Source organism: Agrobacterium sp. 20P9.1.2, from assembly GCF_057799395.1.
Map to the genome: position 1 here is coordinate 1 of NZ_JBYOKI010000005.1, position 114,836 is coordinate 114,836.

A 114,836-nucleotide genomic window follows, 5' to 3' on the forward strand; every position below is an offset into this window, starting at 1 on the left:
AATCCTTCCCAAAATCACCGAGATAATCACAACGAACGGCAGTGCTGGCGTTCGGACGCGAAACAGAATGCCGACTATATGGAAACATCACAAGGCGGCGATCCGAAACGCTCAGACGCAGTCCAAGAACTCAACCTACCGAAGCTTCGCCCTCAAGCTAGCATCCGGAAAACAGAGACGCCCGCCTCATTCAGTCCTGTGCTGTAAAGCGTAACACAATCCCCCTGTTTAACGCTAAAAGATGATTGTTATTATCTTGTTTTTCCAAAGGCGAGCGGATATACCGCGCCTGCAATTCTATGGCTCTTTGCCGATACAACAGAACTGGAAGTTTTCCGTGAGCGTTTTGAAGCCTTTTTTGACCATTTCGAGTATTATGGCTGTTCTCGGCCTGAGCGTTGCTCCTGCCTTGGCTACGCCGACACAATATCCGCTGACGCTTGAAAATTGCGGCGCGACGGTTGTTTTTCCGAAGGCTCCTGAGCGTGCTGTTGGCCTCGGGCAGAACAGCGCGGAAATCATGTTGATGCTTGGTCTCGAAGACAAGATGGTTGGCACGGCGTTTTGGCCGAGCAAGGTTTTGCCGGAGTTGGCGCAAGCCAATGCCAAGGTCAAGCTTCTGACTGTCGAGTTCCCGACGTTCGAATCCATTCTCGCGCAGAACCCGGATTTTGTGGCTGCGGCTTTGCCGACTTTGATTGGCCCGACGAGCAAGGTTGCCAAGCGCGAGGATTTCGAGAAAGTTGGCGTGCCGACCTATCTTTCGCCCAGCACCTGCCTCAGCACTGATAAGGTCAAAAACGAATATGGCAGCCGTGACCAGCTTTGGAACATGGATTTGCTCTACAAGGAAATCGACGAGCTTTCGCAGATTTTCGATGTTGCAGATCGTGGTCAGGCACTGATTGCCGATTTCAAGAAGCGTGAAGCCGCGCTGCGCTCCAGCGTTTCCAAGGATGGCAAGACATTTTCCTATGTCTTCTGGTTCTCCAGCCAGTCGCCCAGCGCTGACGCCTATCTCGGTGGCAAAAATGCAGCTTCCGGCTTCATCGCCGATCTGCTCGGCGGCAAGAACGCCATCACCGCTGAAGCGGAATGGCCGACGCTGGGCTGGGAAGGCATCATCGCTGCCAATCCCGATGTCATCGTCGTGGCGAGCCTCGACCGTAACCGCTGGGAACTGGACAAGCCGGAAGCCAAGATCAAGTTCTTGAACAGCGATCCGGCGGTCAGCCAGATGCCTGCCGTCAAGAATAAGGCTATCGTCGTGATGGACGGCCAGGCAATGAACCCCACCGTCCGCACCCTGTATGGTGCAGAGCAGGTTGCTGAACAGCTCAAGGCACTCGGCCTGTTGAAGTGATCGAGACGCGCCATCCTTTCCAACGGTTGGCCACTCTGGGCGGTCTGCTTTTGGCCTCCCTTGCGGCCATCGGCCTTGTGGTTGGTGTCAGTGTCGGAATCGGCGATCTGCCGATTCCGCTCGCGACTACCTTTACATCCGTGACCAACCGTCTGGGCTGGACGGCGGTGGAACTAAACCGCATCCACGAAACGGTCATCTGGGATTATCGTCTCAGCCGCGCGCTGGTCGCTGCCTTTTGCGGGGCAGGGTTGGCGATTTCTGGTGCGATTATGCAGTCGCTGCTGCGCAACCCGCTGGCTGAGCCCTATGTGCTCGGCATTTCGGCGGGCGCCTCATCCGGCGCGGTTGCGATTGTCATTCTCGGTATTGGCTCGGGCGCGGTTTCCCTTTCGGCTGGCGCGTTTGCCGGTGCCTTTGCCGCCTTTCTTTTCGTCGCACTGTTATCTAATGGAACGCGGGGCGGGGCTGATCGCACCATTCTTGCCGGCGTTGCGGCGTCGCAGCTTTTCAATGCCGCAACGTCTTACATCGTTACCACCTCGGGCAACGCGCAGCAGGCGCGTGATGTGATGTTCTGGTTGCTCGGCAGTTTTGGCGGTGTGCGTTGGCCGGAATTCATGCTGGTTTCGGTGGTGGTCGGTTTTTGTCTGGTCGCCTGCCTTTGCTATGCGCGGGTGCTGGATGCCTTTGCTTTCGGTGATGAGGCGGCGTCCTCGCTTGGCGTCAATGTCGGTCGCGCGCGCATTCTTCTCTTTGCCCTGACAGCTATGATGACTGCTACCATCGTCAGCATGGTCGGCTCGATTGGTTTCGTCGGCCTCGTTGTGCCGCATGCGGCGCGTTTCGTCGTCGGGCCGCTCCATATCCGGCTGTTACCAGCCTGCGCGGTGGTTGGGGCGATTTTCATGGTGCTTGCCGATATTGCCGCACGCATTCTCGTTCCGCAGCAGGTGCTGCCGATTGGTGTGGTCACGGCGCTTGTCGGCGTGCCCTTCTTCTCCGTCATTCTCTACCGGTTCCAGAAGTCATCATGAGCATTCGGGCGGATAACCTCACTTGGAAGATTGGCCGGAAGACCGTGCTTGACGGCGTGTCTTTTGCCGCCGAACCGGGAAAGATGCTAGGGTTGCTGGGACCGAATGGTTCTGGCAAGACCTCGCTTCTGCGGCTTATCGCCGGGCTGAAACAGCCGCATTCGGGCATCATTACGCTTGAAGACCAAAACCTCACCGCAATCGGACGGCGGTCCATCGCCCAGCGTGTTGCCTTCATCGAACAGCACGCGACGACGAACTCTAATCTGCGCGTTGTGGATGTTGTGAAGCTGGGTCGGTTTCCGCATCGCTCCATGTTTTCCGGCTGGACGCGCGCCGATAGCGACGCGGTGGAAGAAGCGCTGGAGCGGGCCGGAATGGTGGCCAAGCGCGATGAGCGTTGGCAAAACCTCTCCGGCGGTGAAAAGCAGCGGGCGCATATTGCCCGCGCGCTTGCGCAGACACCGAAAGAACTCATTCTGGATGAGCCGACCAACCATCTCGACATCCAGCATCAGATCAGCCTCATGCGCCTCGTCTGTAGCTTGCCGATCACAAGCATTATTGCGCTCCACGATCTCAACCATGCAGCAATGTTCTGCGACACGCTGATCGTCTTGCAGGATGGCAAGATCGTCGCGTCCGGCACACCGGAAGCAGTTTTGACGCAGGAACTGCTGAAAGACGTGTTCTGTGTCGATGCGCGCGTGGAAACATCGCCGCACCATGCCAGACCGCATATTCATTATCTGGGTTGAGTGCTGCGAAGCATGGCAGGCGATGCGAGGCATTCCGTCGCGCGTGAGAAATAAACCAGTCTGACGATGGCGCTGACCATCGTTTTTCGGCTAGGATCAATCAGCCAAACAGACTGGACAGCATTTTGGACTCCAAGATCAGCATATCCGACCGGCGCGAAAGCTTGCGGGATCAACAGATTTCGAGCGAGTTGGACGAAATCCACCAGCGAACCTTCGAGTATTTCTGGCTCGGCAGTCATCCTGCATCCGGCTTGGCCAGAGACCGTATGCGCTCCGATGGAACGTCCATCAACGAGATCGCTTCGATTTCGGGCACCGGCTTTGCCTTCATGGCCATTATTGTCGGTGTCGAGCGGCAGTGGATCACGCGGGATCAGGCGCTCCAGCGTGTCACAACCATGGTTCAGACGTTGAGAGGGGTCAAAAGGTTTCACGGAGCATTTTCGCATTTTCTTCACGCGGAAACGCGTGAGGTCATTCCGTTTGGCCCAAAGGATGACGGCGGCGATCTGGTGGAAACCAGCTTTCTATTGCAGGGGCTTATTTGCGCGCGCGAATATTTCTCGCGGCCCACATTGGCAGAAACGCGGTTTCGCAGCCTCGTTCACGATATCATCACCAGTGTCGAATGGCGCTGGTACACGCGTAGAACCGATGGTCCGTTGTGGTGGCACTGGAGCCCGAAATTCCGCTGGTGTTTCGACATTGCCGTCAGCGGATGGAACGAGGCGCTGGTCTGTTATGTGCTGGCTGCTGGCGCAGAAAGCCATTTCATAGAACCTGCCAATTATCATCAGGGCTGGGCGCGCTCCGGGGCGATGATCAACGGCAACACCTATCTTGGTACCTTCCTGCCGCTGGGAGAGCCCTATGGCGGGCCATTGTTTTTGTCTCAATATTCCTTTTGCGGGCTTGATCCACGCGGCTTGTTGGACCGCTATTGTAATTACGAAGAACAGGTCAAAGCCCATACGCGCATCAATTACGATTATGGCCGCGCCAAATATCCGGATCAAGATTTTTGGGGCATGACGGCAAGCGATGGACCCAGTGGATATGAGGTCCACTCTCCCACGCAGGATGATGGTGTGATCTCGCCCACCGCCGCTCTATCGAGTTTTCCGGTTCTACCGGAAGAGGCGGCGAAAGCCGCGCGCGCCTTTCTCAACTACAAGAACGGAAAGCTCGTCGGGCGATATGGCTTTGTCGATGCCTTCTCGCCCGCGACTGGCTGGGTTGCCGATACGCATCTGGCTATCGATCAGGGGCCGGTGGTCGCGATGATGGAAAACCATCGCTCCGGCATTTTGTGGACCCTGTTCATGAACGCGCCGGAGGTCCAGCGCGGCCTTGATCGGCTTGAATTCAAGCGAGATAGCCAGCAGGTCTGACGCCGCTTAATCCCGCGGCATGCCTTCCGGACGTGCCATGCGCCTTTGTGCACCGATACGGAAGGGCGCATTCATGGCGCCATAGCCATTATATTGCCCACGCCGCTCCACTATTTCGAAGAAGAAACCTTCGCCGAAGGTCTGGCTGTAAATCTGGAAATATTCGCCATTGTCATCGCGGTCATAGAGAATGCTGGAATCGCGCAGCGCATCCGAAAATTCTGGCTCGAGGCCGAAGCGGGCTTCGAGATCGTCATAATAGTTCCGCGAAATCGGCAGTGCCTGAAAGCCGCAGGCATGCAGCTGTTTTGCCGTCGCAAAAATATCGTCGGTGGAAAATGCGATGTGCTGGATGCTGGTACCGAAACCTTCCGCCAGGAATTTGCCGGCAAAGGTTTTGCGGTTGTCTGCACCGTTCATGGTCAGGCGGAAATCCGGCTTTGGCAGGCTTTCGATGGCCTGACTTCGCACGAGCCCGCCGGGCTCCACCACATCAACCATCGGCGTGCGGCGCATAGAGAAGATCGAGGTGTAGAACAAAAGCCAGGTCAGCATCTCGTCATAGCGGGTGGTCTGGGCCAGATGGTCGATCCGTGTTAGTCCCGCATTGCCAGTGTTTTCCGGTGCCAGCGGCACGAATTCCTGCTCCCAGATGGAAGACAGGGCAGGAGAGTTGTCGAGGAAGTAGATGACACCGTTGCCAACACCTTGAATGGCCGGGATAGATGCCTCACCGCTTTTGCGCGGCTCGAAGAAGGTCGGGGCGCCCAGCGCTGCCGCGCGCTCCAAGGCTGCTGCCGCATCATCGACCTTGAGGCCGAAGGCATAAGCGTTGGTGCCGTGCACGGAATAGGACGCACCGGCGAAACTGTCGCCCGTGTTATCCGTGTTGATGACAATGCGGATGTTGCCTTGCGTATAAAGCTCCACTTCTCGATTGCAGTGGCGGGCGGATTTGCTGAAGCCCAGCGTGGCAAGCAGTCTTTCGAGCCCGGCTTTTTCAGTAGCGCCCGTCGTGAACTCCACGAATTCGACGCTCGTCGTTTCCACAGGGTTGGGCATTTCCGGAACCGCGATTTTGATGTCAGGCTCCAGACGCTGCACCTTGTCCATGAGGTTGATCAGCGAGCGGTGGCCATCTTCCGCCAACAGGCGGGCGGAGCCGCCACGGAACTGGTCGTTGAAAATCTCAAGGGATAGCGGACCGGAATAGCCCGTTGCGGCAACCGCGCGCATGAAATCCACCACCGGCAGATCGCCTTCGCCCGGCATGTTACGGAAATGGCGGCTCCAATAGAGAAGGTCCATGTCGAACAGGGGCGCATCGGCCAATTGCACGATGAAAATCTTATCGCCGGGAATGGAGCGGATAGAGTTCGGATCGATCTTGCGCGACAGCGTGTGGAAACTGTCGAGAATAATGCCGACATTGCTGTGATCAGCGCGGCGCACTACTTCCCAGGCATCGCGGTGGTCGCTGATATGGCGGCCCCAGGCAAGAGCCTCGTAACCAACGCGCAGGCCGTGTTTGGCGGCACGTTCGCCGAGCTCGTGGAAATCATTGGCAGCGCGATCAATGCCGCCGAGTGAAATTTGTGAAACATTCGAGCAGATCAGCATGAGATCAGTGCCGAGTTCACCCATGATATCGAACTTGCGCTCGGCCCGTTCGAATGCGCGCTGCCGGTGCTGATCCGGCATGCCTTCAAAATCCCGGAACGGCTGGAAGAGCGTTATTTCCAGTCCGTGATCGCGCACCATGGCGCGAACCTCGCGGGGGGAGGCATCATAGGTCAGAAAATCATTCTCGAAGATTTCAACGCCCGAGAAGCCTGCCTTGGCAATGGCTGCCAGCTTTTCGGGAAACTCTCCGCTGATGGAAACTGTTGCGATGGAAGTCCGCATTGGCAGCTTTTGCTGCTCCGTGCCAGAGATGACCATATTGCCTTCCTTTCCGGTGTTATGTACTGATTGGTTAATAAAGACGGTTTCAGTTTGGGATGGGCTGACCGATTATGGGTGGACGATGACAAAAGCCGCGACTTCGAACACGCCGGGCGCCACGCGCCAGGCAAAGCGCGACCCTGAAGGCGTTCGACGCGATATTCTCTCGGTTGCGATGGACGAGTTTTCGCAAAACGGTCTGTCCGGCGCGCGGATCGATGAGATCGCAGCGCGCACGCGCACATCCAAGCGCATGATTTATTACTATTATGGAGACAAGGAAGGCCTCTATCAACAGGTGCTTGAAGAAGCCTATGCCAAGGTTCGTGGTGGTGAAAGCGATCTGGAGCTGGACGGCATGGAGCCGCGCGCTGCGCTGGAAAAGCTCTGTCGTTTCACTTTCGATCACCATCGCCGGAATCCGGCTTTCATCCGCATGGTCATGATCGAGAACGTCCACCATGGGCGGCACATGCAGGCGTCCGAAACGATCCGCCAGCTGAACCGCCCGGCTATCGAGGCGCTGGAAAGCGTGCTTGCGCGCGGCCAGAAACAGGGACTGTTTCGCACGGGTATCGAAGCGCTGGAACTGCACTGGCAGATCAGTGCGCTGTCCTTCTTCAATGTCTCGAATGCCGCCAGCTTCTCGTTCATTTTCGGCAACAGCCTGTTTACGGAAGACGGGCAGGAAGCCTTGTCGAAGCATGTCGCGGACATGGTGTTGCGCTATGTGCTTCGGTTCGATCATGAGGATGCTACCAAAACCGGCGGTTCGTGAAACGCGTCATGCGATGGCCTCGCGCTCGCACAGTTCCTTGAAATGCGCACTCATCCGGGCCGGGTCAGGCTCCTGGCCGGAAAACAGCCGGAACGCACCGACGGCTTGAAACACCGCCATGCCGCCGCCCGGCAATGTCTCGCAACCCTTCTCGGCAGCTGCGGCGAGCAGTGCCGTGATCAGCGGCATATAGACGATATCGGCAACCCAATGACGGCTTTCAAGCAAGGCCGCAGGCACGGGCATGCCGGGATGCGCTGGCATGCCGACAGGTGTGGCATGGATCAAACCATCCGCATGGGGAAGAGACGCTGCCGGGTCATCGACGGCAAACGCCCGGATGCCGCCGAAGCGCTCATTCAGCTTTTCCGCCAGTTGCTCAGCGCGTTTGATGTCCTGATCGAAAACATCGAGACGGCCGATCTCGAGCTTCAGCGCGGCATGGGCAACGGCCACGCCCGCACCGCCCGCACCGATCAACAGCGCGCGGTCGCGCTTGGCATTCGGCAGCCCGCGCTTGAAGCTCTCGTAAAAACCGTACCAGTCGGTATTGTGACCAGTGCGCTTTCCATCTTGAAAGACCACCGTATTGACGGCACCCAGCATACGCGCGTCATCCGACAGTTCGTGCAGATGGGAAATGACCTGCTGTTTGAATGGGTGCGTAACATTGACGCCCGCAAAACCCCTTCCTTCGGCCTCATCAAGAAGCTCTGGCAAAGCGCTTTCCGGCACATGTCTGGTGTGTATATCGATCAGCTCATAGGAATAGTCGATGCCATGCGCCGCGCCTTCTTTGATGTGCATGGCAGGTGTCTTGGAAAGCTGGATATCGGCACCGATCAGGCCGACCTTCAATGATGTTTTGTCTGTCATGGCTGGGCATTACTCATCGGACGGGAGTGACGAAAGGCATCGCAATTTTTGGAGAAAAAACGCCCATCAATGATGGGCGAGGATTTCACCGAGGAACGTGCGTGTTCGCTGATGTTTGGGGTCGCGGAAGAATTCTTCCGGTGGGGCTTCCTCTATGATCTCGCCGGATGCCATGAACACGACGCGGTCGGCAACCTGTCGGGCAAAGCCCATTTCATGCGTCACGCAGATCATGGTCATGCCGTCACGGGCAAGGCCAATCATCGTATCCAGCACTTCCTTGACCATTTCCGGGTCAAGCGCCGAAGTCGGCTCGTCGAACAGCATGGCTTTCGGTTCCATGCACAGCGCACGCGCAATCGCGGCGCGCTGCTGCTGTCCACCGGAAAGCTGTGCCGGGTATTTGTCGGCCTGGTCCAGAATGCGAACGCGCTCCAGATACTTGCGCGCCGTCTTCTCGGCGTCGGACTTGGAAAGACCCTTGGCCCGCATGGGAGCCAAGGTGCAGTTTTCCAGAATGGTCTTGTGCGGAAACAGGTTGAAGTTCTGGAACACCATGCCGACTTCCCGGCGCACCGTGTCGATGGCACTGGCGGAATCAGTCAGCTTGGTTCCCTCGACGGTGATCGTACCCTTCTGGATTTCCTCCAGATGGTTGATGCAGCGGATCAGCGTCGACTTCCCCGAACCGGACGGCCCGCAAAGAACGATTTTCTCGCCTTTGCGAACCGAAAGGTTGATATTTTTCAGCGCATGAAAGGCTCCATAACACTTCTCCACCCCTTCAAGAGCGATGAGCGGAACCTGCGCGGCGGTATCTTGCGGCATGGTAGCCTCCTGATTACTTGGCTGTGAACGAAATGTCTGGCAGGGATTCCGGGAATTTCGGAACCTCGCGCTTCATCCACTTGCTGTAGATCTTGGCCAGTTCGCCATCGCCCTTGATCTTGACGAGGAAGGCGTTGATCGTTTCGTTCCAGTCCTTTTCGCCCGGACGGGTGCCAGCGCCGTTGTAAAGCGTGGTCAGATCGAACTTGGTCTCATATTTGCCAGCGGCTGCGGCATTCAGACGATCGCCATAGAACTGGTTGCCGCCAACAGCTTCAACCTGACCGGAGATCAAAGCCTGGATGTTTGCAGCGTCATCGTCAAAGCGCAGAATATTGGCCTTGGTGCCTGCACCGGCGGTGATGGCGGTGTCCATCGCGCTGGACTTCGGCACGCCGACAGCAACGCCCGTCAGGTCGTCGTAACCGGCAATCTTCTTGTCTTTTGGACCATAAACCGAAAGAACGTTACCGGCATAGGGCTGGGAGAACTGAATGGTCTTGGCGCGTTCTGCCGTCATGCCCATGGTGGCAAACAGAACATCGACCTTGCCGGTCATCAGTGCGGGAATGCGGTTGGCAACGGCCAGCGGAACGAATTCTGCCTTCACGCCGAGGTAATCAGCAAAAGCCTTGCCGATATCGGCGTCGAGGCCATCCTGAACGCCTGAGGAATTGACGAAGCCCCAAGGGGAATTGTCACCCTGAATACCGATGACGACTTTGCCCTTTGCCTTTGCTTCCGCCACCGTACCGGCGAATGCATCGACCGGTGCGACGAAGGGCAGGGCAGTGATTGCTGCGGCAAATGCGAGCAACGCGCGGCGGTTCATTTTCATGCTCTTGGATTTCATCTTTTGCTCCTCCTTACAAAGCTGATGAGAGTGATTTAGCGGGATGCCGTTTGCATCCGCTTTTCGACACCGGCGCCCCATAGCGAGAGCGGCCAGCAGATGAGAAAATAGATCAGGCCGACGATGGCAAAGACCGTCAGTGGCTTGAATGTCTGGTTGGAAACGATCTGCCCGGCGCGGGACAGTTCAACGAAGCCGACGATGGCAGCAAGCGACGTGCCCTTGATGAGCTGCACGAGAAAGCCGATGGTCGCAGGCAGGGAAATTTTGAAGGCCTGCGGCAGTACGACGTCTTTCATGCGGGAAACATAGTGCAGGCCAAGCGCCTTGGCGGCTTCCGTCTGGCCTTTCGAGACGGCCTGAATGCCGCCGCGCCAGATCTCGCCAAGAAAGGCGCTGGCATGCAGGGTGAAGGCAATCGCAACGGCAATCCAGGCATCGATGTTCAGGCCCACCAGACCCACGCCGTAATAAACGACGAAGAGCTGCATCAGAAGTGGTGTGCCCTGAAAGACGGCAATGTAACCGGCAGTCACACGCTGACCAATCTTGCTCTCAGCCGTTCTGGCAAGCGCGACGCAAAGGCCAAATACGCCACCGCCGATAAAGCCGATGATCGTCAGTGCAATGGTCCATTTCAGACCCTGCATCAGGAAAAACAATTCGTTGGGACCGATGGATGTCATTGTTTTTACCTCACTTGACCGGATAGCTGAAGGAAAGGCGCGAAATCAGCGAGAAGATGCCCATCATCAGAGAGGAAATAACAAGATAAAGAAGCGTGATGGAGAAGTAGACCTCAAACGACCGGAAGGTTTCTGCTTCGATCCGCTGCGCAACCGAGGTCAACTCATAGGCTGCGATGGATGTGCAGACGGAGGTCGTCAGCGTGAGCATGATGAACTGGCTGGTCAGCGAGGGATAGACCGCGCGCAGCGCAGGTTTCAAAATGATGTGGCGGAAGATTTGCGCGCGGCGCAGCCCCAGCGCTAGACCGGCCTCGACCTGACCTTTCGGCACCGCATCGACACCGCCGCGAATGATTTCGATGGCATAGGCCCCGCCATTCAAAGCCAGCGCGACGATGGCCGTGGTCGTTGGGTTGAGGCGCAGACCGATCTGCGGAAGCGCGAAAAAGATAAAGAAGATTTGCACCAGAAACGGCGTGTTGCGGATGACTTCCACAAAGGCGATGACCAATGCACGAAGCGGCTTGAAGCCGGAGCTGCGGGCAATGACGCCGAGAATGCCGATGATCGTGGCGAGGAACATGCCGACGATTGCAAGCCCGATGGTGGCGAGGCTGGCAAAAAACAACTCGGGCAGGCGTTCGTACACCGCCGAGAAATCGAGCGTATAGGACATCTATCCTCCCCATTCCGACAACGCTTGTCTTGCGCTGCCCCATCCCGTTTCGTCTGCTTCCGATTGCCGGCGAATTCGCCTGCCTTATATCGGTTGCACTGAAAATCTACGCCTCCCGCGCTTTGACTTTCAGCAATTACAATGTTTGTACCAGTTAGTTCATTTCTGTCAAGCGCGGTAAATGCGCGATGTGGTGGATATCTGAAACCGTTTTTTAGCACTGCTGAGAGCGGTTTTTAAGGGCTTCTCGCGCATGAGAGTTTGGCCTGCCGATTTGAAACGCCACGCGTCGGTGGCGTCGCTACCTTTATGTTTTCCTTATGTGTCCTGCCCATCTTCCCAATCGAACCCTGACGCGGTCCGGATTTAGGGTGTTCTCCTGAACCAACCGGAGAAACCAATGTCCGACCTTGTTTTCGTTCTTCTCGGAAGTGCGGTGCTGATCGCTTTTGCGCTCTATGCACGCGCGCTCAACAGGCTGTGAGGGTGATGTGATCGAGCCTTTATTTGCGCTGGCCGTTGCCGCTGCCCTTGTCGTCTACCTCGTCGTGACGCTGCTGCGTCCCGAACGTTTCTGATTGTCTGGAGAATCCCCATGACCATTCTCGGGTGGCTGCAGATCAGCCTCCTTTTCCTTGCCGTGCTCATCACCGCCAAACCTCTCGGCCTCTACATGGCAAAGGTTTTTTCCGGTGAGCGCACCTTCCTCTCCCCATTGCTGAACCCGGTTGAGAAGGGGATATATCTGGCAGCGGGCACCAGCCCCAACAAAGAGCAGAGCTGGCTTGCCTATACGCTTTCCATGCTTGCCTTCTCGCTCGCCAGTTTCCTCTTTCTCTATACCATCCTGCGGCTGCAAGCCTATCTGCCGCTCAATCCGCAAGGCTTTGCAAATGTGCCATCGGATTTGGCCTTCAACACCGCCGTCAGCTTTGTCACCAACACTAACTGGCAGAACTATGCCGGTGAAGCGACCATGAGCAATTTCAGCCAGATGGTCGGCCTGTCGGTACAGAACTTTCTGTCCGGTGCGGTGGGCATAGCCCTTGCCGTGGCTTTCACCCGCGCCTTCGCACGCTCGCAGGCTACGACGCTCGGCAATTTCTGGGTCGATATGACCCGTGCGACGCTTTACGTCCTGCTACCGCTCGCCATCATCGTCGCACTCGTTTTCGTCTGGACCGGCGTTCCACAAACACTAGACAGCAGTGTCACCGCAACCACGCTGGAAGGCGCTCAGCAGGTTATCTCGCTGGGACCGGTTGCCAGCCAGGAGGCCATCAAGCAGCTGGGCACCAATGGCGGCGGCTTCTTCAATGCCAATGCCGCGCATCCCTTCGAAAATCCGACTGCCTTTGCCAACTACCTCAATATCTACGCCATGTTAGCCGTCTCCGCCGCGCTGGTTTACTGCTTCGGCCAGATGGTCGGCAATCGTCGGCAGGGCTGGGTTCTGCTTTCCGCCATGGCCTTCCTGCTGATCGCAGGTGTCGTGACAATCTATTGGGCGGAATCTTCCGGAAACACCATTTTGACCGCGCTCGGCGTCGATGCCGCGCAGGGCAATATGGAAGGCAAGGAAGTTCGTTTCGGTCAGGCCATGACGGCGCTTTATGCAGCGGTAACCACTGGCGTGTCCAATGGTGGCGTCAATGGCATGCTCGGCTCCTTTACCGGACTTGGCGGTCTGGTGCCGATGTTCCTCATCCAGCTGGGTGAAATTCTGCCCGGCGGTGTCGGCTCCGGTCTTTACGGCATGCTCGTTTTCTCGCTTCTGTCCGTCTTCGTCGCCGGGCTGATGGTCGGTCGCACGCCGGAATTTCTGGGCAAAAAGATCGAAGGTCGCGAGATGAAATGCGCCATGCTGGCGGTTCTGATCCTGCCCGTTGCCATCCTCGGCTTCTCGGCAATCTCGGCAGTCCTGCCGGGGGCGGTTGCCAGCATCGGCACGGCGGGTCCGCACGGGCTTTCGGAAATTCTCTACGCCTACACTTCTTCTGCCGGCAACAACGGCTCGGCCTTCGGCGGCCTTTCGGGCAATACCACCTGGTACAATACGACGCTTGGGCTTGCCATGCTGCTCGGTCGTTTCGCTTACGTCATTCCGGTCATGGCCATTGCCGGTTCGCTGGCCGCAAAAGTCCGCGTTCCCGCCTCCAATGGAACATTCCCGACGGATGGGCCGCTGTTCGTTGGTCTGCTGATCGGCATCATCATCATTCTCGGCGGGTTGCAATATTTCCCGGCTCTGGCCCTTGGCCCCATCGTCGAACATTTCGCGATGCTTGCCGGTCAGACGTTCTAAAGGACAAAATTCATGTCACAAAAGCCAGCAAAACCTGGTCTTTTCGATCTTTCCATCATCGGGCCCGCCGCACAGCAGGCCTTCGTGAAGATGGACCCGAGACAGCTCATGCGCACGCCGGTCATCTTCGTGACCGAGGTAGTGGCGGCGATGGTCTCTGTCCTGTTTCTGCGCGATCTCGTCACCGGCAACGGCACGGCAGTTTTCTCCGGCCAGATTGCCGCCTGGCTGTGGTTCACGGTTTTCTTTGCTACCTTTGCCGAAGCCGTCGCTGAAGGCAGAGGCCGCGCGCAAGCGGAAAGCCTGAAGCGCGGACGGTCCGATCTCACTGCCCGACGTATTGGTGCCAATGGCGAAGAGGAGGCGGTGCCCGCCACTGCGCTGAAGGTAGGGGACGTCGTCATCGTAGATGCCGGGGAGCTTATCCCCGGCGATGGTGAGGTGATCGAGGGTGTCGCTTCCGTCAACGAAAGCGCCATCACCGGTGAATCCGCGCCCGTTATCCGCGAATCCGGCGGCGACCGTTCTGCCGTCACCGGCGGCACGCAGGTTCTGTCCGACCAGCTCAAAATCCGTATTACCACGCCACAGGGCGCAAGCTTCGTGGATCGCATGATTGCGCTGATCGAAGGTGCAGAACGCCAGAAAACGCCAAACGAAATCGCGCTTTCGATCCTGCTATCGGGCCTGACGCTGGTGTTTCTCATCGTCGTCGTTACCATCTGGGGCCTTGCAGGCTATTCGGGCACGGTCCTCACGGTCACCGTGCTGGCTGCCTTGCTTGTAACCCTCATTCCAACGACAATCGGCGGTCTGCTCTCGGCCATCGGTATTGCTGGTATGGACCGCCTCGTTCGCTTCAACGTCATCGCCACCTCCGGTCGTGCGGTCGAGGCGGCGGGCGATGTGGATACGCTGCTGCTGGACAAGACCGGCACCATCACCTTCGGTAACCGTATGGCGTCCGATTTCATTCCCGCACCGGGCGTCACACCGCAACAATTGGCCGAAGCCGCCCTTCTTGCCAGCCTCTCCGATGAAACTCCGGAAGGCCGCTCCATCGCTGCGCTGGCAACGGGTGAGTTCGGCCTAGCAACACCGAAGGCCGTGGCCGATCAAACCATCGCTTTCAGCGCACAGACGCGCCTGTCAGGTATCGATATGGGCACCCATCGTCTGCGCAAAGGCGCAATCGATGCCGTGCTGAAATTCACAGGCATCTCGGACAAGGAAGCCCCGGCTGAGTTCATGCAGGCCGTGGACAGTGTCGCCAGGTCAGGCGGTACGCCGCTCGGCGTGGCCGATGGCAATCGTCTGCTTGGCGTCATTCACCTCAAGGACGTGGTGAAGCCTGGCATCAAGGAACGTTTCGCGGCACTGCGTGCCATGGGCATCCGCACCGTCATGGTCACAGGCGATAACCCGGTCACTGCCGCCGCTATCGCCTCGGAAGCCGGTGTGGATGACTTCCTGGCCGAAGCAACACCCGAGGACAAACTGGCCTATATCCGCCGCGAACAGCAAGGCGGTCGCCTGATCGCCATGTGCGGCGATGGCACCAATGATGCGCCAGCGCTGGCGCAGGCCGATGTCGGCGTGGCCATGCAAAGTGGCACGCAGGCGGCACGCGAAGCCGCCAACATGGTCGATCTCGACTCCAGCCCCACCAAGCTCATCGAGATCGTTGAAATCGGCAAGCAGCTTCTGATGACCCGTGGCTCGCTGACGACCTTCTCCATCGCCAATGATGTCGCCAAATATTTCGCGATCATCCCTGCTCTGTTCGTCACGACCTATCCGGCACTGGCGGCCTTCAACATCATGGGCCTGTCCACGCCGCAATCGGCCATTCTTTCTGCCGTCATCTTCAACGCGCTCATCATCATCGCGCTCATCCCGCTTGCGCTGAAGGGCATCGCCTACCGGCCAACAAGCGCCGCGTTGCTTCTGCGTAGAAATCTCCTGATTTACGGTCTGGGCGGACTGCTGCTGCCATTCGCCGGAATCAAGATCGTCGACCTCGCCGTTTCGGCCATGCATCTGGTGTAATCATGTTCAAACTTCTCAGACCCGCTTTCGTTTTTCTCGTCTTGCTGACACTCGTAACCGGCGTTGCCTATCCGCTCGCCGTCACCGGCATCGCCCAGACGGTGATGCCGGAACAGGCCAATGGTAGCGTCATTCGTCGTGGCGATGCCGTAATCGGTTCGTCCCTTATTGGCCAGAATTTCACATCAGAGCGTTACTTCTGGCCTCGTCCGTCCGCCACATCGCCGGACCCTTACAACGCCTCCGCCTCGTCCGGCTCCAATCTCGGCACCACATCGGCCAAGCTGCGAGACCGTGTGGAAGGTGATATCGGACGGTTAAGTGCTGCGGGCATCACCGGCTTAGTTCCAGCCGAAGCTGTCACCACATCCGGTTCCGGCCTCGACCCCCATGTCACCCCGGAATTTGCCGAAGCGCAGGTTGCGCGGGTGGCACTTGCGCGGCAGCTAGCGCCGGAGCAAATTCGTGCGCTGGTTCAAAGCCATACGCAAGACAGGGTGTTTGGAATTGTCGGCGAACCGCGCGTGAATGTGCTAGAGCTTAACCTTGCGCTGGATGCGCTCAAGAGCTGATACGGATGCCGACAAACGAGCCCTACGAGACGAACCGTCCCGACCCTGACGCATTGCTTGCCCTGGCGGATAAAGACCGCCGGGGCAAGCTGACGATTTTTCTGGGTGCAGCCCCCGGTGTCGGCAAAACCTATGCGATGCTGAACCGGGCTCAGCGATTGCGTGCTGACGGTACGGAGATCGTCGTCGGGCTGGCCGAGACCCATGGCCGTAGCGAAACCTCGGCCCTTCTGGAAGGGCTGGAAATATTGCCCCGCCTTTCCGTGTCCTACCATGGCAAACAATTGGAGGAGTTCGATCTGGATGGCGCGCTGGCCCGAAAGCCCCGCATCATCATCGTGGACGAACTGGCGCATTCCAACCCGGAAGGTTTCCGGCACCCCAAGCGCTATCAGGATATCGATGAACTCATCGATGCCGGTATCGATGTGTGGACGGCGCTCAACATCCAGCATCTGGAAAGCCTGTCCGATCTTGTCGCCCAGATCACCGGCGTCAATGTGCGCGAGAGAATTCCAGATACGGTGCTGAAAAGGGCCGATGAAGTCCTGCTTGTGGACTTGCCACCCGCAGAGCTGATCACCCGTCTGCAGGACGGCAAGGTCTATCTACCTGCCAGCGCGCGCCGCGCCGCAGACCGTTTCTTCCGGCTTGGAAACCTGACAGCGCTCAGAGAACTGGCGCTGCGCCGCACGGCAGACCGGGTGGACGATCAGATGATCGATTATCTGCGCCAGAACGCCATCGAAGGACCATGGGCCACGGCGGAAAGGCTTCTCGTCTGCATCGGTGCCGATGATCTGTCCGAAAAAGTCGTCCGCGTTGCCAGCCGCCTTGCCTCGGGCCTCAACGCGCCTTGGCTGGTCGTCAATATTTCCCATTCCGACCGGGAAACCATGAATGACGAGGATTTGCGACGCATAGACGATACCTTCCGGCTGGCGGAAAAGCTGGGTGCCGAAACACGGCGTGTGACCGGCAGCGATTTCGTGACCGAAATCATGAAACTCGCCAAGCGCGAACACGCCACACAGATCGTCATCGGATCCCATTGCCGTCAATGGTGGCGAAACCCGCTGCGCACAAGCCTTGCCGATGCGCTGACCCGGGAAACGAGCGGCATCGGCCTGCACCTCGTCACCGCCGATGAAAAGACGTCGCATCGTGCCAGGCCAAAACCGGTCTGGCCGCGCCTTCCGACACTCGCCAAGCCCTTCGGTATTGCCTTTTTATGCGTGCTGCCCGCCGCCTTGATCGGCGCGCTGATCGACCGTATCGTCTATCTGCCGAATATTTCGCTGCTGTTTCTCATCGCCGTGCTCGGTGCCGCCACCTATGCCGGTTTCGCCGCCGCCTTGATGGCAGCACTACTGTCTGCGCTCTCCTATAATTTCTTCTTCATTCCGCCGCTCTACACCTTCACCATTGCCTCGCCGCACGAGGTTTTTGCGCTCTTTATCTTCGTTGTCGCAGCGGTTCTCGCAGGCAGCCTCGGCTCGCGCATTCGCGAACAGGCAAAGACGGCGCGCTCTCGTGCCGCCGCCATGCAGGCACTTTATGATTTCGCCCGCAAACTATCCGGTACAGCCGATGTCGATGAAGTCCTGTGGGCCGCGGTCACGCAGCTGCACGCAGGTATCAATCGCAACATCGTTCTGCTTCGGCCCAATGGCGACGCTCTGGAAACCGCAGCGGCATGGCCGCCGGATGCGGAGCTGGGCATCGCCGAAATCGCTGCCGCCCGCTGGGCCAACACGAAGAAGGAACCAGCCGGTGCCGGGACCGGCACTTTGCCGAATTGCCGTTTCCAGTTTAGGCCGCTTACCAGCCCGCATGGCGTTGTCGGCGTTTGCGGTTACGAGGTTGGCGATGAGGCGCTGGATTCCAATGCCGAGCGCATGTTTTCCGCCATCATCGACCAGACGGCAACGGCCATCGACCGCGCGCGCCTTTCCTCGGAAAGTGCCGAACAGTCACTGCGGCTGGAAAGCGAACGTTACCGGGATGCCCTGCTATCCTCCATCTCCCATGATCTGCGCACGCCGCTTGCAACGATTACTGGCGCGGTGACCAGCCTTCGCGAACTGGGCGAACGGATGACGCCGGAAAGCCGCGACGATCTTTTGCAATCCATCGAGGAGGAGGGGGCACGGCTCAGCCGCTTCGTCGCCAACCTGCTGGATATGACGCGGATTTCCACGGGCACCCTCAAAGCCAAGCGGGATTGGGTGGATCTGGGTGATGTCGTGCGTTCGGCAACCGAGCGGGCGCGGAAATATTTTCCGGCCCAGACCTTCGAAACAGGCATCGCAACAGATCTGCCCTTGATGCGGGGAGACAGCGTGCTGCTTGAACAGGTTCTGTTCAATCTTCTGGACAATGCCGCCAAATATGGAGGCGGTGAACCCGTCAATATCTACGTCCGCAGGGACGGAAAAGAGGTGGCGATTTCCGTGACAGATATGGGCAAGGGCATTCCCGCTGCCGATCTCGACCGCATTTTCGAGAAATTCTACCGACGTTCGAAATCCGACGGTCGTTCGCCCGGCACCGGCCTTGGGCTGTCCATCGCCCGCGGTTTCGTAGAGGCGCTGGGCGGGCATATTTATGCCGAAAGCCCCGCTGTCAGAAAGAGAGGCACTCGCATTGTCATGCGTTTCCCGATAGAGGAAAAAGACCGGAATTCAGGATCGCCATGACACTTGCCCGCATCCTTGTCGTTGACGACGAGCCGCAAATCCTGCGGTTTCTTCGGCCTGCCCTGGCAGCGGCTGGTTACGAAGTCATCGAAGCGGGAACCGGCGCGGATGCCCTGAAAGCGGTTGCCACCGCCGCACCTGAAGTCGTCATTCTCGATCTCGGCTTACCTGATATGGACGGCAAGGACGTCATCAGCAGTCTGCGCGGCTGGTCCACCATTCCCATCATCATTCTTTCGGCACGCGACCGCGAAACCGAAAAAATCGCTGCACTCGATCTCGGTGCCGATGATTACATCGAAAAGCCCTTCAGCATCGGTGAACTGACCGCCCGTATCCGCACCGCCATGCGCCATGTCGGCAATGCCAGCAAGACGCTGTCACTCGTCAATGCCGACGGGCTGACGGTCGATATGGTCCAGCGCATCGTTTCCCGAGATGGCAAGGCCATTCGGCTCACTCCAAAGGAATATGATCTGCTGACGCTTCTTGCCCACCATGCAGGCCGTGTCGTCACCCACCGAACGCTTTTGACCTCTGTGTGGGGTCCCGCGCATGAGGAAGACATGCATTATCTGCGCGTCTTCATTGGCCAGCTTCGACAGAAGGTCGAGCGAGATCCGGCCCAGCCCAGAATAGTCCAGACGGAGCCGGGTGTCGGGTACCGGTTGGTCAGCGATTAGTCCAGAGATCACACGCCTCAAGCTTCCTTGCGGGAAACCCACTCTGCCGCCGCATCGATGGATTTGAACTCGATCATCGAGCGTGAGGAGATCGATGGCAGTCGATCTTTTGCCATGGACGAAAGGTCACCGCCGGGCAGCAGTTCCAGCAGCGTCGTGCAGCCGATTTCCTTCAGGCTTTCCATGCAGCCCCGCCAATCGATGCGTGTTTCCAACTGTGCCGAAAGCCGTTGGATTGCCATGTCGCGCGAGCGGACGGAGGCGCCGTCGATGCCTGCCAAAACAGGGGCGGTTGGGTTTTTGAATTCCGTCTCTTCTAACGCCTTTGCAAAAGCCGAAACGGCGGTGTGCATCAGCGGTGTGTGAGACGCCACCTTCACGGGCAGACGCGTAACGTGTGCGCCATGCCGTTCGGCATCAACCGTTGCCGCTGCAATATTCTCTACGGGGCCAGCGACGACGAAGCGGTCGTCGCCATTGCAGATGGCGATATGGACGGTATTGGCAGTGCAGATCGGTGCCAGCGTCGCCTCGCGCAGACCACGGATGGCGATCATGCCTGATGGTGCCGGGTAGGCTTCATCCATCAGCTTTGCCCTGAGGCTTGCAAGGCGGATGAGGTCCTTCGCGCTGGTTGACCCGGCACAGCCATAGGCCGCCAGTTCCCCGATGCTGTAACCGGCGAAATAGGAGGGATATGGAACGGTGTGCTTGATAACGCTGAAAGCGGCCAGTTCGACCGCGCAGATCACCGGCTGGGCGATTGCGTTTTCGTGAAGACGCCCCTCGCTCAAAACCGCATCGATTGTGGCTCCCATAACATCATGAAAGGCATCGAACACAGTTGCGGCTTCGGGCTCGCCCCTCAGACGGTCGATCATATCGGGTGCCTGTGCGCTCTGGCCGGGGCAGAGGATGCCGAGCGTCATGGCAGCGCTTCCAGATCATGCAGGAAGATCGTGCAGGACAAGAGATCGGCAGCACCGCCGGGCGAAATCCGGCGGGTGCAGAAGGCGCGGTGAAGATCGGTTGCCCTCGCCAAATGATCCGGCGCGAACACGCCGCCTGATGACAGGAAATTACGCGCTTCTTTCTGCACATAATCGAGGCCGTCCCGGCCAGCGCGATGCAGAATATTCGTGTCGTTGAGGACGGACATGATGGCGAAGAAGCTTTGTAGCGAAGCGGCTGTTCGGCTGCCTCCGCGTTGTAATGCGTCCCGAAAGACTGGCAGCGAGACATCGCGAAGTACTGCATAACCACCCGCCGCCTGCTGCCGCGCACCATCGCCGCCATGTTTGGTAAGTGCGCGTGAGCCGTTGGAATCGACGGGCTCGCTAGCGAGAACATCGGCGCCCCACAGGTCGGCCACGGTCTGGCAAATAGCGTTAGCATCAAGCGGTAGATTGTTCGAAACGCGATATCCCGCAGCGGCTGATAAAAGGCCAAGATTGAAGATCGCGCCGCGATGTGTGTTGATCCCGGCCGTTGCAGCCATCATCCGCCGTTCGGCGTCGATGCCGAGTTTTTGCAAACTCGCGAAACCGTTCTCATTTGCCGAAGCGATCTGCGGGAAATAGCTTCTCAGCGAAAACAGGCTGCGCATAAAGGTCGCCATGGTCATGTCATTATGCGCGCCATTGTCGATGGGGCTGACGAGACCGGGCTTGGGGTAAAGCGCGAGTTCAGTATAAAGCGCCCGGATCGCCAGCCTGCCAATGGTGCGGCTGATATCGCGTGGGGCATCAGGTTGCTCGAGAAGGTTGGACAGCATCATATTCATGCGGCCATCCCTTCAAGCTTCATCAGTTTGGCCAGCGAGACCAGTTCCGGTCCGCCATGCCGCTTCACCAGCACATGAGCGGGTTGTCCGGCATATTCGCGCAGATTGAGGCCCGCCCCATTGGCGAGAACCAGTTCGCCATCCAGACGTGGCAGGCTATCCAGATTGAGTAGCGCCCAGATACCCGTGAGAGCATCGGTGCTTGCAGGCGCGACGACCAGAAGATCGAGGTCAGAGGTCGGGCGCAAATGGCTTTCGTCGGATAAATGCGACCACGCCAGCGACCCGAACACCGACAAAGAAAATCCGTGCTTCTCTGCCACCTTCAAAACTGCGTTTATCGCTGGTTGCCACTCGTCGGGAGCACTGCCTGCCGCAGCCTCAAGCGTCACCGGCGGCAAAAGCTTGTCGATGGCGTCCAGCCCCACTCGAAGCCCATAACGTTGTTTTTGCGGTGTCGAAACGCCAAGACGCACCGTGGTCACCTCATCGCCAGCGGTAGAAGAAGCAACCACCAGCGGACGACCCTCGTCGATCCAGTCGAAAAGCACATCGCCCCCTGCCATGCCGCAGGGGGAAATCTCCGCATGGTCGCGCCATGACGGTTTCAGGGTGACAAAGCGATGCCTGTCAGGCCGCGTCATGCCGCACCCGTTGAGAAACGGAGCGCGCCAAGGTGCGCCCTTTGCGCTGTTCGCCGTAGTCGCGGCGGGTGTCGCTGTTCGGGTCTTGCCGCTCCTCAAGCGCCTCCACCAAGGCGGCGGCAAGGTCGCCGTCCCAGGTCTCACGCACCGCACCCATAGCAACGTAATTGGCCACACCGGGCGCAAACACCGCGCTATCCTTCGACAATTCCTCCAGCCGCTCGACGGGAATTTTGGTGACGCGGGACATGGCAGGCAGGTTCATGACCCGCACCTCGGCCTCCGGCAGCGCATAGCACGCATCCGCCAGAAGGCTGGAGGACAGGAAACCGGCGCTGACAGCTTCACCATAGACGAGGCCGATGATCCGATGTCCACGCCTGCGCGCCACATCGATGCATTTTGCCAGATGTGCGATGTAGCCATTCAACCCAAGCAACTCATCGCGACGCGCCATTTTCTGCCCGGCGGTATCCACCAGAAGCAGGATCGGGCTTCCCGGACGCTCCTTCATGATACGGATGACTTCAGCCGCCATGCGCATGGCGAGATCGATCCCGATATGGGCTTTCTCACGCGTGCCGATGATCGATACGGTTTCGGAACCGGTCTTGGCGGTGCCTGCAAAGAAAAGGCCGTCGGAGGCGATGTCGTGTCCCTGTGGAAACAGGCAGTCGAACAGTGCTTCAGGCGTTATCATGCGCTTTTCCTCCCATCGACAGCCGTATGAAACTCCTCGGTCGTCATCAGCGGAATCTGCTCCACATTGGCTATATCCAGCCCCGACCAGATGTCGGTTGCGTCCTGCACGCCGCCAAAACGACTCAGGCGCGCAGCAAGCTCGGCATGTTCGGCTTCGATAGCCTCGAGATCGAGAGGTTTCGCCGTACCAAGGAGCGCAATCGCAGCCTTCCTGAACGCATCCATATCGTCAGAGACCAGCCCTGCCGTTTCGCCCAAAATATAACGGTGTTTGCCGCCCACGGTGCGCCAGACCAGCGCCTTGTCAGACGCATCAAACTCTTCCACACCCATGGTCGTCTCGATGACCTCAGGCCCGGAAAGACCAAGGCGGCCTTCTTCCGACATGACAATGGACGAGCAAAGACGCGACGCAATGCCCATGCCACCGAAGACGCCGTAGCGCCCGCCATCCAGCACGATCACCGGAATGCCCGCCGCACGCAGATTGAGGATTGCGCGCATGATTTCGGAGACGGCGATCAGCCCGGCATTGGCCTCATGCAGCCGCACGCCGCCGGATTCCAGTAGCAGCAACACTGCGCTCGGCTTTTCATCCAGCCCGCGTTCCAGCAAGCCAGTGATCTTGGCGCCATGCACCTCCCCCACCGCGCCGCCCATGAAGGCACCTTCCTGCGCCGCGACGAGAACGGGTTTGCCATCCAGCGTGCCCTTGCCCACCGCCACGCCATCGTCAAAGGCGGCAGGGGAGCCGAGAACACGCAAATGCGGGCTCATCATGCGGTCTTCCGGCGGCAGAAGTTCGATGAAACTACCTGCGTCCAGCAAACCATCGATGCGCTCGCGCGCCGTTGCTTCGTACCAACTCCTGCTCATGATGTCGCCTCGCTGCTTCTGCCCGAATAGGCGTGCAGTGCTTGGTCCAGCCGTAGTGCCACCACGGCGGGCGTGGCACCCGCATCGTTGATCGAAACCTTTACGTCGCCGATCTTCCAGCGGTCGAAGACATCGGATAGCACCGCCTGCCAGATCGTGCCGAAACCGACTGCCGCCGTTTCCACTTCCACGCGGCATTTGCCGGAGAGGTCGCAGGCTTCGACCAGAACCTCGAGATTTCCGGAGCCGAGAACGCCGGATAGAATGGGCTTGTTGCGCGCCGCCAGAACGGTGCCGCCCTCGAATTCATATTCCAGTTTTTCCATTGTCCAACCTCACCAGTTCCTGAACCGGGCAGGGGGGCGATAAAGGCCTCCCGATGCGCGGACGAGATCTTTCATAGATTTGGCGGCCAGAAGATCGCGGGTCGCCAGCGACACATCGACACCCAGATCGACAGGCCGCTTGATGATGCCACGATCCCGCAGATTTTCCACCATGCGCTTGTCACGACCAAGGCCAACAGCCGTATAGCCCGCCACGCCGCGAATAGCCTGCTCGCGCTCTTCCGGTGTGCGGCACAAAAGCAGATTGGCAATGCCTTCCTCGGTCAGAACATGGGTCACGTCGTCGCCATAGATCATCACCGGCGGCAGATCGAGACCCGCTGATTCCGCCAGCTGCCAGGCGTCCAGTTTCTCCACGAAGGCCGGGGCCATATGCTCGCGGAAGGTTTCCACCATCTGCACCACCAGCTTGCGACCGCGTGGCATGCTGCCAGTGGCCGCTTCTTCACCTGCCTTCAGCCAAGCTTTTGAACCATGCCTGCGGCCTCGCGCATCCGACCCCATATTGGGCGCGCCACCGAAACCGGCGATACGGCCAAGCGTGGCGGTGGAGCTGTTGCCGTCAAGATCGATCTGCAAGGTCGAGCCGATGAACATGTCGCAGGCGTAAAGTCCTGCAGTCTGGCTCAGCGCCCGGTTGGAGCGCATGGAGCCGTCGCGTCCGGTGAAGAACACGTCCGACCGGGCACGGATGTAATCCTCCATACCCAGTTCCGAGCCGAAGGAATGAACGCTTTGAACAAAGCCCGCCTCGATGGCCGGGATCAGTGCTGGATGCGGATTAAGCGCCCAGTGCGTGGCGATCTTGCCCTTTAGTCCCAGGCTTTCGGCGTAGGTAGGAAGGATCAGCTCGATGGCTGCCGTATCGAAACCGATGCCGTGGTTGAGGCGCGTCACACCATATTCGGCATAGATTCCCTTGATGGCCATCATCGCCATCAACACCTGGATTTCGGAAATCTGGGCTGGATCGCGTGTAAATAGCGGCTCGATATAATGCGGCTTCGGGCTCTGGACGACGAAATCCACCCAATCGGTCGGAATATCGACGCGCGGCAGAACATCCACGATTTCGTTGACCTGCGCGATGACAATGCCCTGCCGGAATGCCGTCGATTCAACGATGACAGGCGTGTCTTCCGTATTGCCGCCGGTATAGAGATTGCCCGCCCGGTCAGCGGCTTGCGCACAGACGAGGCTCACACGCGGGGTCAGGTCGGTGAAATAACGGCCAAAGAGTTCGAGATAGGTATGGATCGCGCCGATTCGCAACTGACCGGCGCTCAAGAGCCGGGCCAGACGCGCCGCTTGTGGCCCCGAAAACGAGAAGTCCAGCTTGGATGCCACGCCCTTTTCGAAGACGTCGAGATGTTCCGGCAGCGCCAACACGGATTGCACGACGTGTAGATCATGAACCACTTGCGGGTTCACATTCGTCAGCGCCTTTGCCAGAAAATCGGCCTGTTTCTGGTTGTTACCTTCTATGCACAGCCTGTCGCCCGGCTCGATCACCGCTTCCAAAAGCGCAGTAATGGCATCTGCCTTGACTACTTTGCCATTGGCGAGCGGTGATGCTCGCTCCAATCGGCTGGCGCGGTTTGTCGCAAGTTTATTCCACATGAATGCGCCTCCACTGCATTTATACTTATATGTATGCTCAAGCTTAAATTATATCAACGTATAAATTCATTATTGCCTATTTGTAATTTTTGCGCATACATAAGGGTATGGGTTGTGCGGGGACGCCGCATGCGATGGCAAACGGCAAGAGGGTGCCGCTTCCACTTGACCCCTGGCTTTGGGAGGAGCTGTCATGTCATCAGAAGTCATTACAATACTCGGGCTTGCCGTCATGTTCATCGTGGCGACGGCCCTGCCGATCAATATGGGGGCGCTGGGTTTTGCGCTCTCGTTCATCATCGGCACGCTCGTCGTGGGCATGAGCGTCAAACAGATTTTCGAAGGTTTTCCGGGTGACCTTTTCGTCACGCTCGTCGGTATCACCTATCTCTTCGCCATCGCGCAGAACAACGGCACGATTGACTGGCTGGTTCAGGCCTGCGTTCGCGCTGTGCGTGGCAAAATATCGGCTATTCCATGGGTCATGTTCTTCGTCTCGGCTTTGTTGACCGCCATCGGCGCTGTCAGCCCGGCGGCTGTGGCCATCATCGCGCCGATTGCGCTGCGCTTTTCGGCCAAATACGGCATCAATCCGCTGCTCATGGGCATCATGGTCATTCATGGCGCGCAGGGTGGCGGCTTCTCGCCCATCAGTATCTATGGCGGCATCACCAATCAGGTGGTTGCACGCGCTGGTCTGCCGGGCGATGAAACGGTACTCTTCCTCGCCAGCCTCGGCTTCAACCTGCTGATCGCCATCGGTGCATTCCTCGTCCTCGGCAGAAAGTCGAAGACGGCGGCTGTCGGCAACGGCGCGGGTAATGTGTTTATGCCCGGCGTGTCGGTGGATGTGCGCGGCAGTGGCGGCCACATGGCAGTCGATCCGCGCCAGCGCGAAACCGAACTGACCGAAGTCACCACTACGGGCAAGCTCGATCTCGAGCAGGCGCTGACACTGACCGGTCTTGCGGCTCTCGCCATCCTGTCTCTTGCCTTCAGCCTCAATGTCGGTCTGGTCGCTATGTGCGTTGCCGTCGTTCTGGCACTGGTTTGCCCGCGTGGCCAGAAGGGTGCCGTTGACAAGATTGCATGGTCCACGGTCCTGCTGATTGCCGGTGTCATCACCTATATCGGCGTGCTTGAGAAGTCCGGTGCAATTACTTTCGTCGGTAACGGTGTGTCCGCGCTTGCCATGCCGCTCCTCGCAGCCCTGCTGCTCTGCTACATCGGCGGCATCGTCTCGGCCTTTGCCTCGTCCGTCGGCGTCATGGGTGCGATGATCCCGCTTGCGGTGCCGATGCTGATGCAGGGTGAAATCGGAACGCCGGGCATGATTGCGGCGCTGGCCATTTCCGCCACCATCGTTGATGTCTCGCCCTTCTCGACAAACGGCGCGCTCGTCGTGGCCAATGCCCAGAATGTGGATCAGACGAAGTTCTTCAAGACGCTGCTTTACTACAGCGCTCTGGTCGTTGCTGCGGGTCCACTTCTCGCATGGCTCGTCTTCGTGGCTCCGGGCTGGCTTTGAAGCCAGCCTGAACCACCCACCCGTCAGTCTTCGTTAACAGCAAAGCTGGAGGCCTCATGTCCCAGAATATCTATCCGGTTTCCAAAGCCACGAGAAAACGCACCCTTGTTGACAACGACAAATACCTGAAATGGTATGAGCAGAGCGTCGAGGATCCCGATAAGTTCTGGGGCAAGCATGGCAAGCGGATAGACTGGTTCAAGCCCTATACGAAGGTGAAGAACACCTCGTTCAAGGGCAAGGTGCCGATCAAGTGGTTCGAGGACGGGCTGACCAATGTCTCGTATAATTGCATAGACCGGCACCTGAAGACCCATGGCGAGCGCACCGCGATCATCTGGGAAGGCGACAATCCCTATATCGACAAGAAGATCACCTATAATCAGCTTTATGACGCGGTGTGTCGTCTGGCCAATGTGATGAAGAAGCACGGCGTTAAGAAGGGCGACCGGGTGACGATCTACATGCCGATGATCCCCGAAGCGACCTATGCGATGCTCGCCTGCGCCCGCATCGGGGCTGTGCATTCGGTGGTCTTCGGCGGGTTCTCTCCGGATGCGCTGGCAGGCCGCATCGTCGATTGCGAATCCACCTTCGTCATCACCTGCGATGAGGGCGTGCGCGGCGGCAAGCCGATCCCGCTAAAAGAAAACACCGACAAGGCCATTCACATCGCCGCCAAACAGCATGTGAAGGTGGACAAGGTACTGGTCGTGCGCCGCACCGGCGGCAAGACCAACTGGGCGCCCGGCCGCGACCTCTGGTACCATCAGGAAGTGGCCTCTGTTAAACCCCATTGCGAACCGGTGAAGATGAAGGCGGAAGACCCGCTCTTCATTCTCTACACCTCAGGTTCGACAGGAAAGCCGAAGGGTGTGCTGCACACCACGGGCGGTTATCTCGTCTATGTGTCGATGACGCATGAATATGTATTCGATTATCACGATGGCGATATCTACTGGTGCACCGCCGATGTCGGCTGGGTGACGGGCCACTCCTATATCGTCTATGGCCCGCTCGCTAATTGCGCCACGACCCTGATGTTCGAGGGCGTGCCGAACTTTCCGGATCAGGGCCGCTTCTGGGAGGTCATCGACAAACATCAGGTCAATATCTTCTACACCGCCCCGACAGCTCTTCGTTCGCTGATGGGCGCGGGTGACGAGTTCGTCAAGCGCTCCTCGCGCTCCAGCCTGCGGCTTCTCGGCACGGTGGGTGAACCGATCAATCCAGAGGCTTGGGAATGGTATTACCATGTGGTGGGCGAGGATAAGAGCCCGATTGTCGATACATGGTGGCAGACGGAAACCGGCGGCATTCTGATCACGCCGCTGCCGGGTGCGACCGATCTCAAGCCCGGCTCGGCCACGCGGCCCTTCTTCGGCGTGCAGCCGCAACTGGTCGATGCCGAGGGCAAGGTGCTGGAAGGGGCAGCGGACGGCAATCTGTGTATTGCCGACAGCTGGCCCGGCCAATCGCGCACGGTCTATGGCGATCACCAGCGCTTCATCGACACCTACTTCTCCACCTACAAAGGCAAATACTTCACCGGCGACGGCTGCCGCCGCGATGAGGATGGCTATTACTGGATCACCGGTCGCGTCGATGACGTCCTCAACGTTTCCGGCCATCGTCTTGGCACGGCAGAAGTCGAATCGGCACTGGTCTCGCACAATCTCGTCTCGGAAGCTGCGGTGGTGGGCTACCCGCATTCCATCAAGGGACAGGGCATCTATTGCTATGTCACGCTGATGGCGGGGCAAACCGGAGACGATGCGCTGCGCGCCGAACTCGTCAAACATGTGCGCAATGAAATCGGTCCCGTCGCCACGCCCGACAAGATCCAGTTCTCGCCGGGACTTCCCAAGACCCGCTCGGGCAAGATCATGCGCCGCATTCTACGCAAGATCGCAGAGGATGACTTTGGCTCGCTGGGCGATACGTCCACGCTGGCCGATCCGGCCGTCGTCGATGATCTCATCGAGAACAGGCAGAATAAGGCGCAGGCTGCTTAGGCGGTCTCGACTTGGAACTTTGGCTATCGCTAAAACGATGCTAGTGCACCATTCGATAATGGCCCGGCGGATTGCCGGGATATGCAGACGTTGTGCAATGGAGAAAAGGCCCGATGACCACCGCCAGTTCGATCAGTGAACATATTCGCATCGTGCTGTCGGACGAGATTTCCACCGGTGTCATCAAGCCTGGCTCCGTTCTGGAGGAAGGAACGCTCAGCGCCCGCTTTTCCGCGTCGCGAACCCCGGTGCGAGAAGCGCTGAGGCAGTTGGAGGCGAGCGGCCTTGTGGAAATTCGCCCGCGCAAGGGCGCTTTCGTGCTGCCGCTGACCTTGCCGCGCCTGATGCAGATGTTCGAAGTGACGGCGGAAATCGAGGCCATGTGCGTGGGTCTCGCCACCCATCGCATCACCGGTGTCGAAAGAGCGGAGCTTTTTCACATTCAAGAGAGGGCATCGGACGCCGCAAAAAATGCGAATTTCGAGCAATATGACGAGCTGAACCTCGCCTTTCACGAATTGCTTTATCGCAGCGCCCATAATGATTTTCTGTTTGAGGAACTGATGAGACTGCGCGCGCGCCTGTTGCCGTTTCGTCGCACGCAGCTGCGTTATCCCGAACGTCTGCATTCCTCGAACCGGGAACATGAAGCGATCATCCGCGCCATCATGCAGGGCGATGCCAATCAGGCGAGCCTCATCATGCGCGAACACATGCTGAATGCCGGTGTGGCATTGGCAAGGTTCATGCAGATGACGGGTGAGGAAATCACCGAATAATCGATGCAGACGCTTCACCGTCTACATGCTGGTCGAGGCTAGAACCTTGGCGATTTCGCTTGCCAGCTGGTCCTGCGTATAGGGTTTTCCCAGCCGGGTGATTTCTAGGTCCGTTCCTTCAGGAAGATCGGCATAGCCCGTGGCAATCAGAATGGGCAGGGCCGGTAGCAGTTCACGCGCTTTTCTCGAAAGCTCTGCCCCATTCATTCCCGGCATAGAAAAGTCGGTGACCAGCAGATCGAAGGTCGGGTCGCTGGCAAGGATGTCGAGCGCCTGTTTGCCGGAGCTTGCCTCCACCACATCATGGCCGAGGTCTTCCAGCATATCGACCGAACTCATGGCGATGAGCGCGTCATCGTCCACCATCAGAATCTTCAGTCGCCTGTCAGCAGAGTAATCGACCACGGCGGGGGTGGGCGAAAGGCTGATCTGCTCAGCGCCACGGTCGCTCACCGGAATCCACAATTCGGCAGTCGTACCTTCGCCCTTGGTGCTTTTCAGCACCAACGCGCCTTTCAGCTGCAAGGCCAGACCATGGATCATGGACAGGCCAAGACCCGTTCCCTTGCCCAGTTCCTTGGTCGAGAAAAACGGATCAATGGCTTTCTTGAGCGTCTCGCTGTCCATGCCAACGCCGGTGTCTGTTACAGACAGCACAACGTAATCTCCGGCCACAAGCTCCGGCGTGTCGCGAGCAATTTGTGTTTCGCGCAGACCCAGCGTGATCGTCCCGCCATCCGGCGTCGCATCGCGCGCGTTGACGACGAGGTTGAGCAGCGCCAGTTCGATCTGGTTTGCATCACCCAGCGCAAAAGGAATATGAGTGCCCAGCGCCCACTCCAGCGTGATGGCCGATCCGACGGAGCGTCGCAGAAGATCGCCCATGTCTTCCACCAGCTTGGGCATATCCACAGGCTTGACCTGAAGGTCCTGGCGGCGGGCAAAGGCCAGAAGCCGCTGGGTTAGCGAGGCACCGCGCTTGGCACCTTTCAAGGCACCATCGATCAGCCGTGTTGCCTTCTCGTCGCCTGCGGCGTGTTTGGCCAGCAGTTCCAGATTGCCCATGACCGCCATCAGCAGATTGTTGAAATCGTGCGCGACGCCGCCGGTCAACTGGCCGATGGCTTCCATCTTCAGCGCCTGACGAAGCTGCTCTTCGGCCCGTTGTCGATGCTCCATTTCCGCCATGACGGTTTGATGGGCTTTCAAAAGCTCGGCCGTGCGTTCGGCCACGCGCAATTCCAGCGTTTCGTTGATGAGGCGCTGCTTTTCCAGCACCTCCATCCGCTCGGTAATATCGGCGGACACGCCCACCATCTTTACAGCCACGCCGTTTCGGTCACGATCAAGCTGGGCATTGATCTCGGCCCAGTGCAAGGATCCGTCGGGCCAGATAACCCTGTACTCGATGGCATATTCCTTGCCGCTTTCGATTGTTTCGCGCACGGCGGCCTGCATACGGTCGCGGTCTTCCGGGTGCACGCTGGCGAGCAGGTGTTCATAGCCGAATTCGTCTCGTGGAGCGTAGCCGAATATCGATTTGCATCTGTTGGAGCAGATCAGCGTTTTCGAGGCGAGATCGAGTTCCCACGATCCCAGACGCCCGGCGTTCAACGCCGTCTGAAGCCAGCGCTCGCCATCTGCCAATGCCTCGATCTGCAATCGGGCATCGAACTGGCGAAGCCTGTTTCGGAAGGCGGTTCGCGAAACGCTGATAAAGGTCGTTGCGTGAAACGGACGCTCGATAAAGCTGACATTGCCGAGAATTTCCGACAATCTCAGCGCAGCCGGGTTTCGCTCCGGCCCACCACCGCGATGGGTCAGCACGATGAAGGGAAGATCGGACCATGCGGCCTGCGCGCCAACCCATGAGGAAAGGGATCGCAGGTCTGCGGAGCGCAACGTTTCTTCAGTCACGACCACGAAAGCGACGTCGTCATCCAGGCTAGAGACGATTTCAGAAAGCGTATCGACAGATTTGGAATGTATCCCGGCCTCTTTCAGGAGGGATGCTGCGATTTGCGAGTCTCTGCCGGTCGGCGCATAGACGATTGCCAAATGTCCGGGATCAAAAATTTTCCGAACTCCCGTTCGTCGGCGAAAGAGCCGGCTGTTCACCCGTCAGCACTGGCACGCCGCGCAACACGCCCTGGAAGCCGGAGACAGGTTCTCCCAACGTCAAACCACGACTGTCGATTCTGTATTCGCGGATGGTGTCTTCGTGCCTGCCGGTGCGTTTTTTGATGACGGAAACGGCGCGTCTCACCCGACCAGCTGCCTCAAAGTAACGAAGCAGAATGACGGTATCGGCCAGATAGGTCACATCGACCGGCGATTTCATGTCACCCACGAGACCATGCTGGGCAACGGTCAAAAACGTGTTGGCGCCTTGGCGGTTGAGGAATTGCAGTAGCTCATGCATATGCAGGATGAGCGCATTTTCTTCCGGCATTGCTGCCTGATAACCGTTGACGCTGTCGATCAGCACCGTTTTTGCATCATAGGTCGCAACCCGCTCCCGGACGCGCTGCGCAAACTCGCCGGGCGATAGTTCCGCCGCATCCAGCTGCTCGATATGCAGCAGCCCGTCCTCGCGCAATTTTTCGAGGTCGATGCCCATTTCCTTCATGCGATTGAAAAGCAGGCCCAGTTCTTCGTCAAAAACAAAGACGGCGGCCTTTTCACCGCGCTTGATCGCGGCATCGATAAATTGGAAGCCGAAAATGCTTTTGCCCGTTCCCGCAGGGCCGATCAACAGGGTACTGGAGCCACGATCAACTCCACCGCCCAGAAGGCCGTCGAGCCGCTCGATGCCGCTGCTCAGCGTATCCCGCTTGAACGACGTCTTGTGTTCGATGGCGCGAAGGCGAGGGAATACAGCAACGCCACCGGTGCGGATGACGAAATCGTGGTAGCCACCCCGATAGGCCTGACCGCGATATTTCAGAATTCTAACGCGGCGACGCTCAGAGCCATAATTTGGCGACAGCTCCTCCAGATGGATCACGCCATGAACGACGCTATGCACGGTTTTGTCCAGTACGTCCGCTGTCAGATCGTCCAGCAAAAGGACTGTCGCGCCGGACTTGGAGAAATAATGCTTCAACGCCAGAATCTGGCGTCGATACCGCAAAGAACTCTGCGCTAGCAGGCGGATTTCAGAAAGGCTATCGATGACCACACGGTCGGGCTTGATGCGTTCGAAAGCACCGAAAATGAGCTTCGTCGTCTCGCCTAGTTCAAGATCGGATGAGTAAAGCAGGCTCTGCTGCTGCTCGCTATCCAGCAGGCTTTCCGGCGGTACGAGCTCGAAGATTTCGATGTTCTCGTTGAGAACCATATTGTGGGAGGCAGCACTATCGCGCAGTTCCTCGTCGGATTCTGACAGGCTGATATAAAGACAGCGTTCGCCGCGAATAGCACCTTCGATCAGAAATTGAAGGGCAATGGTGGTTTTGCCCGTACCAGGAGATCCCTCAAGCAAGAAGACGTGCCGCCTTGAAAGGCCCCCGGACAGAATATCATCAAGTCCTTCGACGCCTGTGGTAGCCTTGCTTTGCGGTTCTCTCATCATCATCCCTGATCTGTCGCTTCTGTCGGTAGCCTGTCATCAGCGATAACGAGCGAAACATTTTATATCACTAACCTACTAAAATGATTTGTGCGGGCGTTCCGTTCCAAACGCAAGATATCCCCCACCATTCTGGACGGTAAGTGCCTTGATTATCGTCATTTTTTTGAAGTTAGTCGCGTAAAGCAACTACGGACAGTCACCGCTCGCGAAAAAAGAACGCTACAGACACGGGAGGCAGCTCTGACGTTGATTCTTCCGCGTCCACCGGCCACAGGCATGTGCCGAGATCGGGCTCCAGCCGGATCGTTTCGTCTGAAAGGTTCAGCCGCAGTTGCAACACAATACTGCCGATGGTCCAGTCCACGAAAACGCATTGTTCAGGGGCGGACAATACGGTGCCTGAGGAGTCTTTGACATCAGACAGCTGCGGAACGATGTGTTCGCGGCGGACCTCTATCAGCCCGCGCAGCCAGGATGACCAGGCTTTGCCCTTGGCGGTCTCCGCCTGTGCCCAATCGATTTTAGATCCGGTAAATGTCGCTTCCTCATTGGGGTCGGGAATATCCTCTGCGGATTTCCCCTCGGGATAACCGCCGAAGTTTTCCGCCTCCGGCGCACGGTTTTCCCGCATCGCATCGGCCAGTTCGCCGTCGTAATCGGCGAAGAAGTGAAAGGGTGTGTCGTCCTTGTAATGATCGCCCATGAAGATGAGTGGAATCTGCGGCGACAACATCAGCACCGTCATCAGCGTCTTGTAGGTCTGCTCATCGATTATCGTATGCAGGCGGTCGCCAAGCGCGCGGTTTCCAACCTGATCGTGGTTCTGCAGAAAATGGATGAAGGCAGTCGGCGGCAGGCATCTGCTAGGCGGCAGTGCATCGCTGACGATCGGTTCGCCACGGTCCAGATAACCCTCGGCCATGATCTTGCGCAGTTTTTCGAAAGGTTCAGGCGCAAATTTCTCGAAAATCCCGCTGGTTTCTCCGGTCAAAATGCGGTGGATGACGTGGTGAAACCCGTCATTCCAGTCCGCCAGAAACAATTCCTGCGCCAGCAGGTCCGTACCGTTTGGCGGGTTTTCGATCATCAGATGCACATGGCGGTCCCTGATGCTGTTGCGGACAGTGGTGGAAATCTCTTCCAGAATATGGGTCTCGCTGTCGTCGTCCTTGATTTCGTTGACCGCATCGAAACGCAGGCCATCCAGCCGGAATTCGTGCAGCCAGTAAATCGCATTGTCGATGAAATAACGTCTCACCGCCGGGCATTCGAAAGCGATCTGGTCGCCCCAGTCATTCTGCTTGCCCTCACGGAAAAACGCTGGCGCATATTGGCTAAGGAAATTTCCCTCCGGTCCGAAGTGGTTATAGACCACGTCCAGAAACACCATCAGGCCCAGACCATGCGCCGTATCGATAAAGGCCTTGAGATCGTCCGGTGAGCCATAGGCATTGTGCGGCGCATAATGCATCACACCATCATATCCCCAGCCTCTGGACCCGGGAAATTGTGCCAGCGGCAGAAGTTCGACAGCAGTTACGCCTAGCTCTGCAAGCTGCGCCAGCTTGGCAGCCGCCGCATGAAACGTGCCTTCCGGGGTAAAGGCTCCCACATGAAGTTCGTAGACAATGGTTTCATGCCAGGGGCGCCCACGCCAGTCGGAATGCTGCCAGTCGTAAGCCTTCGGGTCCGTCAATATCGAAAGGCCCGAGACATCCGTCTGTTGCGCGTGCGAAGCAGGGTCTGGCACCACTTGGCCGTTATCCAGCACAAAACCATAAGCCTCGCCACACGGCTGATGATCGATTTCAATATCGAACCAGCCATCCCCCAAGCGTGTCATGGCGTGATCGCCGGAAAGACGAAGTTTCACGGCATTCTGGCTAGGTGCCCAAAGCCGAAAGCGCGTGCCACTTTCGGTCAGAACCGGCCCCCAGGCATTGTTGGCAACGGTGCCGGTCTCTTCATTCGTCAGCGCCAGTTTATCGAGCATGCTATGGTTCCTGTGATCATTATTCTGGCGTCGGTAGTGGAGGCGGATGACAACCTTGATGCAGCCATCCCGCTGTCCCGGAAGGTCTTGTAGGCTTCCGGCCCGTCTTCCCGCCCAATACGACGGGTAATCAGAAAGGACGGGTCGATTTCACCTTCAACGATCAAGTGCGTAAGTGGTTCAAGGTATCCAGCACAGCATCCGTCTCGATTGTCGGCTTCGTGACGTCCTGGAATAATGCGGGGGAAGGCTGTGAGAGGAAGCGCAACAATCATTGCGTCTCAGTGCAGCTGTGAACCGGCCTGTCTGCCATCTTTTATTCTCCAAGTTCTTCTGCCGCTAACAAAAGGATAGGAGGATAGTTCCCGAGGAGGGCCGATGACGACGTGATATGGTCGGCATTCAGCCGAATATCACGCCACATGCTACGAACCACATGACGGAAAAATGCACCGACAGTTCAAACATCACTGATGTGCTTGGATTTAAATGGAAATTTATCTTGAAAGAGATTTGGTGGAGCTAAGCGGGATCGAACCGCTGACCTCTTGCATGCCATGCAAGCGCTCTCCCAGCTGAGCTATAGCCCCATAAGGGTTCCGGCATTCTTGATCCGGTTCCGGGAACCGAAGCGCTTGTCTGCTCCGGTGGCGGCTTGATACTTCCGCTTCTGGGTAATGGCAAGCCGAAAAATTCGCCCGACGACATTTTTTTGACGCCGGGCGAAAAATCATGTGGAAATCAGGCGTCGTCGTCGTCGCCGTTCACGCCAATGATGCCGGAGACGTCGTCGTCATCTTCGTCTTCGTCGGCTTCCAGGAATGTATCGTCGTCATCGTCGAGTTCGACATCGTCGTCGCCGTCGATATCTGGAATGTCGTCGGCGCTTGCGTCGGCGTCGGCGTCTTCCAGCGGTACGAGTTCGACTTCCGTGTTTTCGGTATCGACTTCTGCGACTTCTTCTTCTTCAGCCTGTTCCATCTTCTTGGCAGCGGTCGTTTCCTCGAAGAAGGAAAGCGGCCAGGACTTGCCCGAGTAAGGAGAAACGATAGGATCGCGATTCAGGTCGTAAAATTTCTTGCCGGTATCCGGGTCTGTGCGCTTGGTTCCAAGGTCCGCTTTTGCCACTGTCTAAGCCTCAAATTGTGAGATGAGTTCGGTGTTTACGCCGTGTTTCCGGCAGTAGACGGTAAAATTCTAGCCGGTCCCATTAATCGCTGACGCCTTTCCTGTCAAAGATAAACTTCAAAGGCCGCACGGCGACACGGTTTTCAGCCTCTCTTGATGATCGGCATGAGCGCTTATAATAAGCGTCAGCCCATCATTCGGCCAAGCCAGAGCAGGATATATCTATAATGACATTCACTATCGCCATAGACGGACCGGCTGCTGCGGGCAAGGGCACGCTTTCGCGCAGGATTGCGGACGTCTATGGTTTCCATCATCTGGATACCGGGCTGACCTACCGCGCCACCGCCAAGGCCCTGCTGGATGCCGGCTTGCCGCTGAATGACGAGGCGGTTGCCGAAAAGACCGCACTGACACTTGATTTGGCCGGCCTCGACCGCGCCGTGCTGGCAAAGCACGAGGTCGGAGAGGCTGCGTCCAAAGTGGCCGTGATGCCTGCCGTGCGGCGCGCGCTGGTCGAAGCGCAGCGTGCTTTTGCGGCAAAGGAGCCGGGCACGGTGCTGGATGGCCGGGATATCGGCACGGTAGTCTGCCCTAACGCGCCGGTGAAGCTCTATGTCACGGCATCGCCGGGCGTGCGTGCGCGGCGTCGCTACGATGAGATTGTTGCCAGCGGTGGAGAGCCCGATTTTGACGCGATTTTCGATGATGTGAAAAAGCGTGATGAGCGCGACATGGGCCGTGCCGACAGTCCGTTGAAACCAGCTGAAGACGCGCACTTGCTTGATACGTCGGAAATGGGTATAGAGGCGGCGTTTCAGGCGGCCAAATCGATTATCGATGCTGCCCTGAACAGATGAATTTGCGGGGAACCCGAAGCTTCGGCCCCCGTTTAGACCGGAATGTCCCGAAAGCATGTCCTGCGCCGGAAAGCCTCACAATGTAAGAGGCGGGCATGGATTTCGGGAGTGATCAACGCGAACCCCCGGCGCTTTGTGTTCTTGAACAGGAACACTCTCAGGAGATTTAATGTCAGTAGCTACCCCCACGCGCGACGATTTCGCAGCCCTGCTCGAAGAGTCTTTCTCTTCCAATGACCTTGCCGAAGGCTATGTTGCCAAAGGTATCGTCACGGCGATCGAAAAGGATGTTGCAATCGTTGACGTCGGCCTCAAGGTCGAAGGCCGCGTTCCGCTGAAGGAATTCGGAGCGAAGTCCAAGGACGGCACTCTCAAGGTCGGCGACGAAGTCGAAGTTTACGTTGAGCGCATTGAAAACGCTCTGGGCGAAGCCGTTCTGTCGCGCGAGAAGGCTCGCCGCGAAGAGAGCTGGGTCAAGCTCGAAGCCAAGTTCGAAGCTGGCGAACGCGTCGAAGGCGTTATCTTCAACCAGGTCAAGGGTGGTTTCACCGTCGATCTGGATGGCGCTGTTGCGTTCCTTCCACGCAGCCAAGTCGACATTCGTCCGATCCGCGACGTTACACCTCTGATGCACAACCCGCAGCCGTTCGAAATCCTCAAGATGGACAAGCGTCGCGGCAACATCGTTGTATCGCGTCGTACGGTTCTCGAAGAGTCCCGCGCCGAGCAGCGTTCTGAAATCGTTCAGAACCTCGAAGAAGGCCAGGTTGTTGACGGCGTCGTCAAGAACATCACCGATTACGGTGCGTTCGTTGACCTCGGCGGCATCGACGGCCTGCTGCACGTCACTGATATGGCTTGGCGCCGCGTCAACCATCCTTCGGAAATCCTCAACATTGGCCAGTCGGTCAAGGTTCAGATCATCCGTATCAACCAGGAAACCCACCGCATCTCGCTCGGCATGAAGCAACTCGAGTCTGATCCTTGGGATGGCATCTCTGCCAAGTATCCAGTTGGCAAGAAGATTTCCGGTACGGTTACGAACATCACCGACTACGGTGCATTCGTAGAGCTGGAGCCAGGCATCGAAGGCCTGATCCACATTTCCGAAATGTCCTGGACCAAGAAGAACGTACACCCCGGCAAGATCCTGTCCACGACACAGGACGTCGACGTTGTTGTTCTCGAAGTCGATCCTTCCAAGCGTCGTATTTCGCTGGGCCTCAAGCAGACCCTCGAAAACCCATGGCAGGCATTTGCGTTCAGCCATCCAGCCGGCACTGAAGTCGAAGGCGAAGTCAAGAACAAGACCGAATTCGGCCTGTTCATTGGTCTCGAAGGCGACGTTGACGGCATGGTTCACCTGTCCGACCTCGACTGGAACCGTCCAGGCGAGCAGGTCATCGAAGAATACAACAAGGGTGACACCGTTAAGGCTGTCGTTCTTGACGTTGACGTCGAAAAGGAACGCATCTCGCTCGGTATCAAGCAGCTCGGCAAGGATAATGTTGGCGAAGCCGCAACATCCGGCGAACTGCGCAAGAACGCTGTTGTTTCCGCTGAAGTTATCGGCGTGAACGAAGGCGGCATCGAAGTGAAGCTGGTTGCTCACGAAGACCTCACATCCTTCATCCGCCGCAACGACCTGGCACGCGATCGTGACGATCAGCGTCCTGAGCGTTTCTCGGTTGGTCAGGTTCTCGACGCCCGCGTCGTCAACTTCTCCAAGAAGGATCGCAAGGTCATGCTTTCGATCAAGGCTCTGGAAATCGCAGAAGAGAAGGAAGCTGTTGCTCAGTTCGGTTCGTCCGACAGCGGCGCTTCGCTCGGCGACATCCTCGGCGCGGCTCTGAAGAACCGCACCGAGTAATCGTCACTGCCTTTGAAATGAGAAACCCGCCGGAGCGATCCGGCGGGTTTTTTCGTGTCTGCGAAGGCGGTGGGCGCGAAATGAGGCTTGCTCAGGAAAAGCCGCTCATTCGCAGATAATAGGATTCGGCATTGCCAGCCGCACCGTCATCATTCGCACCTTCAGATACGGAATGGTCGATGATCTCGTCATTGGCGGCCGTGCGTTCTTCCTGGTCCGAACCCTGTTCGGTCTGTTCTCCGCCGTCCTCTTGTCCTTCTGAACTGCCTTCGGAAGAAGGCCAGCGTCCGCGTGGCGGAGCATCGGAATCCGGTTCGTCCTTGGCCGCCGGATAATTGACGAAGGGCAGGGGTATGCCTTCCTTGGTAATCAACGCTGCCACCGCCGAATGCAGGCTCGGCTGGTTTAAGATCGCATTTTCGGCGTCTCCAGCCGCTGCGGCTATCCTCTGTGCCGCCGCCATCTCCGGACGGGCGGCGGAAAGCATTTCCTCATCCTGCGCGGTTTCCGCCGGTTTCACATGCGGCGCCACCGGTACCGTTGCCAAATGAGGTTTCATTGCATGCTCTGCATCCACATCGGGCTGCGGCGGAAGCAGGGCGGGCAGCGCAGCCGCCTCGGCGCGCTCCGGCAACTTGCCAAGAAGCGCGGTGAAAAGCAGGGCTTCCATATCTTTGACCGTCGCACCGGCAAGCTGGTTGCCGATGACTGGATTGGTGCCGTCGCCCTCCACCTGGGGAGGCGCGCTTGGTGGCATGCGCGATGGCACGGCCGCTTCCGGCAGGCCGGACTTGACCTCGGGTGCCCTAGCTTCCACGGGCTGGCTTTGATTCGTTATAGGCCGGTTCACGGGAAGCTCAACCAAATCGGTGTCGCTACTCTCCACCAATGTGGCGCTGGTGACTGGTAAAGGCGTCAGCGCAGTGGCCAAGCGGGTGATCTGCTCTGCAACCGGGCTCTGAGCAAGCGGCTTTGCTGGTGCGGCGGTGCCTGATGTTGACAGGGTTGCGGCTGGCTTTGGCAGTGCCGGATCGTCGGTTTCAGCAGCTGGCGTTGCAGCCTGCTTTCCAAGCGTCTTACCTTCGCTTTTATCCATCGGCAAAATGATTTCCGTGGTGTCCAGCTGCAGGCCGCTGGTCACTACGGGCATCGCAGACGGATTGCGCGCTGGTGTCGGCAAGGTCACTGCACTTTGCGGCAACAGATCCTGCAAATAGGAAGAGACGGATATTTTTGCGCCCTTGGCGGCATTGCTGGAGCGGGCAAGCTCGAACATCACAGCCAGTCTCGCGGCCTCCGGCCCTGCGGAGTTTTTCAGAACATCGGCCAGCATGGAAAGGCTTATGCCGTGCAAAATGTTGCCAAGCTGCTTTTCCAGCCCGGCTTTCTGCTCTGCGGGCAGGGTCTGCATGGTTGCTACCAGCCGGTTTACATAGGCCTCGGCGGCTTCGCCATCCATGCGGGCAATGTTCATCAACTTGCCCAGCGTTTCGGCCAACACGCTGACATTCTGGGACAGGCGAAGCTCACCGGATACGGCGCGCACCGTCGCGCTGGCGCCAGCGGTCGCGGCCTCCTGTCCGACTTGCGGAGTGGGGTGGACGGGAACTGGCGTTTGCGTGTTGTCCGGACGCGAACCGGCGGTTTGAAACGAAACATCGACTGCGGAAACGGCACTGACAGGCGGCAGCATGGTGCGCTCCCTTCTTGTTGACAGGTGTGCGGCGTGAAACGCCCACACATATCAGCTTGAACAGGCCTCTTTTGACAGATTGGCCTTTGGCGACGACACAGGTCTTATTCCCGTCCGCTCATGCGGCGCATTGCTCAACAGCTGCGCAGCTTTCGCAGCGCAGGCACATGAAAATTATCGAATCATCAAAGCAAGGATGAAGGTGAAAGATTAACGTTTCGCTAACCATGGCGTGTGCAGAGGCATCGCTCGCCGCATGAGGCGATCAGCTATGCGCGAAAATATCCGTGTCTTCCCAACCCAGCAGGTCCAGCTTTGCACGGGTGGGCAGAAAGGCAAAGCAGGCTTCCGCATGTTCGTAGCGCCCGTCGCGGATCAGCCGTGTCGTCAGTTTGTCACGCAGGGCGTGAAGATAAAGCACGTCGGATGCGGCATATTCCAGCTGGGCGGGAGAAAGCTTTTCGGCGGCCCAATCGGAGGATTGTTGTGCCTTGGAGATATCCACCTCCAGCATTTCCTTCAGATTGTCCTTTAGCCCATGGCGATCCGTATAGGTGCGGCAAAGGCGCGAGGCGATTTTGGTGCAGAAAACAGGGGAGGAGGTGACGCCGAATGTGTGGAAAAGAACGGCAATATCGAACCGGCCATAATGGAAAATCTTCTGCCGGGCCGGGTCTTCCAGCATGGCGACGAGATTAGGGGCTTCCTTCTGGCCTGCGGCAATGCGGATCACGTCCGCGCTGCCATCGCCCGGCGAAAGCTGCACCACACAGAGCCGGTCACGACGCGGCACCAGTCCCAGCGTTTCCGTATCGATGGCGACGGCACCCGTGTAGCGGGCTGCATCGGCTTTGGAAATATCGCCTTCGTGATAACGGATCGTCGCTGCCATCTTCATCTCCACTGCTGGATTGGGTCTGGGCCTAATAACCGAAACTGCGGGATCGCGATACCGTTTCATGGTGCTTTTCTACGCGCAAGGCGGCCTTGCATCTCCGCAAAGCACCGGGTTAGGTTGTCTGGAGTTTTCTGTTTTAAAAAGTGCCTTATCCCCATGCCAGTCAAAATTTACCTCGCCGGGCCGGAAGTGTTTCTGCCGAATGCCCGTGAAATGCTCGATGCCAAGGCAGAGCTTGCTCGCGAAGCCGGGTTTACGCCCCTCTCGCCGGGCGATTTGCACATCCCGCCCGCAGATACGAAGATCGGCCATGGCTGCAACATCAATGCGGTGGATGAGCAGATGATGTTGGAGGCGGATGCCGTCATCGCCAACCTCACGCCTTTTCGCGGCATTGCTGCGGATACGGGCACGAGTTACGAACTCGGCTTCATGTGCGCTTTGGGCAAGCCGGTCTTTGCGTACACCAATGTCGCGGCCAATCATTTCAAGCGCATCATGGGCTATTACGGCAATGAGGCGACGCAGGACGAAACGGGGCGTTACCGCGGGGCCGACGGCCTTTCCATCGAAAACTTCGATATGGCGGATAACCTCATGTTGCATGGTGGCATTGTCCGCCGCGGCGGTGTCGTCGTTGTGGGTGATGCACCGGAAGATGCGCTTTATACCGACCTGACGGCCTTCAAAGAGTGCTTGCGGCAGGCAGCCGAAGCCCTTCTTAAAAAGACAGATTGATAGCGGAGAGATTCATATGAGCGGAACAATTCTCATCACTGGCGCCACGTCGGGCTTCGGTCAGGCAACGGCCAGACTGTTTGCGAAAGATGGCTGGAAAGTCATCGGCACGGGCCGCCGGGCAGATCGCCTCGCCAAGCTGGGCGAAGAGCTGGGATCGAACTTCCATGGCATGGTGTTCGATATTACCGATGAAGCCGCCATGGCGTCGGAGTTCGAGGTTTTGCCTGCCGAATTCAAGGATATCGACGTATTGGTCAATAATGCGGGTCTGGCGCTTGGCACGGCTGCTGCACCGCAGGTGCCGCTCAAGGACTGGCACACCATGGTCAACACCAATATCACCGGCCTGCTGAACATTACCCATCATCTTCTGCCGGTCTTGATCGAGCGTCGCGGCATCGTCATCAACCTGTCTTCCGTCGCGGCCCATTGGCCTTATGCCGGTGGCAATGTCTATGCGGGCACGAAAGCGTTTTTGCGCCAGTTTTCTCTGGGGCTGCGCTCGGATATGCATGGCAAGGGCGTTCGCGTCACGTCCATCGAGCCGGGCATGTGCGAGACTGAGTTTACGGTCGTTCGCACCGGTGGCAATCAGGATGCGTCTGATACGCTTTACAAGGGCGTCAATCCGATTCTGCCTGACGATATCGCCAATACCATCCATTGGGTGGCGTCCCAGCCCAAGCACATCAACATCAACGCCATCGAATTGATGCCGGTCAATCAATCTTTCGCCGGTTTTCAGGTGCATAGAGACGTCTGATCACAGCGTATAAACGCGGATGTGATGAAAAACCGTGCAGGCCTTTTTGAGCTATGCAATAATGCATTGCTGCATTGCGAGACTTGCTCTGTTAAATTTCGTCGGCATCGCTATATTCAAATCATCGAAGCGACGCACTCCTCCTCCCAGCGTCGCCAGATGTGGATCGACAACACTCCTCCTCCCAGTTGTCGATCAAGTTTAAAGCCTGCCGCACCTCCTCCCGCGGCAGGCTTTTCCACTTTTAGATCCCCAAAATCCTTTGATGTTATTTGCGCTTGGATCATTGGGGCAGGCTGCGCCCGCCCATCTGTCGTTCATCGCCTGACGTCAGATTCGAATGCCGCGCGACGTCAGCATCGACTGAATGTTCACTGCCGATCCTGTCTCGATAGACGCATTTGCTGCGATCCCCGTCAGAATCGACCATGCCCCGGAAATATGGTCGGAAGCGCGATTGTAGCGATCCGGCTCCATCGTGTCGGGCGCAAAGATATAGCCGAGCATCACCGGGTCTGCGCCGCCATGGTTACCTGTGGCTTTGGGAACCTCGATCATCCTTGGCTTTTCGCCTGCCAGATGCAGTTCGGTGGTAATGGCTTCCTCATCCGCATGGTCACGCACGCCGCCGAATACGCCGTGAACCTCGATGTGCTTGTGCACAATCTCGCCCTTGGTACCCTGAAAACGGATTTCCAGCCCCTCCCAAGGGGAATAGGCCGTCAGCGTGTAATTGGCCGTCACACCGGATGCGTAGCGGATATGGGCCTGCATCGTGTCCTCAATGCCGATATCTTCATCGAAAACACAGCGGTCGCGGAAATAGCCATCCTCGTCTTCGGCATCGAGATAAAGCGCGCGCAGTTGCGGGTCGGCGGAAAGATCCAGGCGGAAAGCACATCTTTCCGCCACGGGACAGTCCGCACAGCGCGGGCCGTGATCTTGCAGCCCCAGTTCCACCGCTGTTTCAGGGCGGTAGAAGGCGCGCTGACCGGAGGCGAAAACCTGCGTCGGCGCGGATGCCAGCCACCAGTTGAGAAGATCGAAATGGTGGGTGGACTTGTGCACCAGAAGCCCGCCGGAATTTTCCTTGTGTCTGTGCCAGCGTCGGAAGTAATCCGCGCCATGCACGCGGTCGAGATGCCAGCGAAAATCGACCGCTGTCACCCTGCCGATCACGCCGGACGTCAGCATTTCCTTGATCTGGGTGCGGGCAGGGGAGTAGCGATAGTTGAAGGTGACCATCACCTTGCGGCCCGTGCGGGCCTGCGCATCCACGATCTGCTTCAGCCGCGAAAGGTCGATGGTCAGCGGCTTTTCGCAGATCACATCGCAACCGGCCTCGAAAGCCCGCACGATATAGTCGGAATGCAGAAAATCCGGCGTGGCCACGACAATCGTGTCCGGCTTCTGCTCGGCAATCAGCTGATCGAAATTTTCGGCAAGATAGGTCGGAACGCCATTGGTGCCCGGTTTGGAAATTGCATTCGCCGCCTCTCCCAGGCGATGCGCATTGCTGTCGCACAGAGCGACGATCTCATGTTTATCCGCATAATCCTCGGTGACGGAATCGCGGAACATCTTGTGACGTGATCCGCACCCTACAATGGCGATTTTCACTTCTCTTCCCTTTATGTTGCATGTGGTTTCGGGGTTCCGCACACATTGGACACGCCGCCAGAAACTCAGGCGGATGCCGGCTTTCCGCGTTAGACGGAAAGCAATTGCGTGGAGGGGAGCCGAAAGCTGGAGCGCATATCGTACCTGCAAACTGATATTATCTAGACATTAAAGTCATATTATCATTTCAAGGCAAGCAGATTTCTGATGCTGCACCGCACTCTTTTTAGGGATTCCGCATAAGATAGGAACAAAAGAAAAAGGCGACCTCAGAGGCCGCCTTTCTTTGATTGTAATGTGCCGGCTCTGATCAGGCCGTAACCGCAATCTCACGTCGTTCGCGATCAGTCACGATCGAGAGATCGAGCACCTTCTGCAGATTGGCTGCGTGGCGGAAGTCAGGATCGGCGGTGCCACCTTCCATCACCGCCTTGGCGAATTTCTGGTAGTTGGTCTCGACAGGCTCGACCTCGATGTCTCTCCAGATCGCCTTTTCCACATCCTCGCCCAGGCATCCGCGCAGCGTGGAATAGTCGGGCGTGTGGACGACTTCGACGGCACCCTTGTCGCCATGCAGGCGCAGGCGAAGCTCGTTCAGGTGTCCTGTCGCCCAGCGGCTGGCATGGATGACACCCATGGCGCCGTTTTCAAGTTCGGCAGTCATGGTGAAGCTGTCATTGGCGTCCAGATCATAGACGTCGATCCTGTTGCCTTCGTATTTGTCGAAGGTTTTCAGGCGAGTGAAGATGCGCTCCACATCGCTTGCCGCGCCGTAGGAGGCAAAGTCGAGGATGTGAATTCCAACGTCACCCAGTACGCCATTGGAGCCGTGCTTGGTGGAGAGACGCCACAGCCACTTGCTCTCCGTCATCCAGTCGCCCCAGGCCTTGGAGACCAGCCAGCTCTGGAGATAGGAGGCTTCCAGATGACGCAACTTGCCGATCTTGCCGTCCAGAACCATCTGCCGTGCGGCCTGTAGCGGTGCAACATTGCGATAGGTCAGGTTGACCATGGCCACCAGTCCGGCTTTTTCTGCCGCATCGGCCATTTCGGCTGCCTTGGCATAGCTTTCAGCCAGTGGCTTTTCGCAAAACACATGCTTGCCAGCCGCCAGCAACTTCAGGCTGGTCGGGTGGTGGATCGCATCCGGCGTCACATTGGCAACCGCGTCGAATTCACCCCAGGCAATCGCCTCGTCCAGCGAGGTGAAGGTCAGCGGAATATTGTGGCGCGCCGCAAAGGCGCGCACGATGACATCGTCCACATCCACCGCCGCAACCAGTTCGACGCCTGAGATCTGGGAGAAATGCATGGCATGATTATTGGCCATGCCGCCCGTTCCAAGAATAAGAAGTTTCATGATCGATTACCTGTAACCTGCTTCGCCGGCAGAGTGCAGCTTGGGGCCGCGCTCTTCGATTTTCTCCGGTGCCTTGTCGACCGGCACGTTCGGCGCTTCGTGAATGCTCTTCAGCGAGCCAGCCGGATTATAGGCCCACTTCACGGAATTGCTGATGACCTTCTGCACATTGGCATCGTGATAGGTCGGGTAGGTCTCGTGTCCGGGGCGGAAATAGAAAATGTTACCGGCACCGCGACGCCATGTCAGACCGGAACGGAACACCTCACCACCCTGGAACCATGAAATGAAGACGGTTTCCAGCGGCTCCGGCACGGAGAATTGCTCGCCATACATTTCCTCGTTTTCGAGTTCGAAATGCTCCGGCAGACCTGCTGTAATAGGGTGGCGGGGATTGATGTTCCACAAACGCTCACGCTCGCCCGCCTCACGCCATTTCAGCGCGCAGGGTGTACCCATCAGGCGCTTGAACGGCTTGGAGAAGTGGCCGGAATGCAGAACGATCAGGCCCATGCCTTCCCAGACGCGCTTGGCAACGCGCTCGACGATCTCGTCCTGAACCGCGCCATGGTCCTTGTGGCCCCACCAGACCAGAACGTCCGTGTTATCGAGCCGTTCCTGCGAAAGCCCGTGTTCCGGCTCCTGCAGGGTTGCGGTGGTGGCATTGATCTCGGGCGTCTGGTTCAGCGCATCTGCGATCGTGTTGTGCATGCCGTTGGGGTAGATCGAACGAACCGTCTCATTGATGTGTTCGTGGATGTTTTCGCCCCAGACGACGGTATTGATAGTCATGGTCATGCTCCTTGGTGGACCGGCGCGTTGAGAGGACTGCCGGTGAAGAGGGTCTCGATGGGTTCAGGCGGCGCGCGTTTGTGCTTTGGGCAGTGCGTTGCCCTGCGCGTCGAAGCGGTGAATATGTTCAGGCAGCGGTGAAAGCGTCAGCTTCTGGCCGGGCTGTCGGGCGGAAACGCCTTCTTCGCGCACCACCACCGGTTCGTCTGTGCCCATATCCACATAGATAAAGCTGTCCGAGCCCAGCATTTCCGAATGCACGATGTCACCTGTCCAGCCACCGGCATCGGATGCCGCAGTGATGTGTTCCGGCCGGATGCCAACGGTGTGGGCGCCATAGGCTTCGGCAAGCTTGCCCGTGAGGAAATTCATCTTCGGTGACCCGATGAAGCCCGCAACGAAGGTGTTGACGGGTGTCTCGTATAGTTCAAGCGGCGTGCCGACCTGTTCGACACGGCCATCACGCAACACACAAATTCTGTCCGCTAGCGTCATGGCTTCCACCTGATCATGAGTAACATAGATCATTGTCGTGTCAGGCATACTGCGGTTCAATTTGGCTATTTCGAGACGGGTTGCCACGCGCAGCGCCGCATCGAGGTTGGATAGCGGTTCATCGAACAGAAACACCTTCGGATCGCGCACAATGGCACGACCGATGGCAACGCGCTGGCGCTGCCCGCCCGAAAGCTGCTTCGGCAGGCGCTCGAGATAGGGCGTCAACTGCAGCATCTCCGCTGCCGCTTCCACGCGCTTGCGCCGCTCGTCCTTGGTCGATCCGGCCAGCTTCAGTCCGAAGGCCATATTCTCGAAAACGGTCATGTGTGGATAAAGCGCATAGGACTGGAACACCATGGCAACACCGCGCTGGGCAGGTGCAAGCCGGTTGACGACATCTCCGCCAAAGGAAAGCTCGCCACCGGAGATTTCCTCCAGGCCGCAAATGAGCCGCAGCAGCGTGGACTTGCCGCAGCCGGAAGGGCCGACGAAGACCATGAATTCTCCGGAGCGGATATCCATGTCGATGCCCTTGATGACGTCGAAAGCGCCGAAGGATTTGCGAATATTGCGCAATTGTATGCTGGTCATGAATGGGTCTCCTAACCTTTGACGCCACCGGCCGTCAGACCGGAAATGATGCGCCGCTGGAAGATCAGAACGAGGATGACGAGAGGGACGGTGACGATGACGGAAGCCGCCATGATCGTTCCCCATGGAATTTCAAATTGCGAACTGCCGGACAGAAGCGCGATGGCGACCGGCACCGTGCGCTGCTCGTTGGACGAGGTGAATGTCAGGGCAAACAGAAACTCGTTCCAAGCGGCAATGAAAGCCAGCAATCCGGTGGTCACCAGCGCTGGCCACATCAAAGGCAGGAAGACCTGCATGATGATGACCCAGGGCGAGGCACCATCGACGATCGCCGCTTCTTCTATTTCGACCGGCAGATCCCGCATGAAAGTCGTCAGAACCCAGACCGTGAAGGGCAGGGTGAAGATCATGTAGGAAAAGATCAGCGCAAGCGGCGTGTTGAAGACACCGGCCCAGCGGATGAGCTCGAACAGACCGGCAAGCACCGCAATCTGGGGAAACATCGAAACCGACAGGATTGTCAGCAGCAGAAGCGAACGGCCTCTGAAGCGCACCCGCGCCAAGGCGTAAGCGGCGGTTACGGCAAGGAAAAGCGACAAGGCGACGACGCAGGTCGCAACCATGAGCGAATTGCCGAGATTGCGCAGGAAGCTGTCATTGCCCAGCACGTCGCTGTAATTGCTGAACGAGATGTTCGTCGGCAGATAGTTGATTTCGAACAGCGCCGTTCCGGTTTTGAAGCTCGTCAGGATCGCGTAATAGAACGGAAACACCGCAACGATGACGATGATCGCAACCAGCGCATAAAACGCCGTGTTCTTGATGAGGCTGGAAGCTGTCATCGTGCTCCTCCATCGGTGTTAACCCGGCCAAGCCACATATAGATGATGGTGATGGACGCGATGATGAGGAAAAGCATGGTCGATGCCGCTGCGCCGTAAGCGAACTTGTCGAAGTCGAACAGGTTTTCACGCGCCAGCACAGACATGGTGCGGGTCTGGGAATTGTTCGGCGTCAGAATGTAGATGAGGTCGAAGACGCGCATGGCATCCAGCATGCGGAAAATCACCGCCACCATCAGCGCAGGCCGGATCATCGGAAGCGTCACGCGCCAGAAGACCTTGATGGGATGAATGCCATCCACCTTGGCGGCCTCATACATATCCTTCGGCACCATTTGCAGACCGGCCAGAATGAGCAGCGCCATGAAGGGCGTCGTCTTCCACACATCCACGATCAGCACTGCCGTCATCGCGGTTTCGGGGTTGGCGGTCCAGGCGATCTTTTGCGAGATAAGGCCGAGATTGAGCATCATGTCGTTGAGAATGCCGAATTGGTCGTTCAACATCCATGCCCACATGCGCGCCGACACGATGGTGGGAATGGCCCAGGGAATAAGGATGGCGGCGCGCACGAGCCCGCGCCCCTTGAATTCAGCATTCAAAACCAGCGCGACGATCAGGCCGAGCACGGTTTCGACGGAAACGGATATCAGTGTGAATTTCAGCGTGTTCCACACCGCACCCCACCAGGCGGGGTCGGCCAGAAGCCCACGATAAACCGTGCGGCCGCTGCTCAGCGTAATCCAGGAGAGATAGTTTTTCAGGCCGACGAATTGCGCATCGGAAAGGCTGGTCAACGAGGCATCGGTCAGGCTGAACCAGACCGTTCTCATCAGCGGCCAACCGGCAACCAGCGCTAGCGTCAGAAATGTCGGGGCAAGAAACAGCCATGCGGAGCGCAGACGTTCCGATTGTAGATCGGACCCCGTCATTGCTGCTGCCGCAGGCCGGTCAGAGGCGATTTTGGTCATGAGGAATTCCCACCGTTTTTAAACAGAGGTCAGGCGGCCGGTGACGACCGCCTGACGTGTAAAGCCGTGTTACCAGCTGTTACCCTTGAGATCGGTGAGCTCGACTTCGAGAAGTTCGAGGTTTTCGGCAGCGGTGCCGGTGCCGGACAGCGTGTTGTGAACCGCACCCCAGAACTTGGCGGAAACCTCGTTATATTTCACCTTGGTTGCCGCAGATGGTCGCGGCACGGCGGTTTCGAAAATAGGCTTCCACAGCGGCATGAAAGGCTGCGCGGCTGCAACATCCTTGTCGTCATAAAGAGAAGCAATGGTCGGCATGTTGGAAAGCTCGACCGCCCGCTTCTTCTGTGTTTCCTCGGAGCCGAGGAATTTCACCAGCGCAATGGCTGCTTCCTGGTTCTTGGAATATTTGGAAACCGCTGCGTTCCAGCCGCCCAGAGTGGAGGCTGCCGCTTCGCCTTCCGTTCCCGCAGGCAAAGGCACGACGCCGAACTTGCCCTTGATGGAACTGTCGCCGCCATTGCCCAGCGCATAGACATAGGTCCAGTTGCGCATGAACACGGAATTGCCGGTCTGCCAGACGCCGCGTGCTTCCTCTTCCTTATAGGCAAGTGCACCCGGCGGAGAAATCGTGCCGATCCAGCTTTTCGCCGTTTCAAGGGCAGCTGCGGCTTTCTCATTGTTGATGCTGATGTCGCCATTGGTCTCGACAATGTGGCCGCCGCCAGCAGATGCGATCCATTCCAGCGCGTTGCAGGTCAGGCCCTCATAGGCGCTGCCCTGAAACACGAAGCCCCACATGTCCTTCTGGCCAGTTTCCCGTTCCTTGTCCTGAACGTCCTTGGCTGTCTCAGCCAGTTCCTTCCAGGTCTTGGGCGGCTGCTTGCCGTATTTTTCCAGCAAATCCTTGCGGTAGAACAGGGCGGGGGCATCCGTATACATCGGCATGGCAACCAGCTTGCCATCCACCGTCTGTGACGCGATGACGGATGGGAAGTGCTTGGCAACGACGTCCTTGGCGGCCTCGGTCAAATCAACGAACTGCTCGGCCAGCTGCGGTGCCCACACAACGTCGGTCTGGTAGACATCGACATCGGTGTTACCGGCGGCCAGCCAAAGTCGGTATTGGCTGAACTGCTCGCTGGATGATGGTGGCATCGTCACCAGCTTGACCTTGTGGCCGGTCTGCTTTTCGAATTCCACCAGCTGCTCGCGGATAAAATTCAGGTTCTTGCCCGTCGAATTCGCAGCCATCGAAATCTCGGCTGCCTGCGCGGCAAAGCCTGTGGACAGCACGCTGCCGCACAGGAACAAAACTTTCATAGAAACATTCATCGTCAAAACTCCTCCATGCCGTTTTTCAACCATCCTCTAAATTGAAAACGCTTTCGACTTCGCAAAGCTGACAAATTCGCGAGACGGTGTCAATGGGTTTCGATTTTAGAGGGTTCATCGCCACTTAACGGCGAATAGCCCTTAAAGTTTCCCCCTGTTTTCGAAATTTGGCGTAAGCGATTTCCGTGTATTGAAATCGATTTCAAATTTTGGAGCTTGAAACTAAACGCTGTTGGCCGCATTCAAGGGAAAACGGCGGGGCTCATGAAACTCAAGGAATTTGCGGAAAAGGTCGGGTTATCTCCCACAACGGTCAGCCGTGCGCTGGGCGGCTACCCCGAGGTGCGCCCGGAAACGCGTGAGCGCGTCATGGAGGCTGCCCGCAAATTCGGCTATAGGCCCAACGCCAATGCCGTGCGGCTGGTCACCGGTCGGGCAGGTGCCATCGGCGTCGTCATGGGGCGCAGCGGCGGCGGGCATTTCTTCTCGGAATTCATGGGCGGCATGGCCAGCCGTCTGGAAGGTGAAGATACCGACATCGTCGTTAGCGTCACCACCGATAATGATCTGGGTGAAGAGCTGCGAATCTTCAGCCGTTTGGCCGAAAGCGGTCGGGTAGATGGCATCATCATCCACTCACCGCGCCCCGATGACGAGCGCATTGCGCTTCTGCACAAGCTGGGCGTTCCCTTCATCGTCCACGGTCGCTCCAGCTCGAAGCTTGAACATGCCTGGCTGGATATCGACAACCACTCCGTCACCTATCTCTCCACCACCCATCTGCTGGAGCGTGGCCACCGCAAGATAGCCTTCATCAACGGTCCCAACGGCAGAACCTTCGTGATCGACCGCGAAAATGGCTATCGGGACGCGCTTGCCACCATGAATGTCGACTATGATTCGCGGATGGTCCTGGCTGCTCCCTTCAGCGAAGAGACCGCCTTCCAGTTTGCCCGCTCGCTTCTCGAAAAAGCATCGCGACCAACCGCCTTCGTGGCGGGCGCCATGATGACGGCGCAGGGCGTTTATCGCGCGGCAAGCCAGTTGGGTCTCACCATCGGCAAGGATGTCTCCGTTATCGCCCATGATGACGTGTTCTCCTATCTGACGCCGGAAAGCATGCTGCCATCGCTCTCGACCACCCGTTCTCCGCAGAGAATGGCGGGCGAAAGGGTCACTGATTTGCTGTTGCAGATCATCGCCGGGCGGCCTGTCAGCGAGTGTCAGGAGCTTTGGCCGGTCGATCTGGTTCTGCGCCAATCCTCCGGTCCCGCAAGCTGATATTTTATTAACGAACCACCGTAACGGATTGTCAAAAAACCGTGTTGTATTATTGTTTTAATACATATCGGTTGTTGGGCTATGACGGAGGGAACACAGTCGGCAACTGATGCGTTAAGACGTTCGAATGGGAGGAAGCCATGTTCGATTTTTTGAAAACAGCACCGAATTCTGTCGTCGATGAAGACGAAACCGGCACCTATGCGGACGCGCTTCTGCAAATGCCCGACATGCAGGTTAACCGCGTCATTGCACGCGAACATGGCCACGAAGCCCATCTGCGCGACTATGGTGATCAGCGCGAAATTGCGCGCAGCTCGCTTGGCTTCGCCTGAACCTCATTTGGAACCGTGAAGGTATCCACACGTTTACCCGTCGAGAATTGCAAGGCGGGCAGCACCAAGTTTGAATGGACCGATATCGGCAAACGCAAGTGGACCGGTTGGCAATTTCAGACAAGGCGCTGCCCGCCAAATTCATGACAGGACATGCCGATGACTGTAATTCCCGTAGAGCCCGTACCAAACCCGGTGCCGCCGCCATCCATCCCGCCTCAGCCAGACGTTCCGCCCGTCAAGGAACCCGAGCCCGATGGCCTGCCGGACGATCTTCCGCTTCCCAATCCAGACGAAAATGACGATGTCCCGCGCGTGCTTTAGCGCGCATTGAAGCGACTAAATCGCAAACCGGTGGACGGGCGCACCCGCTACCGGTACATCCATGGCAATAACAGTCCCGACCGTATTATCGGTGGTCAAGCTCGTCACGTAGAGCGTTTTGAGATCGGCACCGCCGAAACACGGCATGGTCGGTCCCTTGAAGGGCAGGGCGTAGACCTCAACCATATCTCCATCAGGCGAAAACCGGTTGATTCGCCCGCCGCCAACGCCCGCACTCCAGTAAAATCCCGAGCTATCCGTCGCTGCGCCATCCGGCCTGCCTTCATCAGGTACGAAATCATGCAGCCGTTGCGCTAGCCCTAGCGTACCGGTTTCCGCATCGAAGTCGAAAACCTGAAGCAGCAAGCCGCTGCTGTCGGAATGAAACATGCGCCGCCCATCAGGGCTCCAGGCCAGCCCGTTCGATGTCAGCATGTTGCCATAGATCAAGCATTGAAAACTGCCATCCGGCGCAACGCGGTACAGACGGGCATTACCTGTCTGCGGCACGGCTTCATCGCGCGTGCCAACCCAAAAATGTCCGTCCGGCCCGACTTTGCCGTCGTTGAGCCTGCTATCCGCGCGGCCATTATCGGGGTCGCAGAGGCGCTCCAGCTTTCCCGTCGCAGGATTGAGCAGATGCACACCTGTTTGCAGCCCAACGGCCACGACATCACTTTGGCAAAGGCCGAGACAGCCCACGGGTGCAGGCATGTCGAACCGGTCCAGCGTTCCGCTCCGCCGCAGTCGAAACACGGCGGGAGCCAGAATATCGACGAACCATAGGTCACCGGTCCTGTCGTCCCACACGGGCGATTCGCCCACGCGTAGCGGCACATCGATCATCTGGCGAAAGGCTGGTTCGATTATCCGCGGCGCGGTCATTACCCTTGGCTCCAGTGCCTCTGTTCGGTGGGTGATAAGCGGAAGTTGTCGTCGTCTCAGCCGCCCACGCCCTGAAACATTCGGGCTCGCGCTTTCAATATGTGGTTTTTCATCGCGTCATGAGCATCCTGCTCCCGGCGCGCGAAAATGGCATTGACGATTGCGCTGTGCTCATTCTCCACGTCGCGCACATGCTGCGGTGTGCGCTTGAGGCTGAGGCTGCGCGTGACCGATTGGCCGATGGAAAAATGCGGCCTAAACCATGTGCGCACAGTGATGTGAAACTGGTTCTGGCTGGCAATGGCGATGGTTTCGTGCAAGGCGAAGTCTTCATCTGCGCCCAGATCGCCGCGCTCCAGACAACGTTCCAGCGCCAGGATAGCCTGCTCGATCCGTGTTCTGTCAGACGCCTGCCAGTTGCGCGCCGCAAGCTCCGCCGCTGCCGCTTCCAGCCCGGCGCGGAATTCGAAAAAACGCTGCACGTCGGCTAGCGAGCCCACAGGAATTTGTTGAAGTACCGACGAGTCCGGCTGTTGCCGCACATAGGAGCCGGAGCCTTTGCGAGAAACGATCAGATCGTCGTTGCGCAGCCTCTCCAACGCCTCGCGCACGACAGGACGGGATGCGCCGAACAGTGTCGCAAGGCTCTGCTCCGAAGGCAGACGCTCGTTTACCGGAAAGCGCCCGTCGGAAATCATGCCGACGATCTTTTCGTAGATGATATCGCTGAAACGCGTTTCGCTTCTTGCGGGCGTCGCTGTAGCCAGATTGTCCATCAGCGCCCCTTTTGTTGCAAACCGCTGAGTTTGTTGCGTCTTTTCGCTGCGTATGGACCATGAAAGAAACATTGCGAGGCGGGAATGATGAGGCCCGGACCACCCGTGTAAGGATGGTAAGCCTGAGTATTTTGCTCGTATCGCATCTCTTTCCTACCGCCTTGCCGGCCGCATATTTCCCCTCCTCAATAAAAAATCTGTAAAAATCTGTCAATACTTGTAATCATCTGAAAACGCTCATATGGTTTGCCTGCCGGTGGAGGATCGGTGCGCTGGCTGGCCGGGAGGGCCGTTGCGGCAGGGTGGGAGCCCTGTCGCTGCCGGGGAGATTTTGGGAGGATTATTTATGAGCGATGCTGATGCGTTTTCGCTGGGCGTAACGCGCCGTGGCTTTATGGCCGGAGTAGGGGGCGTTGCTGCCCTATCCCTCATCGGAACCTCGGCCATGGCCGCCGGGGGCAAGGAAGCGCCGGATCTGGCCGCCTTGGTCAAGGACGGCAAGCTGCCGCCGCTGGCAGACCGCCTGCCGAAAAATCCAATGGTGGTCACACCGCACGAAAAAATCGGCACCTATGGCGGCACGCTGCGTCGCGGCCTGCGCGGCTCTTCGGATCATAACGGCATTCTGCGCATGGTCGGCAATCAGGGCCTCGTACGCTGGAACATGGACTTCACCGAAGTTCTGCCGAACCTGGCGGAAAAATGGGAGGTCAGCGACGACGCCTCACAGTTCACATTCCATCTTATCCAAGGTGCCAAGTGGTCTGACGGCCATCCCTTCACCGCAGATGACGTCGTCTTCGCCATTGAGGACTGCATCAAGAACAAGGAGCTTTACAGCTCTGCACCTGCGCAATTGTCTGTCGCGGGCAAAGCTGTCAACGTCGAAAAAGTCGATGACTTTACGGTTAAATTCACCTTCGCCGCACCGAACGCGCTCTATCTCGAAAACCTCGCGACACCGCTCGGCCAGCATCCGACGATGTTCGCCAAGCACTATTGCAGCAAGTTCCTGCCGAAATACAACACGGCGCTGGACGCCGATGTGAAGGCCGCGGGCGTGTCCAGCTGGACCGAATTGTTCCGCGCCAAGTGCGGCGATATCGAAATTCCCTCGCGCTGGTCGAATGTCGACAAGCCAACGCTTGATCCTTGGGTCGTCAAGGAGCCATATTCCGGCGGCGCGACGCGCGTGGTCATGACCCGCAATCCATATTTCTGGCAGGTCGATACCGAAGGCAATCAGCTGCCTTACATCGATGAAATCAACTTCGGCATTTCACAGGATGTCGAATCGCTGATGCTGAACGTCATCTCCGGCAAGATCGACATTCAGGAACGCCATATCAGCGTTCTCGCCAACAAGCCGACCCTGTCGCAAAACATGAAAAAGGGCGATTATCGCCTGCTGACGCTGGTGCCATCTGCCGCGCAGCAGTGCCAGATCTACCTCAACATCACCCATAAAGACCCGGCGATGCGCAAAATGTTCGCCGATAAATCCTTCCGTCAGGCGCTGTCCATCGGCCTTAACCGGCAGGAAATCATCGACATCGTCTATTTCGGCCAGAGCGAAGGCTATCAGGCCGGGCCGCGCCCGACCCATCCGTGGTACCACGAAAAGCTGGCCCGCCAGAACACGGAATACGATGCGGATAAGGCTAACGAGTTGCTCGACAAGGCCGGTTACGACAAGAAAAACGACAACGGCATACGTCTGCGTCCAGATGGCCAGCCGGTCTTCTTCTCCATCGATGTCATCCCGACGCTTTATCCCGATCTGGTGGATTCGCTGGAACTGGTAAAGGCGCAGTGGGCGCAGATCGGCGTCGATATCAAGGTCAACACCATTGAGCGCGCACTCTACTACACACGCGGCGATGACAATGCCCATGATGCAGCGGTGTGGCCCGGCCCCGGCGGTCTTGACCCGATGCTCGATCCGCGTGACTTCTTCGCCTTCCATCCACAGGGCTCGCGCTACGCTATCCCTTGGGCGCTTTGGTACACATCCAACGGCCAGAAGGGTGAAGAGCCGCCGGAAAGCCAGAAGCAGCGCTTCAAGCTGTTCGATGAAGCACGCTCGACGGCCGATCTTGCCAAGCGCGGCGAGAAGATGAAGCAGATCTTCGATATTGCGGCAGAAGAGTTCGAGACCATCGGTCTTTGCCTCGCCGTCGGTGGTTTCGGCATCATCCGCAACAATCTGCGCAACGTGCCGGAGACGGAACCTGACAGCTGGACCTGGCCGAACCCCGGTCCGGCGCTGCCGCAGCAGTTCACCTTCACAAGCTAACAACGTCACTTTGGCGTCGCCGTCTCACGGCGGCGACGCTTTCAGTCTGTGTCGACCGCCCGCAATCCGTCGTTCAGTGACGGCTGGCGTGCGCGGTAAAATGTGATTGCGAGAGCGACATGCTGATTTTTATCGTGAAACGCCTGCTGTGGATGATCCCGTCCCTGTTTGCCGTCAGTTTTCTGGCCTTCGTCCTCATCCAGTTGCCACCGGGCGATTATGTGACGACCTATATCGCCACGCTGGCCGCCTCCAACGAAGTCATCGACCACAACACGGCAGCGCAATTGCGTGAACGTTTCGGCCTCGATGACCCGATGATCATTCAATATCTGAAATGGATATGGGGCATTATCAGCCGTGGTGATTTCGGCATATCCTTCGAGTGGCAGCAGCCGGTGTCGGGCCTCATCTGGGAACGCATGGCGCTGACGCTGGTTCTGGCTGTCGCAAGCCTTCTGGCAACATGGGCCATCGCCCTTCCCATCGGCGTTTTCTCCGCCGTCCGTAAATACTCGATTGGCGACTATCTCTTCACGGCTTTTTCCTTCTTCGGCCTTTCGGTGCCGTCCTTCCTGCTCGCGCTGGTGCTGATGTATATCGCAGCGGTCGAGTTCGGGGCCGATGTCGGCGGGCTGTTTTCGCCGGAATATGAAACCGCATCCTGGAGCATCGCCAAGATGGTTGATCTCATGGCGCATATCTGGTTGCCGGTCGCCATTCTCGCCATCTCCTCCACCGCCAGCCTTATCCGCGTCATGCGCGCCAATATGCTGGATGAATTGCCGAAACCCTATGTCACCACGGCACGCGCCAAGGGCCTGTCTGAGTTTCGCCTGCTGACGAAATACCCTCTGCGCATCGCTCTCAACCCCTTCATTTCCACCATCGCGTGGCTGCTGCCCAACCTCATTTCGGGCTCGGTCGTCGTTGCCATCGTGCTCAACCTGCCCACTGCCGCGCCGCTGCTTTTGCAGTCGCTGATGGCGCAGGACATGTATCTCGCCGGGGCCTTCGTGCTCCTGATCTGCGCACTGACGCTGATCGGATCGCTCATCAGCGACATCTTGCTGGCGCTGGTCGATCCCCGCATCCGTCTCGAATAGGAGGGCGTCATGAGTGACATTGCCATCACCACTGCTGTCCGCCCGGACCGTGCCGCCGTTGCCTCACAATGGCAGCTCATCTGGTGGGCGTTCAAACGCCACCGGCTGGCCATGGCCGCGCTGTTCATCACCGTTGCCATGTACATTGTGGCGCTCGTGCCGGGCTTCTTTGCCATCAACGATCCCGTTCTGCAAAACGCCCGCGCCACCTTCTATCCACCGCAGCGGGTCCATTTCATCGATACGACAAATGGTTTCTCCGTCGGCCTGCACTATTATCCGCTGAAGCTAACGCGTAATCCTGAAACACTGGCCGCCGTCTTCGTGGAAGACACGGGCAAGAAAATCCCGATCCAGCTTTTCGGTCGCGGTTACGAATATTCGGTCCTTGGCCTGTTTAACACCAACATCCACCTTCTGGCCTCCACCGATAAGACCCGCCCGCTCTTCCTATTTGGGGCAGATCGTCTGGGGCGCGATGTCTTCAGCCGCGTGGTGCAGGGCTCGCAGATTTCGCTGTCCATCGGTCTCGTCGGCGTGTTCTTCTCGTTGCTGCTCGGCGTCGTCCTTGGCGGCATCTCCGGTTATTATGGCGGGCGCATCGATTTCGTCATGCAGCGCGTCATCGATTTCGTGCTGTCGCTGCCGACCATACCCATATGGCTGGCCATGGCCGCAGCACTGCCGCAAGGTTGGCCCGCCACGCTTCAATATATGATGATCACCATCATCCTGTCGCTCACCGGCTGGGCGCAGCTTGCCCGTGTCGTGCGTGGCCGCTTCCTGTCGCTCAGAACCGAGGAGTTCGTGGCCGCAGCCCGTCTGGATGGCGTGCCGGAAGGCCGCATCATCTTCCGTCACATGCTGCCCAGCTTTTCCAGCCACATCATCGCTTCGGTCACTCTGGCGGTTCCGGCGATGATCCTTGCCGAGACGTCGCTCTCCTTCCTCGGCCTTGGCCTGCAACCGCCAACCATTTCATGGGGCGTGCTGCTGCGCGAAGCCCAGAATATTCGCTCCATCGCAACCGCACCCTGGCTGTTCCTGCCCGGCGTCGCTGTTGTCGTCGCCGTCATGGCGCTCAACCTGCTCGGTGACGGTCTGCGTGATGCAGCCGATCCCTACAACAAGTGAGGCCACAGATGAGCGATATTCTCTCGATCAAGCCTGCAAAGCCGCTCCTCGAAGTCCGCAATCTGGTTACGGAATTTCCGGTCCGTAATGGCGTCTTTCGCGCCGTCAACGACCTGTCCTTCTCGATTGATCCGGGCAAGACCTTGTGCGTGGTGGGCGAAAGCGGGTCGGGCAAATCCGTTACCGCACGCTCCATCCTCCAGATCATCGATAGCCCCGGCCACATCGCGTCCGGCTCCATCATCCTCAACCGTGCGAATGGAACGACGCTCGATCTGGCAAAGCTTGATCCGCGCAGCCGCGCCATTCGTTCGGTGCGCGGTGCCGACATCTCGATGATTTTCCAGGAACCGATGTCCTCGCTGTCGCCGGTGCATACGGTGGGTGATCAGATTACCGAAGTGCTGCGTCTGCATCTGAAAATGAGCAAGGCGCAGGCGAGGGCGGAAGCCATCGAACTGCTGCGGCAGGTGGAAATTCCCAACCCGGAAACCGCGCTGGACAAATATGCTTTCCAATATTCCGGCGGCATGCGCCAGCGCGCCATGATCGCCATGGCGCTGGCCTGCAAACCGCAATTGCTGATCGCCGATGAACCGACGACAGCGCTTGACGTCACCACGCAGGCCGAAATCCTCGACCTTATCGCCCGCCTGCAAAAAGCGCATGGCATGGCCGTGCTGTTCATCACCCATGATATGGGCGTGGTGGCGCAGATTGCCGATGACGTGCTGGTCATGCATCACGGCGTTGCCAAGGAATATGGCACGGTCGAGCAAATCTTCCACAGCCCCCAAGACCCTTACACCCGCATGCTGATCGGCTCCGTTCTGAAGCTAGAACAGAAGGCCGAGATACGGCTCGCCCGCCCGCCGCTTGATCTCACCGCTGCGCCCATTCTGGAGGTCAAAGACCTTTCCATGCACTTCGGCGAGATGAAAGCGCTGGATGGCGTCTCCATCAAGCTCCTGCCGGGCGAAACACTGGGCATCGTTGGCGAAAGCGGCTCCGGCAAGACCACCATGGGCCGCTCCATCATGCGGCTTTACGACCCGACCGGCGGCGAGATGCTCTATCGTAAGGTGGATGGTACGGTCGTCGATCTCGCCAAGATCGAAGGCGCTGAACTCAAAGCCGCCCGGCGCGAGTTGCGCATGGTGTTCCAGGACCCCTTCGGCTCGCTCAACCCGCGCATGACGGTGGCGCAGGTCATCGGTGAACCGCTACTGGTCAATGGCATCGCCAAGGGCAAGGAGCTTGACGAACGCGTCTGCGCGCTGATGGATCAGGTGGGGCTGGACCCTGCCGGGCGTGAACGGTACCCGCACGCCTTTTCCGGCGGTCAACGCCAGCGCATCGGCATCGCCCGCGCCATTACGCTCAAGCCTCGCATCATCGTTGCGGACGAAGCCACATCTGCGCTCGACGTCTCCGTCCGCTTCCAGGTGCTGGATTTGCTGATGCGCCTGCAGGATGAACTGGGCCTCGCCTACATCTTCATCTCCCACGATATCGGCGTCATCAGATATATGTGCGACCGGGTCGGCGTCATGTATCGCGGCAAGCTGGTGGAAGTGGGCGATGCGGAAAAGGTCTGCAACGCGCCGGATCATCCCTACACGCAGGCGCTTCTCTCCGCCATTCCGCGTCCCGATCCGCGTGACCGCGATCGCACCCGTCGCTTCCGTTACATTGAACCAACCATCGCCAAGACCGAAAGCAAGGCTGGATGACACGGCACGGCTTCTAAAATCCATGAGGAAGACAAAAGCATGAAAATCGATCGCATGCGGGTATTCGTCACCCGCGACAAGGACCGCCCGCGTGTCGTCGTGGCGCTGGATACCGATGACGGGCTGACCGGCTGGGGCGAATGCTACAATCATGGCCCAGACCTCGCACTGCCGCCGATCCTCGATTACCTCTATAATTTCCTCGCGGGCCAAGACCCGACGCGGGTCGAATACCTCTATAATCTCATGCTCCAGCAGAACCGCTTTCCGCCCGGTGCACTCGGCCTGTCTGCCATGTCCGCGCTCGACCATTGCCTGTGGGATCTGGCCGCCAAGGCCGCAGGCGTGCCGGTCTACAAGCTGCTGGGTGGCGAAGTGCGCGACCGCATCAAGGTCTATGCCGGGGTCTACACCGCACCGGATGCACCGGCGGCCAAGGAAGAATTCGACCGTTTGAACGAAGAGTGGGGCTTCACCGCCTTCAAGCTCAGCCCGTGGCGTCTCGATATCCACGCCCATCGCTGGGGTGAGGTCGTCAGAAGTTCGGCGGAGTATTTCCGTTCGCTGCGCGAAACCGTGCGCTCCGATTACGATATCGCCTTCGACGCTCACGCCAAGATTTTCGAACCCGCCGCTGCGCGTCAACTCGGCAATGCGCTGGCACCTTACGATCCGCTGTTTTTCGAAGAGCCTTTGCGCCCGGAAAATATCGAGATGTGGGGGGACCTGAAACAGGGCCTCAACTGCACGCTGGCCACAGGCGAAAGCCTGTATCACCGCAACGAATTTCTGCGACTGCTGCAAGTGAAGGGTGCCGATATCATTCAGCCGGATATTTGCGTCGTCGGCGGCATCTCCGAAATGCGCCGCATCGCCACGCTGGCGGAAGCCCATTTCGTCAGCGTCGCGCCGCATAATCCGATGGGGCCGCTGGCAACCGCCGTCAACGTCCACTTCGCCGCCGCCCAGCAGAATTTCCGCATTCTGGAATACCGCCTACCGAAGGGGCAATGCTACGTCTACGGCGGCACCGATGTGGAAACCCGCGAGGACGAAACCCGTTACGTGGTTGATCCCTATCTGCCGAAAGATGGCTATCTCGAATTGCGGCCAGACCGTCCGGGCTGGGGTGTCGAGATGGATGAGAAGGCCATGCAGGAAGACGGTTATATCCACTGGCAACGCCGCGTTCCAAAGCGACCCGACGGCTCCTATGCCTTCGCCTGAAGAGGTGAGCATTGCAAGCGGGCCGTTCACGGCCCGCATCCGCCCCGCCTGGGGTGGGCGCATGACGCATCTTGCGCATGCGGAGTTTGGCGATCTTCTTGTACCAACCACGTCAGAGGTTTTCGATCCGTGGAACTGGCCGAAAGCGGGCGCCTATCCACTGTTCCCCTATCACAACAGGCTCTATGGCGCACGCTTCACCCATGCCGGAGAGCAGTACATCGTCCTGCCGCACCCTGGACTGGGGGAGGATGCCATGCACGGCCCGTCACATCGCCGTCCTTGGCGTGTGGTTAGTCAGTCATCAGATCGTGCGGTGCTGGCACTGGCTTACGACGCGGATGATGAATGGCCTTTCTCTTTCGAGGCGCAACAGGCTTTCTCCCTCACGCCAGAAGGGCTGACGGTGGAACTTACCATCACCAATCGCGCTGAAGTTTCAGCCCCCGCCGCCATTGGCTGGCATCCCTATGTGTCTGCAAGTGTGGATCGGGAAGCATGGACAGATGCGCAAATGGCCTATCCTTTGGACGAGCACGATGTTCCCACCGGTGCATTCCCTGTTTCCCGCACAATGCGCGATCTTCCGGCGACATCTGGTTATACGCAGCATTTGACCAGCTGGTCCAACGCGCAAATTCTCTTGAATGATGGTTTTTCGCTCAGCATCGAGGCAGATCCGGTTTTGAACCATCTCGCGGTCCACCGCACCGAGACCTATCTTTGCATCGAGCCTGTTTCGATGGCAGCCGGAACGCTGAGCCTGCCCGAACATCAGCGTGCCGCTCTCGGCCTAAAAATGCTCGATCCCGGCCAGAGCCTCAGCGGGCTGATCAGGCTCGGCATCGAGCATGCGTCCTGATAGCAACTACGGCGCGACGGACGCGCGCAAATCTTCACCCGATTCAGAATCCGGCTCGCCAGCGGGGTGGGCAATCAGTACTTCGTAGCTTTCCGGCAATTCTGCCGCCTGTTCGCTGTTCATGATGCCGTAGGGGATCATGGTACCGTCACGGTCCGGAACGGAAACCTCGACCAATGTTTTCTGATTCACGGGAATAGTCCTTACGATGCGAGGAATCAAAAAGCCGCGCTTCGGGCCTCAAGTCTGAGGCCCGTCACGCTGCATTCAGCACATCTAATGTTTTCGCGGACTCGTGGTTCCCAGAAATATCAGCTTTGACGTTTTCGTGATGAAACGGTCAGGCATTCGCCGTGCGGCGGGCGGGCATCCGGCTGTTTACCAACCGGGCGACTTGCTGCGCCAGGCTCGTCGGAAGACATGGCTTCTGACAGAAAGCGGAATCGGGATAGGCTTCTTCCAGCGCCCGGCCATCGGCATGGCCGGAGTGGAAAACGAAGGGAACGTTGGTTTCCCGCAGGCGATCCGCCACCGGAAACACATCGCCATCTGTCAGGCGAACATCGAGAATGGCGCAGGTCGGCACATTCTCATCGAGGTAGGACAAAGCTTCGGCTGTGCTGGGAAACGGTCCTGCAACGGTCCAGCCCTCATCTTCGAGAGTCATCTGGATATCCATCGCAACGAAGATTTCGTCTTCCACCAGCAAAACAGTCTTATGCGTCATGTCGTACCTTGATCTGCATCGTCAGGGTGTGCGTCAAGCTTGCCCCGTCCACCTCGGTTGCAACGGCGCCACCCAGTTGCTTGGCGGCGCTCGTCAGGAGCACTGTCCCAAATCCAGCCGCTCCCGGCGCCTCAACGACCTCAGTGCCGATTTCGTTCCAAACCAATTTGATTGCGTGGTCGCTTTCCTGCCAGTTGATGCGCAATTGCCCACCCGCTTTGCCCAGCACACCGTGTTTCAGCGCGTTGGTGGACCACTCGTGCAGGATCAGCGTCAGCGGCGTAATGCAGTTCACCGCAATCAGAAAATCGCGACCCTCGACATCGATGGAAGCGTGCCTGTTGTAGGGCGTGAGGATGGTGTCGATCAGCTCATGAATATGAACCGCAGAGGTACGCTTCTGGTTGGATGCCAGCGAATGCGCGCTGCCCAGCGCCAATATTCGTCCTTCGACATCCTCCACCAGACTTTTGACGCTGTCATGCTTGCGCGCCGCCATGCGCAAAATGCCACCAATCATCGCAAACAGGTTTTTGACGCGGTGGTTCATTTCGTTGAGCATCAGCTCACGCGCTTCGGAAAGCTCATGCTCCGGCGTCACATCGACACTGACGCCGATGATCCGCACCGGCTCGCTGTCAGCCACATGCCGGGCAAATGTCTTCAGCCATCTCGGCTTGCCATTGAGGCCAGTGATGCGCGACGTCAGCTCGAAACCGGTGTGGTCGTCAACGGCGGCATCCAGCGCTTCGCGTAATTGCTGCCGATCGACATCGTTGAAGTTTTGCAGCACCGCCTGCAAGGCAGGCCTTCCGTCGCGGGTCTGAAGCAGCTCCATCGCCGCCCCGCCCAACACGAACTCGCCACGATCCGGCAGATATTCCCAAACGCCAATGCCTGCCGCCTCGATGGCAAGCTCATGGCGCTCCTGCTCGGCGGCCAACTGGCTTTCGACGCTCAGAGCATGCGAAATATCTGTCATGACGATGGTCGCGCCATCAATCGCGCCATCGGCGGTGCGATAGGGCAGAATGCGCAGCGAGAAAGTGCGCTCCTGCTCCCGGTCCATGACGGTCTCGTTATATTCCGTACCATCAGCCATGACGCTTTGAACGCGCGACGTGAAATCCAGAGATGGAAAACGGCTCGCGACATCGGAAAGAGGACGCCCGCGATCCGTCGGCTGCAACGGAAAAATCGCTGTCGCCGCGCGGGTGTAGGAGCGCAGTCGCATGCCCTTGTCCAGCACGATGACGGCCAGACTGGTGGAATCGAAAAAGTTGCGCAGGTCGGTATTGGCAACGGTTACCTCATCGACCTTGGTCTTCAACTCGTCATTGACGGTCGTCAATTCCTCGTTGGTCGATTGAAGCTCTTCGTTCATCGACATCATTTCTTCGTTGGAACTCTTCAGCTCCTCATTGGCCGTTTCCAGCTCTTCCGTGGCAGATCTCAGCCGGTATTTCGCAGACCGCAACTCCCGCTCCAGCGCTTCGACGTGCCCGTTACCCGGCTCCAGCTCGATGAGATCGCTGGGTTCCAGCGGCGTGAATTGCGAGGATTCGTGAAAGACGATCAGAAACGCATTCTCTTCCAGTGGATCGCAGATGATTTCCGTCTTCAACGCACCGAAATCGGTGACGACATTAACGTTGCGTGCCACCACGCGTCGCTTTTCCGTCCGTGCCTGCCGAACCAGCGCTCCCAGCTGCTCTTTCACACCGGGACGTGCCAGCGTCGCCGCGCTCGTCTCGTTGACGCCGGATACCGGAAATTCAAAAAAACGGCTCAACCGGCCAAAGGCAGCAACGATCTGCCCGTCGCTATCCAGCACCACGCTCGCTGGCACATAGCGCTCCATCAGGCGGCTGGTGGCAAGCTGCTCGATGCTGTCGGAAACCACAGGTGCTTCGGCCCGTGAGACGGCAGGGCGGCGGTCGTGCCGCTCTCCCGGCAGCGGAATGGGATAGCTGGGCGAGCCCGGCAGCCGCTCGAACAGCCTTGCCTTTTGGTCGATCACGGCAAACACGCTGTCGAAACGGCCAACGCTTTCCGAAGAGCCGAGAAACAAAAAACCACCGGGCCGGATGGCATAATGCAGCAGCGGCATGACCGTCTTCTGCAGCTTGTCGTCGAAATAAATCAGCAGGTTACGGCAGGAAACCAGATCAACCTTGGAAAATGGCGGGTCCTTGATCAGGCTATGGCCGGAAAAGCGGATCATATCCCTGATTTGGCCGATGAAGTTGAACCGCTCCTTGTGGGGAATGATGTAATATTCCTGCAATTCCTGCGGAATATCGGCCAAAGACGCGATGGGGTAGGAGCCTTCGCGCGCAATCTTCAGCATGCTTTCATCGATGTCGGTCGCAAAGATCTGCACGTTGCAGGGCAGGTTCAGCCTGCGCGCAGCCTCTGCAAACAGAATGGCAATCGTGTAGGCCTCTTCGCCGCTGGAACAGCCGGGCACCCACACCCGCACGCCGTCTTCGCTGCCCGCCGCATCCTGCATCAGGTTGGTGATGGCCAGTTCATTCAGCACATCGAAGGAATGCCGGTCGCGGAAGAACCGCGTCACATTGATCAGCAAATCACGAAACAGCGCATCGCATTCGTCATGGTCCGTCTGCACGCGTGCCAGATATTCATAGCCCTTGCTGATGCCAAGCACATGCATGCGGCGCTCCACGCGGCGCACGAAGGTCGTCTGCTTGTAACCGGTAAAGTCATGGCCAATCGTGCGCCGCAGCGCGGTGCAAAGATCGTCAACGATATCGGCAACCTTCGAGGCTTCTCGCTTGTCACCGCCCTGGCTGCGGCGGAAGAAGAACCCGCCGATGCAGGAGAGAATATTTTGCGGCGGCTGCACGAAATCGACAAGGCCGGTGCCGGTCGCAGAAACCGGCATGCCGTCATATTTCGCCGTCGAAGGCTCCTGCACGACACAAAGCCCACCATTTTCCTTGATGGCGCGCAGCCCCGTAGACCCATCCGCTCCGGTGCCGGATAGTATAACGCAGGCGGCATTCGCCTGCTGGTCGTTTGCCAGCGAAATGAAGAAATCGTCGATGGGTCGGCGCAGGCCCCGCGGCTGGGCGAAGTCGTTGAGGACAAGCCGCCCCTGTTCGATGCTCAAGCCTTTGCCCGGGGGAATGATGAAGACCGTGTCGGCCTCGATTGCTTCTCCGCCCTCGCATTGGCGAACGGTTAGCTGCGTATGACGGTCCAGAAGTTCGGCCAGCATGCTTTCATGGTGTGGGTCCAGATGCTGGACCACAACAAAAGCAAGGCCAGTCGGCACTTCCGCCGGGCTTAACATTTCACGCAACGCTTCCAGACCACCGGCAGAAGAGCCGACGCCGACAACGGGTACGGGATGAACACTAGAATCCTGAGGCAAACATGCGTCCTTGAAATTTCAAAAGCTGAACGATCAATAGGGGGAGTTTTGTTCCAGTTCCGCTAATGTCAGTTTTGCCTGTGCAATGGTGGTGGTTGAATTCGCAATCGTGGCAAGCGTGCCCTCGATCATGATGTTGTGGTCGTCCAGAAGCGGTTTGATCTTCGCCAATGTGTCCCCAAGCTCGAGGTCATAGGCTTGCAGCAAATGTGCATGCGCACGGCTGACATCGAACTGCGACGCCAGAATATAGCGCACCTGGCCAGACCCCGCCTTCAACTTTGACATGAAGAGCAGATTGACGAAGGGCTGGTCGTCTTTTCGAAAATTGACGATAGGTGTGCGCACCGTCGCCGGCCCATCCGCCTCCAGAAACTCATGAATTTTGTCGCGCGCCTCATCATTGGGCGCATGCGTGCCCTTGGGGCTGGTCTGCAACATCCGGCAGTTCCTGCCCACCACATCGCTGCTGTCATAACCCGTCAGCTTGCAGAAGGGCTCATTGACCAAAGCCAGATGATTATCGGCGTCCGCGTGGGCAAGTGCCAGGGCAATGGATGATTTTTCGAAGAAATCCTGAAGCGGACGGTCAATTTCAAGCTGGGGCATATCGCTCATCGTTCAAACGTAGGTATCGACTGCTACGATAACACGCTGTGTTAAAAAAGGCTCCGGCGAGACAGGACAACAATCCCGCTTCCACCAACCGCTTGGGCTTATTAGCACAGTATTGCGCAGCAAAATCAATGCGCACTGACTGGAAATCGACTGACTAACGTCATTGATGATTGTCAATTGTCCGTGCGTGGCCCGCATACGACGGTTCAATCTGGATCGTTAGAGGTGCATGAAAACGCGCAAATCAGATGGCGCGAAACTTAAGGTGCAGCGTAACACATTGCACACTTTATTGCGGTATCTTGGTGGCTCGTTTCAGCTGCGGTGTGCCAACTGCGGCAGGGTAAAGGGGCTTTCGGGGATGGCAGACAGGGTGGATTTTGTGGTGCAGAAGCTGTTTTCGCTTTATGCGGATCGGCAGGGTGCCACCGCCATCGAATATGGCCTCATTATCGGCATCATCTCCATGGCCGTCATCTTCGGGCTGGAAGGCGTGAGAGACGGTCTGCTGAGCGTGTTCGAGATACTGGCGACGACCTTCGCCAATGCCATGGCTTAAGGCCGAAATCTTCCTATCGCTCATCCTTTGACGGCAAAGTGATCTCCGCAGTCTTCAGCGCGTCCGCAAGGCGCACCTTTGCCGAGCCGGGCTTGAGCGGTTTTTGCTGGCTTTCATGTGGCGCCCATCCCGAAACATAGATGATCGAGAAGGTGGCGCGGATGCGGCCATCGGCATCGCTGTATTTTTCGGCGTAAAGTTCAGCTGCGCGCATGAAGAAGCGCCGGTTCAGCGGCTTGCGGCTGCGGCCCATCAGAGGGTTTGCCATGCCCATGGCGCGCAGGTCACGCATCAGCGGCAAAATGGAATCGTAGCGCACCGTATAGGTCTCGGCATCCGTCACCGGCAGGGCAAAGCCTGCCCGCTGCAACAGCGCGCCAACATCACGTACATCGGCAAAGGGGGCAACGCGCGGGCTTGCGCCGCCGGTCAGTTCCGCTTCCGCTGTCAGCAGTACGTCGCGCAGTTCCTGCAAGGTGCCGCTGCCGGGAATGGCGGCCAGAAACAGACCGTCCGGCTTCAAGGCGCGGCGGATCTGGATCAGCGTGCCCGGCGTGTCATTGGTCAGGTGTAGCGATAGCGGCGAAACGATCAGATTGGCCGATGCCGGTTCTAGCGGCAATTCCTCGATGGGCGCGACCTGAAGGGCATCGCCTTCGGCTGCAAAAGCCGCGTCCGTCTCCACGCGGATCACGGAGCCGACCTTGCCGGTCTGCATCAGCCGCTGCGCCGTCACACCGGTTGCGCCATGCAGCTCGACTGCCGTATCGAAATGCCGCTCCACGATGGCGATGCGATCCGCAATCTCTTCGGCGGCGATATCCAGCAGGAACAGCGCCTTGTCGTCTCTTGAACGCAAGGCGCGCTTGCGGTTTTTCTCAATCAGCGCCGGGTCGAAAACTATGTCCATGCCGTGGTCCATCCAAACTTTGCTGTCGCAAAGGCACCCGTTCGCGCCTATTGTCAACTGCATGGGCCAAGGGGAAAAGCTGTTTTCGAGAGATGACGGGGCGGGCGTGCTGCGCGGCCTTCTGCGTGCCGTCGCGGATTTCGTCTATCCGCCGTCCTGCGTCGGCTGCGGCTGCAAGACGCAGAATGGCGGCGCACTCTGTGTGCAATGCTGGGCAGGTGTTCAATTTATCGAGCGGCCTTTTTGCGAGGTGCTGGGCATTCCCTTCGCTCATGATCATGGCCCCGGCATTCTCAGCGCTCAAGCCATTGCCGAGCCGCCGCCCTTCGAGCGTCTTCGCGCCGCCACCGTTCACGATGGCCCGGCCCGCAAGCTGGTGCACCAACTCAAATATCTGGATCGCACCGATCTCGCCCGGCTCATGGCCTCGTGGATGCTGCGCGCAAGCGATGGCACGGTTGCGGCCTGTGACTGCATCATACCGGTGCCGCTGCACCGACGGCGGTTTCTGGCGCGGCGGTTCAATCAGTCGGCGGAACTGGCCCGGCATCTGGCCGTCTTGTCGGCCAAGCCGTTTCTGGCCTCCACGCTGGTCCGGATCAAGCCGACCAGCCGGCAGGTGGGCCTATCGGCCCGCGCCCGCAAGCAGAATGTGCGCGGCGCTTTTGCCATCGCGCCGGGGCGGGACGCGGATATTCTGGGAAAGCGCGTCATTCTGGTCGATGACGTCTACACCACAGGCGCAACCGTTGCGGCAGCGGCCCGCAGATTGAAGAAGGCCGGTGCCGCAGATGTCACTGTTTTGACCTTTGCAATGGCGATTTCCGGGCCTATATGACACGGCAGACAAAGGGCTCGGTCCCATAATGCGAGGATTATGACTGATGGCATCCGTTACGATTTATACGCGGGATTTCTGCGGCTTCTGCGCCCGCGCCAAGGCTCTTCTGGACAGCAAGGGCGTGGATTTCACCGAATATAACGCCACGACCAATCCTGATTATCGTCAGGAAATGATGGACAAATCCGGCCGCAACACATTCCCGCAAATCTTCATCGGCACGAGCCATGTCGGCGGTTGCGACGATCTTCATGCGCTGGAGCGCGAAGGCAAGCTGGACGCGCTTCTGGTCAACTGAAATCGATAAAAAGAAGACGACATAAGGGAACGGAAAAATGAGCTTCAAGGCCGCCGCAATCCAGATGTGCTCGGGCGTGGACCCGAAAACCAATGCCTCCACTATGGAACGTCTCGTGCGGGAAGCAGCGGCGCAAGGCGCGGTCTATGTCCAGACACCCGAAATGACCGGCGCCATCCAGAAGGATCGCGCGGCTCTGAAAGCTGCTCTCAAGGATGAGAAAGGCGATATCGTCGTTCTGACGGCGGCGAAGCTTGCGCGCGAACTCGGCATTTATGTCCATGTCGGCTCCACTGCCATCGCGCGGCCCGATGGCAAGATTGCCAATCGCGGATTTCTCTTTGCACCCGACGGCGAGCGCATCTGCACCTATGACAAGATCCACATGTTCGATGTCGATCTGGACAATGGCGAAAGCTGGCGGGAAAGTGCGGCCTATGAGCCGGGCACGGAGGCGCGCGTCGCCGAATTGCCGCTTGCCACATTCGGCTTTGCCATCTGCTATGACGTGCGCTTCCCGTCACTGTTTCGCACGGAAGCCGTCGCTGGCGCTCAAATCCTGACCGTTCCCGCCGCCTTCACGCGCCAGACGGGCGAGGCGCATTGGGAAATCCTTCTGCGCGCCCGCGCCATCGAAAACGGCGCCTTCCTCATCGCCGCTGCCCAGGCTGGCACGCATGAGGACGGTCGCGAAACATTCGGCCATTCCATGATCATCGATCCATGGGGCAATGTGCTGGCGGTCGCCGGTGGCGAAGGCGAGGAGATCGTCTATGCGGATATCGACCCATCCGCCGTTGCCGCTGCCCGCGGCAAAATCCCTAACCTCAAGAACGCCCGCGATTTCAACCTCGATACGGTCAAAAACGCCGCTGCTGCGGGAGGCGGTCTGCAGTGATCCGCTATTCGCTCCGTTGCGAAAAAGCCCATGAATTCGAGGGCTGGTTTTCCGGCAGTGCCGATTTCGACGCGCAGCAGCAGCGCGGCCTGATCGGCTGCCCGGTCTGCGGCTCGGCAACCGTCTCCAAAATGCTCATGGCCCCATCGGTATCGACGGCGCGCGAAAAAGAAGCGACGCGCACGCTCGCCCTTGATGCCGCCCAGAAACAGGCCTTCACCAAGATCAAGGAAACGCTGGCCAGCATCCGCGCCAATGCGGAAGATGTCGGCGATAAATTCCCGGAAGAAGCCCGCAAGATTCATTATGGTGAGGCTGAAGAACGCGGTATCATCGGCCAGGCATCCCCGCAGGAAGCCAAGGCACTGATCGAGGAGGGCATCGAGGTCGCGCCTCTGCCCGTGCTGCCTGACGATGTGAACTGAAGGCGGCGCTTGGCGTCCCTACTGCTGCTCGATAATTTTTTTAAAAGCAGTGTCGGACCGGTCTGTCGCCATCCGTCCTTGGTATCGTCAAACCCTTGCAGAAAGGATCACGATCATGCCAAACACCATCAACTTCCACCGCGTTCTGTCCACCAGCCCGGAAAAAGTCTACCGCGCTTTCCTTGAAGCCGATGCGATTGCCAAATGGCTTCCGCCCAACGGTTTTCTCTGCACGGTTCATGCCTTCGAACCCACCGTCGGCGGCAGCTTCAAAATGTCATTCCGCAATTTCACCACGAGCGAAATCCACGGCTTCGGCGGCGAGTATCTCGAACTCGTTCCCGGCGAGTTGATCCGCTACGCCGAGAGGTTCGATAACCCCGCGGTAGCTGGCGAAATGGAAGTGGTGGTGACAATGAAAAAGGTCTCGGTCGGCACCGAAATCACCGTGCAGCAGGCAGGCATCCCCGATCTCATTCCGGTCGACGCCTGCTATCTCGGCTGGCAGCAGTCGCTGCAAAACCTTGCACGCGTGGTCGAGCCTGAGATCAAGGACTGAGAGGTCGCCCGGATTATGTCGGACGCTTTGCCAGCACCATGTAGTTCACTTCCATATCGGACGAGAGATTCCACCGGTCCTGCAGCATGTTGTAGAACACGCCGGTGCGGTGGATGATCTCCATGCCGTCAGCGGTGATCGGCTTTTCCAACTCGTCTGGGCGCACCAGCTTTTCATACTGGTGCGTGCCGCGCGGCAACCAGCGCAAAACGTTTTCAGCCGCGAAGATGGCCAGAGCGCGAGCCTTTAGCGTGCGGTTGATGGTGGCAGCAAACATCAGCCCGTTAGGGCGCACCATCTTGGCGCAGGTGGTCACGAACAAATCGACATCCGCCACATGCTCCACCACTTCCATGTTCAAAACGACATCAAACGTCTCGCCCGCTGCCAGCAATTGCTCGGCGGTCACGGCACGGTAATCGACGGGCACATTGTTTTCCCGCGCGTGGGTGGAGGCGATGCCGATGTTCTTTTCGGAGGGGTCTGCGCCCACCACATCTGCACCCATCTTGGCCACCGGCTCCGAGAGCAGGCCGCCGCCGCAGCCGATGTCGAGAACCCGCAGGCCTTCCAGCGGGCGGTGTGCCTTGGGGTCGCGACCGAAATTCTCGCAGACACGGTTGCGGATATATTCCAGCCGCACCGGGTTGAACTTGTGCAGAGGCCGGAATTTGCCGGTCGGGCTCCACCACTCCGCGGCCATGGCGGAAAACCGGTCCACTTCGCTCTGGTCGACGGTCGTTTTTGCGCTCTCGCTCATGGTGGTACTCCATTCTGTCCTACCCCCTGAAGTCGGATGATTGCCCCGCGAAGTCAAGGGGCGGTCATCATGGTCGAGGTCTAAACCACCTGCGCTTTGCTGTCGCAAGGAACTGAAAACAGGGGATTTTCGTTTCATGCTGCGTTCATCATGAAGCGCGTATTTTCGAAAGCGTTGAAAGCCGATTTCGGCGGTCAAGCCTTTGCTTGAGGGAGAATGAAGTGAAGAAGAAACTGTTTGGTGCCATTGCGCTGCTTGCGCTTGTTGCCGCCCCGGCTCTGGCTGAAGCGGCGACGCAGGGCTTCGCCACCGCCAACGTCAATATGCGTTCAGGACCCAGCACGGCCTATCCCGCCGTTGTGGTCATCCCGAATGGTGAGCCATTGACGATCCACGGCTGCCTGTCCGACACGCCCTGGTGCGATGTCTCGTTCAGCTATGGCCGTGGCTGGGTCGCAGGCCGTTACGTTCAGGCGGTCTATCGCCAGAACCGTGTCTATGTAGAGCCGCGCTATTACCGTGATCTCGGCGTTCCGATCATCACCTTCGAAGCCGGACGTTACTGGGATCGCTATTACCGCGACCGCGATTTCTATCGTGAACGTGATCGCTGGCGTCGCCCGCCACCATCCGGTGGTTACTGGAACGCACCTCCACCGCGCGATTGGGGCGGCCCGCCACCTCGCCGTGATTTCGGTGGCCCGCCACCACGCCCACGCGATGACTGGCGCGACCAGCGCGGTCGCGATGACCAGCGTGGCCGGGACGACCAGCGGGGTCGTGGTCCGAATGATGGCCGTTGGGAACAGCGCCATGGCGATTGGAACCAGAATGATCGTCCACGCCCACCCATGCGTGGCGATGACCGCCCACGTTGGGACAACAACGACAATCGTGGCCGTGATGGCATGAGAGGCGACAATCGCGACCGTAACCGCGATTTCAACCAGGGTGACCAGCGCCGTCAGAATGATGAGGGCAGACGCCGCCCGGACGATAACCGTCGTCCCGACGATAACCGGCCACCAAGACCACCGCAGGAAGGTCAGCGCCCCGGTTGCGCCCCTGGCGCTCCAGATTGTCCATAACAGGCAGTTAGTTATGTAAAGAAAAACCCGGCGGATCACATCCGCCGGGTTTTTAGTCTTTAGCGATCCTGCTTCTTCGGGCCGCGCTTTTCAAAAGGCTTGTCTTTCTTGCCTTCAAACTTCGAAGGCTTGCCGCCACTGGAATGGTCACCGGCAGGCTTGGCCTTCTTCTTCCAAGGCTTGTCGTCGCCGGCAGGGCGTCCGCCCGCATTGTCGGATTTCACGAATTTCTTCTGCGCTCTTGGTGGGCGCGTGTCTTCGCGTGCGGCACCCGTCATGTCGGGCTTGCCTTCCATTTCCTTCACGCGGATGCCTTTTTCCAGCATCATGTCCTTGCCCAGCGCGGAGGTAAAGCGGTCCACCGCATCGGCGGCCAGTTCCACATAGGTTTCCGTCTGCTGCATGCGGATGGCGCCAATGTCCTGACGCGTCAGCTTGCCGAAGCGGCACAGCATTGGGATCAGCCAGCGTGGCTCGGCATTCTGCTTGCGACCGACGGAGAGCGTAAACCAGCCGCTGTCGGAGAAGTCGGAACGGTCGCGGCGCGGCGCGTTGTTTTCCACCTGCTCGAAGCTGTCACGGCGCGGCTTGCGGGCGTCGAGCGAAACTTCTGCAATGTCTTCCGGCGCGGAACGGCCCGCATGGTAAAGGCGCACGAAGGCGGCGGCGACCTTTTCGGCACCGTGCTGCTCCAGCAGCTTGGTGACGAAATCGCGTTCGTCGTCGTTGACGTTTTCCTGCAAGGCAGCATCGGCCAAAAGGCGTTCGCCATCGCGCTCGATGATTTCTTCTGCAGATGGCGGGCGAACCCAGGCCGGGCTGACCTTGGCGCCTTCCAGCAGGCGTTCGGCCTTGCGGCGCTGGCTCATCGGCACCACGATGGCGCTGACGCCCTTCTGTCCCGCACGACCCGTACGGCCGGAACGGTGCAGCAATGTCTCGGAATTGGTCGGCAGATCGGCATGGATAACCAGCTCGAGACCCGGCAGGTCGATACCGCGTGCGGCAACGTCGGTCGCCACGCAAACGCGGGCGCGGCCATCGCGCATCGCCTGCAGCGCATGTGTACGCTCGTTCTGGCTCAACTCGCCCGAAAGCGCCACTACGGAGAAGCCGCGATTGTTCAGGCGTGCTGTCAGATGGTTGACGGCAGCGCGGGTCGAGCAGAACACGATGGCGTTGCGGGCTTCGTAAAAGCGCAGCGCATTGATGATCGCGTTTTCGCGGTCGGATGGCGAAACCATCATGGCGCGGTATTCGATGTCGACGTGCTGCTTCTGTTCGGATGTCGTTGCCACGCGCACGGCGTTCTTCTGGTAGCTTTCAGCCAGCTTCGCAATGCTGCGCGAAACCGTGGCAGAGAACATCAGCGTGCGGCGATCTGCTGGGGATTCTTCCAGAATGAATTCCAGATCTTCGCGGAAACCGAGGTCGAGCATCTCGTCGGCCTCATCCAGCACCACGGCGCGGATGGAGGAAAGGTCCAGTGCCTTGCGCTTGATGTGGTCGCAAAGACGACCCGGCGTGCCGACGATGATATGCGCACCGCGTTCCAGTGTGCGGCGCTCGGAGCGAATGTCCATGCCGCCAACGCAGGATGCGATGGAAACGCCGGTAAATTCGTAAAGCCACTCAAGCTCGCGCTTGACCTGCATGGCCAGTTCGCGGGTCGGGGCGATTGCGATACCCAGCGGCGCACCGGCTGGGCCAAAACGACCGTTCTTTTCCAGCAGTGTCGGTGCAATCGCAATGCCGAAGGCAACGGTCTTGCCAGAGCCCGTCTGGGCCGAAACCAGCGCGTCCTGTCCGTCCAGCTCAGGGGCAAGCATTGCCTTCTGAACAGGGGTCAAATCTTTATAGCCGCGTTTTTCCAACGCCTGTGCAATCGCCGGGGCGATACCCTGGGTTTCTGTCATCTACCGTCTTTCGGATATTGGGCTGCCTGCATCCGCTCGAAACCATTAGATCATAAGGGTCATAAGCAGCCGATACCGGCCATTTCGGCCATTCAGCCAGTTGAATTGACGCGCTCATACTGTGAATAGCGGCGTTTGTACAGACCAAAGCGGTACGCTCCTTTCATGAGGACACCATGTCGCGCCACGCAAACGCACCCTCAAGGCGTACCGCATGGTTCATAAACGGCATTGCGTGGACCATGCCTTTTCGCTATGAGACCCGCAACTTGAGGCTTTTCGTCAGATAAAGCCGACTGGGGTTGTGCTCTTGTCCGCCGGGTCTGGCGGCAAAATGGGATGGTACTGGTCAAAACTATGGCTCGCATTGTCATGAAATTCGGCGGCACGTCCGTCGCGAACCTCGAACGTATTCACAACGTCGCACGGCATGTGAAACGTGAAGTTGATGCAGGCCATGAAGTGGCCGTCGTCGTTTCCGCCATGTCCGGCAAAACCAATGAGCTGGTGGACTGGGTTCAGAACACGCCGAAGGTCGCAGGCGCAAGCGCCGCGTCCTTTTACGATGCGCGTGAATATGACGCCATCGTTGCCTCGGGTGAACAGGTCACATCGGGTCTTCTAGCGATTGCGCTTCAGTCGCTCGGCGTCAATGCCCGCTCCTGGCAGGGCTGGCAGATACCGATCCGCACGGACAACGCCCACGGCGCTGCCCGCATTCTGGAAATCGACGGTTCCGATATCGTTCGCCGCATGGGCGAGGGCCAAGTCGCCGTCGTTGCCGGTTTCCAAGGCCTCGGCCCAGATAACCGCATCGCCACGCTCGGTCGCGGTGGTTCGGATACGTCTGCCGTTGCCATTGCCGCTGCCGTCAAGGCAGATCGCTGCGATATCTATACAGACGTTGACGGCGTCTACACCACGGACCCGCGTATCGTGCCAAAGGCACGCCGCCTGAAGAAGGTTGCCTTCGAGGAAATGCTCGAAATGGCATCTTTGGGCGCAAAGGTTCTGCAGGTCCGCTCGGTTGAGCTTGCCATGGTGCACAAGGTCCGTACCTTCGTGCGCTCCAGTTTCGAGGATCCCGATGCACCGGGCATGGGCGACCTCATCAATCCGCCCGGTACTTTGATTTGTGACGAGGAAGAAATCGTGGAACAGGAAGTCGTAACCGGCATCGCCTATGCCAAGGATGAAGCACAAATCTCGCTGCGCCGTCTGTCGGACCGCCCGGGTGTTTCCGCTGCCATCTTTGGACCGCTGGCTGAATCCCACATCAATGTCGACATGATCGTGCAGAACATCTCCGAAGATGGTTCGCGCACCGACATGACCTTCACCGTTCCGTCGGGCGATGCGCCCAAGGCGTTGAAGGTGCTGGAAGATAACAAGGCGCAGATCGGCTTTGACGTTGTGCAGAACGAGACAGGTCTTGCCAAGGTATCCGTCATCGGCATCGGCATGCGCAGCCATGCGGGCGTGGCCGCAAGCGCTTTCAAGGCACTTGCTGAAAAAAACATCAACATCAAAGCCATCACGACATCGGAAATCAAGATTTCCATTCTTATTGATGGCGCCTATGCGGAACTTGCAGTTCGCACTTTGCATTCTGCTTACGGTCTGGATAAGAGTTGATTCTGTAACGTCGATACACGTCATCCGATTCTTTTGAGTGACGTATTGATTCGATGTTAGATCGACTGTGCATCCCTGCCTTGCGGCTTGCTGTGCAGGCGGTATAGTTTTTGATCGATCCTTTCGTGCGGGTCATATCGATCCGCGCGTGGTAGTGTCAGGGAGCACACGCGATGAGAGACCTATCAGCAGGTCCGCGCGTCCTCCTCAAGCGGCTTCGCGAAATGATGGCGGAGCATCTTGAGCCGCAGGAGCGTCTCGACCAGATTGTTCGGCAGATTGCCAGCAACATGGTCGCAGAAGTGTGTTCCGTCTACGTGCTGCGCTCCGACAGCGTTCTGGAGCTTTACGCCACCGAAGGACTCAATAAAGACGCAGTCCATCTGGCCCAGCTGAAAATGGGGCAGGGCCTTGTCGGCACCATCGCCGCATCTGCTCAACCGCTCAATCTTTCCGATGCGCAGGCGCATCCCGCTTTCCGCTATCTCCCTGAAACGGGTGAAGAAATTTATCATTCCTTCCTTGGTGTGCCGATTTTGAGATCCGGTCGCACTCTTGGCGTTCTTGTCGTTCAGAACAAGACCAGCCGAACATACCGGGAGGATGAAGTTGAAGCGCTTGAGACAACTGCGATGCTTATCGCGGAAATCGTGGCGAGCGGTGAATTGAAAAAAATCACCCGTCCCGGCGTGGAACTGGACCTGACACGGGCCGTCTCCATCGATGGCGATGCCTATGGCGAAGGCATCGGCCTTGGCCATGTCGTTCTGCATGATCCACGCATCGTCGTGACCAATCTTCTCAATGAAGATGCTGATATGGAAATCCGGCGGCTGGCCGAAGCCATTGGCTCTTTGCGCCTGTCCATCGACGACATGCTTCAGCGCCGCGATGTCGCCACCGAAGGCGAACACCGCGAAGTGCTCGAAACCTACCGCATGTTCGCCCATGACCAGGGCTGGGTGCGTCGCATGGAAGAGGCCATTCGCAACGGCCTGACGGCGGAAGCGGCGGTCGAAAAGGTCCAGAGCGATACCAAGGCGCGCATGATGCGCCTGACAGACCCCTATCTGCGTGAGCGGATGCATGATTTCGACGATCTCGCCAACCGCCTGCTGCGCCAGCTGATCGGTTATGGCGGTCGCGGGCCGGAACAGGAATTCCCGGCGGATGCCATCGTGCTGGCGCGCGCCATGGGTGCAGCTGAGTTGCTGGATTATCCGCGTGAAAAGCTCCGCGGTCTGGTGCTGGAAGATGGCGCGGTCACAAGCCACGTCGTCATCGTCGCGCGCGCCATGGGCATTCCCATCATCGGTCAGGTCGCTGGCATCGTCGCGCTCGCGGAAAACAACGACCCCATCATCATCGATGGTGATGACGGGCAGGTGCATTTGCGCCCGGTTCTCGATTTGCAGCGCGCCTATGAGGAAAAAGTCCGCCTGCGCGCCAAGCGTCAGGAACAGTTCCGCGCACTGCGCGATGTCGAACCCGTGACCAAGGATGGCCAGCGCGTCGATCTCAAGATGAATGCGGGCCTGCTGGTCGATCTGCCGCAACTGGACGAATCCGGCGCTGACGGCATCGGCCTGTTCCGCACCGAACTTCAGTTCATGATCGCCTCCAACATGCCCAAGGGCGAGGAGCAGGAAGCCTTCTACCGCAGCGTTCTGCGCAACGCGAAGGGCAAACCGGTCACCTTCCGCACGCTCGATATCGGCGGCGATAAGGTTGTGTCCTATATGCGCGGTCAAGAAGAGGAAAACCCGGCTCTCGGCTGGCGCGCCATCCGTCTGTCGCTCGACCGTCCGGGCCTGATGCGCACCCAGCTGCGCGCTTTGCTTCGTGCTGCCTCTGGTGCCGAACTGCGCATCATGCTGCCAATGATCACCGAAGTCTCGGAAATCCGCGTCGCGCGGGAACTGCTGCAAAAGGAAGTGCAGCACCTGTCGAAATTCGGCCATTCCCTGCCGCGCAAGCTGCAATTCGGCGCCATGCTCGAAGTGCCGTCCTTGATGTGGCAGCTGGATGAGCTGATGGCCGAGGTTGATTTCGTCTCTGTCGGTTCCAACGATCTGTTCCAGTTCACCATGGCTGTCGATCGCGGCAATGCCCGCGTGTCGGATCGTTTCGACAATCTCGGCAAGCCCTTCCTGCGCATCCTGCGCGATATTGTCCGCGCCGGTACGCGCAACAACACGCAGGTCACGCTGTGCGGCGAAATGGCTAGCAAACCGCTGTCGGCCATGGCGTTGATGGGGCTTGGCTTCCGCTCTATTTCCATGTCCCCAACCTCCATCGGCCCGGTCAAGGCCATGCTGCTGGGGCTGGATGTGGCCACCCTGTCGGAAGAGCTGGAAGCGGCACTTGACGATAACAAGTCGGTGGAAAGCACGCGTCAGCTGCTTTTGCGCTTTGCAGCGACCCATTCCATCCCTATTTGAAAGCCAAGAAAAATTGGAGTGCGTGACAGGTGGCGAAGCTTCCCGTCGAAAAAATGCGTGAGCTTGAGCGGCGTTTCGGTGAAATCGAAGCGCGCATGTCGGCTGGCCCTGCCGCCGATGTCTATGTGAAGCTGGCGTCGGAATATTCGGAATTGCAGCCGGTGGTCAAAACCATCCGCGAATATGAGAAGGCGCTTGCCGAAGTGGCCGATCTCGAAGCCCTTCTGGCCGACAAGTCCACGGATAAGGACATGCGCGATCTCGCCGAAGCCGAGCTTCCCGAGATGTCTGAGCGTATCGATGGGCTTGAAAAGGATATGCAAATCCTTCTTTTGCCCAAGGATGCAGCGGATGAGAAAAGCGCCATCGTCGAAATCCGCGCTGGCACCGGTGGTTCGGAAGCCGCGCTTTTCGCCGGCAATCTGTTTCGCATGTATGAGCGCTTCGCCAGCACCAAGGGCTGGAAGGTGGAAATCCTCTCGGCCAGTGAAGGCGAGGCGGGCGGCTTCAAGGAAATCATCGCCACCATCACCGGGCGCGGCGTTTTCTCCAAGCTGAAGTTTGAATCCGGCGTCCACCGCGTCCAGCGGGTGCCGGAAACCGAAGCCAGCGGTCGCATCCACACCTCGGCCGCCACTGTCGCGGTGCTGCCGGAAGCCGAAGAAATCGACATCGAAATCCGCGCCGAAGATATTCGTATCGATACGATGCGCGCGTCGGGCGCTGGCGGCCAGCACGTCAATACCACGGACTCGGCGGTGCGCATCACCCACCTGCCCACCGGCCTCATCGTTACCTCATCGGAAAAATCCCAGCACCAGAACCGCGCCAAGGCCATGCAGGTTCTGCGCTCGCGACTATATGATATCGAGCGTCAGAAGGTGGACAGCGAACGTTCCGCAGACCGCAAGAGCCAGGTCGGCTCCGGCGACCGGTCAGAGCGCATCCGCACCTATAACTTCCCGCAGGGCCGCGTCACGGACCACCGCATCAACCTCACGCTCTACAAGCTGGACCGCATGATCGAAGGCGATATCGATGAAATGGTCGATGCGCTGATTGCCGATTATCAGGCCGGTCAGTTGGCCCAGCTCGGCGAGCAGCATTGACATCGTCACCGCAAACCGTCCAGCAGCTGGTCGCGCAGATGCGCCACCGGCTCGATGCCGCAGGCGTAGCCGATCCGCTGACGGATGCGCGCCTGCTGATCGGGGAGGTCATCGGCTTTTCGCTGACCGATTTCGTGCTGAACGCCACCCGCATCGTCAGTGCCGGTGACATCGCCCGTATCGAAACCATGATTGTCCGCCGAGGAGAAGGCGAGCCGGTCCACCGCATTCTCGGCCATCGTGAATTCTACGGCCTCGATCTCATCCTCTCCCCTGGCACGCTGGAGCCTCGGCCCGATACGGAAGTGCTGGTGGATGCGCTGCTGCCACATCTGCGCGGCATCGTCGCCCGGCAGGGGCAGGCCCGCATTTTGGACATGGGCATCGGCACCGGCGCCATCTGCCTCGCGCTCTTGCATGAGTGCCCCGGCACGTCGGGCGTTGGCTCTGATATTTCCCGCGACGCCATGGAAACGGCGCGCAAGAACGCGCAGCGCCACGGCCTTGAAGATAGCTTCGAGACGGTGGAAAGCAACTGGTTTGAGCGCATTTCCGGTCGCTTCGACATAATCGTGTCGAATCCACCCTATATAAGAAGCGATGTCATCCAGACGCTGGATCGGGATGTGCGCAATTTCGATCCGATGGCGGCGCTCGATGGCGGCGAAGACGGTCTTTCTCCCTATCGTGCAATTGCCGAAAAAGCAGTGGATTTCCTTGTAGATGGCGGGTTGATCGGGCTGGAAATCGGCTATGATCAGAAGGCGGATGTCACGGGCATCTTTGTGGCGCACGGCTATAACAGTGTCGAAGCGATCAAGGATTATGGTGGCAACGACCGCGGCTTGATCTTTTGCAGATAGGTTTGATCGTTCCTATATCTGTTTTGTTCAAGGATATTTTGTAAAGCAAAAGAAAAGGCTTGGATTTCCGCAGGAAGCGGGCTAGTTTGCGGCCACATGCTGGGTGGCTGAAGGCGAATTTTAGATTCGCCATGGTATGGATCAGTCCCGAAGCGGGTTTCTTTTTGAGAACCCTGAAAGGCTGGGCATTCCCGGCATGTGAATCAGTAAACTTTGTTCGCAGGCGGCTCGATGCAGCATTTGCGCATCCGGGCATTATACGCGAGGTTTTGGTCCTTGGGTCAAGACGCGCGATGGGAGCAATTTCGGAAATCAGGACTTCGGGCGCCTCCTTCCGGATTGCATCGTAACAACGAGAATTATCAGCAAAACAGAATTCAGGTGAGCAATTGATGAGGCCAGGACAGCAAAACAAGCGCGGCCGGGGGCGTGGTAGCAACAACAATAACAATGGCGGCGGTGGCGGCAATAACAACAACAACAATTTCAACCGCAAAGGCGGTAACCCGCTAACCCGCACCTATGACAGCTCCGGCCCCGACGTCAAGATCCGTGGCACGGCCCAGCACATAGCCGAAAAATATTCGACGCTTGCGCGGGATGCTCAAAGCTCCGGCGACCGCGTCATGGCCGAAAACTATCTGCAGCACGCGGAACACTACAACCGTATCATTGCTTCTGCCCAGGCGCAGATGCAGGAGCGCTTCCAGCGCGATGATCGCGGTGAGTTCCAGCAGGAGCGCGATGGTGACGATATCGACGGCGATGACAACGACGACGTCATCGTTTCCATGCCCGGCGAACAGGATCACAACCAGCAGCGCGCCCAGCGTAATGATCAGGCCCAGCGCAATGACCAGCCTGAACGGCAGGAGCGTCAGGACAGACAGGATCGCCCAGAGCGTCAGGACCGGAACGAACGCCGGGACCGTCGCGAGCGTCCCGCCCGTCAGGAACGCCAGCCGCGCGAAGAGCAGGATGAAAACACTGTTTCGCCCGTTGCTGCCGCTCCGGTTGCCGCAGCCCCCGTCTACGACGCCAGCTCCGCTCCGCAGCCTGTCATCGAAGGCACGCCCAAGGAAGTTGCCGTAGAAGAGGAAGCGCAGGTCAGCACCGCTCCAACCGAGCGCGCCCCCCGCCGCCCCCGCAGCACCAGCCCCCGCCCCCGTCGCCCCCGCCGCGCAGCCGGCAGCGAAGATGGCGAAGCAGCAGCCGAAGGCACCGAAGGCGGCGAAGCCCCAACATTGGAAAACGCCGCCGAGTAATCTGCGTGCGCTTTTGTGAGTTGAAGAACCCTGGTCTTGCCGGGGTTTTTTCGTTTTTGTGGTGTGTGGGGGGCGTCGAGGTGCTGCGCTGCATGGTCTTTTGGCAGGTTTTGGGTGAGGGCAGGGCGCGCGACAGGCTTCTCGATTGCTCTAGTTGTAATTCAAAATCACTGTAGTTGACGTGAAAGCCAGGGCACACCGCAGCAACCCTCATCCTGAGGCGGGCGCAAAGCGCCCCTCGAAGGACGAGGGTTGCGGGCTTGGAGCAGAGTGCGCGGCGGATGCTTCGAGGGCGCTTCGCGCCACCTCAGCATGAGGGCGGAGGGTGTGGTTGCCTAGAGGCATTAACAAGCGGAGAGCATGGCACAACGGCAGCAATCCTCATCCTGAGGCGGGAGCAAAGCGACCCTCGAAGGACGGGGGTTGCGGGCAGAGTGTCCTCGACATCTCAGCTGGGTTACCTCTCCCCCTGTGGGAGAGGAAGAAAAATCATGATCTTAGCAACGCTAAGTCATAGATTTTTCAGGTGAGGGGTCTGCCACTTGCGCCGAGTGAAAACCCGCAGGCCGCAGAGCCAGCCGCTCACCCCCCTCTGTCCTGCCGGACATCTCCCCCACGGGGGGAGATTGGCAAGAGGCACGCTCACCACTCCAATAGCAGAGATCGCAGACCAGTAAATTTAAGCCCGTGCATAAGAATGGCTGCAGAAGGAGACGGGCTTGGAGCGGTGCATGCCGCCAAGCAATTCTCCAGCTAAGTTGCGGTGAAGTGAGCGATAAAAGTAGGCAGGAAGACGTGAGCCACACCCGACATCGCGTGCCGTTGATGTGGCCCAACCCCATTTGCCTTACAACTTCACCCATCCACCATTCTGCTTGGACGAAGCAATACATGCCTCAACAAAGGCCACGCCTTTAACGCCGTCATCAATGGTCGGATAAATAACCGCCTTATCCAGTTCCGTACCGTTGCGCCGTGCATCGATGGCATTGGCGGCTTCGGTGTAGATGGTGGCGAAGGCTTCGAGGTAGCCTTCCGGGTGGCCGGATGGAATGCGGCTGACGCGGGCAGCGGCTGCACCGGCACCGGCGCCGCCACGGGTGATCAGTTGTTTGGGCTCGCCAAGCTTGGTGAACCACAGATAGTTCGGGTCCGCCTGTGTCCACTCGATGCCAGCCTTGCTGCCATAGATGCGGACCTTGAGGCCGTTCTCGTTGCCCACGGCTACCTGACTGCACCATAGCAGGCCCTTGGCAGGCGCTTTGCCGTCCTTGGCTTTGAAACGCAGCATGACATGGGCGTTATCGTCCAGACGACGGCCCTCCACGAATGTATGCACATCCGCTGCCAGCTCATCGGCTTCGAGGCCGGAAATGAAGCAGCCGAGATTGTAGGCGTGTGTGCCGATATCGCCGGTCGATCCACCGGCACCGGATTGAGCCGGGTCCGTGCGCCACACCGCCTGCTTGGCACCGGTCTGCTCCACGGGTTCTGCCAGCCAGTCCTGCGGATACTCCATCTGCACGAGGCGAATGTCACCCAGCGCGCCGGTTTCCACCAGTTCACGCGCATGGCGCGCCATCGGGTAGCCGGTGTAGTTGTGGGTCAGTACGAAGAGCGCATCGGCCTTGTCGGCCACGGCCTTCAGCTTTTTGGCGTCTTCCAGATTGGAGGTCAGTGGCTTATCGCAAATCACATGGATGCCACGCTCCAGAAAGGCCTTCGCCGCCGGATAGTGCACATGGTTGGGCGTGACGATGGCGACGGCTTCGATGCCATCTTCGCGTGCCGCTTCCTTTTCTGCCATCTCCTCGAAGGAGCCGTAGCAGCGGTCTTCATCCAGCCCCAGTTCCAGGCCCGACGCCTTGGACTTTTCCGGGGTGGAGGACAGAGCGCCTGCGACCAACTCGAAGCGATTGTCCAGACGTGCCGCCATGCGGTGCACGCCACCGATGAAGGCACCTGCGCCGCCACCCACCATGCCAAGGCGAATCCGTTTGTTCGCCTTGTCGGTCGTCTTTCCTTCAATAGCCATGAAATATCCTCGAAAACTCTTTTAAAGACCCAGCATGCGGCGGTTAGCTGCATCATCCGTGCCGCTGGAAGCGAAGTCGTCAAACGCCTTTTCCGTAACGCGGATGATGTGCGCCTTGACGAATTCAGAACCTTCGGCAGCGCCGTCTTCCGGGTGCTTCAGCGCGCATTCCCACTCAACCACGGCCCAGCCGTCAAAATCATTGGCGGCCATTTTCGAGAAGACTGCGCCGAAATCCACTTGGCCGTCGCCCAGCGACCGGAAACGACCGGCACGTTCGACCCAACCCTGATAACCGCCGTAAACGCCCTGACGACCGGTCGGGTTGAACTCGGCATCCTTGACGTGGAACATCTTGATGCGGTCTTTATAGATGTCGATATTGTCGAGATAATCCAGGCATTGCAGAACGTAATGCGATGGATCGTAGAGCATGTTGGCGCGTTTGTGGTTCTTCACCCGCTCCAGGAACATCTCGAAGGTCACACCATCATGCAGGTCTTCGCCGGGGTGAATTTCGTAGCAGACGTCAACGCCCTGCTCATCGGCATAATCGAGGATTGGTGTCCATCGCTTGGCCAGCTCATCGAATGCGGCTTCTACCAGACCAGCGGGGCGCTGCGGCCATGGGTAAATGAAGGGCCAGGCCAACGCACCGGAGAATGTCGCATGGGCGTTGATGCCCAGATTGCGCGATGCCTTCAGCGCAAGCTTTACCTGCTCAACGGCCCATGCCTGACGTGCCTTGGGGTTGCCGCGCACTTCGGGTGCTGCAAAACCATCGAAGGCTTCATCATAGGCTGGATGCACTGCTACCAATTGGCCTTGCAAGTGAGTGGAAAGCTCGGTGACCTCAACGCCGTTCTGGCGTGCGACACCGGCAAATTCGTCGCAATAATCCTTGGATTCCGCTGCTTTTTTCAGGTCGATCAACTGTCCGGCCCAGGTTGGCACCTGTACGCCCAGATAACCCTTTTCAGCGGCCCACTTGGTAATGCCATCCCACGTATTGAACGGCGCAGCATCACCCGCAAACTGACCGAGAAAAAGCCCCGGTCCCTTGATTGTCTTCATGAATTATTCCTCCTGCATCGATACAGTTGAACGGTTCCAGCCTCCGCCCGTCAACGGCACACAAGCTAACCGCTCGTAAATTTCGTGCAACCCTCAATCATCACTGAGGCATGATAATTTGCATCTTCACCTCGCCCGCAGGTGCGGAAGCGGCGATATCGAACGCCTTGATGCTGTCTTCGAATTCGAAGGTGCGCGTGATCAGCGGCGCGACATCGATAGCGCCGGAGGCCAGCATGTCCACGCAGCGGCCAAACACATTGGCGTAGCGAAAAACATGCTCGACGCGCGCCTCGCGAATTTGCGCGGCCACCACGTCATAGGCCACAAGCTTGGTCGGCATGCCCACGAAGACCACCGTGCCAGCAGGCCGCAGCGGTTCGAACACATGGGTAATGGCCGCTTCCGCACCGGAGCATTCGAAAATCACATCCGCGCCCCAACCGGCTGTTGATTTCAAAACCTGCTCGGCCAGATTATGCTCGCGGACATTGACGGTTTCGACTGGCCCAAGACCACGCGCCATGTCTAGCTTCACCGGATCGACATCCGAGACGATAACGCGGGCGCAACCGGCGGCCAGCGCTGCCAGCACGGTAACAAGGCCGATGGGACCGGCACCGATAACGACGGCGATATCGCCCGGCTTGACCTTGGCCTGCGTTGCCGCCTGCACGCCAACGGCCAGCGGCTCCACCATGGCGCCCGCTGCAAACGACACATTATCCGGAAGCTTGAACGTATAGGCAGCGGGGTGAACGACCGAAGCCCGCAGCACGCCATGGATCGGCGGCGTCGCCCAGAACCGAACGGCTGGGTCGAGATTGTAATGGCCGGTGCGGCTTGCGCGGCTGATCGGGTCCGGGATGCCCGGCTCCATGCATACGCGATCACCCACGGAAAGCGTCGTTACCTGCGAACCAACCTCCGTCACAGTGCCGGATGCCTCGTGCCCGAGAATCATCGGCTCGCGCACCACGAAATTGCCGATAGCGCCGTGGGTGTAATAGTGCACGTCGCTGCCGCAAATACCCACGGTGTGGATGGCGATGCGCACGTCGTGAGGGCCGACTTGCTCCTCCAGCGGAAATGAACGCAGGGACAGCTTGCCCATTTCTTCCAGCACAAGTGCGCGCTCTTCGCCCGATTTTCCCTGAGACTGCATTCTGTCCTCCTCGACTCTCAAACTGCATGTTGCGGATAACAAAATCGCGAAGAACCCGAATAAGCAAGGTCTAAAAGAAACTTTTCAAGGGTGAACCTGTTTGCTCTCGAGGACACACCCAGAGGAGACCGACACATGTTAATGACAAGACGCGCCATCATGGCGGCAACCGCCGCAACGGCGGCAGCATCCGCCCTTTCCGCGCCTTCCATTGCCCAGGCCGCATTGCCGCTGAAGCAGCCCGCGCTGCCCTTTGCCGAAGATGCGCTTGCACCGCACATTTCCGCCAAAACAGTCGCCCTGCATTACGGCAAGCACCACAAGGCCTATTTCGACAAGCTGAATACGCTGGCCAAAGGCACGCCCTACGCAGACATGGAGTTGGAGGCGATCGTCAAAGCCTCCGCTGGCAAAACCGCGGACAAGAAGATTTTCAACAACGCAGCACAGGCTTGGAACCATGTCGTCTACTGGGAGCAATTTAAGCCCGGCGGCCCGAACAGGCCGGATGGCAAGGCCGCAGAGGAGCTGAACGCCGCATTTGGTGACTACGACAAGTTCATCGAAAAAGCCGTTGCCACATCCGACGAAGTCTTCGGAACAGGCTGGGTATGGCTGACCCGCGATGACCAGAACAGGCTCGCGCTTGTCGGTTATGAAGATGCCAATAACCCGGTTGCCGTCAGCAGGCCCGCCTATCTCGGCATCGACATCTGGGAACACGCCTATTACGTCGATTACGAAAACCGCAAGCCGGAGCATATCAAAAAGGTGCTTGAAAATCTCGTCAACTGGCGGGTCGTCGGCGACAAGATAACCCAGGCTTAACGCCTGTCATATGGTCTTCACGTTGAAAGCGCTCTGATGGTTCAGGGCGCTTTCATTCGTTTGGTGCAGGTGTTTCTGACAAAAACACAGTGGTTATTTCCTGTTTTCGAAACAAAGATTCTAATCCATACGCCTAAATTAGTATCAAAATCGCGGGAAGTTGAACATTTGGTCAAAAATGACTTGAATCGTTTCGGTTGCCCGCTTGAGTATGTGCAAAGTTTCTTATAACCACGTTGCATCGGTAGTCGCGGAATAAGCGAGCCGGATACAAAAATTGGGAGCTCAATTATGAGATACAAACTTGGCCTAATCGCTGCAGCCTTGCTTTCGGCGACGTGCTTTGCACCTGCCGCTGCAAGCGCAAAAACCTTCGTATATTGCTCTGAAGGTTCGCCGGAAGGTTTCGACCCCGGTCTCTACACCGCCGGCACCACTTTCGATGCCGCTGCCCACACCGTTTACAGCCGCCTTCTGGAATTCGAACCCGGCACCACCAAGCCAGTTGCTGGCCTGGCCGAAAGCTGGGACGTGACCGAGAACGGTACCGTCTACACCTTCAAGCTGCGCAAGGGCGTGAAGTTCCAGACCACAGATTTCTTCACGCCAACGCGTGAATTGAACGCCGACGACGTCGTTTTCTCCATTGAGCGCCAGATCAAGACCGACAACCCATGGCACCAGTATGTGCCGGGCACATCCTGGGAATATGCTGAAGGCATGGGCTTCCCCAAGCTGATCAAGTCCGTCGAAAAGGTCGACGACATGACGGTCAAGTTTACGCTGAACCGTCCTGAAGCGCCGTTCCTTGCCAACCTTGCCATGCCGTTCGCTTCCATCGTTTCGAAGGAATACACGGACAAGCTGGCTGCTGATGGCAAGCAGGCACAGTTGAACCAGATGCCAGTCGGCACCGGCCCGTTCGCCTTCGTCGCCTACCAGCAGGATGCCGTCATCCGCTACAAGGCCAACAAGGACTATTGGGGCGGCGCACCGAAGATCGACGATCTCGTTTTCGCCATCACCACCGATGCCGCCGTTCGTTTCCAGAAGCTCAAGGCTGGCGAATGCCACCTGATGCCTTACCCGAACGCAGCTGACGTTGCCTCCATGAAGAAAGACCCGACCCTGACGGTTATGGAGCAGGAAGGCCTCAACGTTGCCTACCTCGCCTACAACACCACGCAGGCTCCTTTCGACAAGCCGGAAGTCCGCAAGGCGCTGAACAAGGCCATCAACAAGAAGGCCATCGTTGACGCCGTGTTCCAGGGCATGGCAACACCTGCGAAGAACCCGCTGCCGCCAACCATGTGGTCTTACAACGACAAGGTTGAAGACGACACCTACGATCTGGAAGCAGCCAAGAAGATGCTGACAGACGCTGGCGTCAAGGACCTTTCGATGAAGGTCTGGGCAATGCCGGTTTCGCGTCCTTACATGCTCAACGCCCGCCGCGCTGCCGAAGTCATCCAGGACGACTTCGCCAAGATCGGCGTGAAGGTTGAGATCGTTTCCTACGAATGGGCTGAATATCTCGACCGTTCGAAGGCAAAGGACCGTGACGGCGCCGTGTTCCTCGGCTGGACCGGTGACAATGGTGATCCGGACAACTTCCTTGACACGCTGCTTGGTTGCGATGCCGTTGGCGGCAACAACCGCGCTCAGTGGTGCGATAAGGACTTCGACGCTCTCGTGAAGAAGGCCAAGATCACCACCGATCAGGCAGAACGCACCAAGCTTTACGAAGAGGCGCAGGTCGTCTTCAAGAAGCAGGCACCTTGGGCCACCATCGACCACTCCCTGTCCGTCGTTCCGATGCGCAAGGAAGTCACTGGCTTCGTCCAGAGCCCGCTGGGTGACTTCACGTTCGAAAACGTGGATATCGCCGAGTAACATTCGACGCATCTGCAAATGCCGCGTGTCTTGTCTCAAGGCGCGCGGCACTTGCGTTCTGAAGCACCCCTAAACAACAAAGAAGCAGACCGAAAAGGTCGCTACTGCCAGCGCATAGGTTCCAGGCGGAACAGATCGAAGGTTTTTCATGATTGGCTTTCTCGTGCGGCGCATTGCCGTGCTCATCCCGACTTTCATCGGGGTTTCCATTATCGCGTTCATGTTCATCCGGCTCCTGCCGGGCGATCCCGTCGCATTGCTGTCGGGTGAACGCGTCATGTCGCCGGAGCGGCATGCGCAGATCAGCGCCGCCCTTGGCATGGACCGGCCCATGGTCGTCCAGTATCTGGATTATCTGAAGGGCATCCTGTCGGGTGATTTCGGAACGTCCATCGTTTCCAAGTCGCCGATCATCGACCAGTTTTTTGCGCTGTTTCCAGCAACTGTCGAGCTGTCCTTGTGCGCCATCATCCTTGCCATCGTCATCGGCGTTCCTGCAGGCGTGATCGCAGCCATCAAGCGCGGCTCTTTCTTCGATCAGACCATGATGGGCGTTTCGCTCGTCGGCTACTCCATGCCGATTTTCTGGTGGGGACCGCTGCTCATCATCCTGTTTGCGGGCATTCTGCAATGGACGCCGGTATCGGGTCGCATTTCGCTGATGTTCTTCTTCCCGCCCGTTACCGGCTTCATGCTGATCGACTCGTTGCTGTCGGGCCAGAAGGGCGCTTTTGCCTCTGCCGTCAGCCACCTGATCCTGCCGTCCATCGTGCTGGCAACCATTCCGCTTGCCGTTATTGCGCGCCAGACGCGCTCGGCCATGCTGGAGGTTCTGTCGGATGACTACATCCGCACCGCCCGTGCCAAGGGCCTGTCACCCTTCCGCGTGGTCGGGCTGCACGCTTTGCGCAACGCGCTGATCCCGGTCATCACGACGATCGGTCTTCAGATCGGCGTCATGCTGGCGGGTGCTATCCTGACCGAGACGATCTTCTCTTGGCCGGGCATCGGCAAGTGGATGGTCGATAGCGTCTTCCGCCGCGATTATCCCGTGATTCAAGGTGGCTTGCTGCTGATCGCCGGCATCATCATGTTCGTCAATCTGATTGTCGACGTGCTCTACGGCCTGATCAATCCGCGCATCCGCCACTAAGAGGTGACTTTTCCTATGGCTGAAACCACTCAGAGCCAGCCGGTCAGCAGCGCGGCGATGCGCCGCCAGATGCTGTCCGAATTCTGGCATTACTTTTCCGAAAACCGCGGCGCCGTCATCGGCCTCTATGTTTTCGCCATCATCGTCTTCGTGGCCGTGTTTGCGTCGTTCATCGCGCCGCATTCGCCGTTCCAGCAGTACCGCGAGACCATCCTCCTGCCGCCCGCATGGTTGCAAGGCGGTAACTGGAGCTTCCCGCTCGGCACCGATCCGCTGGGTCGCGATATCCTGTCGCGCCTGATCCACGGTGCGCAATATTCGCTGTTCATCGGCGTCTTCGTGACCACGCTGTCCCTGTCCACCGGCATCATCATCGGCGTTATCGCCGGTTATTATCGCGGCTGGTTGGACACCGTCATCATGCGGTTGATGGACATCATCCTCGCCTTCCCGTCGCTGCTTCTTGCGCTGGTTCTGGTCGCTATTCTCGGCCCCGGCCTCACCAACGGCATGATCGCCATCGCGCTTGTTCTTCAGCCGCATTTCGTGCGCCTGACGCGCGCCGCCGTGATGACGGAAAAGGAGCGCGATTACGTTACCGCCGCACGTCTGGCCGGTGCCGGACCGCTGCGCCTGATGTTCAAGACCATTCTGCCCAACTGCATGGGCCCGCTCATCGTGCAGGCCACGCTGTCGTTCTCGAACGCTATTCTTGATGCAGCCGCCCTTGGCTTCCTCGGTATGGGCGCACAGCCGCCAGCGCCCGAATGGGGCACCATGCTTGCCGAAGCGCGCGAATTCATTCTGCGCGCCTGGTGGGTCGTCACCTTCCCCGGCCTTGCCATTCTCATCACCGTTCTCGCCATCAATCTAGTGGGCGATGGTCTGCGAGATGCGCTTGACCCGAAACTGAAGAGGTCCTGACATGGCACTTCTGCAAGTCGATAATCTGACCGTCGAGTTCGAAACCGCCAGTGGCTGGTTCCGTGCCGTGGACGGCATTTCCGTGTCCGTCGAAAAGGGCGAGGTTCTCGCCATCGTCGGAGAATCCGGCTCCGGTAAATCGGTCTCGATGCTCGCCGTCATGGGCCTTCTGCCCTGGACGGCAAAGATCACCGCCGACCGCATGCTGTTTGAAGGCAAGGATATCCAGAAGATCAGCGCGTCAGAACGCCGCAAGCTGATCGGCAAGGATATCGCCATGATCTTCCAGGAGCCGGTGGCAAGCCTCAACCCGTGCTTCACCGTTGGCTTCCAGATCGAGGAAGTCCTGCGCATCCACATGGGTCTGGATAAAAAGGCCCGCCATGCGCGCGCCATCGAGTTGTTCAAGCTCGTCGGTCTGCCAGACCCGGAAGAGCGCCTGAAGCACTTCCCGCACCAGATGTCTGGTGGCCAATGCCAGCGCGTGATGATCGCGATTGCCATCGCCTGCAATCCGAAACTCCTCATCGCCGATGAGCCGACCACTGCGCTCGACGTGACGATCCAGAAGCAGATCCTCGATCTCCTGATGAAGCTTCAGGCCGAAAACGGCATGGGCCTCATCATGATCACCCATGACATGGGTGTGGTGGCTGAAACGGCTGACCGCGTGGTGGTGCAGTATAAGGGCAAGAAGATGGAGGAAGCCGATGTGCTGTCTCTGTTTGAAAACCCCAAGAGCAATTACACCAAGGCGCTTCTGGCTGCCCTTCCTGAAAATGCGACGGGTGATCGCCTGACCACCGTTTCGCAATTCTTCGATGGTACGCCGACACCGGCCCCGACATCTGCGGGAGAAACAGCATGACCGACAAAAATACCATGCTCGAAATCCGCAATATGAAGCGCGATTATCACCTGCCGGGTGGCTTCATGAAGCCAGCCAAGACCGTCCACGCGGTCAAGGGCGTGTCCTTCGCGTTGGAAACCGGCAAGACGCTCGCCATCGTCGGCGAAAGCGGCTGCGGCAAGTCCACGCTCGCCCGCATGCTGACCTTCATCGATGAGCCGACCTCCGGCGATCTCTTGATCGACGGCCAGAAGGTCGATACGCGTCCGGGTCATCTGACCGCCGAAATGCGCCAGAAGGTGCAGATCGTGTTCCAGAACCCCTATGGCTCCCTCAACCCGCGCCAGAAGATCGGTGACGTTCTGGGCGAACCGCTGCTCATCAATACCAATATGTCCGCCGCCGAGCGTCGCGAAAAGGCAAACGACATGCTGGTGCGTGTGGGTCTGGGGCCGGAACACTACAATCGCTACCCGCACATGTTCTCCGGCGGCCAGCGCCAGCGTATCGCCATTGCGCGCGCGCTGATGCTGAACCCGAATCTGCTGGTGCTGGACGAACCGGTCTCCGCACTCGACCTTTCGGTTCAGGCGCAGGTGCTGAACCTACTCGCCGACCTGCAGGACGAGTTTGGCCTGACCTATGTCTTCATCTCCCACGACCTGTCCGTCGTGAAATACATCGCGGATGAAGTCATGGTGATGTATTTCGGCGAGGCCGTGGAATACGGCACCCGCGACGAGGTCTTCTCCGACCCCAAGCACAGCTATACCCGCACTCTCTTCGCCGCCACCCCCAAAGCCGACGTGGACTCCATCCGCGCCCGCGTGGAAGCAAAGAAGCTGGCAAAAGCCGGTTGAGATGGAAAAGGAAAAGCCCGGATATGATCCGGGCTTTTTTGTTGGGCGGGTTGTTAGCGTTGGCTTGGGAGTAAGATCGCAGACACGCCCATCAATTCGATGAAACTCTCTAAATCACTGGATAGAGCGACCAGAAGAACAGCTCGTGTTCCTGATCGCGATCGTGCTGTTCAGAGTCGTCCTTGACCTTCGACTCTGATGGGGAACCGCTGTCGCGTTTCAGTTTTTCTTCCTGGGCCTTGCGACCAAGACCGAACAGATCGAATGAAAGCATATTGAAGCCAGCAACCATTTTTCGTTCCTCTTCGTCACAATCTTTAACAAGGTGTAAAGTTTTGCGCGTTGCCACGATTTCGTCAAGATTGCCTAGCGAATTAGTCTGTTACAGCTGTGGACGAGTTTAGAAGATTCATTTCTAAAAACCGCTAATATACGAAGCTTCATTTCTACATTGAAAAACAGTGCGTTCAAGCGAAGCGGCTTGAACGGTAGATTTCGGTTGCGGTTTTGAGCGCTTTGTCGAGGTTGGTGCGGTGTCCATGCGCCTCTAGCGCCTGAGAAAATGCGGTGAGATTTGCCAGAACCGCCTCTTCCGTTGCGCGCCTGCCGGTATGGTTCAGCCGCACGAGACGTTCCGTGCCGGGGCCAACGCCTGCCGTCAAATCCGCACCAGCGATGTTTCGGCGGGAGAGGAATGTGTCGCGGTTTATGTCGGGCGGCAGGATGGCGGTTGTAACCAGTGCGGATGCCGATGTGGCCGGTGTCCATAAAGTGGCGCCGAGCGTTTCCAGCCCGGCGCGGGTTGCGTCTCTGGCAAGGCGGTGGCGTTTCTGAACCGCCTCGATGCCTTCCGCCTCGATCCGGTCCAGAGCGGCTTGCAGGGCGAAGAGTTCCAGCGGGGCTGGGGTGCCTGGCAGTGTGGGCCGTCCGAGATCGAGCCATTGCTCCTTCTGATCGAGAAGAGAGAGCATGGAGGTCCGGGGAGCCTTATCGTGCTGCAACAGGCCCCACGCCTTTGGGCTGACGGAGAGAGCGGAAATACCCGCTGGGCCAGCAAGCGATTTCTGTGGGCCGATGACGGCAATGTCGATGCCGAGGCGATCCACATTCAGCGCATGGCCGCCGATGGATGCGACCGCATCAACGACCGTGACAATGCCGCGCTGTTTGGCAAGCGCGACGATATCTTCCAGCGGGTTGAGAATGCCGCTGGCGGATTCCGCGTGGACGAGGGACAAGAGAGTGACGCCGGGATAGCCATCGATGGCGGTTTTAACAGCCTCGACGGCGATGGGGCGGGCGGGTTCGGCGGTGAGATTATGGACCGCTGCGCCACCGCGTTCCAGCCATTGCCCGAACCATGTCCCATAGGGGCTGGTCACGATGTTGAGCGCGGTGACGCCGGGATGCGCGAGGCTGGTCGCTACCGCCTCCAATGCCAGAACGGCCTCCGCCTGAATCAGTAACACATCGTTTTTCGTGCCCATGAGCTTGCCCAGACGGTCGGCGAGGATGGCGTATCGCTCTGCCGGGAAAGAGGGAATGTTGAGCAGATGGCTCCAGTCACGGTTGGGCATGGCGGTCTCCTTGATTATGCTGGAGCTTTGGGAACGGCTGCAATCAGACGCCGGGCTGTGTCGGATTGCGGGGTGGAAATGATGCGCCGGGTCTCACCATATTCGACAATATGGCCTGCTTCCATGACGGCGACGCGGTGACAGACGGCGCGGATGACGGCGATATCATGGGAGACGAACAGGCAGGCAAGGCCGGTTTCGCGCTGGATGGAAACGAGCAGATCCAGAATCTGCGCACGCACCGATACATCGAGTGCGGACACAGCTTCATCCATGACGAGGAGAGCGGGGCGCGGTGCCAGCGCGCGCGCCAGCGCCACACGCTGCCGCTGACCGCCAGAAAGTTCCAGCACAGGGCGCGCCGCAAAATCCGGCGACAGGCCTACACGCTCCAGAAGCTTCGCGATTTCTGCGGGTCGATCTCGGGCGGGCACGATCTGGTGAATGCGCAGCGGTTCGCCAATGGCGGTTTCTACGGTGGAGCGGGGATTGAAGGCAGCGTGTGTGTCCTGAAACACCATCTGCATATGGCGGCGCGCATGGCGAAGGTCTGAACCTGAGAGCGCCAGCCAGTTGCGGTCTTCGAATGTGACGCTGCCCGTATCCGGCTCGATCAATCTCATGATGAGGCGGGCGAGGGTGGATTTTCCGCAGCCGGATGGACCGGCAAGGCCGAGCGTTTCACCGCGATTGAGGGAAAAGGAGACATTGGCAACGGCCTTTATCTCGCGACCTTGAGCGCGGTAAGTTTTCGAAAGGCCTTCGACGGTCAGGAGCGCGGCCATCAGCTCACACTCTCGATCAGCGGCGGCGTGGAGAGGTCCAAATGCGCCGCAATCAATGTTCTGGTGTAGGCATCGGTTGGGCCAGATAGAATTCGGGATGCCTCACCCGCTTCTATCAAGCGACCAGATTTCAACACCGCGATATCATCCGCCAGAGACGAGGCGAGGGCGATATCGTGTGTGATGAAAATCAGCGTCATGCCGTTTTCCCGCACAAGCCTGTTGAGTAGGCGGGCGATGGTGGCCTGCGTGATGGTATCGAGCGCGCTTGTGGCCTCATCCGCAATCAGGATTTTGGGGCGGGCGGAGATGGCGGCGGCAATGGCCACGCGCTGGCGCTGGCCGCCGGAGAGTTGGTGCGGATAGGCCTTGAGCAGCGATGAGGGGTGCGGCAATTGCACCTGTTCCAGAAGATCACGGGCATGGGCGGTCGCCTGTTTCCACGACAGGCCAAGATGGCGGACGGCGGCTTCGGCCACCTGTTCGCCAATCGTCAGCACGGGATTGAGGCTGGCGCCGGGGTCTTGGAAGACATAACCGATATCGCGACCGGGGCGGGGAGCTGTGGCGGGCTCCAGATTCCATGTGATGGTGCCGGAGGATTTGACGCTGCGTGGCAGCAAACCGGCGAACCGTTTTGCAAGGGTGCTTTTGCCTGAGCCGCTTTCCCCGATAATGGCGAGACGGCGATTTGCCGCCAGCGAAAGGGATAGGTCTTTGAGTGCTGGCTGTGTTGCTCCGGCATAGGTGACGCTGAGGTTTTCGATGCGGCAGAGCGGGGCTTGGCTCATGGCGTCTTCACCTGCGCTACCAGCGCCTTGTTGATGCCTTCTGCCAGAAGATAGACGCCGAGAACCGTGAGCAGCAGCGCGATGCCGGGAATGATGGAGAGATAAGCGGCGGAGCGCAGGACATTTCGGCCCTGCGCAATCATCGAGCCCCATGTGACGACATTGGGATCACCCAGGCCAAGGAAGGAGAGGGCGGCTTCGGTCAGGATTGCAGCAGCGACAATGATGGCAGCCAGCGCTAGAACCGGCGGCAGGGCGTTTGGCAGGATTTGCCGGAAGGCGATCTCCAGCGGGTGCATGCCGATGGTGCGGGCAGAGGCCACATAATCGCGCTCGCGGATGGAGAGAACCTGTGCCCGCGTCAGCCGCGCCGGATCGGCCCACGCGCCGAGAGCAATGGCGAGAATGACGACGGGTATGGATGCGCCAATGGTGCTGACGAAGGCGAGAGCGAGGAGGAAGCTGGGCACGATCTGAAAGGCATCGGTGACGCGCATCAGAGCTTCATCGATAAGGCCTCCGGCAAAGCCGGCGAGCGTGCCCATGACCGCGCCGATGAAGAGGGCGGCGGCGGCGGCGCTGATGCCGACGGCAAGCGACACGCGCGCGCCGTGGAACAACCCGGCTAGCACATCACGCCCGAGACTATCCGTGCCGAGTGGCCATGCGGGATTGACGAAAGGCGGCGTGAGTGGCGCGCCGACAATGGAGAGCGGGTCTTTGGGAAATAGAAACGGTGCAGCGATGCCGACACCTGCGATGAGAACGAGGATCAGCAGACCGATAAGACCTTCCGGGTTTCGGGTGATGTTTCGCAAAAACCTCACGCGCTGCCCTCCTGCGCGCCGATGCGCGGATCGAGCACGGCATAGAGCAGATCGACAACCAGATTGATGAGGATGACGAAGACGGCGCTTGTCAGGATGATGCCCATCAACAACGGGACGTCGCGCCCGGTGACAGCCTCCTGTGCCAGTCTGCCGAAGCCGGGAACGGCAAAGACGCTTTCGATGACGACACTGCCGCCGAGCATGGCCGCAGACTGAAGGCCGAGAACGGTGACGAGCGAAAGCGCAGCGTTGCGGGCAACATGGCGAAGCACGATGCGGCTGCGGGACAGGCCTTTCGATTGCGCGAAAGCCACGAATTCCAGCCGCCAGATTTCTGCCATGGCGCTGCGCATGACACGCAGGAAAAGGGCGAGATAGATGAAGCCGAGGCTTGCAACGGGAAGAACGAGATGCCGCCCGATATCCAAAGCCCGCTCCAGCCCCTGCTTGGCCGAGGCAATGGTTTCGATGCCTGATGTGGGAAACCAGCGCAGCTTGACGGAGAAGGCGATGACCAGCACGAGGCCAAGCCAGAAGCCCGGCATGGCGTAAAGCGCCAGTGACAGGGTGGAAAGCGCGCGGTCCTGCACGCTGCCCGGTCTTGCCCCGGCAATGATGCCAAGTGCCGAGCCAAGCGCGAAGGACAGCGCTGTTGCGCTGCCCATCAGCAACAGCGTGTTGGGCAGACGCTCGAGAATAAGCGACAGGACCGGTCGGTCGAAAGCGACGGACCAGCCGAGATCGAGCCGGGCCACGGAGGAGATATAGAGCCACAGCCTTGCGAGCACCGACTGATCGAGCCCGTATTGGGCGCGCAGCGTTTCCCGCAAGGCAGCGTCTCCGCCGCCAATCGACACGAGATAGGCATCGACCGCGTCGCCAGAGGCATTTTCAAGCAGCAGGAAGGTCAAGAGAAGCACGATGACCAGCACCGGAATGGCGCTGAGCATTCTGCGACCGACAATGCGTGCTGCTCGCTTCACCGCTACTCCTGTAAGGCCGTGTCCGCCCAGTTCGAAACGGCCCAGCGCGGATTACTGGCAACGTTTTGCACCGTATCGCGCGCCACGGTGATAAAGCCCCATTCGGCAACATTGATGAGCGGCAAGTCCTGCGTGACCTGTTTCTGGAACTGCTTGTAGAGGTCTGTGCGGGTTTTTTCATCGACGGTTTCTGCCGCCTTGTCGATCAGTGCATTCAGTTCCTTGTTCTCATAACCGCCCTGATTGGAGAAGCCGACGCCCGCAGGCGTGCCGGATCTGACAAGGATGGTAGTGGAAATTGCCGGGTCACCCCGGAAGACGGGCGGCGCAACAGCCAGATCGAAAGCGTGATCGGTATAGACGGCTTTCTGGTGGGCGGCGGCATCGTTGTTGACGAGTTCCGCATCGATACCGATTTCCGCCAGCGCCTGGCGTAGATAAGCGCCGAACTGCTTGGTCTCATTGAAATACGGTGCCGGCAGCAGTTTCAGTGAAAAGCGGGTGCCATTTGCGGCGCGCTTGTAACCGGCCTCATCCAGCAGCGCATTGGCCTTCTCGACGTCGAAATCATAGGTCTCGACATCGGATGTGTAGAACTGAGGGGCATTTTTCGGCACCGGGCCGGTGGAAGCGGTGGCATAACCGAGAAAGACGGTGTCGATGACCAGCTTCTTGTCGATGGCGTGGGCAATTGCTTGGCGAACCTTGAGGTCTGCCAGCTCCTTGCGGCGATGGTTGATTTCCACGACGAGCTGATAGGTGAGCGCCTCATAACCATCCGCAATGACTTTGATGCCGTGTTCCTTGGCAATGCGGGCGAGATCGGACAGCGGCACGGCAGAGAAGGCGGCCAGCTGAATTTCTTCGGCTTCGAGCGCAGACGCTGCACCCGCACGGTCCGGCAGGACGCGATAAATGATTTCCTCCAGCTTTGGCGCGTCCTTCGCCCAATATTTGTCATAGCGAGTCAGCCGGTAATATTCGCCCGGCTTATATTCCGCAAAGACGAATGGCCCGGTGCCGACAGGCTTTGTGTTGGCGGGATTGGTGGCGATATCCGTGCCTTCGTAGAGATGCTTTGGAACAACACTGGTGACGACCGGCAGGGCGTTTCGGATAAGCTGAAACGGTGTGGGTTTGGAGAAGCGGAAAATCGCGGTGTGATCGTCAGGCGTATCGACCGATTGCAGGTTGGCGAAGATCAGCCGTCCGAGATTCTGGAGAGGTTTCCAGACCGATAGCGCGGAGAAGGCGACATCTGCGGAGGTGAAGGGTGTTCCATCATGCCATGTCACGCCTTCGCGCAGCTTGAACGTGGCGCTCAGGCCATCATCGGACCCTTCCCAAGCCGTTGCAAGGCGCGGCTCCAACCCGTCCTTGCCCTTGAAGGAGGCTTCGGCCAGCGGCTCCACGATCTTGCTGGAAATGTAAAACACGCCGTTTGAAGCGACGATGGCCGGGTTGAGGTTCTTCGGCTCCGAATCCGCTGCCACCACAAGCCGCCCGCTGCCACCTGCCGCCCACGCAAAGCCCGGTTGCACAAGCGTTGTGGACGCCGCCAGAATGGCAGCACTTTTCATGAGAGAGCGGCGTGAGAGCGGTGTTGAAAGCATGGCAAACTCCGGAAATGGAACGGCTGTCGAAAATGCCGCGCGGTACAGTGTAAAGCCTCGGCCTGCGCAGTGTCCATGAGAAATCAAATGCTTGATAGCAATGATTTTATCCGGCCCGACCGCTGGAACAATGAATGTTGCATAGAGGGGCTGAGAGGAAGAATGCTTTGCTCACCCTAGCGGAATTATGCGTTTGGTGTCGGCGTCCATGGCACCTCGTAGAGCACGCATACGACGCATGTTGGTCAGAATATGCGGCTCCGGAAGCTGTTGCTTAATGATTCGATAGCGGTTTTGCGCCGGTCAAGGCCAGACTCGTCCCAAAATGATCCATCTCAATCAAATATTAGTGATATCTAATTGTCCGGCCTTCTTAATTAAAGCAAATACTTATATATTAGCAATCCCAGTGGGTTAGATTGTCTTTGTGTCTAACGCAACCCACGGAGGAGGAGAGAGAAATGAGAACAATAACATCTTCTTTGTTTATCACGGCCTGTCTGGCGCTGCCGTTTCAGGCGCAGGCACTGGATGTCAGCGTGGGAGGCGTCAGTGCAAGTGTGGGCGGTAACGACCGTGGCGGGGTCAGTGCCAGTGCTTCTGTGGGAGGAAGCGGCGGTGTGAATGCGGGCGCCGATGTTGGCGGTCGAAGCGGCGGCGGACTTGGGGCCGATGTTAATGCTTCGGTTGGCGGTAGCCACGGCGTTAACGCCAATACCAGCGCTAGCGTTGGTGGAAGAAGCGGCGTGAACGCCGATGTCAACGCGTCCGTGGGGGGCGCGAGAGGGCTTAACGCGAATGCCAATGTCGGCGTTGGACGAGCGACCGGCGTGGGCGTGAATGTTGGCGTAGGTATTGGCACACCGGGTGTTCCCGGCGGGCCGGCCAACCCGGGAACAGTGCCTCCCGGTGCCATTCGTGAAGCTATCAACTCCTATAATAACATGTCGCGCACCGAGCAGATAAAGCTCGCCAAGCGTTGCGTGGATATTCTGGGCGGTGGATATGACGCAGCTTTGACGAAGCTGTGCAAAATGATCCAGACAGCATCTCGCTAAGGATTCGATGAGGAGAAGGGGTGCACGTCATCCCTTTTCTCTGCCTGCTATCAGATCGTTACTTGCGACCGAGAGACATGATACGCTCGCGCAGAACCTTGGCGAGGTTGCGGGTGTTGCGATACATGTGGACCTGCGCTGCCACCTGACGCACATCGCGGTCGCTGTTTTGCGCCAGACCAATGACCAACGTGCCCATCTCAGCAGTCTCGCCCCAGAAGCCATCCAGATTGCGATCTTCATAAGCACCGCAGCTATCGGTTCTAAGAATATTGGCATCGTCCAGATGCCATTCCGTCAGGCGCTGCATCAGCAGGCGGTCGATGGAATGACGGTCGTGATCCTCATTGACCGCCAGTTTCCAGACATAGGCCTCACCCATGGTCATGAAGACGACGGCTGATGCAATGGCCACGCCGTTGAGATTGAGCGTGTGGATACGAACCGCATCGATCTCTGCCAGATTGGTTATTGCTTCACGGGCGAAGGCCGCGCGATAACGATCGCTGACGAGTGCGGAGCGCTTGCGGCCCTTGGAGCCGCTGGCTTCCAGCGCCAGAAATTCTTCGGTGCGCAGCCTGATATCCTGCGGCTGTCGGGCGATGTCGTGAGAGAGAGAGCCCAGCCCCTCCAGATGCTGCCAGTGCTGTTTCAAGGTTTGCAGCTGCGCAGGTGGAAGCGTGTTGTGCAGATAAGCTTCCGCATCCACCTGGCTTTCCAGCATCATGCGACGATGCGGCTCAGCGGTGGCCAGAGGCAGGTTGCGGCTGAGTGCGATGGCCTTGATCATGCGCACGAACGCGCCATCCAGACGAAGCTGGGGTAGAACGAGGATTTCGGGTAGACGAAGGTCCGGCTGTGACAGCGCATCCAGCAGGTTATCGATGGTCTCGGCTGCACCTTCGGAATCCACCAGCGGTGTGCCCAGCGGGCCAAACGGATTGGCCCAGGCGCGCAAGATGGAGGGGCCAACGGAAAAGCCGGGCTTTTCCACGGTAAAGGGCATCAGAAACCGCATGCGGCTGCGCGCCCCATTCTCATCGCGCATGAGTGCGAAACGCACGGAACGGTCATCGACGCGGGGCATGGCGGGTGCCAGCAGCTTGCCGGTAAAAAAGATATTGGGTTCCATGACCCGGTTCGACAGGAAATCCAGTTCTTCCTGAAGGTCGTAGCCCAGTTGTGCGGGGTAAATGCAGAATTCGCGCCCGGCACGACCGACACGGACACTGCTGTCTGCGGCCGGACGATCCGACGCAGCTTTCGCCAGCAGCATCGCGAAACGATTGTCTCGCATATCTGGATCGTTAGGGTCGCTTGCCATTCCTGCCTTATACCGTCTCTCTCATGCGTTTCCGTGACAATCTGGTTGCAAACGCGACCTGTTCCTAAGCATCAACTTTTTCAGTCGAGAACCGATCCATATCATGTTTTCAATTTTAACGATCTAACTATTTCAATCTTACATCGAAACATTAGCAATGTTGAGTGTACGGCGATAGTAAATTGCGCGTGCGTATCAATAAGTGACTCAACTCTTTGATCTCAAGGCAAAATCGGAGCATTGCGGCGCTTGGGATAAAGCCCCAGGACCAGCGCGCAACCGGCAATGATAATGACAGCGCCGACGAACTGAATGGCAGACAAGGGCTCGTCCAGCACAACCGCGCCGACGATGACGGCAATGACGGTGACGACGAATTCGACGCTGATGGTTTTCGTCGCGCCAATCAGGGAAACAAGTCGGAAATAGGTGACGTAAGTCAGCGCACTCATGATGATGGCAAGGCTGAAGAGGTAAGCGAAGTCCGAAAGGCTCGGCGTTGTCGGCACAGGCACCGCGATGAGGAATGGTAGAGTGATGAGGCCACCAGCCAGAAAAGAGCCGATGGTGATTTCCCACGAGCTCGAGCTTTTGAGGTGGCGGCTTGCATAGTTGCTGCCAAAGGCGGCGCAGATGCACCCGAGCAGGCAGGCGACACAGCCGATGACAAAACTCGTGGTGACGGGCACGGCAGGAAAACCGACAAGAATGACGATGCCGCTGAAACCGAGGAACATGCCGAGCAGGCTTTGCGGCGATATTTTCTCCAACCCCCACAGTTGTCCGATCAGCATGGAAAACAGCGGTATGCTGGCCACGAGGATGGCCGCCATGGCTGTGCCGATCACCGGCGTCGCATAGGAGAGGCCAATCAACTGGCCAGCAACCGTGGTGGCGCCCACCACCGCAAAGGCCCGCCAACCGGCGCTGAAATCGAGCTTTCGCTTGGTCATCCGCGCGATGATCAGCAGCGTGAAACTGGCGATAAAACACCGCAGCGTCACGGCACCGACCCAGCCAAAGGCAGCAACCGCATGAAGGACGAGCAGAAACGACAGGCCCCACGCCACGGCGAGAAACATATAGGCGGCCAGTTCTGCGGGTTTCATGTCGTTACGTCCGGCAATGGAAAGCTGGCTAAACGGATAGGAGAGCCGATCCGCAGCGTCAAACGAATTGTAGGCGAAGCTCCACATCCACGATCCGCCCGCAGCGGCTTCTCGACGCAGGAGCCTTCGCCTGGACCGTGATTGGGGGCTAGCTTACTCTTCGATCGTGTATTCGCCGAGTTCGCACAAATCCTGCGTATCGGTGGTCGTATCCAGATCAGGGCTGTCCTGAAACTCGAAACGCATGTCGTATTTGCACACCTCACGACCATCGGCGATGGTGATTCTCATGCTCTCGCCTGGGTTCAGGGTCTGATTGCCAAAAACGTCGCCTTCCCAGCTGTTCTCGTTCACCGGCGATGTGAAGAAATGGGTCAGAACCGAATCGGTCCCGTTCTTCAACGTAAACACCAGATCTTCCGCAATGGACGGCGTCGTCAACGCAATGGAAGTGGCTGCTGCAAGGCATGCAATGTAAAAATGACGCATGGTGTTCGCCTAAAAAACGAGGTTGAGGTTATCGACCGTCTTAGGCGTAAAATGGAAGGGCGGTAAGTGGGTAGCGGTTGGTATACGCGACCATTTTTGGCTTTGCTTTCAACATTTCCAGAGCTTAGATAGCATTGAGCGCTGGTAGGCTCTTGACGTAGACGAACTCCACGCAGCAAGACTCAGTGAGCGAATCTCGCCCGAATGCGTTTGATGAGGTTCTCAACGAACACATCCATTTTTTTCCACTCGCGGCGGATACGACGCCTGGTGTTGGAGACCAAGGGCTTGTTTTTCCAAGGCGTGTTTTGCCGCTGCGTCAGATACAGGTCACGAGCGGGATGTTCACAATGCGCGAGGTTAGGCTTGCGCCAAGTGTAATGCAGAATGCCTGCTTGGAGAAAATATTCGCGCGGGAAATTCGTAGATGTTCGTTCCGTGAAATTCCATTTTTTCCCGATATCGATCCATTGATCGCCAAGCGCCATGTTCAGCGCGTCCTGATCAGGGTACCCGCCCGTGTTGTTATCGAGGTGGTCTAGGCATTTATCGCCAATGCCGTAAGAGCGCCAACGCTCTAGATCGATCAGCAAAGTCCCAGAATTCAGGTAACGCGTATCTGGCGAGCGACCAAGCCGGATATTGCGTCGCTTGATATGATCGGGATTGTCCGCATCGGGAACCGCGCCGACGGCGCAATCCTCGAGCGAAAGCTCAAACAATGGCCTGAGGCTTTCCAGTACCAGCATGTCGCTGTCCAGATAAAGCATGCGACCGTTGTCTTTGATCAGATTGGGCAGTAGCAACCGGCAATACATGGCACGAGACCAAGAAACGGTGCGCATATAAGATGAGAGCTTGTGTTTGATCTCGTCTTCGATGCGAATAAACTCGACAGGCCTGCCCATCGCGCAGGCGCGGATGTTTTGCCTGTCTTTTTCCCTTAAATCATAATCGCAGATTATAATTTTAGCTTCCGGTACATCGCCATTCGTCACTACGGAATTGACCATTACGCCCGCCAGTTCTGCGTAATGGCGGTCTGTCGCACAAGCTATAATCATCGTCTGCTCTATGATCCCCAAATGAGCTTAGAGCAGGCTTACGCCTGCTCAAAAATCCCGTGGCAATGTTTGTATTTTTTGCCGGAGCCGCAAGGGCAGGCTTCGTTGCGGCCGATTTTGCCCCAGGTGGCGGGGTTGTTGGGGTCGCGTTGTTCCGGTGGGACGAAGACGGCTGGTTCGCCCTGAGCGGCCTGGGCGAAATCATCTTCGCCGGTCAGCGGGTCGAGATGATGGGCTGTCATTTCCGGCAGTTCGGGCTGCGGCTGGTCGCGCACGAGTTCGACTCGCATCAGCTGGGCCGTGACTGCTTCACGTAGGTTGGCGAGAAGAGCCTGGAACAGTTCGAAGGCTTCGGCCTTGTATTCCTGCAATGGATCGCGCTGGGCGTAACCGCGGAAACCGACGACGGAACGCAGGTGATCGAGGTTGACGATGTGTTCGCGCCACAGGTGATCAATGGTCTGGAGGATGACCGAGCGCTCGACATAGGTCATGACCTCTGGGCCGAAACGTTCGGTCTTTTCAGCCACGGCCTTGTCAGCCGCTTCGGTGATGCGCTGCAGAATGTCGTCTTCGGCAATGCCTTCTTCCTTCGCCCATTCATCAACGGGCAGGTCGAGGTTGAGCGCCTGTTCGACGGCGGCTTTGAGGCCGACGATGTCCCACTGTTCGGCATAGGCGTTTTCTGGAACATGCTTTGCGACGAGAACTTCGATGACCTCGTTGCGCATATCGGATGCGGTTTCACCGATATTTTCGGCTTCCATCAGTTCCAGACGCTGATCGAAGATGACCTTGCGCTGGTCGTTGAGGACATCGTCATATTTCAGAAGGTTCTTACGGGTTTCGAAGTTACGGGCTTCTACCTTCTTCTGAGCGCGCTCGAGAGCCTTGTTGATCCATGGATGGACGATGGCTTCGCCTTCCTTCAGACCAAGCTTTTGCAGCATCGAATCCATGCGGTCGGAGCCGAAAATGCGCATCAGGTCGTCCTGAAGCGAGAGGTAGAACTTCGAACGGCCAGGGTCGCCCTGACGGCCGGAACGACCACGTAGCTGGTTGTCGATACGACGGCTTTCGTGGCGTTCTGTCGCGATGACGAACAGACCACCGGCAGCAAGTGCCTTGTCCTTCAGAACCTTGATTTCTTCGCGGATCGTCTTTTCGCGCGCATCGCGCTCTTCGCCCGGCTCCATGCCTTCGAGCTCACGCTCTAGACGCATATCGACGTTACCGCCGAGCTGAATATCGGTACCACGACCAGCCATGTTGGTGGCGATGGTGACCGCACCCGGTACACCGGCCTGCGATACGATATAGGCTTCCTGCTCGTGATAACGGGCGTTCAGAACCTGGAAGTTTTCAAAGCCCGTCTGGCGCAGCATGGTGGCCAGAAGTTCGGACTTCTCAATCGAGGTCGTACCAACGAGAACCGGCTGGTTACGCTCATGCGCAGCCTTGATCTCTTCGATGATAGCCTTGAACTTCTCTTCGCCGGTCCGGTAAACTTCGTCGTCTTCGTCGATACGCTGGATCGGCAGGTTGGTCGGCACTTCGATGACGTCGAGGCCGTAGATGTTGTTGAACTCTTCGGCTTCAGTCGATGCCGTACCGGTCATGCCCGCAAGCTTCTTGTACATGCGGAAATAGTTCTGGAAGGTGACGGAAGACAGCGTCTGGTTTTCCGGCTGGATCTGCACCTTTTCCTTGGCTTCGAGCGCCTGGTGCTGGCCTTCGGAGTAACGGCGGCCCGGCATCATGCGGCCGGTGAACTCATCGATGATGACGATTTCGCCGTTACGGACGATGTAGTCCTTGTCACGCTGGAACAGCTTGTGGGCCTTCAGCGCGTTGTTGATGTGGTGAACGATGGCAACGTTTTCGACGTCGTAGAGCGATTCGCCCTTGAGAAGACCTGCGTCCCGCAGCAGGTTTTCGAGCTTTTCGGTGCCTTCCTCGGAAAAGTTGGCCGAACGCTGCTTCTCATCGATCTCGTAATCTTCCGGTGTCAGCACCGGAATGAAGGCGTCGATGGTGTTGTAGAGTTCCGAGCGGTCGTCCAGCGGGCCGGAGATGATGAGCGGTGTGCGCGCCTCATCCACCAGAATGGAGTCCACTTCGTCGACGATGGCGTAATGGTGGCTGCGCTGCACCATCTGCGACTTTTCGTACTTCATGTTGTCGCGAAGATAATCGAAGCCGAGTTCGTTGTTGGTGGCGTAGGTGATGTCGCAGGCATAGGCCTCGCGACGCTGGTCATCGTCCAGACCGTGCACGATGACACCGGTCGTCAGGCCGAGGAAGCTGTAAAGGCGTGCCATGGTGGCGGCGTCGCGCTGGGCGAGATAGTCGTTGACGGTAACGACGTGAACGCCCTTGCCTTCCAGCGCATTCAGGTAAACCGCCAGCGTTGCCACCAGCGTCTTGCCTTCACCCGTCTTCATTTCCGAGATGTCGCCGGAATGGAGAATCATACCGCCGGTCAACTGAACGTCGAAGGGGCGCATGCCGAGGACTCGGCGGGACGCTTCACGCGCCACGGCGAATGCCGGCACCAGAAGGCTGTCGAGCGTCTTTCCTTCGGCAAGCTGCTGGCGGAACTCCACCGTCTTGGCTGCCAGTTCGTCGTTCGAAAGAGCCTTCATCTGCTCTTCGAGTGCGCCGATGGCGTTGATATTGCTGCGATAGGAGCGGACACGGCGTTCATTTGCCGAACCGAACAACTTGCGGGCTATTCCGCCGAGACTGACCATCTTAGTGGCCCTTTCTGAAATTCCGTTTTTTCCGGGGCGTGGCGGTCTGGCACTGCAATAAAGTACAAATGACAGACTTGACCCTGAAACGTATCTGGACGCGAGGTTACGCGACAGATAAGAGGGGGGGCAAATGATGTCAACGGTTCTGCCCGTTACAGAATGGCCACATTCCGGTGTTTGGAAGTTTTTTCAGCCGGAAAACCACGTCTGGAGCCGGCATTGTCTCCGAAAGGTTTAATATGTTGCGCTATAATAGAATTGCGGCTGCTGTCATCGTGGCTACGCTTGGTCTTCAGTTTCCCGCTTTCGCGCAGGAAGACGCCGTGGTCGCGAAAGTCGGCGATCTGGAAATCCGCCAGTCCGAACTGGATCTGGCCATGAGCAATCTCGATCCGCAGCTTGCCCAGCTTCCCGATGAACAGAAGAAGGTTGCGGCCCTCTCCGGTGCCATCGACGTGAAGCTGCTGGTGAAGGATGCCACTGCCGAAGGTCTGGAAAAGACCGAAGACTTCAAGAAGCGTCTCGCTTTCATTTCCGACCGTGAGCTGCACAACGCTTATTTCCGTAAGCACGTCGTGGACGCCGTCACCGATGCTGAAGTGAAGGCCCGCTACGACAAGGAAGTCGCGGCACTGCCACAGGAAGAGGAAGTCAAGGCTGCCCACATTCTGGTTGCGACCGAAGAGGAAGCCAAGGATGTGATCAAGCAGCTGGACGCTGGCAAGGATTTCGCAGCGCTGGCCAAGGAAAAGTCCACCGATTCCAACAAGGATGACGGCGGCGATCTGGGCTGGTTCGGTAAGGGCCGTATGGTTCCTGAGTTCGAAGAAGCTGCGTTCAAGCTTGAAAAGGGCGCCTACACCAAGGAACCCGTCAAGTCGCAGTTCGGCTTCCACGTCATCAAGCTGGAAGACAAGCGCGTTGCTCCGCCACCGGCATTCGACCAGGTCGAGGCACAGGTTCGCCAGCTCGTGATGCGCGACAAGTATGTCGCTTTGATCGAAAAGGCCAAGGCCGAGCAGAAAATCGAAATTCCGGACGAGACGCTGCGCAAGGGTTATGAAGACGCGAGCAAGCAGCAGGCCGATGCGCCTGCGCAGCAGTAAGTCTTAGGCAATATGCGGGGCGGCGATGAGCCGCCCTGTTTCATTTCATCTCTTCACGAAAAATGCAGGTTCCGTCGCAATGTCCGCTGTCGTTTCTCCGCTTGCCCCGAAATCCTATCCTGACATGCCTGCCCTTCGCGGTGTGCGCATGGCAACGGCTGCCGCCGGTATCAAGTACAAGAACCGCACCGATGTTCTGCTGATGGTGTTTGACAAGCCTGCCAGCGTTGCAGGCGTGTTCACGAAATCGCGCTGCCCATCCGCCCCGGTGGATTTTTGCCGCGCCAATCTGGCAGGCGGCGTTGCCCGCGCGGTTGTTGTCAATTCCGGTAATGCCAATGCCTTTACAGGCGTGAAGGGCAAGGCCGCGACCGAACTGACCGGCAAGTCTGCGGCTGAAGCCGTGGGCTGTTCGACAAGCGAAGTATTCCTCGCCTCCACCGGCGTCATTGGTGAGCCACTGGACGCCACGAAGTTTGCGGGCGTTCTGGGCCAGATGAATACGGATGCCCAGGGCGATTTCTGGCAGGAAGCCGCCAAGGCAATCATGACCACGGATACCTATCCGAAGGTCGCGACTCGCACCGCCGAAATCGGTGGCGTCACCGTCACCATCAACGGCATTGCCAAGGGCGCTGGCATGATTGCGCCTGACATGGCAACGATGTTGTCCTTCGTGGTGACCGATGCGGACATCGCCGCACCCGCCTTGCAGGCCTTGCTGGCGGCAGGCGTTGGCCCGACCTTCAATTCGGTGACTGTCGATAGCGACACCTCCACATCCGATACGCTGATGCTGTTTGCGACCGGTGCCGCGAGTGCGGACGGCCAGGCACGCATTGAAAGTGCTGAAGACCCGAAGCTTGCTTCTTTCCGTGATGCCTTGAATGCCCTGTTGAAAGACCTCGCGTTGCAGGTCGTTCGCGATGGCGAAGGCGCGCGCAAGATGGTGGAAATCACCGTCACGGGCGCAGAAAGCGATGCGGCTGCGAAAAAGATTGCGCTCTCCATCGCCAACTCTCCGCTGGTGAAGACGGCTGTTGCCGGTGAAGACGCCAATTGGGGCCGTGTTGTCATGGCAGTGGGCAAGTCCGGTGAACTGGCAGACCGCGACCGCCTTGCCATCTGGTTCGGTAATGTGCGCGTGGCTGTGAATGGCGAACGCGACCCGGCTTACTCCGAAGCCGAAGCCAGCGCCGTGATGAAGAACGAGGATATTCCGGTCAAGGTTGACATTGGTCTTGGCAATGGCACCGCCACCGTATGGACCTGCGATCTGACCAAGGAGTATGTCGAGATCAACGGCGACTACCGGAGCTGATCGGTGGGGTCTCTCGATATGCGCAGTGTGCCCGTCAACCTTCCCCTCGTGCGCCGTCTGGAAGCCGTAAGCTTCCGGGCCTGGCCCGCCTCATCCGTGATCTATGACGGCAGCTGGCAAATCCGGCTGACCGGTTCGCATCCATCCAAACGCATCAATTGCGTCGTGCCGCTCGATCCATCGGATTACGGCAATTGCGATGTTCGTCTCGAAAAGGCGCGCAAGCGTTTTGAAGATTTCGGACGTCCGCTGATCGTGCGCGAAACGACGCTGATGCCGCCGCAGTTGCGCGAGCATCTATTCAACGACGGCTGGACGGTGTTCGAGGAGGTCGATGTGATGACCGCCGATATCGCCTCCGCCGAACTACCGGAAACCCTGGCACACCTGCCCAGCCACGATATTGGCCGCTTTGTCGAGGCGAGCCTGAAGGTGAGCGGGGACGATCCGTCTTTGCGGTCAGCCATTGCGGAAATCGTGAGCTCCATCAAGCCGACACTCGGTCTCTTCACCAAGGAAGAGGTGGAAGGCGAGCCGCAGGCGACGGTGATCTGCGTGCAGGATAATGATCTCGCCGGTATTCTTTCGCTCGATGTGGCCGCCGAGATCAGACGGCAGGGAACGGGTTCGCAAATCCTGACCTCGGCGCTGCGCTGGGCGCGGATTAGCGGCGCAAAGACCGCCTGGCTTCAGGTCGTCTCCACCAATCTTCCGGCGATCAAGCTCTACGAAAAATTCGGTTTCACCACGGCCTATACCTATCGCTACTGGCGCAAGGACGCAGCCTGATGGCCGAAACTGGCAGAAAAGTACTGCTCGTTGCCGCATGCGCCCTGATCGATCAGGATGGTCGCATTCTTCTGGCGCAGCGTCCTGAGGGCAAGTCGCTGGCCGGGCTGTGGGAATTTCCCGGCGGCAAGGTGGAGAGCGGCGAAACGCCCGAGGAAACGCTGATCCGGGAACTGGAAGAGGAGCTTGGCATCAAGACCAAGGTCGCTTGCCTTGCTCCGCTGACCTTCGCCAGCCATACCTATGAGACATTTCATCTTCTGATGCCGCTTTACGTCTGCCGTCGTTACGAGGGCATTCCGCGCGGGGCGGAAGGTCAGGCCATCAAGTGGGTGAAGCCGCAGGCGCTGCGGGATTATCCCATGCCGCCCGCCGATGAGCCGCTGATCCCTTATCTTCAGGACTTATTGTAAAGGCTTTTTTAAAATAATCCTGTGAAGAAGGGACTTACACATCTTCGTGCGTGCCAAAACGGGCCGCCATTAACCTTTCGTTTAGCACCCTCTGGCAAATTCAGAGGCTGAATAATTGGTAAATGGCGCGTAGCGAGGCCTGATATGAACGAAGATTTCTGGAAAACAGTCGAGGATCGCCAATCCTATTCCGAGAAATCACGCAGGATCGGCGTTTTGAACGTCGCGCTGCTGTTCGGTATGGTGGCCATTGCTCTTTCTCTCATCGTCACGCCGATGCTGGCCGGCAAAATGCCGCCTTCGCGTTTCGCGCAGGTGCCCGATAGTTTCGATATGATCAGCACCGGCTCGATCCACCGCGTGGAACAGCCCAAGAAATCCTACAGCATCCGCCGCAGCATCACCCAGCCCATGCCGGGTTCGGTCTGCATCGTCGATGGTTATTCCAGTGGCCGGGATTGCTGATCGCTTTCATTTTCCTCCCCATGCAGAAACGCCGCAGATGATGTCTGCGGCGTTTCTGTTTCTGATTAGGGCTGAGCTGGTTTCGGCTCATCGGGTGCCGGGTCTTCCACGGGCCTTTTCGTTCGCATCAAGGTGAGGACGAAGACGAAGAAGGCCGGGACGAAGAAGACAGCGAGGATGGTGGCCGAGACCATGCCGCCGAGAACGCCGGTGCCGATGGCGTTCTGGCTGGCGGCGCTGGGGCCGGTTGCGATGGCGAGCGGCACCACGCCGAGCGTGAAGGCGAGCGAGGTCATGATGATCGGGCGGAAACGTACGCGGGCGGCTTCCACGGCGGAATCCAGCAGGGATTTGCCTTCCGCATAATAGTCCTTGGCAAATTCCACGATCAGGATCGCGTTCTTGGCCGATAGACCGATAATCGCGATCAGGCCCACCTTGAAGTAGATGTCGTTGGGCATATCTCGCAATATGACCGCAAGCACCGACCCGATGATGCCGAGCGGCACGACCAACATCACCGCAAGCGGGATAGACCAGCTCTCATAGAGACCTGCCAGCAGCAGGAACACGAAGAGAATGCTGAGGCCGAAGAGGAAGGGCGCTTGCGTGCCCGACTTGATTTCTTCCAGCGCCTGACCGGTCCACTCATAACCTATGCCGCCGGGAAGTTCTGAGGCGAGCTTTTCCATTTCGGCAATGGCGGCACCCGTGGAATTGCCGGGGGCCGGTGAACCGGCGATACGGATGGTCGGGTAACCATTATAGCCGACGATCTGCGGAGAACCCTTCTGCCACTGTGCGATGGCGAAGGAGCTGAGAGGCACCATGCCGCCGCTGGAATTGCGCACGTTGAGCTTCATCAGGTCCTCGACCTGAAGACGGTCACGGTCCTGCGCCTGCACGATGACCCGCTGCATGCGGCCCGAATTGGGGAAGTCGTTGATGTAGGACGAACCCAGATTGGCGGTGATGGTGTTGTTGATATCGGCAAAGGTGATGCCGAAGGTGTTGGCCTTCTCGCGGTCGATGACCAGCAGGATCTGCGCAGCATCCGGCAGGCCTTCGATACGCATGCCTGCGAGAATGGGGCTCTTGCTTGCCTTCTGCATCAGCTCACCAGCCGCTGCAGACAGAGCTGCCTGGCCGATGCCGTTACGATCCTGAAGGCGGAAGCTGAAACCACCCGATGTGCCGAAGCCTTCGATGGGCGGTGGCGAAAGGGCGAAGGTGGTCGCGTCTTTGAGGCCAAAGAGCTTCATATTGGCGCGATTGGCGATGTCTTGCGCCGAATTATCGGCACCGCGCTCGCTCCAGTCCTTCAGGGTGACGAAGGCGAGAGCCGCATTGGCACCATTACCGGAGAAGCTGAAGCCCTGAATGGCGACGACATCCTTGACCGAAGGTTCAGCGGCGAAAATCTTTTCGATCTGCTGAATGGACGCGGTCGTGCGGTTGGCACTGGCTTCCGGCGGTCCCTGAATATCGACGATCAGGAAGCCCTGGTCTTCATCTGGCACGAAAGCGCTTGGCAGACTGACGAAGAGATAACCGAGGCCCGCGACGAGAGCGAGATAGATAACCATCATCCGGCCCGCACGGCGCGCGCCGCCGGTGGCTGCCTTGGTGTAGCCATGGGTCAGGCCGTCGAATTTGCGGTTGAACCAGCCGCCAAGGCCACCTTTTTCGTGATGCCCTTTCTTGATGGGCTTGAGGAAGGTGGCGCAAAGGGCAGGTGTCAGCGATAGCGCCAGGAAGGCGGAGAAGAGGATCGACACGACCATGGTCAAGCTGAACTGGCGGTAGATGATACCCGTCGAGCCGGGGAAGAAGGCCATGGGAATGAACACGCAGGCCAGAACCAGCGTGATGCCGAGAATGGCGCCGGTGATCTGTGTCATGGCTTTTTGCGTGGCCGCCTTCGGCGACAAGCCTTCCTCGGCCATGATGCGCTCGACATTTTCCACAACGACGATCGCA

103 protein-coding genes and 1 tRNA gene (1 of these 104 running past the window's edge) are annotated in these 114,836 nt (G+C 58.3%); 52 read left to right on the top strand and 52 right to left on the bottom strand.

Features of this window, described 5'->3' with window-relative positions:
- From AC27VJ_RS14945 to AC27VJ_RS14965, 5 genes are all read left to right on the top strand, one after another.
- Positions 1–207, top strand: a 207-nt coding sequence (locus tag AC27VJ_RS14945; protein WP_488684694.1) for a hypothetical protein, incomplete at its 5' end; no start/stop codon positions are given.
- 169 nt (positions 208–376) lie between these two features.
- Positions 377–1,363: an ABC transporter substrate-binding protein gene (locus tag AC27VJ_RS14950; RefSeq protein WP_488684988.1), complete on the top strand. Its 987-nt coding sequence runs from the start codon at positions 377–379 to the stop codon at positions 1,361–1,363.
- Positions 1,360–2,400 (top strand): FecCD family ABC transporter permease, encoded by a 1,041-nt coding sequence (locus AC27VJ_RS14955; RefSeq protein ID WP_353579164.1) that lies wholly within the window; start codon positions 1,360–1,362, stop codon positions 2,398–2,400. Before AC27VJ_RS14950 ends, AC27VJ_RS14955 begins: the two co-directional genes overlap by 4 nt.
- Complete coding sequence (locus tag AC27VJ_RS14960) at positions 2,397–3,158, top strand: ABC transporter ATP-binding protein (protein ID WP_488684695.1); 762 nt, start codon at positions 2,397–2,399, stop codon at positions 3,156–3,158. The genes AC27VJ_RS14955 and AC27VJ_RS14960 overlap by 4 nt, the downstream gene beginning before the upstream one ends.
- A gap of 125 nt (positions 3,159–3,283) precedes the next feature.
- Positions 3,284–4,552, top strand: coding sequence for a glucoamylase family protein (locus AC27VJ_RS14965; RefSeq protein WP_488684696.1), 1,269 nt, complete (start codon positions 3,284–3,286; stop codon positions 4,550–4,552).
- A gap of 6 nt (positions 4,553–4,558) precedes the next feature.
- Here the strand turns inward: AC27VJ_RS14965 and AC27VJ_RS14970 are convergent, their stop codons facing one another.
- On the bottom strand, positions 4,559–6,457 hold the full coding sequence (locus tag AC27VJ_RS14970) for a bifunctional sugar phosphate isomerase/epimerase/4-hydroxyphenylpyruvate dioxygenase family protein (RefSeq protein ID WP_488684989.1): 1,899 nt from the start codon (positions 6,455–6,457) through the stop codon (positions 4,559–4,561).
- Between the two features lie 121 nt (positions 6,458–6,578).
- Between AC27VJ_RS14970 and AC27VJ_RS14975 the strand changes: the two genes are divergently transcribed.
- Positions 6,579–7,274 carry a TetR/AcrR family transcriptional regulator gene (locus AC27VJ_RS14975; RefSeq protein ID WP_488684697.1) on the top strand — a complete coding sequence of 232 codons (696 nt, stop codon included), beginning with the start codon at positions 6,579–6,581 and terminating at the stop codon, positions 7,272–7,274.
- A 6-nt stretch (positions 7,275–7,280) separates the two neighbouring features.
- Here the strand turns inward: AC27VJ_RS14975 and AC27VJ_RS14980 are convergent, their stop codons facing one another.
- The 5 genes from AC27VJ_RS14980 to AC27VJ_RS15000 form a co-directional block, all read right to left on the bottom strand.
- Positions 7,281–8,150, bottom strand: coding sequence for a shikimate dehydrogenase (locus AC27VJ_RS14980; protein ID WP_488684698.1), 870 nt, complete (start codon positions 8,148–8,150; stop codon positions 7,281–7,283).
- Between the two features lie 66 nt (positions 8,151–8,216).
- Positions 8,217–8,978 (bottom strand): amino acid ABC transporter ATP-binding protein, encoded by a 762-nt coding sequence (locus AC27VJ_RS14985; RefSeq protein ID WP_488684699.1) that lies wholly within the window; start codon positions 8,976–8,978, stop codon positions 8,217–8,219.
- Positions 8,979–8,991: 13 nt separating this feature from the next.
- Positions 8,992–9,831 carry a transporter substrate-binding domain-containing protein gene (locus AC27VJ_RS14990; RefSeq protein WP_113089619.1) on the bottom strand — a complete coding sequence of 280 codons (840 nt, stop codon included), beginning with the start codon at positions 9,829–9,831 and terminating at the stop codon, positions 8,992–8,994.
- A 35-nt stretch (positions 9,832–9,866) separates the two neighbouring features.
- On the bottom strand, positions 9,867–10,517 hold the full coding sequence (locus AC27VJ_RS14995) for an amino acid ABC transporter permease (protein ID WP_113089620.1): 651 nt from the start codon (positions 10,515–10,517) through the stop codon (positions 9,867–9,869).
- 10 nt (positions 10,518–10,527) lie between these two features.
- A complete protein-coding gene (locus AC27VJ_RS15000; RefSeq protein ID WP_353579158.1) occupies positions 10,528–11,196 on the bottom strand; it encodes an amino acid ABC transporter permease in 669 nt (222 codons plus the stop codon).
- Between the two features lie 458 nt (positions 11,197–11,654).
- Between AC27VJ_RS15000 and kdpF the strand changes: the two genes are divergently transcribed.
- From kdpF to AC27VJ_RS15030, 6 genes are read left to right on the top strand one after another with little or no spacing between them, the layout of a single operon-like run.
- Entirely contained in the window at positions 11,655–11,774 is a 120-nt protein-coding gene (kdpF, locus tag AC27VJ_RS15005; protein ID WP_113089622.1) for a K(+)-transporting ATPase subunit F, read from the top strand.
- Between the two features lie 17 nt (positions 11,775–11,791).
- The gene (gene kdpA / locus AC27VJ_RS15010) at positions 11,792–13,501 is read left to right on the top strand and encodes a potassium-transporting ATPase subunit KdpA (protein ID WP_488684700.1); all 1,710 of its coding nucleotides are present in this window, start codon (positions 11,792–11,794) and stop codon (positions 13,499–13,501) included.
- A 12-nt stretch (positions 13,502–13,513) separates the two neighbouring features.
- A complete protein-coding gene (kdpB, locus tag AC27VJ_RS15015) occupies positions 13,514–15,550 on the top strand; it encodes a potassium-transporting ATPase subunit KdpB (RefSeq protein WP_488684701.1) in 2,037 nt (678 codons plus the stop codon).
- A 2-nt stretch (positions 15,551–15,552) separates the two neighbouring features.
- Positions 15,553–16,122 carry a potassium-transporting ATPase subunit KdpC gene (gene kdpC / locus AC27VJ_RS15020; RefSeq protein WP_488684702.1) on the top strand — a complete coding sequence of 190 codons (570 nt, stop codon included), beginning with the start codon at positions 15,553–15,555 and terminating at the stop codon, positions 16,120–16,122.
- 5 nt (positions 16,123–16,127) lie between these two features.
- The gene (locus tag AC27VJ_RS15025) at positions 16,128–18,821 is read left to right on the top strand and encodes an ATP-binding protein (RefSeq protein WP_488684703.1); all 2,694 of its coding nucleotides are present in this window, start codon (positions 16,128–16,130) and stop codon (positions 18,819–18,821) included.
- Entirely contained in the window at positions 18,818–19,504 is a 687-nt protein-coding gene (locus AC27VJ_RS15030) for a response regulator (RefSeq protein ID WP_488684704.1), read from the top strand. Before AC27VJ_RS15025 ends, AC27VJ_RS15030 begins: the two co-directional genes overlap by 4 nt.
- Positions 19,505–19,521: 17 nt before the next feature.
- Here AC27VJ_RS15030 and AC27VJ_RS15035 read toward each other — a convergent pair whose 3' ends face one another.
- The 7 genes from AC27VJ_RS15035 to mdcA are packed head-to-tail and all read right to left on the bottom strand — an operon-like array spanning position 19,522 to position 25,476.
- Positions 19,522–20,433, bottom strand: coding sequence for an ACP S-malonyltransferase (locus AC27VJ_RS15035; protein WP_488684705.1), 912 nt, complete (start codon positions 20,431–20,433; stop codon positions 19,522–19,524).
- Positions 20,430–21,287 (bottom strand): triphosphoribosyl-dephospho-CoA synthase MdcB, encoded by an 858-nt coding sequence (mdcB, locus tag AC27VJ_RS15040; protein ID WP_488684706.1) that lies wholly within the window; start codon positions 21,285–21,287, stop codon positions 20,430–20,432. Before mdcB ends, AC27VJ_RS15035 begins: the two co-directional genes overlap by 4 nt.
- Positions 21,284–21,931 carry a malonate decarboxylase holo-[acyl-carrier-protein] synthase gene (gene mdcG, locus AC27VJ_RS15045; protein ID WP_488684707.1) on the bottom strand — a complete coding sequence of 216 codons (648 nt, stop codon included), beginning with the start codon at positions 21,929–21,931 and terminating at the stop codon, positions 21,284–21,286. The genes mdcB and mdcG overlap by 4 nt, the downstream gene beginning before the upstream one ends.
- The gene (gene mdcE, locus AC27VJ_RS15050) at positions 21,918–22,631 is read right to left on the bottom strand and encodes a biotin-independent malonate decarboxylase subunit gamma (RefSeq protein ID WP_488684708.1); all 714 of its coding nucleotides are present in this window, start codon (positions 22,629–22,631) and stop codon (positions 21,918–21,920) included. Before mdcE ends, mdcG begins: the two co-directional genes overlap by 14 nt.
- Complete coding sequence (locus tag AC27VJ_RS15055; RefSeq protein WP_488684709.1) at positions 22,628–23,509, bottom strand: biotin-independent malonate decarboxylase subunit beta; 882 nt, start codon at positions 23,507–23,509, stop codon at positions 22,628–22,630. Before AC27VJ_RS15055 ends, mdcE begins: the two co-directional genes overlap by 4 nt.
- On the bottom strand, positions 23,506–23,835 hold the full coding sequence (gene mdcC / locus AC27VJ_RS15060) for a malonate decarboxylase acyl carrier protein (protein WP_488684710.1): 330 nt from the start codon (positions 23,833–23,835) through the stop codon (positions 23,506–23,508). The genes AC27VJ_RS15055 and mdcC overlap by 4 nt, the downstream gene beginning before the upstream one ends.
- A gap of 9 nt (positions 23,836–23,844) precedes the next feature.
- On the bottom strand, positions 23,845–25,476 hold the full coding sequence (gene mdcA / locus AC27VJ_RS15065) for a malonate decarboxylase subunit alpha (protein ID WP_488684711.1): 1,632 nt from the start codon (positions 25,474–25,476) through the stop codon (positions 23,845–23,847).
- A 193-nt stretch (positions 25,477–25,669) separates the two neighbouring features.
- Between mdcA and AC27VJ_RS15070 the strand changes: the two genes are divergently transcribed.
- The 3 genes from AC27VJ_RS15070 (at position 25,670) to AC27VJ_RS15080 (ending at position 29,798) form a co-directional block, all read left to right on the top strand.
- Positions 25,670–27,004 (top strand): SLC13 family permease, encoded by a 1,335-nt coding sequence (locus tag AC27VJ_RS15070; protein ID WP_488684712.1) that lies wholly within the window; start codon positions 25,670–25,672, stop codon positions 27,002–27,004.
- Positions 27,005–27,060: 56 nt separating this feature from the next.
- Complete coding sequence (gene acs / locus AC27VJ_RS15075; RefSeq protein WP_488684713.1) at positions 27,061–29,019, top strand: acetate--CoA ligase; 1,959 nt, start codon at positions 27,061–27,063, stop codon at positions 29,017–29,019.
- 113 nt (positions 29,020–29,132) lie between these two features.
- Positions 29,133–29,798: a GntR family transcriptional regulator gene (locus AC27VJ_RS15080; RefSeq protein WP_488684714.1), complete on the top strand. Its 666-nt coding sequence runs from the start codon at positions 29,133–29,135 to the stop codon at positions 29,796–29,798.
- Positions 29,799–29,819: 21 nt separating this feature from the next.
- Here AC27VJ_RS15080 and AC27VJ_RS15085 read toward each other — a convergent pair whose 3' ends face one another.
- The 5 genes from AC27VJ_RS15085 to AC27VJ_RS15105 form a co-directional block, all read right to left on the bottom strand.
- The gene (locus AC27VJ_RS15085; RefSeq protein WP_488684715.1) at positions 29,820–31,856 is read right to left on the bottom strand and encodes a hybrid sensor histidine kinase/response regulator; all 2,037 of its coding nucleotides are present in this window, start codon (positions 31,854–31,856) and stop codon (positions 29,820–29,822) included.
- A gap of 10 nt (positions 31,857–31,866) precedes the next feature.
- Entirely contained in the window at positions 31,867–33,372 is a 1,506-nt protein-coding gene (locus AC27VJ_RS15090) for an ATPase domain-containing protein (RefSeq protein ID WP_488684990.1), read from the bottom strand.
- Positions 33,373–33,568: 196 nt separating this feature from the next.
- Complete coding sequence (gene treZ / locus AC27VJ_RS15095; protein ID WP_488684716.1) at positions 33,569–35,365, bottom strand: malto-oligosyltrehalose trehalohydrolase; 1,797 nt, start codon at positions 35,363–35,365, stop codon at positions 33,569–33,571.
- Positions 35,366–35,879: 514 nt separating this feature from the next.
- Positions 35,880–35,955: transfer RNA gene (locus tag AC27VJ_RS15100), tRNA-Ala, on the bottom strand.
- Positions 35,956–36,106: 151 nt separating this feature from the next.
- Entirely contained in the window at positions 36,107–36,493 is a 387-nt protein-coding gene (locus AC27VJ_RS15105) for a TIGR02300 family protein (protein ID WP_113088385.1), read from the bottom strand.
- Positions 36,494–36,720: 227 nt separating this feature from the next.
- On the opposite strand from AC27VJ_RS15105, the gene cmk reads away from it, so the two are divergent.
- Both cmk and rpsA read left to right on the top strand, forming a co-directional pair.
- Positions 36,721–37,353 carry a (d)CMP kinase gene (cmk, locus tag AC27VJ_RS15110; protein WP_488684717.1) on the top strand — a complete coding sequence of 211 codons (633 nt, stop codon included), beginning with the start codon at positions 36,721–36,723 and terminating at the stop codon, positions 37,351–37,353.
- 169 nt (positions 37,354–37,522) lie between these two features.
- Positions 37,523–39,223, top strand: coding sequence for a 30S ribosomal protein S1 (gene rpsA / locus AC27VJ_RS15115; protein WP_113088387.1), 1,701 nt, complete (start codon positions 37,523–37,525; stop codon positions 39,221–39,223).
- A 91-nt stretch (positions 39,224–39,314) separates the two neighbouring features.
- Here the strand turns inward: rpsA and AC27VJ_RS15120 are convergent, their stop codons facing one another.
- Together AC27VJ_RS15120 and AC27VJ_RS15125 are read right to left on the bottom strand one after the other, a co-directional pair.
- Positions 39,315–40,916 carry a hypothetical protein gene (locus AC27VJ_RS15120; RefSeq protein ID WP_488684718.1) on the bottom strand — a complete coding sequence of 534 codons (1,602 nt, stop codon included), beginning with the start codon at positions 40,914–40,916 and terminating at the stop codon, positions 39,315–39,317.
- Between the two features lie 265 nt (positions 40,917–41,181).
- On the bottom strand, positions 41,182–41,808 hold the full coding sequence (locus AC27VJ_RS15125) for a ribonuclease D (RefSeq protein WP_488684719.1): 627 nt from the start codon (positions 41,806–41,808) through the stop codon (positions 41,182–41,184).
- A 162-nt stretch (positions 41,809–41,970) separates the two neighbouring features.
- Here AC27VJ_RS15125 and AC27VJ_RS15130 point away from each other — a divergent pair, with 162 nt between their 5' ends.
- A complete protein-coding gene (locus AC27VJ_RS15130; protein WP_353576739.1) occupies positions 41,971–42,552 on the top strand; it encodes a nucleoside 2-deoxyribosyltransferase in 582 nt (193 codons plus the stop codon).
- Between the two features lie 16 nt (positions 42,553–42,568).
- The gene (locus tag AC27VJ_RS15135) at positions 42,569–43,318 is read left to right on the top strand and encodes an SDR family NAD(P)-dependent oxidoreductase (RefSeq protein WP_488684720.1); all 750 of its coding nucleotides are present in this window, start codon (positions 42,569–42,571) and stop codon (positions 43,316–43,318) included.
- 330 nt (positions 43,319–43,648) lie between these two features.
- Here AC27VJ_RS15135 and AC27VJ_RS15140 read toward each other — a convergent pair whose 3' ends face one another.
- The 7 genes from AC27VJ_RS15140 to AC27VJ_RS15170 form a co-directional block, all read right to left on the bottom strand.
- Positions 43,649–44,938, bottom strand: a complete 1,290-nt coding sequence (locus AC27VJ_RS15140; protein WP_488684721.1) for a Gfo/Idh/MocA family protein — start codon at positions 44,936–44,938, stop codon at positions 43,649–43,651.
- A gap of 310 nt (positions 44,939–45,248) precedes the next feature.
- On the bottom strand, positions 45,249–46,298 hold the full coding sequence (locus tag AC27VJ_RS15145) for a Gfo/Idh/MocA family protein (RefSeq protein ID WP_113088393.1): 1,050 nt from the start codon (positions 46,296–46,298) through the stop codon (positions 45,249–45,251).
- A 6-nt stretch (positions 46,299–46,304) separates the two neighbouring features.
- The gene (locus AC27VJ_RS15150) at positions 46,305–47,090 is read right to left on the bottom strand and encodes a ThuA domain-containing protein (protein WP_113088394.1); all 786 of its coding nucleotides are present in this window, start codon (positions 47,088–47,090) and stop codon (positions 46,305–46,307) included.
- 63 nt (positions 47,091–47,153) lie between these two features.
- Positions 47,154–48,179, bottom strand: coding sequence for an ABC transporter ATP-binding protein (locus AC27VJ_RS15155; protein ID WP_488684722.1), 1,026 nt, complete (start codon positions 48,177–48,179; stop codon positions 47,154–47,156).
- 11 nt (positions 48,180–48,190) lie between these two features.
- Positions 48,191–49,024, bottom strand: coding sequence for a carbohydrate ABC transporter permease (locus AC27VJ_RS15160; protein WP_353576734.1), 834 nt, complete (start codon positions 49,022–49,024; stop codon positions 48,191–48,193).
- Complete coding sequence (locus AC27VJ_RS15165) at positions 49,021–49,995, bottom strand: carbohydrate ABC transporter permease (protein WP_113088397.1); 975 nt, start codon at positions 49,993–49,995, stop codon at positions 49,021–49,023. The genes AC27VJ_RS15160 and AC27VJ_RS15165 overlap by 4 nt, the downstream gene beginning before the upstream one ends.
- A gap of 69 nt (positions 49,996–50,064) precedes the next feature.
- Complete coding sequence (locus AC27VJ_RS15170) at positions 50,065–51,330, bottom strand: ABC transporter substrate-binding protein (protein WP_488684723.1); 1,266 nt, start codon at positions 51,328–51,330, stop codon at positions 50,065–50,067.
- A gap of 264 nt (positions 51,331–51,594) precedes the next feature.
- Between AC27VJ_RS15170 and AC27VJ_RS15175 the strand changes: the two genes are divergently transcribed.
- From AC27VJ_RS15175 to AC27VJ_RS15185, 3 genes are all read left to right on the top strand, one after another.
- Positions 51,595–52,611 carry a substrate-binding domain-containing protein gene (locus AC27VJ_RS15175; RefSeq protein WP_488684724.1) on the top strand — a complete coding sequence of 339 codons (1,017 nt, stop codon included), beginning with the start codon at positions 51,595–51,597 and terminating at the stop codon, positions 52,609–52,611.
- A 140-nt stretch (positions 52,612–52,751) separates the two neighbouring features.
- Positions 52,752–52,946, top strand: coding sequence for a hypothetical protein (locus tag AC27VJ_RS15180; protein WP_113088400.1), 195 nt, complete (start codon positions 52,752–52,754; stop codon positions 52,944–52,946).
- Positions 52,947–53,105: 159 nt separating this feature from the next.
- Positions 53,106–53,270 (top strand): hypothetical protein, encoded by a 165-nt coding sequence (locus AC27VJ_RS15185; RefSeq protein ID WP_353576732.1) that lies wholly within the window; start codon positions 53,106–53,108, stop codon positions 53,268–53,270.
- Positions 53,271–53,285: 15 nt separating this feature from the next.
- Here AC27VJ_RS15185 and AC27VJ_RS15190 read toward each other — a convergent pair whose 3' ends face one another.
- Both AC27VJ_RS15190 and AC27VJ_RS15195 read right to left on the bottom strand, forming a co-directional pair.
- Entirely contained in the window at positions 53,286–54,155 is an 870-nt protein-coding gene (locus AC27VJ_RS15190) for an SMP-30/gluconolactonase/LRE family protein (RefSeq protein ID WP_488684725.1), read from the bottom strand.
- Positions 54,156–54,211: 56 nt separating this feature from the next.
- On the bottom strand, positions 54,212–54,931 hold the full coding sequence (locus tag AC27VJ_RS15195; protein WP_488684726.1) for a FadR/GntR family transcriptional regulator: 720 nt from the start codon (positions 54,929–54,931) through the stop codon (positions 54,212–54,214).
- A gap of 346 nt (positions 54,932–55,277) precedes the next feature.
- On the opposite strand from AC27VJ_RS15195, the gene AC27VJ_RS15200 reads away from it, so the two are divergent.
- The 6 genes from AC27VJ_RS15200 to AC27VJ_RS15225 all read left to right on the top strand — a co-directional run bounded on the left by AC27VJ_RS15200 (position 55,278) and on the right by AC27VJ_RS15225 (position 63,289).
- Positions 55,278–57,227 carry an ABC transporter substrate-binding protein gene (locus AC27VJ_RS15200; protein WP_488684727.1) on the top strand — a complete coding sequence of 650 codons (1,950 nt, stop codon included), beginning with the start codon at positions 55,278–55,280 and terminating at the stop codon, positions 57,225–57,227.
- Between the two features lie 119 nt (positions 57,228–57,346).
- Positions 57,347–58,333: an ABC transporter permease gene (locus tag AC27VJ_RS15205; RefSeq protein WP_488684728.1), complete on the top strand. Its 987-nt coding sequence runs from the start codon at positions 57,347–57,349 to the stop codon at positions 58,331–58,333.
- A gap of 9 nt (positions 58,334–58,342) precedes the next feature.
- Positions 58,343–59,467, top strand: a complete 1,125-nt coding sequence (locus tag AC27VJ_RS15210) for an ABC transporter permease (protein WP_488684729.1) — start codon at positions 58,343–58,345, stop codon at positions 59,465–59,467.
- 8 nt (positions 59,468–59,475) lie between these two features.
- Positions 59,476–61,200: an ABC transporter ATP-binding protein gene (locus AC27VJ_RS15215; protein ID WP_488684730.1), complete on the top strand. Its 1,725-nt coding sequence runs from the start codon at positions 59,476–59,478 to the stop codon at positions 61,198–61,200.
- Positions 61,201–61,239: 39 nt separating this feature from the next.
- Entirely contained in the window at positions 61,240–62,427 is a 1,188-nt protein-coding gene (locus AC27VJ_RS15220) for a galactarate dehydratase (RefSeq protein ID WP_488684731.1), read from the top strand.
- Entirely contained in the window at positions 62,414–63,289 is an 876-nt protein-coding gene (locus AC27VJ_RS15225) for an aldose epimerase family protein (protein WP_488684732.1), read from the top strand. The genes AC27VJ_RS15220 and AC27VJ_RS15225 overlap by 14 nt, the downstream gene beginning before the upstream one ends.
- A gap of 6 nt (positions 63,290–63,295) precedes the next feature.
- Here AC27VJ_RS15225 and AC27VJ_RS15230 read toward each other — a convergent pair whose 3' ends face one another.
- From AC27VJ_RS15230 to AC27VJ_RS15245, 4 genes are all read right to left on the bottom strand, one after another.
- Complete coding sequence (locus AC27VJ_RS15230) at positions 63,296–63,481, bottom strand: hypothetical protein (protein WP_162727816.1); 186 nt, start codon at positions 63,479–63,481, stop codon at positions 63,296–63,298.
- Positions 63,482–63,629: 148 nt separating this feature from the next.
- A complete protein-coding gene (locus tag AC27VJ_RS15235) occupies positions 63,630–64,016 on the bottom strand; it encodes a response regulator (RefSeq protein WP_353576722.1) in 387 nt (128 codons plus the stop codon).
- A complete protein-coding gene (locus tag AC27VJ_RS15240) occupies positions 64,006–67,416 on the bottom strand; it encodes a chemotaxis protein CheB (protein WP_488684733.1) in 3,411 nt (1,136 codons plus the stop codon). The genes AC27VJ_RS15235 and AC27VJ_RS15240 overlap by 11 nt, the downstream gene beginning before the upstream one ends.
- A gap of 33 nt (positions 67,417–67,449) precedes the next feature.
- A complete protein-coding gene (locus tag AC27VJ_RS15245) occupies positions 67,450–68,034 on the bottom strand; it encodes a PAS domain-containing protein (protein ID WP_488684734.1) in 585 nt (194 codons plus the stop codon).
- Positions 68,035–68,395: 361 nt separating this feature from the next.
- Between AC27VJ_RS15245 and AC27VJ_RS15250 the strand changes: the two genes are divergently transcribed.
- Positions 68,396–68,593 (top strand): Flp family type IVb pilin, encoded by a 198-nt coding sequence (locus AC27VJ_RS15250; RefSeq protein ID WP_488684735.1) that lies wholly within the window; start codon positions 68,396–68,398, stop codon positions 68,591–68,593.
- A gap of 13 nt (positions 68,594–68,606) precedes the next feature.
- Here AC27VJ_RS15250 and AC27VJ_RS15255 read toward each other — a convergent pair whose 3' ends face one another.
- Positions 68,607–69,503 (bottom strand): methyltransferase domain-containing protein, encoded by an 897-nt coding sequence (locus AC27VJ_RS15255; protein WP_488684736.1) that lies wholly within the window; start codon positions 69,501–69,503, stop codon positions 68,607–68,609.
- Positions 69,504–69,564: 61 nt separating this feature from the next.
- Between AC27VJ_RS15255 and AC27VJ_RS15260 the strand changes: the two genes are divergently transcribed.
- From AC27VJ_RS15260 to AC27VJ_RS15280, 5 genes are all read left to right on the top strand, one after another.
- Positions 69,565–70,341 (top strand): ComF family protein, encoded by a 777-nt coding sequence (locus tag AC27VJ_RS15260; protein ID WP_488684737.1) that lies wholly within the window; start codon positions 69,565–69,567, stop codon positions 70,339–70,341.
- 46 nt (positions 70,342–70,387) lie between these two features.
- The gene (gene grxC / locus AC27VJ_RS15265; protein WP_488684738.1) at positions 70,388–70,642 is read left to right on the top strand and encodes a glutaredoxin 3; all 255 of its coding nucleotides are present in this window, start codon (positions 70,388–70,390) and stop codon (positions 70,640–70,642) included.
- A gap of 37 nt (positions 70,643–70,679) precedes the next feature.
- Entirely contained in the window at positions 70,680–71,540 is an 861-nt protein-coding gene (locus tag AC27VJ_RS15270; RefSeq protein WP_488684739.1) for a carbon-nitrogen hydrolase family protein, read from the top strand.
- Positions 71,537–71,965 carry a DUF1178 family protein gene (locus AC27VJ_RS15275; RefSeq protein ID WP_488684740.1) on the top strand — a complete coding sequence of 143 codons (429 nt, stop codon included), beginning with the start codon at positions 71,537–71,539 and terminating at the stop codon, positions 71,963–71,965. The genes AC27VJ_RS15270 and AC27VJ_RS15275 overlap by 4 nt, the downstream gene beginning before the upstream one ends.
- Positions 71,966–72,080: 115 nt before the next feature.
- Positions 72,081–72,524 carry an SRPBCC family protein gene (locus tag AC27VJ_RS15280; protein ID WP_113088414.1) on the top strand — a complete coding sequence of 148 codons (444 nt, stop codon included), beginning with the start codon at positions 72,081–72,083 and terminating at the stop codon, positions 72,522–72,524.
- A 13-nt stretch (positions 72,525–72,537) separates the two neighbouring features.
- Here the strand turns inward: AC27VJ_RS15280 and ubiG are convergent, their stop codons facing one another.
- Positions 72,538–73,284 carry a bifunctional 2-polyprenyl-6-hydroxyphenol methylase/3-demethylubiquinol 3-O-methyltransferase UbiG gene (gene ubiG / locus AC27VJ_RS15285; protein ID WP_488684741.1) on the bottom strand — a complete coding sequence of 249 codons (747 nt, stop codon included), beginning with the start codon at positions 73,282–73,284 and terminating at the stop codon, positions 72,538–72,540.
- Positions 73,285–73,505: 221 nt separating this feature from the next.
- Between ubiG and AC27VJ_RS15290 the strand changes: the two genes are divergently transcribed.
- Entirely contained in the window at positions 73,506–74,372 is an 867-nt protein-coding gene (locus AC27VJ_RS15290; RefSeq protein WP_488684742.1) for an SH3 domain-containing protein, read from the top strand.
- A 59-nt stretch (positions 74,373–74,431) separates the two neighbouring features.
- Here AC27VJ_RS15290 and AC27VJ_RS15295 read toward each other — a convergent pair whose 3' ends face one another.
- A complete protein-coding gene (locus tag AC27VJ_RS15295) occupies positions 74,432–76,288 on the bottom strand; it encodes a DEAD/DEAH box helicase (protein ID WP_488684743.1) in 1,857 nt (618 codons plus the stop codon).
- A gap of 357 nt (positions 76,289–76,645) precedes the next feature.
- Here AC27VJ_RS15295 and AC27VJ_RS15300 point away from each other — a divergent pair, with 357 nt between their 5' ends.
- The 5 genes from AC27VJ_RS15300 to AC27VJ_RS15320 all read left to right on the top strand — a co-directional run bounded on the left by AC27VJ_RS15300 (position 76,646) and on the right by AC27VJ_RS15320 (position 83,601).
- On the top strand, positions 76,646–77,923 hold the full coding sequence (locus AC27VJ_RS15300; RefSeq protein WP_113088430.1) for an aspartate kinase: 1,278 nt from the start codon (positions 76,646–76,648) through the stop codon (positions 77,921–77,923).
- 173 nt (positions 77,924–78,096) lie between these two features.
- Entirely contained in the window at positions 78,097–80,364 is a 2,268-nt protein-coding gene (gene ptsP, locus AC27VJ_RS15305) for a phosphoenolpyruvate--protein phosphotransferase (protein ID WP_113088418.1), read from the top strand.
- Between the two features lie 29 nt (positions 80,365–80,393).
- The gene (gene prfA, locus AC27VJ_RS15310) at positions 80,394–81,473 is read left to right on the top strand and encodes a peptide chain release factor 1 (RefSeq protein WP_353576708.1); all 1,080 of its coding nucleotides are present in this window, start codon (positions 80,394–80,396) and stop codon (positions 81,471–81,473) included.
- Positions 81,474–81,511: 38 nt separating this feature from the next.
- Complete coding sequence (gene prmC, locus AC27VJ_RS15315; protein WP_488684991.1) at positions 81,512–82,336, top strand: peptide chain release factor N(5)-glutamine methyltransferase; 825 nt, start codon at positions 81,512–81,514, stop codon at positions 82,334–82,336.
- A 392-nt stretch (positions 82,337–82,728) separates the two neighbouring features.
- Positions 82,729–83,601: a DUF4167 domain-containing protein gene (locus tag AC27VJ_RS15320; protein WP_488684744.1), complete on the top strand. Its 873-nt coding sequence runs from the start codon at positions 82,729–82,731 to the stop codon at positions 83,599–83,601.
- Positions 83,602–84,448: 847 nt separating this feature from the next.
- On the opposite strand, the gene AC27VJ_RS15325 is transcribed toward AC27VJ_RS15320, so the two are convergent.
- The 3 genes from AC27VJ_RS15325 to AC27VJ_RS15335 form a co-directional block, all read right to left on the bottom strand.
- Entirely contained in the window at positions 84,449–85,636 is a 1,188-nt protein-coding gene (locus tag AC27VJ_RS15325; RefSeq protein ID WP_488684745.1) for a Gfo/Idh/MocA family protein, read from the bottom strand.
- Between the two features lie 21 nt (positions 85,637–85,657).
- Positions 85,658–86,710 (bottom strand): sugar phosphate isomerase/epimerase family protein, encoded by a 1,053-nt coding sequence (locus tag AC27VJ_RS15330; RefSeq protein WP_113090039.1) that lies wholly within the window; start codon positions 86,708–86,710, stop codon positions 85,658–85,660.
- Positions 86,711–86,810: 100 nt separating this feature from the next.
- A complete protein-coding gene (locus AC27VJ_RS15335; RefSeq protein ID WP_488684746.1) occupies positions 86,811–87,875 on the bottom strand; it encodes an NAD(P)-dependent alcohol dehydrogenase in 1,065 nt (354 codons plus the stop codon).
- 135 nt (positions 87,876–88,010) lie between these two features.
- Here AC27VJ_RS15335 and AC27VJ_RS15340 point away from each other — a divergent pair, with 135 nt between their 5' ends.
- From AC27VJ_RS15340 to AC27VJ_RS15365, 6 genes are all read left to right on the top strand, one after another.
- Positions 88,011–88,703, top strand: coding sequence for a superoxide dismutase (locus tag AC27VJ_RS15340; RefSeq protein WP_488684747.1), 693 nt, complete (start codon positions 88,011–88,013; stop codon positions 88,701–88,703).
- A gap of 291 nt (positions 88,704–88,994) precedes the next feature.
- Complete coding sequence (locus AC27VJ_RS15345; RefSeq protein ID WP_113090036.1) at positions 88,995–90,596, top strand: ABC transporter substrate-binding protein; 1,602 nt, start codon at positions 88,995–88,997, stop codon at positions 90,594–90,596.
- A gap of 148 nt (positions 90,597–90,744) precedes the next feature.
- Complete coding sequence (locus tag AC27VJ_RS15350; protein WP_113090035.1) at positions 90,745–91,749, top strand: ABC transporter permease subunit; 1,005 nt, start codon at positions 90,745–90,747, stop codon at positions 91,747–91,749.
- Positions 91,750–91,764: 15 nt separating this feature from the next.
- Positions 91,765–92,673 (top strand): ABC transporter permease subunit, encoded by a 909-nt coding sequence (locus AC27VJ_RS15355; protein ID WP_113090034.1) that lies wholly within the window; start codon positions 91,765–91,767, stop codon positions 92,671–92,673.
- A 1-nt stretch (position 92,674) separates the two neighbouring features.
- The gene (locus AC27VJ_RS15360; RefSeq protein WP_113090033.1) at positions 92,675–93,541 is read left to right on the top strand and encodes an ABC transporter ATP-binding protein; all 867 of its coding nucleotides are present in this window, start codon (positions 92,675–92,677) and stop codon (positions 93,539–93,541) included.
- A complete protein-coding gene (locus tag AC27VJ_RS15365) occupies positions 93,538–94,383 on the top strand; it encodes a dipeptide ABC transporter ATP-binding protein (protein WP_488684748.1) in 846 nt (281 codons plus the stop codon). Before AC27VJ_RS15360 ends, AC27VJ_RS15365 begins: the two co-directional genes overlap by 4 nt.
- A gap of 109 nt (positions 94,384–94,492) precedes the next feature.
- Here AC27VJ_RS15365 and AC27VJ_RS15370 read toward each other — a convergent pair whose 3' ends face one another.
- From AC27VJ_RS15370 to AC27VJ_RS15400, 7 genes are all read right to left on the bottom strand, one after another.
- Positions 94,493–94,675 (bottom strand): hypothetical protein, encoded by a 183-nt coding sequence (locus AC27VJ_RS15370; RefSeq protein WP_113090031.1) that lies wholly within the window; start codon positions 94,673–94,675, stop codon positions 94,493–94,495.
- Between the two features lie 175 nt (positions 94,676–94,850).
- Positions 94,851–95,960, bottom strand: coding sequence for a pyridoxal-phosphate-dependent aminotransferase family protein (locus AC27VJ_RS15375; protein WP_488684750.1), 1,110 nt, complete (start codon positions 95,958–95,960; stop codon positions 94,851–94,853).
- Between the two features lie 14 nt (positions 95,961–95,974).
- A complete protein-coding gene (locus tag AC27VJ_RS15380) occupies positions 95,975–96,748 on the bottom strand; it encodes an ABC transporter ATP-binding protein (RefSeq protein ID WP_488684992.1) in 774 nt (257 codons plus the stop codon).
- Positions 96,745–97,536, bottom strand: a complete 792-nt coding sequence (locus tag AC27VJ_RS15385; RefSeq protein ID WP_488684751.1) for an ABC transporter ATP-binding protein — start codon at positions 97,534–97,536, stop codon at positions 96,745–96,747. The genes AC27VJ_RS15380 and AC27VJ_RS15385 overlap by 4 nt, the downstream gene beginning before the upstream one ends.
- Positions 97,533–98,363, bottom strand: a complete 831-nt coding sequence (locus AC27VJ_RS15390; RefSeq protein ID WP_488684752.1) for an ABC transporter permease — start codon at positions 98,361–98,363, stop codon at positions 97,533–97,535. The genes AC27VJ_RS15385 and AC27VJ_RS15390 overlap by 4 nt, the downstream gene beginning before the upstream one ends.
- The gene (locus AC27VJ_RS15395) at positions 98,360–99,316 is read right to left on the bottom strand and encodes an ABC transporter permease (RefSeq protein ID WP_488684993.1); all 957 of its coding nucleotides are present in this window, start codon (positions 99,314–99,316) and stop codon (positions 98,360–98,362) included. Before AC27VJ_RS15395 ends, AC27VJ_RS15390 begins: the two co-directional genes overlap by 4 nt.
- A gap of 35 nt (positions 99,317–99,351) precedes the next feature.
- Positions 99,352–100,962, bottom strand: a complete 1,611-nt coding sequence (locus tag AC27VJ_RS15400) for an ABC transporter substrate-binding protein (RefSeq protein WP_488684753.1) — start codon at positions 100,960–100,962, stop codon at positions 99,352–99,354.
- A gap of 461 nt (positions 100,963–101,423) precedes the next feature.
- On the opposite strand from AC27VJ_RS15400, the gene AC27VJ_RS15405 reads away from it, so the two are divergent.
- Positions 101,424–102,020, top strand: coding sequence for a polysaccharide biosynthesis GNAT family N-acetyltransferase UppQ (locus AC27VJ_RS15405; RefSeq protein WP_488684754.1), 597 nt, complete (start codon positions 101,424–101,426; stop codon positions 102,018–102,020).
- Between the two features lie 58 nt (positions 102,021–102,078).
- Here AC27VJ_RS15405 and AC27VJ_RS15410 read toward each other — a convergent pair whose 3' ends face one another.
- The 5 genes from AC27VJ_RS15410 to secA form a co-directional block, all read right to left on the bottom strand.
- Positions 102,079–103,344, bottom strand: coding sequence for a GNAT family N-acetyltransferase (locus tag AC27VJ_RS15410; protein WP_488684755.1), 1,266 nt, complete (start codon positions 103,342–103,344; stop codon positions 102,079–102,081).
- 221 nt (positions 103,345–103,565) lie between these two features.
- Positions 103,566–104,453, bottom strand: coding sequence for a DMT family transporter (locus AC27VJ_RS15415; protein ID WP_488684994.1), 888 nt, complete (start codon positions 104,451–104,453; stop codon positions 103,566–103,568).
- A gap of 153 nt (positions 104,454–104,606) precedes the next feature.
- Positions 104,607–104,942: a hypothetical protein gene (locus tag AC27VJ_RS15420; RefSeq protein WP_488684756.1), complete on the bottom strand. Its 336-nt coding sequence runs from the start codon at positions 104,940–104,942 to the stop codon at positions 104,607–104,609.
- Positions 104,943–105,124: 182 nt separating this feature from the next.
- Positions 105,125–106,006, bottom strand: coding sequence for a glycosyltransferase family 8 protein (locus tag AC27VJ_RS15425; RefSeq protein ID WP_162727927.1), 882 nt, complete (start codon positions 106,004–106,006; stop codon positions 105,125–105,127).
- A 38-nt stretch (positions 106,007–106,044) separates the two neighbouring features.
- Entirely contained in the window at positions 106,045–108,759 is a 2,715-nt protein-coding gene (secA, locus tag AC27VJ_RS15430) for a preprotein translocase subunit SecA (protein WP_488684757.1), read from the bottom strand.
- A 242-nt stretch (positions 108,760–109,001) separates the two neighbouring features.
- On the opposite strand from secA, the gene AC27VJ_RS15435 reads away from it, so the two are divergent.
- The 5 genes from AC27VJ_RS15435 to AC27VJ_RS15455 all read left to right on the top strand — a co-directional run bounded on the left by AC27VJ_RS15435 (position 109,002) and on the right by AC27VJ_RS15455 (position 112,856).
- Positions 109,002–109,868 carry a peptidylprolyl isomerase gene (locus AC27VJ_RS15435; RefSeq protein ID WP_488684758.1) on the top strand — a complete coding sequence of 289 codons (867 nt, stop codon included), beginning with the start codon at positions 109,002–109,004 and terminating at the stop codon, positions 109,866–109,868.
- A gap of 79 nt (positions 109,869–109,947) precedes the next feature.
- Positions 109,948–111,189 (top strand): bifunctional glutamate N-acetyltransferase/amino-acid acetyltransferase ArgJ, encoded by a 1,242-nt coding sequence (argJ, locus tag AC27VJ_RS15440; RefSeq protein ID WP_488684759.1) that lies wholly within the window; start codon positions 109,948–109,950, stop codon positions 111,187–111,189.
- Positions 111,190–111,207: 18 nt separating this feature from the next.
- Positions 111,208–111,978 (top strand): GNAT family N-acetyltransferase, encoded by a 771-nt coding sequence (locus AC27VJ_RS15445; RefSeq protein WP_113090008.1) that lies wholly within the window; start codon positions 111,208–111,210, stop codon positions 111,976–111,978.
- A complete protein-coding gene (gene mutT / locus AC27VJ_RS15450) occupies positions 111,978–112,391 on the top strand; it encodes an 8-oxo-dGTP diphosphatase MutT (RefSeq protein ID WP_488684760.1) in 414 nt (137 codons plus the stop codon). The genes AC27VJ_RS15445 and mutT overlap by 1 nt, the downstream gene beginning before the upstream one ends.
- 144 nt (positions 112,392–112,535) lie before the next feature.
- Entirely contained in the window at positions 112,536–112,856 is a 321-nt protein-coding gene (locus tag AC27VJ_RS15455; RefSeq protein WP_113090005.1) for a hypothetical protein, read from the top strand.
- Between the two features lie 65 nt (positions 112,857–112,921).
- On the opposite strand, the gene AC27VJ_RS15460 is transcribed toward AC27VJ_RS15455, so the two are convergent.
- Positions 112,922–114,836 carry the 3' portion of a multidrug efflux RND transporter permease subunit gene (locus tag AC27VJ_RS15460; protein ID WP_113090003.1) on the bottom strand. It continues 1,223 nt past the right edge of the window, so the window shows 1,915 of its 3,138 coding nt (coding positions 1,224–3,138); the start codon falls outside the window, past its right edge — the gene reads right to left on this strand; it ends in the stop codon at positions 112,922–112,924.

Excerpts from the sequence above, each read along its gene's own strand:
- AC27VJ_RS15445 (WP_113090008.1), top strand. The coding sequence starts at position 111,208 with ATGCGCAGTGTGCCCGTCAACCTTCCCCTCGTGCGCCGTCTGGAAGCC.
- AC27VJ_RS15385 (WP_488684751.1), bottom strand. The coding sequence starts at position 97,536 with ATGAGCCAAGCCCCGCTCTGCCGCATCGAAAACCTCAGCGTCACCTAT.
- AC27VJ_RS15130 (WP_353576739.1), top strand. The coding sequence starts at position 41,971 with ATGCCAGTCAAAATTTACCTCGCCGGGCCGGAAGTGTTTCTGCCGAAT.
- AC27VJ_RS15335 (WP_488684746.1), bottom strand. The coding sequence starts at position 87,875 with ATGCAGTCTCAGGGAAAATCGGGCGAAGAGCGCGCACTTGTGCTGGAA.
- AC27VJ_RS15375 (WP_488684750.1), bottom strand. The coding sequence starts at position 95,960 with ATGCCCAACCGTGACTGGAGCCATCTGCTCAACATTCCCTCTTTCCCG.
- AC27VJ_RS15030 (WP_488684704.1), top strand. The coding sequence starts at position 18,818 with ATGACACTTGCCCGCATCCTTGTCGTTGACGACGAGCCGCAAATCCTG.
- treZ (WP_488684716.1), bottom strand. The coding sequence starts at position 35,365 with ATGCTCGATAAACTGGCGCTGACGAATGAAGAGACCGGCACCGTTGCC.
- AC27VJ_RS15150 (WP_113088394.1), bottom strand. The coding sequence starts at position 47,090 with ATGACTATCAATACCGTCGTCTGGGGCGAAAACATCCACGAACACATC.
- AC27VJ_RS15435 (WP_488684758.1), top strand. The coding sequence starts at position 109,002 with ATGTTGCGCTATAATAGAATTGCGGCTGCTGTCATCGTGGCTACGCTT.
- AC27VJ_RS14950 (WP_488684988.1), top strand. The coding sequence starts at position 377 with ATGGCTGTTCTCGGCCTGAGCGTTGCTCCTGCCTTGGCTACGCCGACA.
- AC27VJ_RS15080 (WP_488684714.1), top strand. The coding sequence starts at position 29,133 with ATGACCACCGCCAGTTCGATCAGTGAACATATTCGCATCGTGCTGTCG.
- AC27VJ_RS15330 (WP_113090039.1), bottom strand. The coding sequence starts at position 86,710 with ATGAAGACAATCAAGGGACCGGGGCTTTTTCTCGGTCAGTTTGCGGGT.
- AC27VJ_RS15195 (WP_488684726.1), bottom strand. The coding sequence starts at position 54,931 with ATGGACAATCTGGCTACAGCGACGCCCGCAAGAAGCGAAACGCGTTTC.
- AC27VJ_RS15280 (WP_113088414.1), top strand. The coding sequence starts at position 72,081 with ATGCCAAACACCATCAACTTCCACCGCGTTCTGTCCACCAGCCCGGAA.
- AC27VJ_RS15295 (WP_488684743.1), bottom strand. The coding sequence starts at position 76,288 with ATGACAGAAACCCAGGGTATCGCCCCGGCGATTGCACAGGCGTTGGAA.
- mdcE (WP_488684708.1), bottom strand. The coding sequence starts at position 22,631 with ATGATAACGCCTGAAGCACTGTTCGACTGCCTGTTTCCACAGGGACAC.
- AC27VJ_RS15170 (WP_488684723.1), bottom strand. The coding sequence starts at position 51,330 with ATGAATGTTTCTATGAAAGTTTTGTTCCTGTGCGGCAGCGTGCTGTCC.
- AC27VJ_RS15325 (WP_488684745.1), bottom strand. The coding sequence starts at position 85,636 with ATGGCTATTGAAGGAAAGACGACCGACAAGGCGAACAAACGGATTCGC.
- mutT (WP_488684760.1), top strand. The coding sequence starts at position 111,978 with ATGGCCGAAACTGGCAGAAAAGTACTGCTCGTTGCCGCATGCGCCCTG.
- mdcG (WP_488684707.1), bottom strand. The coding sequence starts at position 21,931 with ATGACGCGGCCTGACAGGCATCGCTTTGTCACCCTGAAACCGTCATGG.
- AC27VJ_RS15180 (WP_113088400.1), top strand. The coding sequence starts at position 52,752 with ATGTTCGATTTTTTGAAAACAGCACCGAATTCTGTCGTCGATGAAGAC.
- AC27VJ_RS15120 (WP_488684718.1), bottom strand. The coding sequence starts at position 40,916 with ATGCTGCCGCCTGTCAGTGCCGTTTCCGCAGTCGATGTTTCGTTTCAA.
- AC27VJ_RS15350 (WP_113090035.1), top strand. The coding sequence starts at position 90,745 with ATGATTGGCTTTCTCGTGCGGCGCATTGCCGTGCTCATCCCGACTTTC.
- AC27VJ_RS15055 (WP_488684709.1), bottom strand. The coding sequence starts at position 23,509 with ATGAGCAGGAGTTGGTACGAAGCAACGGCGCGCGAGCGCATCGATGGT.
- AC27VJ_RS14995 (WP_113089620.1), bottom strand. The coding sequence starts at position 10,517 with ATGACATCCATCGGTCCCAACGAATTGTTTTTCCTGATGCAGGGTCTG.
- AC27VJ_RS14985 (WP_488684699.1), bottom strand. The coding sequence starts at position 8,978 with ATGCCGCAAGATACCGCCGCGCAGGTTCCGCTCATCGCTCTTGAAGGG.
- AC27VJ_RS15165 (WP_113088397.1), bottom strand. The coding sequence starts at position 49,995 with ATGACCAAAATCGCCTCTGACCGGCCTGCGGCAGCAGCAATGACGGGG.
- cmk (WP_488684717.1), top strand. The coding sequence starts at position 36,721 with ATGACATTCACTATCGCCATAGACGGACCGGCTGCTGCGGGCAAGGGC.
- argJ (WP_488684759.1), top strand. The coding sequence starts at position 109,948 with ATGTCCGCTGTCGTTTCTCCGCTTGCCCCGAAATCCTATCCTGACATG.
- ubiG (WP_488684741.1), bottom strand. The coding sequence starts at position 73,284 with ATGAGCGAGAGCGCAAAAACGACCGTCGACCAGAGCGAAGTGGACCGG.
- mdcB (WP_488684706.1), bottom strand. The coding sequence starts at position 21,287 with ATGAATATGATGCTGTCCAACCTTCTCGAGCAACCTGATGCCCCACGC.
- AC27VJ_RS15210 (WP_488684729.1), top strand. The coding sequence starts at position 58,343 with ATGAGTGACATTGCCATCACCACTGCTGTCCGCCCGGACCGTGCCGCC.
- AC27VJ_RS15300 (WP_113088430.1), top strand. The coding sequence starts at position 76,646 with ATGGCTCGCATTGTCATGAAATTCGGCGGCACGTCCGTCGCGAACCTC.
- AC27VJ_RS15245 (WP_488684734.1), bottom strand. The coding sequence starts at position 68,034 with ATGAGCGATATGCCCCAGCTTGAAATTGACCGTCCGCTTCAGGATTTC.
- kdpA (WP_488684700.1), top strand. The coding sequence starts at position 11,792 with ATGACCATTCTCGGGTGGCTGCAGATCAGCCTCCTTTTCCTTGCCGTG.
- kdpC (WP_488684702.1), top strand. The coding sequence starts at position 15,553 with ATGTTCAAACTTCTCAGACCCGCTTTCGTTTTTCTCGTCTTGCTGACA.
- AC27VJ_RS15270 (WP_488684739.1), top strand. The coding sequence starts at position 70,680 with ATGAGCTTCAAGGCCGCCGCAATCCAGATGTGCTCGGGCGTGGACCCG.
- AC27VJ_RS15410 (WP_488684755.1), bottom strand. The coding sequence starts at position 103,344 with ATGGCAAGCGACCCTAACGATCCAGATATGCGAGACAATCGTTTCGCG.
- secA (WP_488684757.1), bottom strand. The coding sequence starts at position 108,759 with ATGGTCAGTCTCGGCGGAATAGCCCGCAAGTTGTTCGGTTCGGCAAAT.
- ptsP (WP_113088418.1), top strand. The coding sequence starts at position 78,097 with ATGAGAGACCTATCAGCAGGTCCGCGCGTCCTCCTCAAGCGGCTTCGC.
- AC27VJ_RS15405 (WP_488684754.1), top strand. The coding sequence starts at position 101,424 with ATGAGAACAATAACATCTTCTTTGTTTATCACGGCCTGTCTGGCGCTG.
- AC27VJ_RS15320 (WP_488684744.1), top strand. The coding sequence starts at position 82,729 with ATGAGGCCAGGACAGCAAAACAAGCGCGGCCGGGGGCGTGGTAGCAAC.
- AC27VJ_RS15205 (WP_488684728.1), top strand. The coding sequence starts at position 57,347 with ATGCTGATTTTTATCGTGAAACGCCTGCTGTGGATGATCCCGTCCCTG.
- mdcA (WP_488684711.1), bottom strand. The coding sequence starts at position 25,476 with ATGTGGAATAAACTTGCGACAAACCGCGCCAGCCGATTGGAGCGAGCA.
- AC27VJ_RS15415 (WP_488684994.1), bottom strand. The coding sequence starts at position 104,453 with ATGAAACCCGCAGAACTGGCCGCCTATATGTTTCTCGCCGTGGCGTGG.
- acs (WP_488684713.1), top strand. The coding sequence starts at position 27,061 with ATGTCCCAGAATATCTATCCGGTTTCCAAAGCCACGAGAAAACGCACC.
- AC27VJ_RS15070 (WP_488684712.1), top strand. The coding sequence starts at position 25,670 with ATGTCATCAGAAGTCATTACAATACTCGGGCTTGCCGTCATGTTCATC.
- AC27VJ_RS15370 (WP_113090031.1), bottom strand. The coding sequence starts at position 94,675 with ATGGTTGCTGGCTTCAATATGCTTTCATTCGATCTGTTCGGTCTTGGT.
- AC27VJ_RS14975 (WP_488684697.1), top strand. The coding sequence starts at position 6,579 with ATGACAAAAGCCGCGACTTCGAACACGCCGGGCGCCACGCGCCAGGCA.
- AC27VJ_RS15255 (WP_488684736.1), bottom strand. The coding sequence starts at position 69,503 with ATGGACATAGTTTTCGACCCGGCGCTGATTGAGAAAAACCGCAAGCGC.
- AC27VJ_RS15160 (WP_353576734.1), bottom strand. The coding sequence starts at position 49,024 with ATGACAGCTTCCAGCCTCATCAAGAACACGGCGTTTTATGCGCTGGTT.
- AC27VJ_RS15250 (WP_488684735.1), top strand. The coding sequence starts at position 68,396 with ATGGCAGACAGGGTGGATTTTGTGGTGCAGAAGCTGTTTTCGCTTTAT.
- AC27VJ_RS14980 (WP_488684698.1), bottom strand. The coding sequence starts at position 8,150 with ATGACAGACAAAACATCATTGAAGGTCGGCCTGATCGGTGCCGATATC.
- AC27VJ_RS15135 (WP_488684720.1), top strand. The coding sequence starts at position 42,569 with ATGAGCGGAACAATTCTCATCACTGGCGCCACGTCGGGCTTCGGTCAG.
- grxC (WP_488684738.1), top strand. The coding sequence starts at position 70,388 with ATGGCATCCGTTACGATTTATACGCGGGATTTCTGCGGCTTCTGCGCC.
- AC27VJ_RS15000 (WP_353579158.1), bottom strand. The coding sequence starts at position 11,196 with ATGTCCTATACGCTCGATTTCTCGGCGGTGTACGAACGCCTGCCCGAG.
- AC27VJ_RS15025 (WP_488684703.1), top strand. The coding sequence starts at position 16,128 with ATGCCGACAAACGAGCCCTACGAGACGAACCGTCCCGACCCTGACGCA.
- rpsA (WP_113088387.1), top strand. The coding sequence starts at position 37,523 with ATGTCAGTAGCTACCCCCACGCGCGACGATTTCGCAGCCCTGCTCGAA.
- AC27VJ_RS15420 (WP_488684756.1), bottom strand. The coding sequence starts at position 104,942 with ATGCGTCATTTTTACATTGCATGCCTTGCAGCAGCCACTTCCATTGCG.
- AC27VJ_RS15425 (WP_162727927.1), bottom strand. The coding sequence starts at position 106,006 with ATGATTATAGCTTGTGCGACAGACCGCCATTACGCAGAACTGGCGGGC.
- AC27VJ_RS15360 (WP_113090033.1), top strand. The coding sequence starts at position 92,675 with ATGGCACTTCTGCAAGTCGATAATCTGACCGTCGAGTTCGAAACCGCC.
- AC27VJ_RS15400 (WP_488684753.1), bottom strand. The coding sequence starts at position 100,962 with ATGCTTTCAACACCGCTCTCACGCCGCTCTCTCATGAAAAGTGCTGCC.
- AC27VJ_RS15215 (WP_488684730.1), top strand. The coding sequence starts at position 59,476 with ATGAGCGATATTCTCTCGATCAAGCCTGCAAAGCCGCTCCTCGAAGTC.
- AC27VJ_RS15365 (WP_488684748.1), top strand. The coding sequence starts at position 93,538 with ATGACCGACAAAAATACCATGCTCGAAATCCGCAATATGAAGCGCGAT.
- AC27VJ_RS15175 (WP_488684724.1), top strand. The coding sequence starts at position 51,595 with ATGAAACTCAAGGAATTTGCGGAAAAGGTCGGGTTATCTCCCACAACG.
- AC27VJ_RS15185 (WP_353576732.1), top strand. The coding sequence starts at position 53,106 with ATGACTGTAATTCCCGTAGAGCCCGTACCAAACCCGGTGCCGCCGCCA.
- AC27VJ_RS15260 (WP_488684737.1), top strand. The coding sequence starts at position 69,565 with ATGGGCCAAGGGGAAAAGCTGTTTTCGAGAGATGACGGGGCGGGCGTG.
- AC27VJ_RS15395 (WP_488684993.1), bottom strand. The coding sequence starts at position 99,316 with ATGCTCAGCGCCATTCCGGTGCTGGTCATCGTGCTTCTCTTGACCTTC.
- AC27VJ_RS15345 (WP_113090036.1), top strand. The coding sequence starts at position 88,995 with ATGAGATACAAACTTGGCCTAATCGCTGCAGCCTTGCTTTCGGCGACG.
- kdpB (WP_488684701.1), top strand. The coding sequence starts at position 13,514 with ATGTCACAAAAGCCAGCAAAACCTGGTCTTTTCGATCTTTCCATCATC.
- AC27VJ_RS15235 (WP_353576722.1), bottom strand. The coding sequence starts at position 64,016 with ATGACGCATAAGACTGTTTTGCTGGTGGAAGACGAAATCTTCGTTGCG.
- AC27VJ_RS15355 (WP_113090034.1), top strand. The coding sequence starts at position 91,765 with ATGGCTGAAACCACTCAGAGCCAGCCGGTCAGCAGCGCGGCGATGCGC.
- AC27VJ_RS15200 (WP_488684727.1), top strand. The coding sequence starts at position 55,278 with ATGAGCGATGCTGATGCGTTTTCGCTGGGCGTAACGCGCCGTGGCTTT.
- AC27VJ_RS15155 (WP_488684722.1), bottom strand. The coding sequence starts at position 48,179 with ATGACCAGCATACAATTGCGCAATATTCGCAAATCCTTCGGCGCTTTC.
- AC27VJ_RS14960 (WP_488684695.1), top strand. The coding sequence starts at position 2,397 with ATGAGCATTCGGGCGGATAACCTCACTTGGAAGATTGGCCGGAAGACC.
- AC27VJ_RS15340 (WP_488684747.1), top strand. The coding sequence starts at position 88,011 with ATGTTAATGACAAGACGCGCCATCATGGCGGCAACCGCCGCAACGGCG.
- AC27VJ_RS15145 (WP_113088393.1), bottom strand. The coding sequence starts at position 46,298 with ATGAAACTTCTTATTCTTGGAACGGGCGGCATGGCCAATAATCATGCC.
- kdpF (WP_113089622.1), top strand. The coding sequence starts at position 11,655 with ATGCACGCGCGCTCAACAGGCTGTGAGGGTGATGTGATCGAGCCTTTA.
- AC27VJ_RS15090 (WP_488684990.1), bottom strand. The coding sequence starts at position 33,372 with ATGATGAGAGAACCGCAAAGCAAGGCTACCACAGGCGTCGAAGGACTT.
- prmC (WP_488684991.1), top strand. The coding sequence starts at position 81,512 with ATGCGCCACCGGCTCGATGCCGCAGGCGTAGCCGATCCGCTGACGGAT.
- mdcC (WP_488684710.1), bottom strand. The coding sequence starts at position 23,835 with ATGGAAAAACTGGAATATGAATTCGAGGGCGGCACCGTTCTGGCGGCG.
- AC27VJ_RS15190 (WP_488684725.1), bottom strand. The coding sequence starts at position 54,155 with ATGACCGCGCCGCGGATAATCGAACCAGCCTTTCGCCAGATGATCGAT.
- AC27VJ_RS15220 (WP_488684731.1), top strand. The coding sequence starts at position 61,240 with ATGAAAATCGATCGCATGCGGGTATTCGTCACCCGCGACAAGGACCGC.
- AC27VJ_RS15125 (WP_488684719.1), bottom strand. The coding sequence starts at position 41,808 with ATGGCAGCGACGATCCGTTATCACGAAGGCGATATTTCCAAAGCCGAT.
- AC27VJ_RS15225 (WP_488684732.1), top strand. The coding sequence starts at position 62,414 with ATGCCTTCGCCTGAAGAGGTGAGCATTGCAAGCGGGCCGTTCACGGCC.
- AC27VJ_RS14970 (WP_488684989.1), bottom strand. The coding sequence starts at position 6,457 with ATGCGGACTTCCATCGCAACAGTTTCCATCAGCGGAGAGTTTCCCGAA.
- AC27VJ_RS14990 (WP_113089619.1), bottom strand. The coding sequence starts at position 9,831 with ATGAAATCCAAGAGCATGAAAATGAACCGCCGCGCGTTGCTCGCATTT.
- AC27VJ_RS15455 (WP_113090005.1), top strand. The coding sequence starts at position 112,536 with ATGAACGAAGATTTCTGGAAAACAGTCGAGGATCGCCAATCCTATTCC.
- AC27VJ_RS15035 (WP_488684705.1), bottom strand. The coding sequence starts at position 20,433 with ATGACGCTCGGCATCCTCTGCCCCGGCCAGAGCGCACAGGCACCCGAT.